Below are 112,621 nucleotides of genomic sequence, written 5' to 3' on the forward strand. Positions count from 1 at the left end.
GCCCCACGTGTCGCTGAATTTCTTCTGCACATAGGCCGGGTCGCTGAGGAAGGGCCGCAAATCGATACCGCCGGTGGACACCTGGAACTGCTGCATCCCGTCCGTGACGCACTGGTCCGCGTTGTCCACCGGGCAGGTCCGCTCATAGTTGTGCTGTGAACCTGACAGGAGCAGCTTGACCCGGTTCGCCCAGAACATGTCGATCCAGGGCTTGGCCTGAGTGAAGCGGGTATGGATCGAGGTGTCCGATGTGAAGTACGGGTCGTGGTATACAACAGCCAGATGCTTCCCGGCCGCTTTCGCCGCCTTCATATCGGCGTCCATCTCCGCGGTCATGGCCTGTGCCCTCGTGGGGTTGTACAGCCACGTGGCCGTAGGAGCTGCCACAATGTGCCAGTTGCCCTTGTCAAACGAGTACCATTCAAGGGCGTCCTGGAACCGGCCAAGAGTGGTGTTCGTTGCGCTTTTCGTCGTGGACACACATTCACCATTCATGAACCTGTCCACGTCATCATTCACACCGGGATCCACGTCATGCCCCGGCCCGGCCGTCCAGAACGTCTTCGCTTTCACCCCACCCCATAGGGTGTCCCAAGCAACGAGGGCCGAACAGGTGCCCTGGTTGTACTGGAAGTCACCGATACCGATGAAGTTGTCCAGTGACCCGTCGTTCAGGCTCGCGGTGATGCTGGCAGCGTTCTGGCCCGATGCGGACGAGGTGGACGTGTTCCCTTCCGGGTTCATGTCACCTACAGCGGCGAACTCCCACGAGTCACCGGAGGGTGGAGGCGGGGAAACGACCGTGCCGGCCGCGGCGTATACCCGGACCCAGTCCACCCGCATTTCCCCAGCGCCGTCAGGGGTGGAGTCGGGGAACCAGTCCAGCTGGAGGGTCTGATGCATGGAACCCGGAGGCTGGTGCGACGCGGTGTTGTCCTGGAACCACTGGACTCCATCCACGTACCCAGTGATACCGGCGGGTGACCAGTCAACGGCGTAGTTGTGGAACTGGCTCACGTCGAGTGCCTTCGATGCGAACGTCTGCAAGTTGGAGCAGGAGTAGTGATGGAAGAACTGGATGACGTTCCAGTCACCCGTGGTTTCGGCGTAGTCAATTTCGCCGTCGCAGGGCCAGTTCTCCGAATCGGGCCACAGGATGGAGACCATGTGGTACTCGTTGTCGCCCGAGCCCGCGGCACGGACCTCCCAGCGGCCGTACTTCTGGTTGGCGAACTTGGCGCCCATGCCCGCGGTTGTGCCGTTGGGCGTCCCGTTCATGACCATCTTGGTGCCGTCCACGGTGACCTGGGCGGGTGAACGAAGGCCGTTGCCTGCATGCCCGGCGCTGTTGTAGACGTTCCATTTCAGCGGGTCGGGTGCACCCACATAGTTGAACTCGTCCCCGGTAACGACGGACCCCCAGTTATGGGCTTCTGCCGCGGTAGTCCCGTCAGTTGAGAGTGCGGCAACCGCCCTAGGGTCACCACTGGCCCCGGAACCCAACAAAACAAAGGCGCCAACCGTTACCGCCGCGAGAAGTGACGCCACAAACGTTCGGGATTCAGTGATCACCGGGCACTCCCTGAGCGGCCCCTGACTCGACTCGAGTGGTCCCTGGTTCCCGAGGCGATGGCGGCTTCATTCTTCTCCCTAGTGTTTCGTCAGGCGTCGCGGCAAGCGTCTGACTTTAGGTGGATCGTGCGCCGTGCCCTTCGAACACGGCGCGAAGCCTTCTATCGGGCCGTAAACGGAAACGTTGGTTCGCCGGAATTCCAGAGCTCGGAGGAACCGACGAGGAAGTTTGCGGGGTCAGCAGGCTGCGCCTCGGTCGCCTTCGGGCCGTTCATTCCGCCCGGGGCATGTGCGTTAATCCGGGGCGCGTGGAAGTGAGACTGCCGGCCCATGCGCAGCATGATGATGGCGGGGTTCATTGGGGCGTCTTCCGGATTCCACGCCCGCACCCGGACCCTCGGGGTATGACAATTCGGGAGACTGCGCACAGACATGGCGTCCTACGTTCTGCCAGTCGCGGGCGTCCCCAGCACCGAACCGTGAGATGTACCGATTGTTATCAAGCCAATGAGACTTGGCCAGTGTATGTCCGGGACAAGAAACCATCCAGCGTGCCGAGAGGCTTCCAGGTACTTGTTTTTTCCGCTGGCACTACCCGTCTCTTAGCCCGGACTACTCGCTACCCGGCTGTCTCCCATCCTTGACCCTCCCTTCCGCAGCCAAGGCGAGCGCGCGAGCGGTCAAGGTTCGGGCAGGCCGCAACTGACAGTTTCACCCGCCCAAGCGGCTTCAAAAGCGGGTATCAAGCGGCGTGCATTCTCAGGGACCGCAACAGGTAGCTGGTTTCGACCAGCGCCTCGTACTCATCGTCAGACATCAGCGCTGCCGGATGAATTGGCCGGGCTCCTGTTCACGACTCTCGTCGTCGTCGCATCGGCGGCTTCGGCCGCTCCCATCGCCTGTCCAGGTGGGCAGACCGTCACCAAGGTCGATGGGGGCTGGCAGTGCATCAATAACGGCGGGAACGGCAGCAATAAGGAGAACCCGAAGAACCCCAACGCGGGTAAGGACAAGTTCTAGGGTTGCGCTCAATCGGGCCGCCTCCAGCGTGGAGGCGGCCCCCTTCATGCACCCGGGCGGCAGCCGGCCGGAAGGGCCGTCCCGTCACCGCGTCACCTCTTCCAGCAGCTCCAGCACGTGCCGGTAATCGGCACCTGTGGCCCGGGTCATGCCCAGTTCGCAGGTCCGGTTGCACGACGCATGGGCCGCGGCGCCCAGCTGCGCAACTTCCTCCCCCTGCTTCCGGGTGGCGGACGCCGTAAGTTCGGGGTGGAGCATGCCCCGGTCCCCCGCGAACGCACAGCAGCCCCAGTTCACCGGAACATCCACCTTGTCCGCCACTGCAGCCGCCACCGCATCCAGGGAGCCGTTGATCCCCATGCGCGTGGAGGAGCAGGTGGGGTGCAGGGCCAGCGACTCGAGCTTTGCGTGCTCCGGCAGCTTGGGCAGGATGTGCTCGGCGGCGAAGTCCACGGCGTCCACGATCCGCAGCGGCCGCTGGCCCGCCAGCGGGACGTCCGATTCCACGGCCTGGCGCAAGCCCTCGGTGCAGGAGGACGCATCGCAGATGATGGCAAGTTCGCCGTCCCGGGTGGCCTCCCGCAGCGCTGCCACCGTCTTCTCCTGCATGGTCGCCTGGCCGGCCACCATGCCCTTGGAGGACCAGGGGGTGCCGCAGCAGAGCCCGTCGATGCCCGCCGGCACCATCAGCGTAATGCCCGCACGTCCGCACAGCTGCTCGAAGCTGTACTGGACGCCGCGGCCTGGAGACGCACCGGCAGGACCGGCCTGGCCGGCACCAGCCTGTCCCGCCGGCCCGAACATCGTCCCCACGCACGCGGGGAAGTAGACGGCGTCCGGCGGCCCATCCGGCGTCGGACGTTTCCGCACGGAACCTCCGCCCGGCAGCTCCGGCGAGTACAGCGGCACCGTGTCCGTCCCCAGGACCGCCCGGGCAGCCTTGTTGGGTGCGCCCACGGCCGCGGCCGGGAGCTTGTCCACCACGGTGAGGGCAAGCGACGCTCCGCGGGTGACGCCTTCCCAGTGCTTCGCGGCGGCGTTCCAGGCGCCGTTGGCCACGGGCCCGGCATCGGAACGCCGGATCCGCTTGACCAGCTGGCCGGTGTTGATGTCCACGGGACAGGCCGTCTGGCACATGCCGTCCACGGCGCAGGTCTGCACGGACTCGTAGTCGTAGTCCTTTTCCAGCTGCTTCACCAGCGCCGTGTCTCCGGCCAGGCGCGCGGATTCGATGGCGCGCAGGGTGACGATCCGCTGCCGCGGCGTCAGCGTCAGGTCCTTGCTGGGGCACACCGGCTCGCAGTAGCCGCAGGAGACGCAGCGGTCCACCTCCTCGGCCACCGGCGGCGCCGTCTTGATGTGGCGCAGGTGCGCCTGCGGATCGTCGTCCATGAGGACGCCGGGGTTCAGCATCCCGGCGGGATCGAACAGCTGCTTGATCCTGCGCATCACGCCGTACAGCTCGTCCCCGTACTGCCGCCGCACGTAGGGCGCCATCACCCGGCCGGTGCCGTGCTCGGCCTTGAGCGAGCCGCCCTCGGCCAGGACCAGGTCCACCATGTCCTCCGTGAACGAGCTGTACCTGTCCAGTTCCTCGGCCGTGGTGAACCCGTCCGTGAGCATGAAGTGGACGTTGCCGTCCTTGGCGTGGCCGAAGATCACGCTGTTGCTGTAGCTGTACTTGTCGAACAGCCCGATCAGTTCCCGGCACGTCCGGCCCAGCGCCGGCACGGGCACCACAATGTCCTCCAGCAGGGCCGTGGTTCCCTGCGGGCGGGCGCCGGCCACCGAGGCGTACAAGCCCTTGCGGAGGTGCCATAGCCCGGCCCGCGCCGAGGCATCCCCGGTGAACCGGGCCTCGGCCGAGAGGTTCAGCCCCGGCAGGATGCCCTCGCCGCCCTGCCGCAGGGCGTCCAGCTGGTCCGGCCCTTCGGCCGAATATTCAACCAGCAGCGCGGCGTGGTCCCGCACCACAAGATCGCGCACGACGGCGGGAGTCCCCTTCAGCGCCTGGCCCACCTTCAGGGACAGGGCGTCCATGAGTTCCACCGTGGCCGCGCCGGTCCCCACCAGCTCCGGCAGCGCAGCGTTCGCTGCCTGCAGGTCCGGGAAGACCAGCAGCCCCGTGGCGGCATGCTGCAGCCGCGGGATGGTGCGGAACACCGCCTCCGCCACGAAGCCCAGCGTGCCTTCGCTGCCCACGATCAGGTGGGCCATGATGTCCACCGGGGTGCTGTGGTCCAGCAGCGAGTTCAGGCCGTAGCCCATGGTGTTCTTCATGGAAAACTGCTGCCGGATCCGGCGGACGGACTCGCTGTTGCCGCGCACCCGGGCGGCAAGCTGCGCCAGGCCTTCGTACAGTTCCGGTTCCAGCGTCCGCAGCTTGCGGTCCGCATCCGGCGCCCCTGTGTCGATGACCGTGCCCGAGGGCAGCACCACCGTGAGGGATTCCAGCGTCCGGTAGGCGTTGTCCACCGTGCCGCAGTTCATTCCGGACGAGTTGTTGGCCACCACGCCGCCGATGGTGCAGGCCGCCTCGCTGGCCGGATCCGGGCCGAACTTGCGGCCGTACGGTGCCAGCCTCGCATTCAGTGCCCGCACGGTGACACCGGGCTGCACCCGGACCCGGGCGCCGCCGTCGAGCACTTCAACGTCCCTGAAGTTGCGCCGCACGTCCACCAGCACGCCGTCGGTGACCGCCTGGCCACTGAGGCTGGTGCCGCCCGAGCGGAAGGTCAGCGGGACGCCCTGTTCGGCGCTCGCCCGCAGGAGCCCGCCCACGTCCGCCGCGTTTCCCGCCGTCACCACGGCCTGCGGGATGAGCAGGAAGTGCGAGGCGTCGTGGGCATTGGCGTGGAGGTCGATGGCCCGGGTTTTGACCTGGGCGGGATCGCTGACGGCCGCGCGGAGGCCGGCGAGGTCCAGGGACGGCATCAGGGAACCATCCAGCCCAGGACGGGGGTGGACTGCAGGTAGATCAGCACTGTGATGAGGGCCAGGAGGCCCAGGCTCCAGCCGATGAGCTTGCGGAAGAGGGTGCCCTCGGCGCCGTCCAGGCCCACCGCTGCCGAGGCGACCGCCAGGTTCTGCAGCGACAGCATCTTGCCCATCACGCCGGCTGAGGAGTTGGAGGCGGCCATCAGCACCGGCGACAGTCCGGTCTGCTGGGCGGCGGTGGCCTGCATCTGCCCGAACAGCGAGTTGGAGGAGGTGTCCGAGCCGGTCAGGGCAACACCGATCCAGCCGATCAGCGGCGAAAGGAGGGCGAAGAAGCCGCCGGCCGAGGCCAGGGCGAACCCCAGCGTGGTGGTCTGGCCGGACAGGTTCATCACGAAGGACAGTCCCAGGACGGCGGTCACTGTGACGATGGTCCAGCGGAGCTGCACCAGTGTGTCCCGGTAGATGCGCAGGCCCTGCGATGCGGTGATCTTGTAGAGCGCCATGGTGAAGATGCCGGAGAGCAGGAGCAGGGTGCCGGTGGCCTTGAAGTGGTCCAGCTTGAACTTTGTTGCCGCCACGGGCTTGCCGGCGGAATCGGTGATGTCCAGGCCCGGCCAGGCGAATGTCACGCTGCCAACCTGGCCCAGCCACGCCTTCACGAACGGGATCTGGGCCACCGAGAACACCGCGATGATGATCAGGTAGGGGGCGATCGCCATCCAGATCTGCCGCGGCCCGGGCCGGGAGTTGTCAGTGGGAATGCTGGCGCCGGCTGCGGCGGCGGTTCCAGCGGCTGGCGCAGCGGAATCTGTTCCGTTTGCCGGCCCGGCGGAGCGGGCACCCGCGCGGGCGCCGGCTCCTGCATGCGCGGTTTCCGGCGCAACCTCCACGGCGCCTTCGATGCCAACGTTTTCCGCCGGCTGCCAGACCTTGAGCATCAGCAGGACCGCGGCCACGGTGACGACGGCGGCCACCACGTCCGTCAGTTCGACGGCGAGGTAGTTGGAGGTGACGAACTGGGCGGCCCCGAAGGCGGTGCCGGCCACCAGGGCCACGGGCCAGGTCTGCTTGAGGCCGCGCTTGCCGTCCACGATGAAGACGAGCAGCAGGGGCACGATCAGGGCGATGAAGGGCGTCTGGCGGCCGGCCATCGAGGACAGGTCATGGAGCGGCAGGCCGGTGACCCCGTTGAGGGCGATGATCGGCGCGGCCATGGCGCCGAACGCCACCGGCGCGGTGTTGGCCAGCAGCGAGACCACGGCCGACTTCAGCGGCTTCATGCCGGCCGCCATCAGCATTGCCGCCGAGATGGCCACCGGCGCGCCGAAACCGGCCAGCGACTCCAGCAGCGCGCCGAAGCAGAAGGCGATCAGGATCGAGAGGATCCGCAGGTCGTTTGAAATGGACCGGATGGTGCGGCCGAGCACTTCAAACCACGGCGTGGCCAAGGTAAGCCGGTAGATCCACAGCGCGTTGACCAGGATCCACAGGATGGGGAACAGTCCGTAGAACATCCCGGCGGCAGTGGCGGCCAGGGCCTGGCCGGCGGGCATCCGCCAGCCGATGACGGCCAAGACGAGGGAAAGCGCAAGGCTGGCCAGGGCCGCTATGGGGGCCTTGACCTTGAAGACGCCCAGAAGGACGAAAAGCAGGATGAGCGGAAGGGCCGCACAGAGGGCTGAGATCAGTAGGGACCCGGCGATGGGGTCGAGGATCTGCTGAAACATGTGTCTCCAGATTGTGTTAGGCGTCACAACTCCGTGGCGCCCTCAAATTGTCTAACAAGTACACATGATGGTCAAGTGCAGATGCCGACTTGTCTGGCAAAATAGGGATACGGGGACAGTTTTGGGAGGAACGCCAGTGGCCGGACGTGTTGCAGCAGTCTCGATCGTGGATGCGATCGCCGCGGACCTGCGGAGCCGCGTCTTCTCCGGTGAGCTCGGCTCGGGTGTGGCGCTCACCGAGACGGATGTGGCGTCTTCCTACGAGGTGGCCCGCCCCACCGCCAAGGCCTCGATCGAGAAGCTCGTCGCCGAGGGGCTGCTGGACCGGGGGGCCCACAAGACCGCGCGGGTGGTGGACCTAGGGCCGGAATCCGTCCGGGACATCTACCTGGCCAGGGCATACCTGGAAAGCGAAGTGCTCCGGCGGCTGGCGTCCGGCCGGACGGTGCCGGCGGGTGCGGTGCAGGCCAACAACGATATTGCCGCGTTGAAGACCGGCGCCCCGCTTGATGTTGTGGAACCGGACATGCGGTTCCACACCAGCCTGATTGACGCAGTAGGCAATGAACGCATCAGCAGGATGTACCTGTCCCTGGTGGGGGAAGTCCGCCTGTGCATGTCCCGCGTGCAGTCCCTGCACCTCCTGGACACTGCCCTGATCCAGGACGAGCACCAGAAGCTCCTGGAACTCATCGAGGCAGGCCGCGGTGAAGAAGCCGCCCAGCTGCTGGACATCCACCTCGGCCGTGCCCGTGAACGGCTGGTGGCCGCGATGGGAGGCGAGCCGGGGCCGGAAGCCGACCTGCCGCCGTCGGACGCTGCTGCCGGCTAGGCGCCGGACATGATCAGGGTCGGGCCCTGGCCGTCTGCTCGTGGAGCCAGCCAATGTGGCGGCGGAGCAGGTCCGCGGCAAGGTCCGCGTTCCGCGCTTCCACGGCGTTGAAAATTGCGTGGTGGTGCGCCCTCAGCTCAGCGAGCACCACCGGCCACTGGCCCAGGGCCGCAAGGGCGTCCTTGATGTAGCCGCGGATGGAACCGCTGAGGGAATCCATGATGGTTTCGATTACCGCGTTTCCGGCCAGGGCACTGAGGGCCAGGTGGAACTGCGCGTCCAGGGCGTGGAATGTTTCCGGATCGATGTCCGGGGCATCCATCGCCAGGAGCAGCTCCCTGGCCCGCTGGATGCCCTCCGGATTGTCCCTTTCGGCCGCGGTCCGGGCCGCCCAGGTTTCCAAGAGGATGCGGGCCTCGACGATGTCTTCCACGGGAAGGCGGCTGCTGGCGACGTGCAGGCGGAGCGTGGAAGACAGTCCGGCCGACGGCTCTGAGACGATGACGGCGCCGGACTTGGGGCCGGACTTGTTCGAGCTGCGGAGGATCCCCATGGCGTCGAGGAGGCGCATGGCTTCGCGGACAGAGGCACGCGAGATGCCGTAGGTTTCCGCCAGGATGCGTTCTCCCGGAAGCTGGTCCCCTGCCTTGAAGCGTCCGGACCGCAGGCCCGCTTCGACGTCGTCCAGCAGGACATCGTACGTCCGCTTCGGTGAGGATTCCGCTGCTGATTCGGCCATGCTTCCATCCTGCCCTACCGGACCATCCATCACTGCGTTCCCGCCGGAGTGCCGACGGCGGAAAGGGGCAACGGAACCGGCGCCGCCACCCCTTTCCACCGCCGCCGCTGCGGCGGCTCGGACTGCTAGATCGCCTTGCCGGGGTTGAGGATTCCCTGGGGGTCGAAGACATTGCGGATGGCGCGCTGGAGTTCGAGCGAGATCCCGCCGAGCTCATCCTCGAGCCAGTCGCGCTTGAGCAGGCCCACGCCGTGCTCGCCCGTAAGCGTGCCGCCCAGGCGCTGTGCCAGGTAGAACATGTCGCCAAGGGCCTTTTTGGCAGGTCCTTCGGTGATGGATTCGCCAGGTTCGACGACGATCATCGGGTGGAGGTTGCCGTCTGCTGCGTGCGCCACGTTGAAAATCCGGACGCCGGTCTTCCGGGAAATGTCCTCCAGGCCGGCGAAAACTGCCGCCAGCCGGTTCCGCGGCACGCCGATGTCGCAGATGGATACCCGGCCAAGCTTCTCAAGCGACGGGATGGCTTCCCGCCGGGTGGCCACGAGCGCATCCGCTGCCGCCGTGTCCTCCGCCTTCTCGATGTGGCTGGCGAACGGCTGGATGGCCTGGAGGAGGACGTCCTGCTCCAGGAATGCGCCGTAGCCGTCGGTCTGCGCCAGCAGGAAGGCGCCGCCCTTGGACCGGTGGCTGGTGCCGTGCACCGCGTCAACGGCTTCCAGGGTGGGACCGTCCATAAGTTCCAGCACCGATGGCTGCAGGCGCGCGGCGATGATGGCGGAGGCAGCCAGGGCGGCGGCATCCACATCCGGGAAATACGCGGCAACGGTGGCGGTCTGGACCGGCCGTGGCCGCAGGCGCAGGGTGGCCTCCACCACCACGCCCAGTGTTCCTTCGGAACCGATCATCAGGGCATTCAGGTCGTACCCGGTGACGCCCTTGATGGTGTTCCTTCCCGTGCGCAGTACCCTGCCATCGGGCAGGACAACACGCAGCGCCAGGACGGATTCCCGGGTGACGCCGTATTTTGCGCACCACATGCCGCCGGCGTTGGTGGCGATGTTGCCGCCGATGGAACAGATGGCCGTGCTGGCCGGATCCGGGGCATAGAAGAGTCCGTGCTCCCGGGCGGCGGCGTTCACGTCCGCGTTAAGGACGCCGGGTTCAACCACCGCCAACTGCTCCACCGGGTCGATGTGGAGGATCCGGTTCATGCGGGCCATGTCCAGGACCACTTCGCCCGCCCGGGCCGACGCTCCGGCGGCCAGGCCCGTCCCGGCGCCGCGGGGAACAACCGGCACGTTGTGGGCTGCCGCCAGTTTCATGGTGGCCACCACCTCCTCCGTGCTGGTGGCGTATACGACGCCGTCCGGGAGGCTGGGAGGCACGTAGCCGGAGCGGTCCGTGCTCACCCGGACACGTTCGTCCAGGTCCGTGGAAGCATGTGCGCTTGCAGTAAGAAGCGCCGATGATGCTGTTGCAACTGCCGATGTACTCATGGAAGGGAAACCTCTTTGTTTCTGTGGGCACGGGGGCCGGGGGCGGACGCACTCCCCCGGCCCTGTCTCATTTGTAAGGGCGGCGGGACGTTTAGGGAACCATCCAGCCAAGAACAGGTGTTGACTGCAGCAGGACCAGGACGATCATGATGGCCAGGAGCCCAAGGCTCCAGCCCAGGAGCTTCCTGAAGAGTGTGCCTTCGGATCCCTCCAGGCCCACCGCGGCTGCTGCCACCGCCAGGTTCTGCAGGGAGAGCATCTTGCCCATGACGCCGGCGGAGGAGTTGGCCGCCGCCATAAGGACCGGAGGCAGGCCGGTCTGTTCGGCTGCCGAAACCTGGAGCTGGCCGAAGAGGGAGTTGGAAGAGGTGTCGGAGCCGGTCAGGGCGACGCCCAGCCAGCCGATCACCGGTGAAAGGACAGCGAAGAATCCGCCGGCCGAGGCGAGCGCCAGGCCCAGGGAGGTGGTCTGCCCGGACAGGTTCATGACAAAGGACAGGCCCAGGACGGACATCACGGTCACGATGGTCCACCGCAGCTGCTTGAGGGTTTCCCCGTAGATGCGGAGGCCGGCGGCTGCCGGAATGCGGTACAGGGCCATGGTGATCATGCCCGAGATCAGCAGGAGCGTGCCGGTGGCCTTGAGGTGGTCGAACTTGAACTTCTGCGCCGCCACGTGCTTTCCGTCCGCGTCCACAACGTCCAGGCCCGGCCACGCAAAGCTTACGCTTCCGGCCACGCTGAGCCAGTTCTTTACCGCCGGAATCTGGGCGATGGAGAAGATGGCCATGATGATCAGGTACGGGGCTACGGCCATCCAGATTTCCCGCGGCCCGGGCCGCTGTGCGGTGCTGCCGGCAGGCGCCATGACCCGGGTGGTTGCCGCTGCGGAGACGGCCTCGGTCACGGAGGCAGAGGCCGGAACCCTTCCCGGGGAGGGGCGGCCGCCCGTGACGGGACCTGGGGTGAACCCTTCCTCGTCCTGCTCAGAGCCGCTAGCCTGCCCGGACATCTCGATGATCTCCCGGGGCTGCCACACCCGCAGCATCAGCAGCACGGCGGCTACCGTGGCTACAGCTGCCACCACGTCCGTGAGTTCAACGGCGAAGAAGTTCGACGTAATGAACTGGAAGATTCCAAACACGGCGCCGGCCACCAGGGCCACCGGCCAGGTCTGCTTCAGGCCGCGCTTGCCGTCCACGATGAAGACGAGCAGCAGGGGTACCACCAGGGCGATGAAGGGGGTCTGGCGGCCGGCCATCGAGGAGAGGTCGTGCAAGGGCAGGCCGGTGACGCCGTTGAGCGCGATGATCGGCGCGGCCATGGCGCCGAAGGCCACCGGCGCGGTGTTGGCCAGCAACGACACAACAGCGGACTTGAAGGGCTTCATGCCCGCCGCCATCAGCATTGCCGCGGTGATGGCCACCGGTGCGCCGAACCCTGCCAGGGACTCCAGCAGCGCACCGAAGCAGAAGGCGATCAGGATCGAGAGGATGCGCAGGTCATTGGAGATGGACCTGATTGTCCGGCCCAGGGCATCGAACCATGGCGTGGCGACCGTGAGTTTGTAGACCCACAGGGCGTTGATCAGGATCCAGAGGATGGGAAAGAAGCCATAGAAGGCGCCGGCGGCCGTGGCGCTGAACACCTGGTCCAGCGGCATCTGCCACACGACGGCCGCCAGGATGATGGACAGCAGCAGGCTGGCCAGGGCAGCTTTCGCGGCTTTCACGCGGAAAACGCCTAACAGGACAAACAGGAGGATCAACGGCAACGCCGCACAGAGGGCCGACAGGCCCAGCGAACCCCAGAGAGGGTCCACGACTTGCTGGTAAGTGCTCACAAAAAACTCCTTTGTGTTTGGAGCAGGGAGGTGGAGGAAACGCGGACGGGGATGAAGTTCCAGTAGTAATTCCACGATGTGAGAGAAGAATTTCTTCAAGTGGATCCGAGACTACGTATCGGTCAGACCATTAGTCAATGGTCTGACCGATTTACTTTGAGGCATTGTTTTTTCATCTGACAGAATATATTGTCCATAATGCGAAAACCTTCGAAAGGACCCCCGCAATGCCCCTGACCCGGATCACCAACCCGCCCTTTGAACGCGCCTCCGAGATCCTGACACCGGAAGCCCTGGAGTTCCTCGCTGAACTCCACAGCCGTTTTGCCGCCGAACGCGACGCCCGCCTGGAATCGCGGCATGCCCGCCGCGCAGAAGCCAGCCGGACCGGAACCCTGGACTTCCTCCCCGAGACAGCAGCGGTCCGGCAAGGTGACTGGACAGTGGCTGCCGCCCCGGCGGCCCTGCAGGACCGCCGGGTGGAGATCACCGGCCCTGCCTCTCCCGCCAAGATGGCGATCAATGCCCTGAATTCCGGCGCAAAAGTATGGCTGGCAGACCTTGAAGATGCCAGCTGCCCCACGTGGTTCAACGTCATCGACGGCCAGCTCTCGCTCTATGACGCCGCCCGCGGAACCCTGGCCTACGCGTCGCCCGAGGGCAAGACCTACGCCCTCCGCACTGACGCGCCCACCGCCGTCGTCATTATGCGTCCCCGCGGGTGGCACATGGAGGAGCGGAACCTGGAGTTCGGCGGACGGCCCGCCGTCGGAGCCCTGGTGGACTTTGGCCTGCACTTCTTCCACAACGCCAAGCAGCTCATCGACAACGGCCACGGCCCCTACTACTACCTGCCCAAGATGGAAAGCCACCTCGAAGCCCGGCTGTGGAATGACATCTTCGTTTACGCGCAGGATGCCCTCGGGCTGCCGCAGGGGACCATCCGGGCCACCGTCCTGGTGGAAACCATCCCCGCGGCCTTTGAAATGGATGAAATCCTGTACGAACTGCGCCACCACGCGTCCGGCCTCAACGCCGGCCGCTGGGACTACCTTTTCAGCATCATCAAGTACTTCCGCGATTCCGGCCCGAAGTTCACGCTTCCGGACCGCGCGGCTGTATCGATGACAGTTCCGTTCATGCGGGCGTACACCGAGCTCCTGGTCAAAACCTGCCACCAGCGCGGCGCCTTCGCCATGGGCGGCATGGCGGCCGTCATCCCGAACCGCCGCCAGCCGGAAGTCACCGAGCAGGCCTTCGCGAAGGTGCGCGCGGACAAGACCCGCGAGGCCAACGACGGATTCGACGGCTCCTGGGTGGCGCACCCGGACCTGGTGCCCGTCTGCACGGAAGTGTTCGACGGTGTCCTGGGCGACGCCCCGAACCAGGTGCAGCGGACCAGGCCTGAAGTTAATGTCACCGCCGAGCAGCTGCTCGATATTGAATCGGCGCCCGGGGAAGCCACCGAGGCCGGCCTCCGGGGCAACCTCTACGTGTCCGTTGCCTACACGGCCGTGTGGTTGTCCGGCAACGGGGCGGTGGCCATCCACAACCTGATGGAGGACGCCGCCACCGCGGAAATCTCCCGCTCCCAGGTGTGGCAGCAGATCCGCAACGCAGTCGTCCTGGCGGACACGGGCAACACGGTGACGCGGGAACTGGTGGAGCGCCTGCTGGCCGAGGAAACCCGGAAACTCCGCGGTGAAGTGGGTGAAGACCTGTTCAGCCGGTACTACGAGCCCGCATCCCGGATTATTTCCGGGATCTGCCTCTCGGAGGAGTACACGGACTTCCTCACCACTCCGGCATACGACCTGCTCGAATCCGTTGTAGCTGTGCGGTAAAGGCTGCCGGACACCAACGGGACCGGACACCAAAACGCGCGGGCTGCCCTCCATGATGGAGGGCGGCCCGCGCGTTTTGAAACTAGCGCAGATCCCGAAGGCGCTGCTTCCTAGCGGCGGTTGCGGCCGTCGTCGTCGAGCTCTACGTTCTCTTTGCGGACCTCTTCGGTGACGGTGTGCTCATCGGTGACGGTGTCCTTGTCCAGGCGCACGCGCTCCACGGGGACCGTTTCCTTTTCAACCACGGGGCGCTCCTCGTGGAGGATGACCTCGTGCTCTTCCTCGCTGATGGCGGGCCCGGCCATGGCGTTGCCGCGGTTGGCGTCCGTGATGGGCTCGCGCTCCAGGCGGACTTCTTCACGCTGGACCGGGACGGTGGTGGTGACGTTCTCGGTGACCACGTGCTTGCGCAGGCGGGCACGGCCGGTCTCTTCGCGCTCAGTGCCCACGTGCAGCTGCTCTTCCGAGCGGGTCATGGCGTCGTCCGTGGTGGGGCCTGAGGTGTCGTGGCCTACGGTGCCATGGGAGTTCGTGGTCGCGTCGCGGTCCGTGCCGGCGAAGCCTGCGCCGCCAGTGACGCCGTAGTAGGCGTAGAGCCGCTCTTCCTCGGCGGGCTCCAGGTGGCCGTCGGGAGCAACGCGCGGCGCGTCCTTGACCTTGTCCTCGGTGTGGGCAATAACGATGTCGTTGCCCTCCTGGGTTGCGGAATCCAGCGGTGCGAAGGACTCGTGGTTGCCGAAGAGCCCGGTCTTGACCGTGACCCAGGTGGCCTCGGAGGTCTGGTCGTCAACGTAGATCTGGCCGACGGACCCGATCTTGCTGCCGTCGGAGCCGAGGACGTGTCCGCCGGCGGTGGTCAGTGCAGAAAGGTTCTCAGTGCTGATCATGTGTTTCTCCTTCTAATGCTGCCTGGTTGTGAGCTGATGGAGCAGTCAGTGGGTCAGCCTTTGAAGCGGTTCCGCGGCGGCCTGGCCTGCGCCGCGCGGAGCTGCCTGGCCTTGCGGGCCTTTTGCACCCTGCTGACGATGGTGGGCAGGAAGAATAGGAACAGTCTTTTCACAGTTGGCGTCCTCCCCCCGGCATGTCGAGATAGTAAGTATGGTTACTACTTAGATACTAAGCACACTTGCTATCCATCGTGCAAGGCGAAACCGCCAGACTCCCCTCCCAACCAGGCAGGAACGCACGCACAAGCCGGGCAGTCCGTCCCGCCGCCGGCTGCGAACCACAAAGTGGCACCAAGGAAATCCACCGACGGCAAGGAAGACTGATGGCTGACCTCACTGCATTCGCCCTTATCTGCTCCCTGACCCCCTCGCCCGAGCCCTCGAGCAGCGACCTCATTGCCCGCCACGTGCTGGACGAGCTTGCAGCGCACGGGGTCAGCGGGAGTTCGGTGCGGGTGGTGGACCACAATGTGATGCCCGGCGTCCAGGTGGACATGGGCGCCGGCGATGCCTGGCCGGGGATCCGCGAGAACATCCTGGCGGCGGACATCCTGGTCCTGGCGACCCCCATCTGGATGGGCCACCCGAGCAGCATCACCCAGAGGGTGCTCGAACGGCTGGATGCGGACCTCGCCGAGACGGACGACGCCGGAAGGCCTGTCATGTACGGGAAGGTGGCGGTCGTGGCGGTGGTGGGCAACGAGGACGGGGCCCACAAGACCGTAGCGGACACGCAGCAAGGGCTGAACGACGTCGGCTTCACCATTCCTGCCCAGGGCGCCACCTACTGGGTGGGCGAGGCCATGCAGACAGTGGACTACAAGGACCTGGACAGCGTCCCCGGGAAGGTCGCCGCCGCCACGGCGGGGGCCGCACGCAACGCCGCGCACCTGGCGCGGTCCCTCACCGCGGCCCCTTATCCTGCCGGATAAGGCTCCGGGCTCAGGCGGGCTTTGCGAAGATCGCGGCGCTCATGACTTCGTAGCCCACGAATGCCTCGTCACCTTCCACCCAGGCATCATGGCCGGCCGGAATGGTGTATGCGTGGCCGGGGCTGACCGTGGCCCGCGTTCCGTCCTCCAATTCCACCGTGAGCGTTCCTGCGGTGCAGATTCCCACGTGGTTCACCTGGCAGGTATCCGTGTGGACCACGGTTTTTACCGTCTCGGACCACCGCCAGCCCGGCTCGAAGGTGAACCTTCCCAACGTGGTGTCGCCCAGGGTGACCACGTCCACCTGGGTCTTCGGCGGGCGGCGCTTTTCATCGGGTTCGTCAAAGGACTTTGCCTCAAGGGCGTTTACGGTTACTCCGGCCATTTCGATTCTCCAGACAGGGAGTGCTTGGACTGTTCGTCCGGGGCGCCCAGACCGCACCCGGGGGCGTTGGCTGGCCGACGCACGCTGAGTCAACACCGCCAACATTGGCACCCAGCGGTATCAGCGTGCGCCCGCGAAGGCACAGTGTCAATACGCGCAGCAGGAGTCCCCCGCGAAGGAATCTGCCTGGCCGCGACGGAACCCCCGCGCGGACAATCCGGCTACGATTCCGGGATGGGACTCATAATCACACTGCTTGTTGCCTGGCTTGTTCTGTCCATCCTGGGCTTCGTCATCAAAGGCCTGCTGTGGCTGGCCGTCGTCGGCCTGGTGCTGTTCGTCGCCACTGCCGTCTGGGGCTGGCTGAAACGCAACGCCTGACGCCTGATGAGGTGCTTCGCCCGCGAAGGCGGGGGCAGTCGTCGTCAGCTCGCGGGGTCGAACTGGAACTCCCTGACTTCCTGCGCGCAGCGGCAGGCGACGGCGATCTTCGCGGCCCACTCCAGTGCCGCCTCCCGCGAGGGCAGCTCGAGTATGGCGTAGCCGCCGTTGGGTACGGTGTGGCCCGGATAGGTGCCCTCGGTGACGGTGCCGTCCCCGGCGACGAGCACGGGGGCAACGGCCTCGTTGATCCCGCCGCCGAAGACGTACACTCCCGCAGCTTTGGCCTCCTCAATGACGGCGTGGGAGTCTTCCACCACCGCTTCGAACTCCTTCTCGGGGACCACCATTGCCTCACCGGGGAACGAGATCAGGTACTTCGTCATTCGAGGACTCCTTTGATTCGGCGGCATGATGCGGCCCTGCCCAGCGGCCCCACTCCGGCGCCCAGCCGATTATGGCCCCGGAACCCGGCACGCAGTCAAGGAGTCACAGCACGCCGCACCGCACCAGCGACCCTGCCAAAGCAGCCGAAGCGAAGTGGCGGGATCCCAGCCTCAGCACGGACATGGCCTGACCCTGCCTCCCGGCACCGAGGCGTCAGCCGTGGGCGGGTTCGCCCGTGATGCGGTGGTCAGCGTGGTTGATGGTTTCGCGGATGAGCCGCACCAGGTGGCCGTCGTGGAGTGAATAGATCACGTGGCGGCCGTCCTTGCGGGTGTCCACCAGCCCGCTCAGCCGCAGTTTGGCCAGGTGCTGGCTCACCACTGTGCGCGGCACCCCCGCCGCTGCCGTGAGCTCGGTAACGGTTTTGGGTCCTTCGGCCAGCTGCCACAGCAGGTGCAGGCGCGTTGGTTCGGCGAGCATCCGCAGCGTGGCGGACGCCGTCTCCAGCAGTTCCGGGCCGGGGGTGACCGGGTGGACCAGCGAGGGCCGGTCAGGGCCGGGGCGTGGTTCGCCGGAGGGCTGGCTGCTCACCGTGCTGTTCCTCCCCTGCGGCTTCCGTGGCTGGCTTGTCCGCGTGCCGCGGCCAGGACAGGAACGCTCCTGCACTGGCTATTATCGCAACAATTGCCAGGGCCATCGCCGCCCGGTCCAGGCCCGCCGCAGCGCCCGCCCACCCGGCCAGCGGATAGGTGAGGATGTAGCAGGCGTGCGAGAGGGAGAACTGGGCCGTAAAAACGTATGGCCGGGTGTCCTCGGTGGATGCGTCGCGCAGGAGCCTTGGCGACGGCGTGAGGATGGCGGCGCAGGCAGCGCCCAGCAGGAGCCACAGGCCCAGCAGCAGCCACCACCCGCTTCCGGCCGGGCCCAGGGAGAGCGCGGCCGCGCCGGCCAGGGCAACGGGGATGACGGCGGCGCCGGCGAGCATCACGGCCCTGTCACCGAACCGGTCAAGGACCCGCGGGGCGGACAGCGCCACGGTCATGGACCCCACGCCGAAGCAGGCCAGCGCCAGGGCCAGGTCAGTATCCGGACGCAGCAGGACCTCCCGTACGTACACCACAGTGTTGACCAGCACCAGCGCCGTCGGGGCCGCGACCACCAGGTTGAGGGCCAGCAGCGACCGCAGCCGCCGGTTCCGCCGGAAGATCCTGGCGCCCAGGGTGGTGCGGTGCCACAGCGAGGCCTGCGGCACCGCAGCCGGTGCGCGTTTGGGCAGCGCGCTGATGGCCACCATGGCGGCGGAGGACAGGAAGCCGAAAACAGTCCCGAGGAAGAGGTTGCCATAGTCCAACACGGTCAGCAGCAGCGCGGCTATGGCCGGGCTGGCCAGGGTTTCCATGTCATAGGCCAGCCGGGACAGGGACAGCCCCCGGGTGTAGTCCCGCTCATCCGGCAGGACAGTTGGGATCAGGGACTGGAAGGCAGGTGTGAAGGTGGCGGAGGCGGACTGGAGCAGGAAGACCGCCACATAGATCTGCCAGGCGTCCGTGACGAACGGCAGGGACAGCGCCATCGCCGCCCGCACCACGTCGGCACCGATCAGGACCCGCTTCGTCGGCCACCGGGCCGCCAGCGCATTGATCACCGGCGCCAGGCCCACGTAGGCAAACATCTTGACCGTCAGTGCAGTCCCCAGGACGGCCCCGGCGTTGCCGCCCGCAAGGTCGTAGGCCAGCAGCCCGAGGGCAACCGTCAGAAGGCCGGTCCCGATCAGGGCAACCACCTGCGCGGCGAACAGCCGGCGATATGTGGTGTTCCCCAGCACCGACAGCAATGGGCCCAACTCCTTGAGTGCATATGTGCATGACTATGCACTCAACGCTAGCGGCAGGGGGCGGAAAAGGAAAGGTGCGGCTCCGTTGGAGCCGCACCTTTACTTGCCGTAAGGCATTTAATCCCTCTTGAAGGCGTCCTTGACCTTTTCTCCGGCCTGCTTCAGGTCGCCCTTGGCCTGGTCGGCCTGCCCTTCGGCTTTCAGGTTCTCGTCACCGGTTGCTTCGCCGGCGGCCTCTTTACCCTTGCCGCCCAGCTTTTCGGCGGTGTTTTCGATCTTGTCATCCAAACCCATGGTGTTTCTCCCTACGGTTGGTGTCCGCCGGACCCCGCCGGCGGCTAACACTTCCATCGTAACCACACCGTCGATAGATGATGGCCTTGGCCACCGCAGCGCCCAGGGGCGCCCGCCCGCCGTCGTTCGCTGCTCCTGCCCTCGCCGGACCAAGGCGGGATCCTAGGGGATCCACACGGTACAGTCGGCGGCGTCCGCCACCACCTCCTCCAAATCCCCGGTGCGGTGCAGCACTTCCAGCTGGCGCGACGCGCCGGTGCCGGCATAGAGCAGGTCGTCCACCAGTTCCTCCACCCGCGGCAGGTCCCCGATGTCCTCCAGCGCTTCCCGGACATGGTTCAGGAGGGAATTTACGACGGCGAGCGCCGGGGTTGGGCGGGATGTGTGCGGGTCCAGCAGCTCTCCCCGCAGTCCCCAGCGGCTGGCCTTCCAGCAGGCAAGCCGCAGCAACTCGGTGGGAACAGCTGCGGGTGCGACGCCCTCCCGCCACTCGCGTGCGGCAGTCTCCACCAGTCCACGGGCGATGCCCGCCAGCAGCACGGTGTTCTGAGGCCGCAGGCAGACGTCCGCGATCCGGATCTCCACGGTGGGATAGTGCCGGGACAGCCGGGCGTCGAAGTAAATCATTCCCTCATCCAGCGCGACGCCGGTGCTCACCATGTCGTGCACCAGCTGGTGGTAGGCCTCGGGTGAGCCAAGGACCTGAAGGGGACCCGCGGACGGCCACCGGCTCCAGACCTGCGAGCGGTAGCTGGCATAGCCGGTGTCCTCGCCGTGCCAGAAGGGGGAATTGGCACTCAATGCGATCAGTACGGGCAGCCAGATCCTGATCCGGTCCAGCACCGCCACCCCCTCTTCTGCGGAATCCACCGAGACGTGGATGTGGCAGCCGCAGGTCAGCTGCTCCCTGGCGGTGAGCCCGTACTCGTGGGCCATGGCCGCGAAGCGCCGGAGCTGCACCGGATGGGGATCGCACGGCAGGGGCGAGGTGCCCAGGGCCGCAACCCGCACCCCCACGCGGCTGGCTGCGGCATGCGCCAGGGACCGGCCCGCGATGATGTCCGCCTCCAGCGAGGCCATGGTGGGATGCGGCGGCGTGACCACCTCGATCATTTCCTGCTGGAATTCGGCCGTGAGGACAGGGCCGGGGGCGGCAGCGGGATCTCCGGACCGGGCCGGTCGGCGCCCCTCCAGGAGCCCGACGGCCATGGGAACAGGCTCCCCGGTGCCGGGATCCACCAGGAGGAGTTCCTCCTCGATCCCGAATGTCCTGGTGCCCCCGCCGCCACTGCCGCTGCGATCGATGCCCGGGGTGCCCATCGCCGTCGTCCCTTGAACTTCGGTGCCCCCGCCCCTACAGGGGGGAGGAATCCTGAACGGCCGGTCCGGCCGTCCGGCCCGAGGTGCCCCACCCTTGTGCCAGGCGCTCATAAACCAGGTCCAGCAGTTCCGCGGCCCTCTGGTTCGCCCTGCGTGAGTCATCCAGGCTCCGGTCCAGCCGGGCTATCTCCGCCCGCAGCTGGGCGATGTCCGACGCGGCTATGGCCAGGCGCAGGTGGACCTCTTCGAGCGGGTCACTCAGTGGCTCGTGGTCATGCAAAGCCTCAATCAGGGGATCGTTCATGGCAGTGTCCTCGGTTGTGTCGGCGGGGCTTTGGCACGGCGGGTGACGGGCTTTGCTTACCGCCAAAAGAAGAACATGATAAGCACGCTTACCAGTGCCCGGGAAGGCTTGTCCGGGATCAAGCCCTGCCCAAGTCCCCTGCCGCCGCATCAGGTGTTGCCTCCAGGGGCCGCCACCGGGCGGGGCTCGCCTGTACTTCCCCTTCCGTGACGCGTAATCTCAGGAGTGCGACGGGAATCACTTCCCGTCCCTCCCGGCCCCCTGCACAGGCCCCCGGAGCAGCCGCTGTAGTAAACCGGCGGCACATGATGCAGCAGCCGAATGGGCCAACCATGGCAACATCGCACTTCCAGCAGTTCCTTGATGAAGCCACAGTTTTCGATCCGTCCAGCGACGCCGTCCCGGGCCCCGACGACGACGGCGGCCGCACATTTGCCCTGTTCGCCGGGGCAGCGGCGACTCTTGCGGCGGCGTGCTGATGGAACGCCATGGCATCACCCATGACCAAGCACTGCAACAGATGATCCACGATGCTCGGGCGGCCGGCGCCTCGTTGGTCAAGGTCAGTGAAAGGCTGGTCGCCAAGGTACCGCCTTCCGAAAGTTAGGAGGGGATGTGGGCTTTGATCCACGCGAACCGGAGCAGCGCAGACGCCTTAATAAGGCCCTGGCTGCTGCGGACCTCACCGCGGGCGAGCTTTGGCTCCGATACTTCGGCATGAGCGGGTCTGCCGGCGAGTATGAGGTCCAGGCATACCTTGAGGGCCTTCTTTCCCTCCCGTCCAACGAGCGCGACCTGCTGGCCTTGGCGGCGAATGAGCTGATCCGCGAGACACCGGAGCTGATCATCCGTGACGCCCCTCCGCTGCTGGCACCCCTTGGGGACCAGTTGAACGGCTCCGCGGAGGGCGGGCGGTCCAGGGGCGAGTGACAGTCCCGCCCAACCAGGAATCACGATGATGCCGAGAACGAAAATCCCGGCGATCTTGATGCCGTCGGGGCGTTCGAAGACGTGTGCAACCGGCACCTGCCCCGCCTCCCCGAAGGTCACACGAAAATCACTGGATTGAAACAATTCAGCAACCTTGCCACGGCATGCTGGGCATACGGGGACACAACAGCAGGAGGCGCATCATGGAGGCACGGAAAGTTCTCACCGGCCAGCTTCGGATCGGCGACCAGATCGAGGCGTGGCACAACGGCAAGCTATTCCACCGGGGGCGGGTGACCGACGTCGTACCCGCCCTGGAACTGTTCTGGATCCTGGACGCGAGGACGGGCGCGCGGAAGCTGCTGGACCCGGAGGCGCTGGAGATCCGGCATGTCAAGGAGCAGGCCAAGCCGCTGGCTCCGGCCTGATTTAGGCCATGTTGACGGTGCCATCGGGGTAAAGGGGCGGCATCGGGGCGTGCATAGAATGGACCCATTGCGGCACCGCTGCGGCAGTACGGGCGTCACCCGCCCGCAACCACCACGAAGGAGCACACCGTGATCGGATTCATCGTTGCAGGCCTCATCATCGGCGCACTTGCCCGCCTCATCAAGCCGGGCAAGCAGAACCTGGGCCTGCTGGCCACCCTCCTGCTGGGCCTTGCAGGCTCGGTCATCGGCGGCGTGGTGGCTTCGCTCCTGGGCACCGGTGACATTTTCGAGCTGAACTTCCTGGGCTTCATCGTGGCCGTCATCGCTTCGGTGCTCCTGGTGGGCACGGCCGAAGCGGTGGCCGGCCGCCGGAATTCAGTGCGCCGCTAGGTCTGCCTCACGGCATATCCAACGCGGGGTCACTCCGTGTCCTCACCAAGCGGTTAATTGGGCGTGAAGTGACCCCGCGTTGTTGTTAGGCCCTGCCCTGGTACACGTCCGGGATGCCGTCCTTGTCGGCGTCAACCTTCTCCAGCTCTTCGGCCACCCGGTACTGCCGGTTCCGGGCCTTCAGCACGGCCGTGGCCAGCAGGGCGGCCAGCAGGGACGCGGCCAGGATGCCCACCTTGGCGTGGTCGTCCTGCAGGGTGCCCTGCCCAAAACTCAGCTCGGCCACCAGCAGGGACACGGTGAAGCCGATGCCGGCCAGGAGTGCCACGCCGAAGATGTCGATCCACTTGAACGAATTGTCCAACTCCGCCCGGGTGGCCTTGGTCAGGACCCAGGTGGTGCCCAGGATGCCGATCGGTTTGCCCAGCACAAGCGCCGCGATGATGCCCAGGGCCACCGGGTCCGCGAGCGCCGAGGCCAGTCCTTCCAGGCCGCCCACGGCCACGCCGGCGGAAAAGAACGCGAAGACGGGTACCGCGATGCCGGCAGAAATAGGCCTGAACCGGTGCTCGAAGATTTCCGCCAGGCCCGGCCCTGCCTCCGGGCCGCCGCCGGCCTGTGACCGGATCACCGGGATGGCGAAGCCCAGCAGCACCCCGGCCACCGTGGCGTGGATGCCTGAGGCATGCACCAGCGCCCAGGTGGCCGTGCCCAGGGGCAGCAGGATAAACCAGGATGCAAGGACCTTGCGGCCGAAGAAATGGCGGAACTTCTGGGCCAGGAACGCATAGATGGCCAGCGGAATGAGGGCCAGGAGCAGCGGCGCGGGCTGCAGGTCGCTTGTGTAGAAGAAGGCAATGATGGTGATGGCGATGAGGTCGTCCACCACGGCCAGCGTCAGCAGGAAGATCCGCAGCGCGCTGGGCAGGTGCGATCCGATGATGGCCAGCACCGCAACGGCGAAGGCGATGTCCGTGGCAGTGGGGATAGCCCAGCCGCGCAGGGTTTCAGGACTGGTGAGGTTGATTGCCACATAGATCAGCGCCGGAACCACTACGCCGCCCGCCGCTGCTGCCACCGGAACTATCGACTTGCTGATCTGGCGCAGGTCCCCGGCCACAAATTCGCGTTTGAGCTCCAGGCCCACCAGGAAGAAGAAGATGGCCAGCAGTCCGTCTGCGGCCCAGGCGCCGAGGCTGAGGTTAAGGTGCCAGGGCTCGTAGCCCACCTTGAAGTCGCGGAGGGCAAAGTAGCTGTCCGACGCCGGCGAGTTGGCCCAGAGGAGGGCGATCAGCGCAGCGGACACCAGCAGGGCCCCGCCCACTGTTTCCTTGCGGAGAATCTCCCCGATCCGGAGCGCCTCCGCGTAGCTGCCGCGGGAAAAGACCGCGGGCTTCCGTCGCGGAGAAGGGGGCGTGGTGGGCGAGGGATGGTTCACAGGGGCTCCCGGCATCTGAGGTCGACAAAGTCATGCCGACCAGACTTCCCGGCGCACCTTTGTCCATCCTAGCGGCAGGCAGGCTCGGGAAGCCCGGCCGCTGCCGCAGTGAGGGTACAGGAGCTGTGCCCTAGCCTGCCGCCCGCTGGCGCACCGGCCTCCGTTGCCCGTCCATCGCAATGGCCTTCACAGCCGTTTCCAGGTAGTTGCGCGATTCCGCGGAGTTGGCCAGCTGCACAAGCTCCGCTGCGACCACCACCAGCTTCACGTTCCGGTGGCTGCTGGTGCTGACCAGCATCTGGAAGGCATCCTCCGATCCCATCTTCAGCTGGCCCATAAGGATGCCGCGTGCCTGGTCGATCACGCTGCGGGTGGAGGTTGCCCCTTCCACCGCATCCCGCGCCGTCTGCTCGGTTTCGCGCTGAAGCGTCGCGGTGAGGTCGATCATCACCCCTTCCAGGGCGGTGACCTTGCCGCCGTCCGTGATTCCGTCGCCGGATGTCAGAACCCGCCTGGTCCGCCCCTGGGCATCGATAATCCGGTGGTACATGCAGAAGTAGCCTCCCGTGCGCGCGACCTGGGCAACAATCTCCTCGCACCGCGGCCTGTCCTCGGGATGCTTGTGGGAGAAAAGCAACTCGAGGGTGGGCACAACCTCTCCCCGCCGGTATCCGTGCAGTTGGAACATGCCTTCGGACCAGTGGATCTTCCCCGATCCAAGATCCACATGGAACGTTCCGGCACCGCAGAGGCTGTCCCCCAGCGCGCTCGAGTAGGTGTAAGGGCCACTCAGATCCGTCACGGGCCACCTCCTTGTAGCAGTCGACACGTCCGCGGGCCGTAGGCACACGCACTGCTCTAAGTATCGCCGCCCGGAGACGCGCCGGATAGTGCCCATAGCCCCTTTGCCGGGGCGGGCAGCAGCCAAAAAGCTTGACCAAGATACCCCCTAGGGGTATATTCAAGGTGTTGTCAGTGAAGTGGTATGTCCCGGCCGGTGCCCGCACCGCCATCACAGCCGTTCAACCCCAGCACCCTGCTACTCCAGCAAGGACTCATCCTTCACAAGGAATGGAACTGACATGTTTGACATTGAACACAGGACCGCACTCCCCCTGGCCTCCAGCGCCGGCTGCAGCTGCTGCTCCCCCGCCGGACACGCACGCCAGGCGCCGTCCGCCGTCGTAATTTCCGACGCCGGCACAGGCTCCCGGCGGACGTTCGCCGTTGAGGGCCTCACCTGCGGGCACTGCGTCCAGACCGTCGAGAAGGCCGTCTCCGCCCTTGACGGCGTTGAGTCGGCACCCGTTGACCTGGTAGCGGGCGGCCGTTCCGGCCTCACCGTGGCGGGCACCGCTTCGGACGCGGCGGTCCGGCAGGCCGTCACCTCGGCCGGGTACTCCCTGGCTTCCAACTGACTTTGCCGCCGGGGCTGACGGCCCCTGCTGCGGCGTCCTCCAAGGAGGAACATATGGAACACCCGCAGAACCACCAGCACATGCACCATCACGACGACGGCCGGCCCTCACGCGGGACCCTCACCAAACCCGCGGCTGCCCCGGCCGCCGGCAGGCCGGGAGGGCGCGCCCGCCACGACGAGGACCACGCCGTCCACACCCACGGGCAGCATGCCGGACACAGCACGGCCATGTTCAAGAACAGGTTCTGGCTCACGTTGGTACTGTCCGTCCCCGTGGTCTACTTCAGCCCCATGGTGGGCCACATCCTGGGTTACATGGCCCCCATGATTCCGGGCTCAGCCTGGATCCCGCCCGTCCTGGGCACCGTGATCTTCCTCTACGGCGGCCAGCCGTTCCTGAAGGGCGGCCTGCAGGAGCTGAAGGACCGCCGCCCGGGCATGATGCTCCTGATCGCCATGGCCATCACCGTGGCGTTCGCCGCCTCCTGGGTCACCAGCCTGGGCCTGGGCGGATTCGACCTGGATTTCTGGTGGGAGCTCGCACTGCTGGTTGCCATCATGCTGCTGGGCCACTGGATCGAGATGCGCGCCCTCGGGTCGGCGCAGGGAGCCCTGGATGCCCTCGCCGCCCTGCTGCCCGACGAAGCCGAACGCATCACGGAAACCGGCACTGAAACCGTTCCGGTCTCCGAACTCCGGCCCGACGACCTGGTCCTGGTCCGTTCCGGCGCCCGCATGCCGGCCGACGGAACGGTGGTGAACGGGCAGGCAGAGTTCGACGAGTCGATGATCACCGGCGAATCGAAGACCGTGCCGCGCGGACCGGGCGACTCCGTGGTGGCCGGAACCGTCGCCACGGACACCAGTGTCCGCGTCCGGGTCACGGCAGTTGGCGACGACACGGCCCTGGCCGGCATCCAGCGGCTGGTGGCGGAGGCGCAGTCGTCGTCCTCGCGGGCCCAGGCGCTGGCGGACCGCGCCGCAGCCTTCCTGTTCTACTTCGCCGCTGGAGCCGGCCTGGTCACCTTCATCGCATGGACCCTGATGGGCAGCATTCCTGACGCCGTGACCCGCACCGTCACCGTCCTGGTCATCGCCTGCCCGCATGCCCTGGGCCTGGCCATCCCGCTGGTGATCGCCATCTCCACTGAGCAGGCTGCCCGCGCCGGAGTCCTGATCAAGAACCGGATGGCGCTGGAGCGGATGCGGACCATCGACGTGGTCCTCTTCGACAAGACCGGCACGCTCACCACCGGCCAGCCGCAGCTGGTGGACGTTGCGGCCGCTGACGGGGTGGCTGCAGACGAGCTGCTGGCCCTGGCCGCCGCGGTCGAGTCGGACAGCGAGCACCCCGTTGCGCGGGCCATCGTCCGCGCAGCCCGGGAACGCAACCTGGCCCTGCCTGCCGCCGCCGGATTCACCTCGCTGACCGGCCGCGGGGTCCGGGCCACTGTGGACGGGCGCACCGTGCACGTGGGCGGGCCTGCGCTCCTGCGCGAGCTTGGCGCCGTCGAGCCCTCCGCCCTGGCGCAGTCCACCCGCGGGTGGATGGACCGCGGCGCCGCCGTCCTGCACGTCATTGACGACGACGGCAGCGTGCTGGGGGCGGTCAGCCTTGAGGATGCGGTGCGGACGGAGTCGCGGCAGGCTGTGGCTGCCCTGCAGAACCGCGGCGTCAAGGTCGGCATGATCACCGGCGATGCCCGGCAGGTGGCCCGGGCCGTGGCCGCGGACCTGAAGATCGACGAGGTGTTCGCGGAAGTCCTGCCCGCGGACAAGGACAAGAAGGTGGCCGAACTCCAGGCCCGCGGGCTGAAGGTGGCAATGGTGGGCGACGGCGTCAACGACTCGCCGGCGCTGGCACGCGCCGAGGTGGGCATCGCGATCGGCGCCGGCACGGACGTAGCCATGGAGTCGGCCGGAGTGGTGCTGGCCGGAAACGATCCGCGGGCCGTCCTGTCCATGGTGGACCTGTCCCGGGCCAGCTACCGCAAGATGTGGGAGAACCTGGTGTGGGCCACGGGCTATAACATCCTGTCCGTGCCGCTGGCCGCAGGCGTCCTGGCGTTCGCCGGCGTGGTGCTCTCCCCCGCCGCGGGCGCGGTCCTGATGTCCGCATCCACTATTGTGGTGGCGTTGAACGCCCAGTTGCTCCGGCGGGTGAAACTCAACCCGTCCGAGGTACGTTGAACGTGCAGGGCCGGTTTCCCCGTCCCTTTGATAACGGCCCAGTCCTGCAGAAACCAGTCATGCAGAACCTGTCCCGCAGAAAGGAGGAAGCAGCATGACCGCACGTACCCGCGTCCTGTCGGCCGCACTCCTCCGCGCAGGGCTGCTGGCTGCGGTCCTGGCCATCGTGGCCGGGATCTTCGGAATGCACGTCATGGCCGCCCACTCGTCGCATGCGGCGCACCCCGCCGTCGCGCATTCCCACACTGGGGTTACGGCAGGGCACCCGGCCGGGCACGCCGCCGTCGCAAATTTTTCAGCAGCAGAGTCCTGCAGCTCCGGCTGCCCTGGCGCGCAGGAAGCCGGCGCACCCTGCATCCCGCTGGCCAAGACGGCTTCGCTCGCCGTTGTCCCGCCCCAGGCCGGCACGGCCGGGCCCGCGCCCACAGCCACGGCCCGGGGCGTCGTCGGTTACTCCTACATCCCGTCAAGCCCCACACCCTGCGACCTGTCCATCAGCCGGACGTAAGCGGACTGCGCCGCGCGGCTCCACGCGCACGAATTGGCCCAGTTCAAATTACTTCCCTGAAGGACACCTCAAAAAATGAACACGAACATCAAAACCCTGACCATCGCCGCTGCCCTGGCAGCCTCGCTCGGCCTTGCCGGGTGCGCCGCCGGCTCCGGAAGCTCCGGCGGAAACACCATGCCCATGAACCACGGCAGCTCCCGCCCCATGGCCAGCATGATGCCGGACGCCAGCGCGGACCATAACCAGGCGGACATCATGTTCTCCCAGATGATGATCCCGCACCACGCGCAGGCGGTGGAGATGAGCGACATGATGCTCGCCAAGCCGGACCTGCCGACGGAAGTCACGGCGCTGGCAACCACGATCAAGAACGCCCAGGCGCCCGAGATCGAAACCATGACCGGCTGGCTCAAAGAGTGGAACGTACCCGTCATGATGTCGGACCATTCGGGCCACGGCATGGGCGGCATGGTGGATTCCCAGGGCCTGGAGAAGCTCAAGGCCGCGCAGGGAACGGAAGCCGTCCGGCTTTTCCTGGACCAGATGATCGGACACCACGAGGGCGCGATCGACATGGCGAAGCAGGAGATCGCCGCCGGCAAGCACCCCGGGTCCATCCAGCTCTCGCGGGACATCGTCACGTCCCAGGAGGCTGAGATCGCCCAGATGAAGGAGATGCTGGCCCGGCTCTGACCTCCTCCCCTCCCCGACGCTCTCTCACTTAACGCGCCAAATCGGCCAACGCTCTCTCACTTAATGCGCCAAATCGGCCAACGCTCTCTCACTTAATGCGCCAAATCGGCGGACGCTCTCTCACTTAATGCGCCAAATCGGCGGACGCTCTCTCACTTTTTTGGGAAAGTGAGAGAGCGTCCGTTGAAAAACCGCATTAAGTGAGAGAGCGTCGGTTGGGGAGGGGCGTGGGGGCCGCCCCCTTAGCGATCAGGCGCGGGGCGTGACGTGCTCGGGGCGGATTCCGACGCCGACGAACCGGGCAGTCAGCCGGCGCAGCAGGGGTGAGGCAAACCGAAGGATCCCGATGAACCAACGCGGCGCGACACTGTTGCCCGCGGCGGCCCGGGCGATGGCCTTGTGCCCGTTGCGCTGAAGCAACTGCATCACCTTCACCGGTTTTTCCCTGCGCCGCTGCACCGCCGCGAGCTTTCCGACCGGCACGGTCCCGGCGGCAAGGTCCCCGGCGATGGCGTTGAACAGCGCAACGGCGTCCTGGACGGCGAAGTTCACGCCGACGCCGAACATCGGGGACATCGCATGGGCGGCGTCGCCGATCGCGATGAATCCGGGACGGTACCAGCGGCGGAGCCGGTTGATCTGGACCGAAAGGAGCTTGATCTGGTCCCAGTCCGTGAGGGTTGTGGCAACAGGGCGCAGCACAGGCGCAGCATGGATGATCCGGGCCTGGAGGGCCTCCAGCCCTGCAGCCCGAAGCTGGCCGTACCCGCCCTTGCGGATGACCATGCCCGACTGGTAGTTGTCGCCGCGGTCGATGGTCAGGACCATGCCCTGGCGGGATATGTAGCCGAGGGTTGCCGGCGGCGGCTCCGGCGGTTTGGGCAGGCTGAACCAGAGAACGTCAATGGGCACGCCAAACTCGTCGGGAATCATCCCGGCCGCGGCGCGAAGTGCCGACGCTCGCCCGTCCGCAGCGACGGTAAGCGTCGCACGGACCTCAAGGTCGCCGTCGTCCTCTGTAGCCGCCCGTACGCCGCGGACCTCATCCTGCTCAATGATGAGGCCAGTGGCTTCGGTGAGCATGCGCAGCTCGAAGTTGGGAAACACCGACGCCTCGCCGGCCAGGAAGTTCAGGAAATCCCACTGCGGCGCCATAACCAGGAAGTTATCCGGCTCCGGGAGGGTCCTGAAGTCCACGATGGTGAAGCGCCGGCCGTCCATGACAGCATCCATGGCGGGCAGGCGGGTGAGCGGCAGCTGCAGGAATTTATCGCGCAGCCCGAGCTCGCCGAGCAGCGTGACGGTGGACGGATGCACCGTGTCGCCGCGGAAGTCCCGAAAGAAGTCCGCATGCTTCTCGAGCACTGTGATGCGCAGCCCTGCGCGTGCCAGCAGGTAGCCGAGCACCATCCCGGCCGGTCCGCCGCCGGCAATGACGCAGTCACGCTCGATAACTTTCCCCACGGTCATATCATCGTGCCTCCTGCCCGGAAAGGTGAGAGAGCGTTCCCCAAAAACCCGCATCAAGTGAGAGAGCGTTCCCCAAAAACCCGCATCAAGTGAGAGAGCGTGCGGGTGTTGCGTGTTAAGTTGAAATCCGCGGGCTGGACGGTCCGCGCATCGGCTGGAAAGAGAAATCCCCTTGGACACGTCCGCACCAGTAAAAATCCTGACCGTCTGCACCGGCAACATCTGCCGTTCGCCGGTGGCCGAGCGACTGCTGCAGGCGGGGCTGGACCAGGTGGTGCCGGGCGGTTTCGTTGTGGCCAGCGCGGGCACCCGGGCCATGGTGGGCGACCCCATGCAGCCGCTCTCCGCGGACATCGTGCGCACCTTCGGCGGAAGCCCGGACAACTTCGCCGCCCGCCAGCTGACCCCGAAGATCCTCCGCGGCGTAGACCTGGTGCTCACCATGACCTCCGCTCACCGCGGCGAGGTGCTGCAACTGGACGCCTCCCTCCTCAAACGGACGTTCACCATCCGCGAGTTCGCCCGCATGCTCGACGTCCTGGACCAGCGCGCAGCAGAGTCCGGGGGCAGCATGCCCGCCGCTGTACCCGCCAGGGATAACCACGACGACGGCGGCTGGCTGGGCGCCAACACCGCCTTCTGGAAGAGCTTGCCGGCACGGGCTGCGGGGGTGCGGCACCTGTCCCTGCCCGCCGACGCTGCCGAGAACGACATCGTCGACCCCTACCGGCGCGCGCCCGAGGTGTACCGGCGAATGGAGGACGAGCTCGCGCCGGCGATCGTGTCCATCCTCCGGCACGCGCGCCTTAACGCACCGGCTCGCGGGACACGTGCGGAGTCGCTGTAGCGTTCCGGCGTTCCCCACCTCTCCCGCGACCCCGGCGCCACTCCCGGCGGCGACGTTCCCGCCTGCTGCAAGGTGACAGTTTGGACAACTTAGTAGCCAGCGGGGCACCGGCTGGCGGACACTGATCCCACCCATTCACAAAGAGGTGAGGCACAATGAGCACGCCTGACGGTTCCGATCCCTCCGGCCCCAACGCATCCGGGCCCGCCCCCGGCCCCCACAACGGCAGCTGGGTGGCGCACGGCCGCCGGCGCTGGATAGCCGCACTGCTGGCGCTGGTCCTGGCGGCCGCCGCCGTCGTCGCAGTCATCAGCCTCAACCGTTCCGGCAGCGAGGCGCAGCCCGCGGCGACGCAGAGCGAATCGCCGTCCACGCCGGTAACCCCCTCGGAGACTCCTTCCGATACGCCGCCGGCCCCTGCTCCCCCTCCGCCACCGGAGCCCATCCCGGAGCTGCCGCCCGTGCCGATGAATGTGCTCGTCATCGGCAGTGACATGCGCGGCGTTGCCAGAGACGCCGCCGCCCACACCGCAGCCACCGGCGAAGCCATGGACCACCGTTCGGACACCCTCATGGTGGTCCACGTTCCGGCCGATCGCAGAACCCTGTACATCATCTCCATCAACAGGGATACGTGGGTGGACATCCCCGGCTTCGGCGGCGGGAAGATCAATGCCGGGCTGCAGTACGGCGGTATCGACATGACCACCCAGACGGTGCAGCAGTTGCTCGGCATCACCATCGACCACACGCTGATGCTTGATTTCGGGGGCCTCAAAGTCCTGGTGGACGGGCTGGGCGGGATCGACGTCAACGTCCCGGTTCCGTTCCAGTCCACGCACGACACCGGCCACGTCTTCGGACCCGGCGTGAATCACCTGGACGGACAGGCGGCCCTGGAGTTCTCGCGTGAGCGGTACGCATTTTCCGACGGCGACTTCCAGCGGGTGCGCAACCAGCAGGTCCTGCTCAAAGCCATTCTGGCCCGCCTCACCGGTGGAGGCGCCTTGAATGACGTCAATGCCGTCCGCGGACTGGTGAACTTCGCCTCGTGCTGCCTCACGGTGAACAAGGGCTTCGACCCCGTGCAGGCTGCCATCCTTGCCTACAGCCTGCGGAACCTGGACGTGAACGCGATCGGCACCATGACCCTGCCCACGGCGGGCTCAGGATTCGTCGCGGGCCAGTCGGTTCTCTTCCCGGACTACGGGGCGATCAACGCCGTTGGGGCAGCGCTGCGGGAGGGGCGGATCGGGGAGTTCGCAGTTCCGTAGCGGCTGCCCCTGGCATTGGCGGACGAGCGCCCCGCCCCGCATGAACGTGCCGGGCAACACCGTTCATGCGGTCGAGGGCCGCTCGTCCGATTAAGGCGCTCCACGCAGCTGTTCAACCGGGGCTCACCCGGGGTTCACCGGGGGGAAAACGTCCGTGCGCCCGGCACGTAAAGGCTGGACGGCATGACTGACATTTCACGCCGCACCATTGTCAAGGGATCCGTCCTCGCTGCCGCACTGGCAGCCGCGCCCGCCGCCGCCCACGCCGCCCCAGCCCAGTCGCCCGCCGGCGTCGCGCTGGTCCGGAACCGGCTCACCCTGCCCAGCGGCATCGCCACCGGAGACGTCACCTCCGATTCCGCCGTCCTGTGGTCACGGTCTTCAGGTGCCGGGCGGATGACGGCGGCGCTGCGGGCAGTGGACGACGGCGGCGAGGTCCTCCGCGGCCGCGGCGCCTTTGAGCGCGTCCTCCGCGGGCCCCGCGCAACCCAGGCCTCCGACTTCACCGCCAAGATCCACGCCGGGAACCTGCCGTCCAACACGCGCTTTGCGCTGGAGATCAGCTTCGAGGACGACGGCGGCGCGGCCGGCGAGACGGCCAGCGGCAGCTTCCGCACGGCTCCGGACGCGGGGACGTACAACGGCAACGGCCGCACTGGTGACACAAGCGCCGGCGGCGAGGTGCCGGCGTCGTCCGCCCAAAGCTTTGTGTGGACGGGCGACACCGCCGGCCAGGGCTGGGGCATCAACGAGGAAATCGGCGGGATGCCAGGCTACCGCGCCATGCACCAGACCCGTCCGGACTTCTTCATCCACTCCGGCGACACCGTCTACGCCGACGGCCCCATCACGGAGACCGTGGTGGAGAAGGACGGGCAGGTGTGGCGGAACCTGGTCACTGAGGAGGTGTCCAAGGTGGCCGAGACGCTGACCGAGTTCCGCGGCCGGCACCGTTACAACCAGATGGACGCCAACATGCGCGCGATGTTCGCCGATGTGCCCCTGATCTCGCAATGGGACGACCACGAAACCACCAACAACTGGTACCCGGGCGAGATCCTGGACGATCCCCGCTACACCGTGCGGGACGTCAACACCCTCGCGGCCCGGGGCCGGCAGGCGTGGCAGGAGAACATGCCCATCGCGGACTCCTCGGCCCTCTGGCGGCCGGGAACGTTTGACGACGCCGGGCAGTACCAGCCGGCGCGCATCTACCGGAAAATTTCCCGCGGACCGCAACTGGACATCTTCTGCCTGGACATGCGGACCTTCAAGTCGCCCAACACCGACGGGAAGGAACCGTATGCCACGGCCATCCTGGGCCAGGAGCAGGTGGATTGGCTGATCCGCGAGGTTTCACGCTCCAAGGCCACGTGGAAGGTCATCGCAGCGGACATGCCCGTGGGCGTCATCGTGGGTGACGGCCCGGTGAACCAGGAAAGCGTTTCAAACCGCGACGACGGCGCTCCCCTGGGCCGTGAGCTCGAGATCGCCGGGGTGCTGAGCGCGTTCAAGCACAACCGGGTTAAGAACGTGGTATGGCTGACCGCCGACGTGCATTACTGCGCGGCCCACCACTACTCCCCCGAGCGTGCGGCCTTCACTGATTTCGACCCCTTCTGGGAATTCGTGGCCGGGCCGATTGCGGCGGGTTCGTTCGGCCCGAACAAGATGGACGGCACGTTCGGGCCCGAGGTGGTGTTCTCCAAGGCGGGCCGCTTCCCGGGCGAATCGCCCCGTAACGGTGAGAACCAGTTCTTCGGGCACGTCCAGCTGGATTCCGAAGTCTTCACCGTGAGCCTGCGCAACGCCAACGGCGCAACGGTGTTCTCGAAGGTGCTCACCCCGGAGCGGTAGCTTTCGGACTTTCGCTACGGATTCGGACATGCGCTGCGTGGGCCCGGGCAGCGCATGTCCGAACCCGCAGCGGATTTGGTGTTACCGGAGGTCCGGGAAAGACGCAGGGTGCTCACGCGGTTGCCCCGAAGGCCGTTTGGCCGCTTTCACCGCTCTCGGCCAGGTGGCTGCTGACCTCCTGCAGCGTGCTGCTGACCATGTCTTCGTTCTGTTTCCGCTGGCGCAGTTCGTAGGCCAGGGCCTTCAGGTATTCCTCTGACGACATTTAGTGAGCCTTCTTTTCCTCTAGCAGGTTCTTGATGAGCGCTGTGAATTGGGTCCAGTCCCTGGCCGACTCGTGCAGCCGCTGCCGCCCTTCCGGGTTGAGGGAGTAGAACTTCTTTCCGGGGCCGTTGTCCCCTTCCCGCCACACCGAACTGACGAATCCGTCCGTCTCGAGCCGGTTCAGGGCGGGGTAGAGCGTCCCGCCGCTGAGCCCGTCAAAACCGGAGGACCGGAGAACTTGGATGACGCGGTCACCATAGGCACTTAGCGCCGGTTATTTTGGGCACCCGCTGGGTACGCCGCTGGTAGTGTTCCTGCATTCGGAACGGCACGCAGACGGGGTGATTCTCTTGAACGACGACGGGCTGACAGAGGCTGTACAGGAAGCCGGGGCGGTGGAACTGCTGCTGATCCGGCACGGCGAGAGCGAAGGCAACGTTGCCGCCACCGAAGCCCGGGAGGCGGGGGCGGCGGTCATCGCCGTGCCGGCCCGTGATGCCGACGTGAACCTGTCCGACATTGGGCAGGAGCAGGCCAAGGCCCTGGGTGCGGCTTTGGCCCGGATCGCCGAGGAGTTCCGGCCGGACGCCGTGGTTTCCTCGCCCTATGCCCGCGCCCGGCAAACGGCGGAAATCGCCGTGGAGGTGGCCGGCTGGCCCGTGAAGGTGCGCACCGATGAACGGCTCCGGGACCGCGAACTGGGCATCCTGGACCGGCTCACCCGGCTGGGCGTGGAGCAGCGTTTCCCGGATGAGGTGGAACGCCGCGAATGGCTGGGCAAGCTGTACTACCGGCCGCCGGGCGGGGAATCCTGGGCGGACGTGGCCCTCCGGCTGCGCTCCGTCCTGGCGGAACTGAACAATCTCGGCACCGGGCACCGGGTAATGCTGGTGTGCCACGACGCCGTGATCATGCTCTTCCGGTACGTGCTTGAAGGGCTGAGTGAAGCAGAACTCCTGGACCTGGCGGCCACCACCTCGGTGCTGAACGCCTCCCTGACCCGCTATGTGCGGCCCTCCGGCGCCGGCCCGTGGACGCTCGAAAGCTTCAACGTGGCGGACCACCTGACCGAGCAGGGCGTTGCCGTGACCGAACATGCCGGGGACGCCAGTGTCCACCCGCGGTGAAGCGTCCGGGGCCGGAGCCAGGCAGCCAGCCCTGGTGACGCCGTCGCTCCTGCGCGATTGGCCGCTGCCCGCCGCCGGCGAGGACAAGTACTCCCGCGGATCGGTTTTGGTGATCGGCGGAGCCCGGGCGACCCCCGGTGCCGCACTGCTCTCCGGCGCCGCCGCCCTTCGGGCCGGCGCCGGGAAACTCACCCTGGCCGTCGCGGAATCGGTGGCTGTCCACCTGGGCGTCGCGCTGCCGGAGTGCGGGGCGGTGGGGCTGCCGGAAACCCCTGGCGGGTCCGTAACGGCCGAGGGCCTGGACCGCATCGCCCCGTACCTGGACGGGGCAGATGCCGTACTGGTGGGCCCGGGCCTCGATGACCTGGACCTGGCCGAGGAACTGCTCCGGGCCCTGCTCGGGCGGGAGGCCGCCCCAGGGAAAGGGAACGACGGCGGAGGTCCCGCCGTCGTCCTCGATGCCTACGCTTTGGGTGCTTTGGCCAACGTGGAGGACCAGTCCGGTCCGTGGAAGGGGCGCCTGATCCTGACGCCCAATCCCAAGGAGGCTGGGATCCTGCTTGGCCGTGAGCCGGGGGACCTGCCGGCTGATGTTGCCGAGATTGCCGAACGGTACCAGGCGGTGGTGAGCTGCCAGGGCCTGATCGCGAGGCCGCCAGGTGATGCGCCGGAAGAGGCGGAGCTCTGGAAAATCACCACGGGATACGGCGGGCTGGGGACCTCAGGCAGCGGAGATGTGCTGGCCGGTGCCATCGCCGGCCTTCGCGCCCGGGGAACCAGCGAAGCGCAGGCTGCGTGCTGGGGCACGCATCTCCATGCGGCTGCCGCGGACAGGCTTGCCAGCCGGCTGGGACCTCTGGGCTTCCTGGCGCGCGAACTCGCGGACGAGCTGCCCGCGCTGATGCTGGAACTCAACACCTGACCCCTCCGGATTGAAGGCAACGCGGGGTCACTTACGGTCCATCCGACGTGGTTTTTTGGGCGGTAAGTGACCCCGCGTTGCCTTCTCCGGGCATGAGACGGCCCCCGGCCGAAGCCGGGGGCCGCCATACCGGGAAGTGCGGGTGTAGGCTGCCGGTGCGCTTTAAGCGCTGTGGCGTGCATACTGTGCAATCCGCCCTAAAGGCAGTCAGTAGATCCCCGACTTTCCGATCCTGTGTTGAAACTAGGCGGCAATCTCTTGCTTGGCCCCCTTCGTCTCGATTTCAATCTTGCGCGGCTTGGCCTTTTCGGCGACAGGAATCCGCAGCGTCAGGACACCGGCGTCGTATGAAGCCTTCACGTTGTCGGTGTCCAGGGTGTCCCCGAGGATCAGCTGGCGGCTGAACACGCCGCGCGGCCGCTCGGAGGCGATCAACTCGGTGTCCTTGCCTGCAGGGTCGGGGCGCTCGGCCCGTACCGTCAGGACATTCCGTTCCACATCCAGATCCACAGAATCCAGTGCGACGCCGGGCAGATCAAAGGCGACGACAAATTCCTGGTCCTCCCGCCACGCGTCCATCGGCATCGCTGCCGGGCGCGCCGCCGTGCCGAGGACCTGCTGGGCCAGCCTGTCCAACTCGCGGAACGGATCAGTTCGCATCAACATGGCTTCCCTCCTCGTAAGAGACGGTCCAACACTTTTCGTATCAGCCGATCTGTATTGACTGATATAGATTTTTTAGCACTGGGAGTTCAGGTCTGCAAGGGGTTCCGAGGGGGATTTTCGAAGTTTTTTGCGCCCTGGCGGGACATGGTTGAGGGGCCCTTCGCTGCACGCGAAAGGGCCCCTCACATGCTCGGTTGTCAGCTCCGGGTCGGGTCCGGCCGAAGCGGTGCGGGACCTGGGTCCGGCACCGGCAGCGGGCCCGGGGGTTCCGGTGCAGGGAACGGATTGGGAGCCGGCGGACCGGGATGGGTTGGATCTGGCTGGTCCGGGCCTGGTTCCGGCGGAAACGGCTCGGGCTCGTGCACTGGCGGGATGGTCATGTGACGTTCCCCTCTCACGTTTAATGGACGTGCCTTGGCGTGAACAGGATACGCCCGCCGCCTCAAGCCCACTAGGCCGGCGGCCCGCCGTCCCCTCAGCCCGGGACGGCCCCCACCGCCGGAGCCAGGCGCGCAACTGGCGCAGCGCACCAGCGACAGCGCGCCCCGCCGTCGGACGCCCTTACTCCCCCGCGGAGGCGGCGATCCCCCGGTAGCGAACGGCCGGATAATTGTCGGCGGGGATCTATATATTGAAGGAATGACCCAGACTCCGCTGCGGGACTCCGCCACCACTGCCGCTCCCACACCGCCGGTTGCCAAGAAGATCCCGTCCGAACGTGTCCACCACGGGGACGTTTTCGTGGACAACTACGAGTGGCTGCGGGACAAGGAATCCGCCGAAGTGGTGGAGCACCTGAAGGCCGAGAACGCGTACCAGGAGGCGGTCACCGCACACCAGGAACCATTGCGCGAGGCCATCTTCCAGGAGATCAAGGGCCGCACCCAGGAAACCGACCTCTCCGTGCCGCACCGCAAGGACGGGTGGTGGTACTTCAGCCGCTCCGTGGAGGGCAAGGAGTACGGCATCCAGTGCCGGGTCCGGGCCGCGGACACCGGGGACAAGGTTGCCGACTGGACGCCGCCCGCGGTGCAGCCCGGCGTCGAAATCCCCGGCGAGGAAGTCCTGCTGGACGGCAACGTGGAGGCGGAGGGCAAACCGTACTTCTCGGTGGGCGGCTCGGCCGTGACCGTGGACGGGACCCTCTATGCCTATGCCGTGGACAACTCGGGGGATGAGCGCTTCACCCTCCGCATCAAGGACCTCCGCACCGGCGGGCTGCTGCCGGACGTCATCGAGAACGTCTTCTACGGCGTCGCCTTCTCCCCCGACGGCACCCGGATTTTCTACACCGTGGTGGATGACTCGTGGCGCCCGTACCAGGTGAAGGCGCACGTCCTGGGCACGCCTGTTGCCGATGATGTGGTCATCTACCAGGAGGACGACGCCGCCATGTGGCTGGGCTTCGAGCTCTCAGCTGACCGGCGCCACCTCGTGCTGGGCATCGGCTGCTCGGAGTACAGCGAAACCCGCCTGCTCCGCTTTGACGATCCCGCCCAGGAGCTCACCACCGTGATCTCGCGGAACGACCGCGTGCTCTATGAGGCCGAGCCGTTCCTGCTTGCCGGGCCGGACGGCGAAAAACAGGAGCGTATCCTCCTGACGCACAACCGCGGTGCGGTCAACTCCATGGTCTCCCTGGCGGACCCGGCCGCGCTCGCCAAGCCGCTGGCAGAGCAGGCCTGGGTCACCGTCGTCGAACATTCCGACGACGTCCGCATCAACGGCGCGGGCGTCACCTCCACGCACCTGGTCGTTTCCATCCGCAAGGACACCATCGAGCGCGTGCAGTTCATCGGGCTGGCAGGGCTGGGCACGCCCGCCCAGGAAGAACCCGTGGAGCCGGCCTTCGATGAGGAGCTCTACACCGCGGGCGTGGGCGGGTCCGACTACGAGGCCCCGGTCATCCGGCTGGGCTACACGTCCTACTTCACGCCGTCACGCGTATACGACTTCGTGCTGCCCACGCCGGAGCAGCCCGCGGGTGAGCTGCTGCTGCGCAAGGAAAGCCCGGTCCTGGGCGGCTACGACGGCAGCGACTACGTCGCCACCCGGGAATGGGCAGACGCCGCGGACGGCACCAGGATTCCGCTCTCCGTACTGCGGCACAAGGCCGTGAAGCAGGATTCGACGGCGGCCGGCCTGGTGTACGGGTACGGCTCCTATGAGCTGAGCATGGATCCTGGCTTCGGGATCGCGCGGCTGTCGCTGCTGGACCGCGGCGTGGTGTTCGTGATCGCCCACATCCGCGGCGGCGGGGAGCTGGGCCGGCACTGGTACGAGGACGGCAAGAAACTCACCAAGAAGAACACGTTCACCGACTTCATCGACGCCACAGACTGGCTGGCCGGTTCCGGCTGGGTGGACCCTGCCCGGATCGCCGCCCTGGGCGGATCGGCCGGCGGCCTGCTGATGGGGGCCGTGGCGAACATGGCGCCGGAAAAGTATGCAGTGATCGTGGCGCAGGTGCCGTTCGTGGACCCGCTGACCAGCATCCTCGATCCCGAGCTGCCGCTGTCCGCCCTGGAGTGGGAGGAGTGGGGCAACCCCATCACCGATCCCGCGGCGTACGCCTACATGAAGTCATACTCCCCCTACGAGAACGTCAGGGAGGCGGCGTATCCCAAGATCGCCGCCGTCACGTCCTTCAACGACACCCGGGTCCTTTACGTGGAACCGGCCAAATGGGTGCAGGAACTGCGGAACAAGACCACCGGCGCCGAGCCGATTGTCATGAAGATCGAGATGGACGGCGGGCACGGCGGTGCGTCCGGCCGCTATGTGCAGTGGCGCGAACGGGCCTGGGACTATGCCTTCATCGCCGATTCCCTCGGTGCCACCGAGCTGCTGCCCGGCGCCGGGCTGAAGTAGGACGAAAGCGACGCAGCTCAGGACTGTGGATGCTCCGCCAGCCACTCGGCCAGCGTTTCGAGATTGGCGCGGACCGTCCGCCCCTGGGCCCGTTCCACCAGCGGGTCGGCCAGCTTGCCAAAGATGCCGCCCAGGCCGGACGCGGCTTCGATCCGCTCGGTAACGCGGGTGCCGCCGTCGGCTGGTTCGAGCGTGATGATAATGGTGAAGTCCAGTTTGCCCTCGACGGAACGGGACACCATGCGCCGGGGCGGATCAAACTCGGTGATTTCGGCGGTCCAGTCGAACTGCCGCCCCATGACCTTGCTGGTTCCGCGGCCACGGGAACCCACGCCCAGCGGGCCGTCACCGATCTGCTCGGAGGCGAGGACCGAGGAATCATAGACGGCGATGTTTTCGAATTTCGACAGGAAGTCAAAGACCTCCTGCGGTGGCCGGGGGATGACGACGGTTTCTTCCACAACAGGCATTGGATTCTCCTTGGACAGGGGCCTGATGCCGGCCCGGCTCGGCCGGCAGGTAGGCACAGCGCCAGCTTGGCCCGACGGCGTGGGGCTGTCAAGGCGTTGCGGAAAGCTCCCTTTATGGCCCGTCCGGCGCTCCGATAATGCCCTTTTTGAGCCCCCGGAACGGCGTTTTTGGAGCATTCAATGGGGGTTCCCGGGGAAGCATGCACGCACCCCTTTTATTTCTCCATCCGCTTTTCTTAACGCTCGATTTTAGTAAGGTAAGGCTGTACTAATAAGATCGTCGGATGACCACGCAGCTTGATTTCGCGCGGGTTTCTTTCGCTGCCGATCTTGCGCGCTACGGAAACCGGCCTGCCATCCTCGCCGACGGGCTGACGCTGACCTACCGGGAGCTCGCCGACCGCGTCGACAGTTTTTCCCGGAAGCTGGGCGCCGAACGGCGCCTTATCGCCCTTGCGGCGTCCAACGACGTCGAATCGCTGGTGGCGTACCTCGCCGCCCTCGCGTCCGGTCACCCGCTGATCCTCCTCCCGGAGGACAAGCCGGCGGCCCTCGAATCCCTCGTGACGGCCTACGACCCCGACGTTGTGGTCCGCTCCGCGAATGGCGAGTGCGTCCTCGACGAACGCCGGCCCGGTACCCGGCACACCCTGCATCCGGACCTTGCCCTCCTCCTCAGCACGTCCGGCTCCACGGGCTCCCCCAAACTGGTGCGCCTGTCCCACGCCAACCTGCAGGCCAACGCCGAGTCCATCGCAACCTATCTTCGGATCACGCCCGGGGACCGGGCCGCCACCACCTTGCCGATGTCCTACTGCTACGGCCTCTCGGTCATCAACAGCCACCTGCTGCGCGGCGCGGGCCTGGTCCTGACCGGACTGTCAGTGGTGGATCCGTGTTTCTGGGAGCTGTTCCGGCGGGAAGCTGCCACGGCGTTCGCCGGCGTTCCCTACACCTTTGAGCTGCTGGAGCGCGTGGGCTTCGCGGACATGGACCTGCCCAGCCTGCGCTACGTCACCCAGGCCGGCGGCCGGCTCGCCCCGGAATCCGTCCGGCACTACGCGGAGCTGGGCCAACGGCAGGGCTGGGAACTCTTCGTCATGTACGGCCAGACCGAGGCCACAGCCCGGATGGCGTACCTGCCGCCGGACCTTGCCGCCGCCCATCCCGGCGCCATCGGCGTGCCAGTTCCCGGCGGCGACTTCCGGATTGAACCCGTGGCCGGCCTCGAGGACGGCGAACTGGTGTACACCGGGCCCAATGTCATGCTGGGGTATGCCGAGACCCCGGAGGACCTGGCACAGGGCCGCACCGTCACCGAGCTCCGCACCGGCGACCTCGCGGTGAAGAACGCCGCGGGCCTCTACGAGGTGCGCGGGCGGCGCAGCCGGTTCGTCAAGATCGTGGGACTGCGTGTGGACCTGGGCCAGGTGGAACGCCTTCTGGCGGACCTCGGCGTGCACGCTGCCAGCGCGGGAACGGACCAGGGGCTCGTCGTCGCCGTCGAGGGAACCCATGACACCCGGCTGCTGACCAAAGTCCTCGCCCAGGGCCTCGGCCTGCCACGCGCCGCCGTCGAAATCCATGCCGTGGCGGAACTTCCCCGCCTGGCCACCGGCAAAGTGGACTACCCGGCCGTGGCGGCGCTCTCGGAAACTGCCCCGGCCCCGGCCGAACGTGCTCCGCAAGGAGAGCGCGGCAACTCGGCCGGGCCGGACACCGTCCGGCGCATCTACGAGGACACGCTGGAGCAGACGGACATCGCGGACACGGACACGTTCGTCTCGCTCGGCGGCGACTCCCTGTCCTTCGTGGCGGCCTCGGTCCGGCTCGAGCAGGCACTGGGCCACCTGCCCCCGGACTGGCATGTCACACCGGTCCGCGACCTTGAGCCGCGCCGGCCAGGCCGGCCCGCCCGGACCCGGCTCGCACGGCTCTTTGCCCCCACGGACACCAGCCTGGTCCTCCGGGCCGTGGGAATCTTCCTGATCGCCGGCACGCACATCGGCCTGTTCAACTGGCAGGGCATGGCCCACGTGCTGATTGCCGCGGCCGGGTTCAACTTCGCACGCTTCCAGCTCTCCGGCGAAAGGCTTCCCCGCCTGCGCCGGCAGCTCACCAGCGTGGCCCGGATCGCCGTGCCCAGCATGGTGTTCATCGCCTTCGCCTACCTGGTCACAGACCACTACGGCCTCGTCAACATCGTGCTCCTGAACTCCATGCTGGGAGACGAGCAGATCACCACGCAGTGGCATTTCTGGTTCATCGAGGTGATCGTCTACATCCTGCTGGCCATGACGGCCCTGCTCTCCATCCCGTGGCTGCACCGGGCGGAACGCCGGTTCCCGTTCATTTTCCCGCTCATCATGTTCGGCGGCGGGCTGCTGACACGCTATGAAATCGTGGAGCCGGGTGTGCCTTACACCGTTCCGGCCCTCTGGCTCTTCGCGCTCGGATGGGCGGTGGCCAGGTCCCGCAACCTCGCCCAGCGCTGCACTGTCTCCGCCCTGGCCGTCCTCACGGTTCCGGGGTTCTTCGAGGATGCCAACCGCGACGCCACGGTGATTGCCGGCATCCTGCTGCTTGCCTGGCTGCCCGCCCTCCCCATGCCGCGGGCCCTGGGCCGCGTGACGGTCCTGCTGGCCAGCGCCTCCATGCACATCTACCTCGTCCATTGGCTCGTCTACCCGCCGCTGGCCGGCCTGGGCCTTCCGCTCGCACTGGCCGCCTCCCTGGCGGCAGGCGTGGCCTACTGGGCTTTGTGCAACAGGGTTGCCGGGGCCGCCCACCGTTTGCGCGCCCGGAAGTAAGCGGACGACGGCGGCCCTCCTCCGCCGCCGTCCGTCACCTTGTGCCATCCGCACCATGAGCGGCTCTGGACACGGATGTATCCATTGACACTAATCATGCTTACTATTGTCTGGCGCTGGCTGCCCGCTGGGGGCAGGCCAACCAGCGCCGTACGTGGAGGTTTTTGTGAGCATGGAAGAAATGCGTCCCCTGACCGACGACGAATTGACGGCGGAACAGGCAACGGCCTTGCCGGACAAAGAAGTTGCCTCTGTCCTTGACCTGAATGCGGACCTTGATCTTGGCATCGATGCGGCGGCACCCATCGACCTCGCCGTGGCCGCCAACGCCAACGTGGCCGCGCCGATTGACGCCGCGGCCTCCGCCAACATCCTCTCCTTCGGCTCCGAGGCGCAGGCCCTGGCGGACCAGGGCGTCATCATCGAGCAGGGCATCGTAGCCGACGCGAACGCCGCATCCACCCAGGACAGCACCATCGACCAGTCTGACGACACCGTTGGCGATGGCACGGTGGAGGACGGCGCGGCGGGCACCGGGACCGAGCCCGGAACCACCGCGGGAACGGTCGACGGCGGCGGCCTCCTTCCCGACGGCACGCTCCCCGACGGAAGCCTGCCGGACGGAAGCCTGCCGGACGTCGGCGCGCTGCCCGTGGATCCGGCTGCCGCACTCGACGGCGACCTGCTCAACGTCAACGTGGACCTTGCGGCCGACGCGGATATCGCAGCTCCGATCAACGGTGCCGTGGCCGCCAACGCCAACGTGGCTGCCCCTATCGACGCCGCGGTGGCCGCAAACATCGGCTCCATCGACAGCCAGGCATACGCCGTGGCCGAACAGGATGCCATCATCTCCCAACACATCGAGGGCGAAGCCAACGCCACTGCCGACCAGCAGTCCGACCTCCGGCAGTAAGCACCCATGACCCACGCAAGCGGCGGGCCGGCCTCGAAGGCGGGCCCGCCGTCGTCCGCTGCCATCACCGAACACCCGCCGCAGGTGCCCGCCCGGGCTGAGGGCGTGCAGCTCATCGGGCCTTCCGAGGGATCCGGTTACCGGGCGCCGCCGTCGCTGGTCCGCCGCGCCGACGGCCAGACTCTCCAACTGACGCCGCTGCTGTTCGCAGTGCTGGAGGCAGTGGACGGGACACGGACCATGGAGGAGGTGGCCCGGCACGCCAGCGAGACGTCCGGAAGGCTGATCAGCGCGGACAACGTCCGGACATTGATGGACTCACAGCTGCTGCCGCTGGGCCTGCTGCGGCTTGCGGACGGATCCCAGCCCGAGGTAAAGAAAGCAGACCCGCTCCTGGGCATGCGTTTCCGCTACACAGTGACCGATCCGGAACGCACCCGCAAAATCACGTCCCCGTTCACGGTTCTGTTCAACCCGCTGATCGTGGTGGCCGTGACGGCAGCGTTCCTGGCGGCCTGCTGGTGGGTGCTGATGGTTAAGGGACTTGGCGCGGCCACCCATGAGGCATTCGAAAAGCCTGTCCTGCTCCTGCTGATCTTTGCCGTCACCATCCTGTCCGCGGGGTTCCACGAATTCGGGCACGCCGCCGCTGCCCGGAGGGGCGGGGCCACGCCCGGCGCCATGGGTGCAGGCCTGTACCTCATCTGGCCGGCGTTCTTCACGGACGTCACGGATTCCTACCGCCTGGGCCGGGGCGGCCGCATCATCACGGACCTTGGCGGCCTCTACTTCAACGCCATCGTTGCGGTGGCGATCATGGGCCTGTGGTGGGCTACAGGCCTGGACGCACTGCTCCTGGTGGTGGTCACGCAGATCCTGCAGATGGTCCGGCAGCTGCTGCCCCTGGTGCGGTTCGACGGCTACCACATCCTGGCCGACACCACCGGCGTCCCGGACCTGTTCCAGCGCATCAAGCCCACTCTGTTGGGGCTTCTTCCGTGGCACTGGGGCCGGCCGGAGAACAAGGTCCTGAAGCCGTGGGCCCGGGCCGTGGCGACGTTGTGGGTCCTGGTGACTGTGCCGTTGCTGCTGTTCAGCCTGGCCATGATGGTGCTCGCCCTGCCCAGGCTGTTGGCCACCGCATGGGACAGCGCCGCGAAGCAACAGGAACTGCTCACAGACAGTCTCGCTGCCGGCGACCCGGCCGGCGCCGCCGTGCGCGTCCTGGCGATCGTCGCCGTTGCCCTGCCAATGCTCGGCATGCTCTACATCCTGCTCCGGCTCCTGCGGCAACTGACCGTCGGCGCCTGGCAGAAAACCCGCGGCAGGCTGGTTCAGCGGTCATTGGCGATGGGTGCCGTGGCGGCCCTGCTGGCCGGGCTCGCCTGGGCATGGTGGCCCGACGGCGGGACGTACCGTCCCGTGCAGCCGTACGAACGCGGCACGCTGGCTGATGCAACGACGTCGATCCTGCCGGTTTCGGGCACCGCCCTGCGGGAAGGCGGCAGCGGACGCACCGTCGCCTTATGGCCCGAAGGCGCGGCCAGGCCCACCCGGGAGAACCCGCAGCTGAGCATGGTGCTGGTGCCCGTGGCAGGTGCGCCCGGTACCGTGCCCGCCCCGGCGGGCGGATCGTCCTCCGCCCCGGCCCCGTCCTGGGTGTTCCCGTTCGACCGGCCCGACGCCCCCGAGGAGGACGGCAACCAGGCCCTGGCCGTCAACACCACCGACGGGTCCGTGACCTACAGCGTCGCCTTCGCGCTGGTCTGGGCCGAGGACGGCGAACCCGTTGATACCCGGAACGAGGCCTATGCCTTTGCCAGCTGCAGCGGGTGCGCGGCCGTGGCCGTGGGCTTCCAGGTGGTCCTCATCGTGGGGCAGACGGACGTGATTGTTCCCGAAAACCTGTCCGCGGCAGCCAATTACAACTGCTTCGAGTGCCTTACCTACGCACTGGCCAGCCAGCTCGTCCTTACCCTGGACGGTCCGCTGAGCGAAGCGGGCATGGCCTCCCTGCAGGCTCTGTGGGCCGAGATTGCCGAGTACGGCCGGAATATCCAGAACGTGCCGCTTTCCGAAATCCAGGCCACTCTGTCCGACTACAAGGCACAGATCATGGCCATCGTCCAGGCGGATCCCAGCGCCACACAAAGTTCGGCCCACACAGGCACTTCTGCTCCTCCCTCCTCACCCGGCACGGGCGCCGGTGCAACCGCTCCGGCAGGGACAGCGCCCGCCACCGCCCCGGCGACCCAGCCGGTGCCAGGCGAGGCGCCGCCGTCGTACGCCCCCGTTGAGACACCGCTCCCAACGGCGGATACTGGGGGCACGGTTCCCGCAGCAGAGCCGCTTCCCACCGCAAACCCCACCTAGGAGAACAGATGTCATTGGGCAAGGGAACGTCCGTGGAATGGAACACCCCGCAGGGCAAGACCCACGGCATGATCGTGGAAAAGAAGACCAGTGACTTTGAACTGGACGGGAACACGCACCGTGCCAGCGAGGACGAGCCGCAGTATGTGGTGGAGTCGGCCAAGACCGGAGCCCGGGCCGCGCACAAGGCTACTGCCCTGACCGAAAAGAAGTAGCACGGTGGCCGCACAGCACGAGGTTGTCATCATCGGCGGCGGCAACGCCGGCGTGTCACTGGCCGCCCGACTGGAGCGCTACGGGGTGAAGGACGTGGCCGTCGTCGAGCCCAAGGACCACCACTTCTACCAGCCGCTGTTCTCCCACATCGCCGGCGGCCGGGCCCAGGCCACGGAGGCAGTCCGCTCGCAGGAATCCGTGACACCCCAGGGCGTGACCTGGATCCGCGACGCCGCCGCCGGTGTGGACACGGATGCGAACACCGTCACCCTGGCGTCCGGTTCCACCGTGTCCTACGGACAGCTGGTGGTGTGCCCCGGCCTGCAGTATGACTGGGATGCCGTGCCCGGCCTGGCCGAGGCCGTGCACTCGCCCTCCGGCACCTCGCACTACGAGTTCGAACTGGCGTCCAAGGCCTGGACCCTGTTGAGCGGCCTGGCGTCCGGCACGGCAGTCTTCACCATGCCCGCCGGGCCCGTCAAATGCGGCGGCGCCAGCCAGAAACCCATGTACCTGGCCTGCGACTACTGGCGGGAGCAGGGTGTCCTAGACCGGGTCCGCGTGGTGATGGTCCAGCCCTACCCCACGGTGTTCGGCGTGCCGGAGGTGGACCGGGAACTTGACCGCAAGATCGCCGAGTACGGCATCGAGCTGCGGACCAACAGCGAACTCGTCGCCGTGGACGCGGCCGGCCAGACAGCAACCATCCGGGACCTGGCCGCCGGTACCGAAGAGAACCTGCACTACGACGTCCTCAACGCCGTTCCGCCGCAGTCCGCCCCCGACTGGCTCAAGGCGACCGACCTGCCTGCAGCCGGCGACACCGGCGGCTTCGTGGAGGTGGACCGGCAGACGCTCCGGCACATCCGGTTCCAGAACGTCTGGTCGCTGGGGGACGCCGCCGGAACCACCAATTCCAAGTCGGGGGGCGCCCTGCGGAAGCAGACCCAGGTCCTGGCCAAAAACCTGGTGGCCGCGCGGAAAGGCAAGGCCCTGCGGGCAAAGTACAACGGCTACTCGGTGTGCCCCTTCACCGTGTCCCGCAACACCGTGGTGTTCGCCGAGTTCGATGACCGGTACCGGCCCATGCCCACCATCCCGCGGGTGCCCACGTGGAACGAAAGCAGGCTGTCCTGGGTGGTGGACCGGGACATCTTCCCGCAGGTCTACTGGAACCTGATCCTCAAGGGCCGGGCTTAGGTGAGAGAGCGTTCGGGGAAATCCCACATCAAGTGAGAGAGCGTTCGGGGAAATCCCACATCAAGTGAGAGAGCGTCGGTTACCCGGCCGAGGAAGTCACGACGGCGGCAGTCGCCTCCGCGATGGCGCGCTCCTCGTCAGTGGGAACCACCAGGACGGGGATGGCGGACTGTGCCGTGGAAATGACGCGCGCTTCCCTTGACCGCTCGGCGTTCAGGCCGGCGTCGAGTTCTATGCCCAGCGCGCCAAGCCTGTCCGTCACCAAGGCACGGAACTGGTGCGAGTTCTCGCCGATCCCCGCCGTGAACACCAGGGCCTTGGCACCGCCCACGGCCACGTGGTACCCGCCGATGTACTTGGCCAGCCGGTAGGAGGTGATGCCGAGCGCCGTCGCAGCCTTGGCATCGCCGGACTCGGAGGCCTCCACCACCGAGCGCATGTCGTTGTTGCCGGCCAGGCCCTTCAGCCCCGACTCCCGGTTGAGCATGGTGTCCAGGTCCTCGGGTGTCCAGCCTGCCCGGCCCAGGAACACCAGGATGGACGGGTCCAGGTCGCCCGAGCGGGTCCCCATCACCAGTCCTTCCAAGGGCGTGAAGCCCATGGAGGTGTCCACCGACCGGCCGCCGCGGATGGCGGTGACTGAGGCGCCGTTGCCCAGGTGGGCGATCACGCCGTCGAACTCTTCCATGGGCAGGTCCAGCAGCGCGGCGGCGCGGCGCGCCACGTACTCGTGGGAGGTGCCGTGGAAGCCGTAGCGGCGGATGCCGTGGTTGGTGTACAGCTCGTCCGGCACGGCGTAGCGCCAGGCGTGCTCGGGGAGGGTGCGGTGGAAGGCGGTGTCGAACACGGCAACCTGCGGCATGTCCGGCCACTTCCTGGTGATGGCCCGGATTCCCAGCACGTTGGCCGGGTTGTGCAGCGGCGCCAGCGGGTTCAGGCGCTCGATGGCACGGGTGATCTCGTTGTCAATCAGCACGGGCTCGGCGAACCGCTCGCCGCCGTGCACCACCCGGTGGCCCACTGCCGCCAGCTCCAGATCGCCGAGTTCCCGGTGGATGGCGGCGTCCACCTGTTCCAGCGCCTCGGCATGGTCCCGCGGGCCCTCGATCTCGCCGTCCCCGTCGCCGCCGTTGCCCATGCCGATCTTCTCGATCAGCCCCTCGGTCAGGACGCTCCCGGCCGCGACATCGCGGACCTGGTATTTGAGCGACGACGATCCGGAGTTGATGACGAGCACGAGCATGAGGGGCCTCCTGAGCCTTGCTTCTGCGGTTCAAACCCCACTATAGGTGGGCGCGGCGGCCGTTTCCTTGCGGATGGGCGCGGCTGCGCCTAGAGTCGGGGCGGACAGGCTGGACCACGCCCGAGAGGACACTTCCATGACGAACGAACCCGCGTCGATTGACGAGAATGATCCCACCAACACGGGATCCAGCAGTACCGCTCCCCTGAACGCCCAGGCGGACTCGGATGCCCGGCCGGGCTCCGGAAAGAAGGACCCCACGGTGGTGGAGGGCGCCAACCCGGCGCTGGATGATACCGGCAACCTCAAGGCCGCCGAAACCGGAGAAGCCCCCGAGGCCCCGGAGAACGCGGAGGACCTGGACCTCACCCCGCAGGGCCTGTCCGACGAGCCTGCCAAGCAGGAGGACCAGGAGAGCCTGGCCAAGCCGGACAACAGCTGACGGGCCGCTTACAGCAACGCGGGGTCACTCCATGCCCGATGACGCACCCAAATTGGGCGTGGAGTGACCCCGCGTTGCTGTAAGAAACACCTAGGAGGCCTGCGCCTGGATGGCCGTGATGGCCACGGTGTTCACGATGTCCTCCACGGTGCAGCCGCGGGAGAGATCGTTGACCGGCTTCCGCAGGCCCTGCAGGACGGGCCCGACGGCGACCGCCCCTGAGCTCTGCTGCACCGCCTTGTACGTGTTGTTGCCGGTGTTGAGGTCCGGGAAGATGAACACGGTGGCCTGCCCGGCAACCGAGGATCCCGGCATCTTGGACTCGGCGATGGAGGCGTCCACGGCGGCGTCGTACTGGATGGGGCCCTCGACTGCGAGGTCCGGCCGGCGCTCACGGACCAGCTCCGTGGCCTGCCGCACCTCGTCCACTGCCTCGCCGGAGCCCGAGCCGCCCGTTGAGTAGGACAGCATGGCCACCCGGGGCTCCACCCCGAACTGGGCAGCGGTCTCCGCCGAAGCCAGCGCAATGTCCGCTAACTGCTCCACGTTCGGGTCCGGGTTCACCGCGCAGTCGCCGTAGACCAGCACCCGGTCCGGCATGAGCATCAGGAACACCGAGGACACGATTTTCACGCCCTCGCGCGTCTTCACGAACTCCAGGGCCGGACGGATGGTGTGGGCCGTGGTGTGCGCGGCGCCGGACACCATGCCGTCCACGACGCCCAGCTGGACCATCATGGTGCCGAAGTAGCTGACGTCCTGCATGATCTCCAGCGCCTTGGCCAGGTCCACGCCCTTGTGCGCCCTCAGCTCGGCGTACTTCTCGGCAAACTTCTGCCGGAGGTCCGAGGTGGCCGGATCCACGATGCTGATGCCGGTGAGGTCGATGCCGTTCGCTGCGGCCAGTTCGCGGACGTCAGGCTCCGGCCCCAGCACCGTAAGGTCGCAGACGTCGCGCCGGTGCAGGATCTCCGCCGCCCGCAGGATCCTCACATCGGTCCCCTCCGGCAGCACCACGTGCCGCCGCTGCGAGCGGGCACGCTCGATGAGGTCGTGCAGGAAGCGCAGCGGAGTCATCCGCTCGGCACGCGGCAGGTGCAGGCGCTCCACGAGTTCGTTTTCATCCACCCGGCGGGACCACAGCCCCAGGGCAGAAGCAACCTTGCGGCGGTGCCCGGACCAGATCTCGCTGCGGACTTCGGAGACCCGGCGGGCCGTGGTGTAGGTGTCCTCCTTCGTGGCGAACACGGGAAACGGCGCCTGCGCCAGGAGCGGGTAGATATTGGCGTCCGGCGCGAGCCCGCCGGTGAGGATGAGCGCGGATGCCACCGGGAACTCGGGCGAGAAGGACGAGGCCAGGCACGCCACCATCACGTCGGCCCGGTCCCCGGGAACAATCACCAGGGCGCCCTCATCCAGCACGTTCAGGAAGTTGCCCACGTTCATGGCCGCCACCTTGATGTCCTTCACGTCGCGCTCCATGTCCCGCCGGCCGGCGATCTGCCGGACGCCCAGCGCCGTAGCCACTTCACCGGTGGTGGGCCGGGCAATCTCCTCCAGTTCCGGCAGGACGTAGACGGGCCGCTTGGACGCGCCGGGCTTTACCGCCGCCCCGATGGCCTCGACGTCCTCCGGGTCCGCACGGTTCACCAGGATGGCCAGCAGCGCGCACCGTTCGGCGGCAAGTTCCTTCCGGGCGACCTCGACGGCGGCCACGGCCTCCGCAACGGTTCTCCCCTTGGCGCCCACCACCGCCACCACGGGCGTGGCCAGGTTGTTCGCCAGGCGGGCGTTGAGGTCGAATTCGACGGCGGCATCCTGGCCCGCCAGGTCGGTTCCCTCGACGATCACCACATCGCAGTGCCGCGAAATGTCGGCGAAAATCTCCACGCAGCGGGCATCGATCTCGGCGCGGTTGCCTTCCGCCAGCAGATCACGGACTTCGGCGTGGGTCAGTCCGCCGCGGCACCGCTCATCCTCCAGCGCGAAGCGGGATTTCATCAGCGCCACCATGGGATCGGCCGTGGCATCCGGGCCGTGGACCACGGGTTTGAAGAAGCCGATCCTGTCCGCGTGCCGGTGCAGGGTATCCGCCAGGCCCAGGGCAACGAGTGACTTGCCCGAGCCGGGGGTGGTTGCGCTGACGTAAATGCCTTTGGCCATGGTCCGCCCTTTGCTGTGCTGGTGCCGGTCACTCAATCCTTGCACCTCCCCGGCGGGATGCGTGCCGCCGTCGTCCATTGCAGCCCAGTTTTCGAACGCCTCCCCGGACTGCCCCCGCAGGCTGCTGGCCTGGACCCTCCAAAACTGGGCTGATCCGGCCGGCCACCCTTGACACAGGACCCCTCCATGGGATTACCTAATGAACATTCGGTAAATAAAGCTGGAGGCAATGACGCATGGCTGAGACCGCCCTTTCCGGGCCCACACACCAGATCCTGGAGAACGACTACGCCTCCGAGTGGATGGGAATCCAGGTCCTCGCCATCAGCGACGGGCACGCCACCATCCGGATGACCCTCCGGCAGGAAATGCTCAACGGCTTCGGTATGGCCCACGGCGGAATGATCTTCGCCTTCGGCGACACCGCGTTCGCCCTCGCCTGCAACCCGGCCGTGCCGGCACCCGGCGATGAAAACAGCATCACCGTGGCCTCCGGCGTCGACATCAACTTCCTTAAACCGGCCTTCCGCGGCCAGGTGCTCACCGCGGTGGCGGACCGCCGCTCCAGCGCCGGGCGCAGCGGCCTGTACGACATCCAGATTTTCGCCGCCGACGCCCCGCCCGCCGACGCTGGCCAGCCAGGCGAGCTCATTGCCGAGTTCCGCGGACGCAGCCGCACCATCCCCAAGAAGTAGGAAACCATGACCCTGCATGCCCCTGAATCCCCCGCAGCCACCGCAGCGACCGCCGCAGGCACTGACGCCACCCTGGACCGCGAGGAAACCATCTCCCGCGACGAGCTCGAGGCCCTCCAGCTCAGCCGGCTGCAGCACACCGTTGCCTACGCCTACGAGCGCGTGCCCCTGTACAAGCGCAAATTCGACGACGCCGGCATCCACCCCAGCGACCTCCGTGAACTGGAGGACCTGGGCAACTTCCCCTTCACCACCAAGGACGACCTGCGCGAGGAATACCCGTTCGGCATGTTCGCGGTGCCGCAGCACGAAGTAGCCCGCGTCCACGCCAGCTCGGGCACCACGGGCCGGCCCACCGTCGTCGGCTACACCAAGCAGGACCTGGCGGACTGGGCAAAGCTGGTGGCCCGCAGCTTCCGCGCCTCCGGCATCCGCCCGGGCATGAAGGTCCACAACGCCTACGGGTATGGCCTGTTCACCGGCGGCCTGGGCGCCCACGCCGGAGCCGAAGCCCTGGGCTGCACCGTCATCCCCATCTCCGGCGGCCAGACCGAACGCCAGATCCAGCTGATCCAGGACTTCAAGCCCGACGCCATCCTGGCCACGCCCACGTACCTGCTCACCATCGCCGACGCCATGGCCCACATGGGCATCGACCCCGCTTCCACGTCGCTGAAGTATGCGGTGCTGGGCGCAGAGCCGTGGACCGAGGAGATGCGGCACGAGCTCGAGGTCACCATGAACCTCAAGGCCTGCGACATCTACGGGCTGTCCGAGGTGATGGGCCCGGGCGTGGCCGGCGAGGCGGTGGAGACACAGGACGGCAGCCACATCTGGGAGGACCACTTCCGCCCCGAAATCATCGACGCCTTCAACCCGGCGGTGGGCAAGGAAAACGTGCTGGGCGACGGCGAGCACGGCGAACTGGTGTTCACCTCGCTCACCAAGGAAGCCCTGCCCATCATCCGGTACCGCACCAAGGACCTCACCCGCCTGCTCCCCGGCACGGCCCGCCCCGCGCACCGCCGCATGGGGCGCATCACCGGCCGCAGCGACGACATGATCATCCTCCGCGGCGTGAACGTGTTCCCGTCACAGATCGAGGAAATCGCCCTCCGGATCCCCGAGCTCAGCCCGCACTTCCAGCTGGAGCTCACCCGCCCCGAGGGCCAGCGGATGGACCAGATGACGGTCCGCATCGAGCGCCGGGACAACGTCACCACTGAGCAGAGCACGACGGCGGCACGCACCTTGAGGGAACAGATCAAGATCCACGTGGGTTCTTCCTGCGCGGTTGACGTTGTGGAGCCGGGCTCGCTTGAGCGGTCCAACGGCAAGCTGCGCAGGATCTACGACCTGCGCCCCAAGGGGTAACGGTCCGGCCCCACCGCAGGAGGGGCCGGACCGGGCCAGAAGGCGCAGGGTGGAGGCCGGGCTTCCGAAAACGCCACAGGGTCCAAGGACCCGCCGGTCACGGCCTGGTTTACCGAACGTTCATGAGAAAATGGCCGGTATGTCTGCAACTGATGCACCCACCAAGCGCGGCCGCCCGGGATACGACCAGCAGTCGGTGCTGCGCATCGCCGTCGACGTCTTTAACCGGCATGGCTACGATGCGACGTCCATGGGCATCCTTGCCGACAACCTGGGCATATCGAAATCTGCCATTTACCATCACGTCCCCTCCAAGGGCGACCTCCTCAAGCTTGCATTGGACCACGCACTCGGCGGGCTCGAAGCCATCCTGGATGAACCCCAGGCTGCGTCCGGCGCGGCAGACGCCCGCCTCGAGTTTGTGCTCCGGCGAACCGTGGCGGTGCTGGTGGACCGGCTGCCGTTCGTCACGCTGCTCCTGCGCCTGCGCGGCAACACCGAGATAGAGCGGGACGCCCTGGAACGCCGGCGCGCGTTCGACCACAAGGTTGCCGGGCTGATCTCCGCCGCCAGGGACGAAGGCTCCCTGCGCCAGGACATTGATCCGCGAACCGTGACCCGCCTGCTGTTCGGCATGATCAACTCCATCGTGGAATGGTACAAGCCCGGCGGCTCCCTCTCACCCGAGCGCCTGGCCGACGACGTAATCACCATGGCGTTCGACGGCCTGCACTCCACCAAGCCCCAGGAAAAATACTAAGGGTGCTTGGTATCCCTGCCGCTTCCCGGCTACGGTTGAAGGACCAGCCAGGATCTGCAGGGAGGCCGCCCATGAGCATCACCACCAGCCGGGCATTACGGCGTCCGGGCTGCCTGCGGACAGCATTTGGGACCGGCGTCCTCGCGGCCGCACTGGCACTCAGCGGCTGCACCGGTACGCCAAGTCCCCCGGCGCCCACCGACACCTCAACCGCCGGCCCCACCTCCCGCTCCACCTCCGCCGCCACGCCGGGGAGCACCTCCGCGGCTCCCGCCCCGGCCGCGGCGGGCGACATCCCGCAGCTCGTGGAGAACCTCGCACCGTCCGTGGTGACCATCTTCACCGAGGGCGGCCTGGGCAGCGGCGTTGTCTATTCCGAGGACGGCCTCATCCTCACGAACGAACACGTGGTCCGGGGCAACACCACGGTGGAAGTCGCCTTCGCCGATGGCCAGCGCGTGGAGGGAACGGTCAAGGCCACGGACCCCGTCACCGACCTCGCCCTGGTGCAGGCAAACCGCACCGGCCTGCCCAAACCCGTCTACCAGGCCAACCTGCCGCGCGTTGGTGAGGGGGCCGTGGTGCTGGGCTCCCCCTTGGGCTTCGAGAACACCGCCACGGCCGGAATCATCTCCGGGCTGCACCGCTCCATCCCCGGCTCCGCCTCCAACAGCCTGTCCCTCGTGGACCTGATCCAGACCGATGCCCCCATCAGCCCCGGCAACTCCGGCGGCGCCGTCATCAACATGCGCGGCGAAATCATCGGCATCAGCGAGGCCTACATCCCGCCGTCTGCGGGCGCCGTGGCCCTGGGATTCGCTATTCCTGCCGCCACGGCCGTGGAGGTGGCCGAGGAGCTGTTGGCGGACGGCACTGCCGAGCACGCCTACCTGGGCCTCACGCCCGGCGAACTTACGGCCCAGATTGCCGAGCAGCTGGGCATTGACGCCAGTACCGGCGTCGTGGTCCTCGCAGTGGACGACGGCGGTCCGGCGGGACGTGCGGGGATCCGGCCGGGCGACGTGCTGGAGTCGATGGAAGGAGTGGAACTGAATTCACCGGAGAAGCTCCTGGCGGAACTCCGCGGACGCAACCCCGGCGATACCGTAGGCTTCAAGGTCAAGCGGGGAGGTCAGAGCCTTGACGTCAAGGCGGACCTCATCGCCAGGCCCACAAGTAACACCCGATAGGAAGGTAAGAACATGAGCCACCCCAAGGACGAAGCAGACGCCGGATACATCATTCCGGACCCCTCAAAGGTCCGCGAAGACCTCACCGGCGACGCCGGAGACGAAGCCAACGCCATCCGCTTCAGCGAAGAGCAGGCCCTGATCGAGGAACAGTCCCACGGCATCCGCCCGGACACCTACAGCGTCCCCTCCGGCGGCCCCACCATGTCGGAGGCCCGCGGCAACATGGACCTTTCGGATCAAAGCGAGAGCGGGCACGGCACCGGCCGCGAGGATGACAGCAGCGACGACGGCCTGCACGGCGGCGCCGAGTCCTGACGCCAGACCTGCCGGAAACAAAGCAGGGACGCCCCGGAAACCCGGGGCGCCCCTGCTTTTGTATTCGAGGGCATCCGCTGCGCCGTTACAGCTCGTACTCGGCCTGGACGCCCAGTTTCTCGTGGACGCAGAGGATGTTGTGCTCGGTGTCCATGAACCAGGCACACTTTTCCGAGTCGGTGGTGCAGATGTGGTTTTCCGTCTTCAGGTTCGGCAGGTCATAATCCTGGAACCTGACGCCCCTGGCCTCCATGTCCCGGACCGTCCCCTCGATGTCCGTCACCTCAAAGCTCAGGGCGGTGTGCTCGGAGTGCTTGCCGTCCGAAACCGGCAACAACTGCAGCATCGGGCCGCCGCTACTGCCGAGCAATTCGCTTCCATCGTCTGCCTTGCCGCGGAGCGGGAGCCCGAGCTTTTCGGTGTAGAACCTACGGGCGCGGGCGGGATCATCGACTGGCAGGACGGTTGTGGCTGTGTTCATTCTTAGGCTCATAAGGGCCACCTCCTACGGGCAGAATTTTACGCTTCCGCCCGCCAAAAAGACCCGACGCTCTCTCACTTCCCGCAGGGAAAACCCACGCCCTCTCTCACTTAATGCGGTCTAAGCGCCAACGCTCTATCACCTGTCGCCGGCAGGTGAGAGAGCGTCCGGGGAAAACCCGCGTTAGGTGATAGAGCGTCCGGGGAAAACCCGCGTTAAGTGAGAGAGCGTCCGCGGGGGCGGGCTACTTCTCCACGAGGGTGAGGACGTCGTAGGTGGCCACGATCTCGTCGTTCTGGTTCGTGAGCACGGCGTCCCACGCCACCTCGCCGTATTCGTCGGTTTCGCGGGGGGTGATCTTCTTGGCCGTGAGGGTCACCCGGATCGAATCGCCTGCGGCCACCGGAGTGATGAACCGCAGGCTTTCCAGCCCATAGTTGGCCAGGACCGGCCCCGGGGCAGGCTCCACAAAGAGCCCGGCCGCCCAGCTGAGCAGCAGGTACCCGTGGGCCACGATGCCCGGGAAGAACGGGTTGGCTTCCGCGGCCTCCTGGTTGGTGTGGGCGTAGAACGTGTCGCCGGTGGAGTTGGCAAAAGCGGTGATGTCCTCCAGGGTGACCTTCCGCAGCTCCGAGCGGACGGCATCCCCGATCCGCAGCGTCTCCAGCGACTTCCGGAACGGGTGGGTCCCCTCGGTTTCCAAGGTGAAGTTGCGGTCCGCGCCGGTGTGCCACACGCCGGTGACGGCGGTGAGCATGTTCGGCGAGCCCTGGATGGCGGTGCGCTGCATGTGGTGCATCACCGAACGGATGCCGCCCAGTTCCTCGCCGCCGCCGGCGCGTCCCGGTCCGCCGTGGACCAGGTGCGGCACGGGCGAGCCGTGTCCGGTGGACGAACGTGCGTCCTCGCGGTTGAGCATCAGGACACGGCCGTGGTGCGCCGCGATTCCCGTGACAAGTTCGCGGGCCACGGAAGGATCGTTGGTGCAGACCGAGGCCACCAGGGAGCCGCCGCCGCGGGCGGCGAGGCGGACGGCGTCGGGAATGTCCTTGTACCCGATCACGGACGAAACGGGACCGAACGCCTCGAGTGAGTGCACTTCCTCGGCCTCGGGGTCCTGCCAGTTCAAGAGGACGGGCGCCATGAACGCCCCGCCGTCCACCACGCCGGTGGTTCCGTCGGCGGAGGTGACCGACGGCGAATCGAGCGTTCCGTACGCAAGCTCACCGCCGGCGTCGAGCATCGACTGGACGGCGGCGCGGACGTCCTGGAGCTGCTCCACCGAAGCGAGGGCACCCATGGTGACGCCGTCGGCCCGCGGATCGCCCAGGACAACGCGCTCGGAGATCCGCTTGCCGATGGCCGCTGAGACGGCAGCAACCAGCTCCTGCGGCACGATGGCGCGGCGGATGGCGGTGCACTTCTGCCCTGCCTTCGCCGTCATTTCCGTGACCACCGATTTTACGAAGGCATCGAATTCAGGCGTCCCCTCCATCGCGTCCGGGCCAAGGATGGCGGCGTTCAGGGAGTCCGTCTCGGAAGTGAAGCGGACCCCGCCCTGGACCACGTTGGGATGGGCCTTCAGGGAAAGCGCGGTGGATGCGGAGCCGGTGAAGGCCACCAGGTCGCGGTAGTCCAGGACGTCCAGCAGCCCGCGGACGGAGCCGGAGATCAGCTGCAGGGAGCCCTTGGGCAGGATGTTCGATTCGACGATGGCCTTAACCACTGCGGCCGCCACGTAGCCGGTGGGCGTTGCGGGCTTGACGATGGTGGGGACGCCGGCGAGGAAGGCCGGGGCGAACTTTTCCAGCATGCCCCAGACCGGGAAGTTGAAGGCGTTGATCTGCACGGCGACGCCGGGGATGCGGGTGTAGATGTGTTCGCCGGCGAAGGAGCCGTCCTTGGACAGGACCTCCATGGGGCCGTCCACCACCACCTGCGAGTTGGGCAGTTCGCGTCGGCCCTTGGAACCGAACGTGAAGAGCACGCCGATGCCGCCGTCGATATCGATCATGGAGTCCACCTTGGTGGCGCCCGTCTGGGCCGAGAAGGCGTAGAAGTGCTCGCGCCGGGCATTGAGGTACTGGGCGAGCTCCTTCAGCTTGAGGGCACGCTGGTGGAAGGTGAACCGGCCGAGCTCCTGCTGGCCGGTGGTGCGGCCGTAGTCCACGACCGCAGCCAGGTCCAGCCCTTCGGTGCTCACCTTGGCCAGGATCTCCCCCGTGCTCGCATCCCTGACGGGCGTCGCGGACCCGGCCGATCCGGCGTCGGGAGTCCACCAGGAATCCATGATGAAGCTGGGCACTGTCTCCACGGTGTCGACCGTGGCCTGGGGAGCTGTGGCAGTGGTGGTCATCGTTCACGGGTCCTTCCAACATGGGGGCAGACAGAAGCGGCCAATGATTACTGACCGTCCGTTCGGTAATATATTCACCATACATGAAGTGCCGTGCTGCACACTAGAAGGCCAGGACTGAATTCGGCCACCCAAAGGAGATTGTATGAGCGCCCCGTCACCCATGGATGCTGCCGAGAACCAGCCCCCTGCGCACGAGCAGTGGAAGATCACCCTCGGGGAGCTGGACGAGAAGATGGGCGTGAAGATCGTCGAGGAGTCGGTCCAGCGCGTGGTGGCCACCATGCCGGTGGAGGGCAACCGGCAGTCTTTCGGGCTGCTCCACGGCGGCGCGTCCCTGGCCGTGGGGGAAGCGGTGGGTTCCTGGGCGGCGGTGATACACGCGAGCACCCTGGGCAAGACGGCGGTGGGCGTGGACGTCTCGGCCACCCACCACCGCTCCGCGCGGGAAGGGCAGGTCACCATCACGGCCACGCCCATCCACCTGGGCGGTACGCTCACCACCCACGAGGTGCTCATCACCAACGAGGCCGGCCAGCGGCTCTGCACCCTCCGCATCACCAATCTCCTGATGCGGCGCCACAAGAAGCCCGCTGCCGAAGGCTAGTCCCGGGTGGGCTGCCTCCGGCGCCGGACCAGCAGCATGAGCACCGCGCCGGCCGCGATGGCCGCCGCGGCCGCGCCCGCCGCCGGGAGGGCATTGGCGCCAGTGCGGGCGAGGTCGCCCCTGCCCGCTCCGTCCCGTGCGTTGCCGCCGGCATCCGCCAGGCCGGCAGGAGGGGTGGGCGCCGGACCGGGTACGACGGCGGCACCATCGCCCGCCGGGGCTGGATCCGTTGCGGAAGAGACGGGTTCCGCCGGGGCAGCAGTGGCAAACTCGAAGCCTGCGGCGCCCGAGGCGCTGAAACCGTTGACCGTCTCCGCGGTGAACCTGAGCGTCTGCCTGCTGTCCGGTGCCGTGAAACTCCAGCTTCCGTCGGCATTCACGGGGACCTCGAACGGTTCCTGCCCCTGGATGGTAATCCGGACCGTGGATCCGGCAGCAATGGCCGAGGCCGGGGCAGCGGGAATGTTTCCGCTGATGACCTGCCCGGACCCGTACGTGCCGCCGGGCGCAGGCGAGGAAACCAGTGGCCTGTTGAGGAAGAGCTCCAGCTGGTAGCCGGGCAGGACCTCCAGCGATTCGTCCAGCGTGGCCGCCACGGCGAAGTTGGCGGGTGCGGGTTCGTTGGGCCGGGGATCGTCGCCGGCGCTGTGCGTTCCTACCGCGTAGTTTCCGCTGATCCACGGACCGCCGGAGTCACCGCCGCTGGATTGCACGTCGTAGGACAGGAAACCGTTGAAGGCGCGGACATCGGTTGGGTCGGCGGGGTAGGCGGGTCCTCCCACCAGGAAGATCCCCACGGCGCTCACGGTTCCGCAGGACCATCCCGTTCTCCATCCCGAACGGCACACCTCCATGCCCACCACAGGGCTGGCAGTGCCGATGATTTTGACGTCCGGGCCCGGCTGCCGCGCGTCACCATGCGTGCTGGCAGCCGGCAACGGATCCTGGCCAGGGCTGAGCGCTCCGACTACCGCAACGTCGGTTCCCACGTTGCCGGGGTCCGTAAGTGCCGCGCCGTCCTGGTCCGTGGGAATGTTGGGGTCCAGCACCCTCGAGTTGCCGGGCCCGCCCAGCTGGCTGAACTGGAAGGTACCCAAGGGCCCGGCGGGCACGCCCTGAAGCAACAGTTCCGCCGTGCTGGCCACGCCGTCATCCGTACAGTGCCCCGCGGTGAGGACTGCGGGCAGGCCCGAGGGATCAAACGCGGAAAACCCTGTGGAGCAGATGGCGCGGTTGTCGGTTTGATAACCCACCCCGCCCGGGACGTCCGCCTCAGGCTTAAGGGGCGCGCCGCCGTCGAGCACTACGTTGGCGTACCTCGCGACGAATTCCGACGGCGAGATCTTGCCGGGGGCGGCAGTAGTCTCCAGCTCTCCGGGCGGGGTGGACGGCGTTCCGCCCGTGTCCCGCGTTGATTCGGCTGCGGCGATGCTGCCCGTTCGGATGACGAATTTGCCCCCGGAATAGACCACTGCCTGAAGGCCGGTGGTTCCGACCTCGCGCAGGTAGGCCTGGAAAAGCTGTTCGGTGCTCAGCGCAAGTTGGGACCCGGGAGCGGCCGTCAGCGAAGGAGCCGGAGCAGGTGCGGGCTGCGGCCCTCCAGTGCCAGGCGCTTCAAGGGAGAGCCCGGCCACGACGCCGGACAATCGGTCGACGGCCAGCTGCAGCTCGGCCCCCGCGCCACTCACGATGATTTTGTTGTCCTGCAGCCTGATGCCTGAATAGCCGGGGACGCCGCGCAGCTGGCCGGCAGCAGCTGCTGCCCGGCTTCCCAGCTCCCCCGCCGCATTGAACTGCTCCAGGGTGAGGCCCAAGTCACGCAGGACGGCGTCGGCGAGGCCCGCTTCCGTAAGCCCGGTGCTCCCCGGCTCGGGAGCCGGCGTGGCGGCAGCAGCGCCGGACGTTGCAGCCGGGGCCGGCGGTGTTGCGTCCTCCGCCTCCGCCATGGCCCAGCCGGGAGCGTAACCCAGGGTGGACGCGGCGAGGACGCCGGCGGCGGCGCCCACGGCAACACCGCGCTTTCCTCGGCGGAATGCTGTGCCGGTTCTCATTGTGGTTCCTTTACGCAGGCTGCTTCGCAGAGGGCCAGCACGGAATCCAGCTCGGCAACACGCGTTGACAGCACCCTCCCAGTCCATGGGTCCGCCGGGTTTCCTCATTGGCAAAGTTAATCACACTAGCCACAGGAGTCGCACGCCACACAGGTGGTTATACCTCTTGACGCGCTGGTCCGGACGTTGTCCAGCCCCGGCCCCGCCGGGCCAGCCTGTACTCCAGGCCGGCCCGGACCATGGGCCATTCATGCTCCAGGATGGAGAATACCGCCGTGTCGCGCAGCAGCCCGTCGCGGGTCCGGGAGTGGCTGCGGAGCACGCCGTCCTGCTTGGCACCAAGCCGGGCGATGGCCTCCCGCGACTGGTGGTTCAGCCAGTGCGTCCGGAACTCCACGGCAGGGCAGCCAAGTACCTCAAACGCGTGCCGCAGGAGCAGCAGCTTGGACTCGGGGTTCGTGCCGGTGCCATGGACGGACGCCGCGTTCCACGTGGAGCCGATCTCCAGCCGGGGAGTACCGGCGTCGATATTCATATAGGTGGTCATGCCGATGATCCGCCCGGGGCCTCCGGTGGATGGATCGGTCAGCCTGGTGGTGAACGGCAGCATGGAGCCCAATTCCTGCAGGGCGAGCCGCCGCTCGATCTCCTCGGCCATCCCTTCGGGCGAAGGCACCGAGGTGTACCAGAGCCGCCACAGCTCACCGTCCAGGGCCGCGTCCACCAGGCCGTCGTGGTGGTCCCCGGACAAGGGTTCCAAGGTTACATATGTGCCAGTCAGGCTAAGGGGTTCCAGGAAAGTCACTGCACCAGCCTAGGTGCAACCACCAGTGCCGGTTACGCTGGGGACAGCATCAGGACGGCGAGCGAGGGAGTTTACGTGTCAGGTACCAATCCGGACCCGGAGGACGACAAGATCACAGGCCTGGAGCCCGGCGGCGGAGTGCCGCCGGGCGAAACGCCTCCCGGTGAAGGGTCGGTGGCAGGCACCCAGGAACCCCGGCAGAAGGGGTCCGGGAAGGGGCAGCAGGTCTTTTGGCTAGGAGCCATCGGGGCTGGCGTGCTGCTGTTCCTCCTGTACTTCATCGGCTACATCGTCGGGCTTTTCGACTAGCCCGCAGTTGCCTGGCCGGGCCAGTCGAAGAAGCCCTTGCCGGACTTCCGTCCCAGTTCCCCCCGGGCCACCTTGTCCTTGAGGATCCGGGGCGGAGCGAAGCGCTCCCCCAGCGTTGAGTGCAGGTACTCGGCGATGCCCAGCCGGACATCCAGGCCCACAATGTCCGTGGTCCGCAGCGGCCCGGTGGGGTGCTTGTAGCCCAGGACCATGGCGGCGTCGATATCCTCAGCGGACGCTACGCCCTCCTCCACCATGCGCATCGCCTCGAGGGCGATGGCCACGCCGAGCCGCGAGGAAGCGAATCCCGGGGCATCGTTGACGACGACGGCGGTCTTGCCGAGTGCCTCAACCCACCCTTTCGCGGCGGCGGCAAGTTCGGGGGACGTGCGCTCGCCCAGCACCACTTCGATGAGCGTGGACGCCGGGACCGGATTGAAGAAGTGAAGGCCCAGGAAGTTGGCTGGCCGCTTCAGTTCGCCGGCCAGCCCGTTCACGGAGAGCGATGACGTGTTGGAGGCGAGATAGGCGTCGTCGGCCAGCCGCTCCTCGATTCCGCGCAGCGAGGCGACTTTCAGGTCCCAGTCCTCCGGGACGGCTTCCACCACCAGCTGCCGGTCCGCGAAAGCGTCGTAGTCCACGCCGACAGTGAGCCGGGACGCCATCTCATCCAGGTTCGCGTCCGCCATGCCCCGCTCGATGCTCTTGGCAGCGGCCGATTCCACCCGCTCCCGGGCAGCCTCCGCGGACCGGTCGTCGCGCTCCACCACCAGCACGTCGGCACCTTTGACCAGGAAGGCATGGGCAATGCCGGCGCCCATGCGGCCGCCGCCCAGGACACCGACGAAGACGGGAAGGCCAGACGGCAGGCCGGGGGCAGGTTGCGGTGTGTTCATCAGTTCTTTTCTCCGGTCTCGGCGTCGGCGTTCTTGGCTGCGCTCTCGGCGTTCTTGGCTGCGCTCTTGTTCAGGAACGCCTGCATCCTGTCGAACTTGGCCTCGGATTCGAAGAGGATGCCCTGGGCCAGCTGGTCGATCAGGGGGTGTGCTTCCGCAGGGGCGTGGAACACGGACTTGGTGATGCGAACGGCCAGGGGATCCTGCCGGCCGATCCTGTCCGCCAGGTTGTGCGCGGCGTCCAGGAGGCCCGCCGGCTCGTGGACCTCGGTAATGAGGTTCACGGCCAGGGCTTCGTCGGCCCCAAGGATCTTGCCGGCCAACAGGATCTGCTTGGCCACCGGTTCCCCCACCAGTTCCTTCAGCCGCCAGCTGGCACCCGCAGCGGCGAGGATTCCCAGCCCGGTCTCGGGGTTGCCGATGCGGACACCGGGGGTTCCGATCCTAAAGTCGGCGGCGTACGCGAGTTCCGCCCCACCGCCCAGGCAGTAGCCGTCGAGTGCCGCGATGACCGGCATGGGCAGCCTGGCGATCCGGACGAAGATGGTTGAATTGATGCCCTGCAGGGCGTCGTCCCGGCGCCGCCCACGCAGCTGGCCGATGTCCGCGCCGGAGGCAAACACCCCGTCCACGCCGGCAATAATCAGCACCTTGGGGTTCTGTTCCAGCGCCGTGCAGACCACGTGCAGCTCGTCCACCATCTGCTGGTCGATCGCGTTGCGCACCTCGGGCCGGTTGAGCAGCACCACCACCCGGTCGCCGCGTTCCTCCACCAGGAGGGCGTGGAACTTCTCCGCGGCCAGGTCCACGGCCCCGGGCATCAGACCTTCTCCAGCAGCATCGCAGTGCCCTGGCCCACGCCGATGCACATGGTGGCCAGGCCGATCCGGGCGTCCTCGCGCTCCATGCGTCCCAGCAGGGTGATGGCGATCCGTGCCCCGCTGGAACCCAGCGGGTGCCCCAGGGCGATCGCGCCGCCGTCGTTGTTCACTATGTCCTGTTCCAGGCCAAGGCGCCGGATGCAGGCAAGGGACTGCGTGGCAAAGGCTTCGTTAAGTTCGACGGCGGCAAGGTCGCCTACGCTGAGGCCGCTGCGCTTGAGGACCTTCTGCGTGGCAGGCACCGGGCCGATGCCCATGATCTCCGGTTCACAGCCTGCCGAGGCGCCGTCGATGATCCGCGCGCGGGGCGTTAGTCCCAGCCGTTCGATGGCCGCTTCCGAGGCAACGATGATCGCGGAGGCGCCGTCGTTGAGGGAGGAGGAGTTGCCTGCAGTGACCACTGACCCGCCGTGGGTTACCGGCTTCAGTCCGGCGAGGACGTCCAGGGTGGTGCCTTCACGGGGGCCTTCATCAGTGTCCACGACATTCTCGGCCTTGCGGGTCCTGACGGTGACGGGAACGATTTCGTCCTTGAACCGCCCCGCCGCGATGGCGTCCAGGGCCCGCTGGTGGGATCGGACGGCGAAGGCGTCGGCGTCCTCACGGGAAATGTTGTCCACACGGGCCACTTCTTCGGCGGTCTCCGGCATGGAGTAGGTCATCTTGCCGTCCCGGGACAGCCCGCCCTTGTGGAACAGCGGGTTGGTGAAGCGCCAGCCGATGGAGGTGTCGAAAATCTGCCCGGGCTTCGCAAAGGCGGCGGTCGGCTTTTCCTGGACCCACGGCGCCCGGCTCATCGATTCCACGCCGCCGGCGATGACGATGTCCGCAGCTCCGGCCTTGATCATGTGGCTGGCCTGGATGATGGCGCTGAGGCCGGAGGCGCAGAGCCGGTTCACCGTGATCCCGGGGATATGGAGGGGAAGCCCGGCCAGCAGGGTTGCCATCCGGGCCACGTTGCGGTTCTCTTCGCCGGCTCCGTTGGCATTGCCCAGGATGACCTCGTCAATGCTGTCCGGGTCCAGTCCGGCCCGGTTGACCGCTTCCCGGAGCACCAGGGCGGCCAGGTCATCGGGGCGGACCGACGAGAGCGCCCCGCCGTATCTGCCCACCGGCGTTCGGACTCCGCCAACAAGGAAAGCCTGCGGACCTGCGGTTGCAGCCATGGAAACACCCTTCACGCGATAAACGGCACTGTCATCTGCGGTCCGTAGCGCCATCCCAACCAGGTAGCGCTAAGTGTCGTTTTGAGCGTCCAAAACGACACTTAGCGCTACCCAGTTGGGTCCACTTACCGACCGTTCGTTCTGTAAATAGTACACGGAGGGGTGATCCGTGGATACCGGGCGACGCCCACCAGGGCTGCCCGCCCGCGGGATGCGCCCGGCCGCTACAGCGTTTCCGCCTTCGCCGCTATCTCCGTGAGGTCCTTGGCCAGGGCTTTGCGGGTGGCTGCCATGCCCATCCTGCCGAACAGCAGCATCATGATCCTGCTGGCCAGGGTGGGCTTAATGACCTCGGCGCCGAAGGTGAGGGTGAGGTCCGTTCCGCCGTCGCGCGGAGCCAGGCTGAAGCGCGTGGTGTAGTCCGCGCCGCCCTGGACGGCCTTGACGGTGGTGCTGCGGTTCCGCTCAGCTTCCGCCACCCACATCTCCACCGTTTCCGCTTTGCCCAGCATCTTCCGCGTCTCCTTCCAGCGGATTCCCTCACCATAGGGGCCGTCCGTGAGGAGCTGGACCGAGTCCACGCCGGAGAGGGTGGCCGCGGAGCCCGGGATGTCCGTGATGACGGACCAGACTTTCTCGGGTGACGCCTGGATGTGCTGGGTGAGGCTGAGGCTGTGGTCCATGGTTTCGAGCCTAGCGGCGGCTACGGAGAATCAACAGGAGCCGCCCGCGGCGGTGTCAGGGGACTTGAATTAGTAAGCATGCTTCGTGTTACTGTGAAAATGCATTGTTTGATCAACGGAAACGAAAGGAGGCCACCACCATGGGCCTCGGAGACAAGATCAGTAACGCAGCGGAAGACATGGGCGGCAAGGCCAAGGAAGCGGCCGGCAACGCCACCGATATTGACCGCCTGAAGGCCGAAGGCCAGGCGGACCAGGTCAAGGCTGACGCCAAGAAGGTCGGCGAAAGCGTCAAGGACGAGTTCAAGCGCGACTAGCTCCCGTTTGCCGCAGCCCCGGAGGACCGGGCGGCTGCAGCAGAGCGAAACGGCGGTGGATCCCACGGGATCCGCCGCCGTTCTGTTTGCCCGGCGCTTGAGGGACCAGGGGCCCGTCACCAGCCGCTGCGGGTTGGGGTGTGCCCCTGCCGGGAGTCGTCCGGCATCGTCATTTCGGCCCGCAGCCCGAGGAGCCTGACGGGGCGGCCCGGCTCGATCTTCGCCACCAGGTCCAGGACCCGGGCGAGCACTTCCGCCGGGTCCGAGGTCTCGGGGATTTTCCGGGCGTACGTCTTGGTGATGAACGGCGCGTAGCGGACCTTGAGCGTCAGCCCGACCACCGGCCGGCCCTCTGCCGCGACATCCTCCAGCACGTGCGCTGCCAGCTCCCTGACGGCGTCGTCAATCTGCCCCGGCCCGGTCAGGTCGCGCTGGAAGGTGGTTTCCCGGCTGTGCCCGCGCGCCACCCAGGGCGTGTCATCAACGGTCTGTCCGCCGTCTCCTCGTCCCAGCTGCGCATACCAGGGACCCATCTTAGGGCCGAACTCGGGGACAAGATCGTCAGGGTTGGACGCTGCCAGCTCGGCAACCGTCCTGATGCCAAGCTTGGCGAGGCGCTGGGACACTTTCGTTCCCACGCCCCACAGCTCGATGGTGGGGCGGCCTCCCATAACGTCCAGCCAATTGCCTTCCGTGAGCCGGAAGACGCCGGCCGGCTTGCCGAACGTCGTCGCCACCTTGGCGCGGACCAGGGTGTCGCCGATGCCCACGCTGCAGTGCAGGCGTGTCTCCTCGAGGACGGCCCGCTGCAGTTGCCGGGCGTAGGCCTCGGGATCCGCCGTCCGCACCCCGACAAACGCTTCGTCCCAGCCGAGCACCTGGACGGTAGCGCCCGGCTGCGAGCGCAGCACCGCCATGACCTGCTCGGACGCCTCAAGGTAGGCCTCCTGGTCGACGGGCAGGATGACGGCGTCGGGCACTTTCCGCGCCGCGACGCGCAGCGGCATCCCCGAGCCGACACCGTAGGCCCGGGCTTCGTAGGACGCCGTGGACACCACCGCCCGTTCGGCGGGATCGCCGCGGCCGCCAACGATCACCGCCTTGCCCGCAAGCTCGGGCCGGCGGAGCACTTCCACCGCCGCGATGAACTGGTCAAGGTCCACGTGCAGCACCCAGGGTTCGCCCACAGGCCCCAGTCTGCCCCGGCGGCGCGCTCCGCACCACCGCTCCCCACCATCCATTGCTCCGCACCTGCCGTTCTGGGACGTTATAACGGCAGGTGCGGAGCAATGGATGGGGAAACGCCGACGGCGGGACTCCCCTCCCAAGGGGCGTCCCGCCGTCGTACGTACTGCTTGGGTGAACCGTTAGCTGTACAGCTCGCTCTTCGGTTCGTTGTTCTTGACCTTCTGCCAGCCCAGCCACAGGAGCAGAGCGAAGAGCGGGATGCTGCCCAGGGTCCAGAGGCCCAGGTAGAACACTTCGCCGGTGGCCTTGTTGGTCATGGTGTCGAAACCGATCAGGACAGTGATGGCCAGCAGGCCCACCAAGCCGGCCCAGCTGGTCCACGGCGAACCGGGCATCGGCAGGCCGGACGTGACACCCTTGCGGCGGCGCAGCACGATCTGGCTGGCGAAGATGGAGCCCCAGCAGAAGATCACGCCGATGGAGGCTGTGTTCAGGGCGAGGTCGAACGCGTGGGAGCCGCCCAGCCAGATGTTGAGCAGGATGCCCACCAGGTAGAACGCAGCGACGGCGAGGATGGCTGCGAACGGCACGTGGCGCTTGGACATCAGGGTGAGCCACTGCGGGGCGTGCCCGTTGTTGGCCATGGTGCGGAACACGCGGCCAATCGAGTAGAGGCCGGAGTTGCAGGAGGACAGCGCGGCGGTGATGACGATCATGTTCATGACGTCACCCACCCAGCCAAGGCCCATCTGGCCGAAAACGGTGACGAACGGGGAGGTACCGGCCTTGTACTGGTCCGACGGCAGCAGCATGGCAAGGAGCAGGACGGAACCGACGTAGAACACCACAATGCGGAGGACGACGGCGCGGATCGCCTTGGGCACTTCGCGTTCCGGATCCTTCATTTCACCGGCAGTGATGCCCACCAGTTCAATGCCGTTGTAAGCGAAGATGACGGCGTTGAGGACGAGGACCATCACCAGGGCGCCCTTGGGGAACATGCCGCCTTCCGCGGCGAACAGGTTCGCTACGGAGGCGTTGCCGTCGCCCACCTGGGCGTTGGTGAGGACCATGAACGTGCCCACGGCCAGGAAGATCAGGATGGCGCCCACCTTGAGGCAGGAAGCCCAGAATTCGAATTCACCGAATGCCTTGACGCTCAGCAGGTTCACTGCCACGAGCAGCAACAGTGCGGCGATGGCGGAGGCTTCCACGGGGACATTCGGGAAGAAGAACTGGAAGTACAGGCCGATGGCGATCAGTTCGGCGATGCCGGTCATGCCCCAGTTGATGAAGTACATCCAGCCGGACAGGAACGCGCCCTTCTTGCCGAACATTTCACCGGCGTAGCTCACGAAGGAGCCGGAGGTCTGGCGGTACATGATGAGTTCGCCCAGGGCCCGCATGAGCAGGTAGGCGATGACGCCGGCGATGGCGTAGGAGAAGATCAGGGCCGGGCCGGTGGAGGCAAGGCGGCCGCCGGCACCCATGAAGAGGCCGACGCCGATTGCGCCGCCCATGGCGATCATGGTGACGTGGCGCCGGCCCAGGGTCTTGCTATAGCCCTCGGCGCTGAGAGTGGGGTCGACGGCGACGGATGGGGCCGTGCGGTTCTGAAGATCTGTCGGGGTAATTTGAGGCACAACGATTCCTTGTGGGTTGGGGGTTGGCCGCATCCGGACTACAGCATGATCCAGCTCACAAAATTCGGGCTTAAGCCGTTGGGGCGACCGTTTGTGAGCGCAATCCTCCGTAAAGCCGAAGCTTCGCGCGGCTCGTCCATCCTACAAGACGATGAGGGGTGCTACGTGACGCGCGCTACACCGCGGCCGTCCGGAGCACCAGGTTCTGCTCCCCGTCCAGGGATATCCGGTAGGTCCGCAGGGGTTCCGCGCCGGTAGTGGAGCACCCGGAGGTGAGGTCAAAAGCGTGCTGGTGCAGCGGACAGATGACCACCTGCCGGTCCACGGTGCCGTCCGCAACCGGCCCGCCCCGGTGGGGACAGACGCCGGAGACCGCCCGCAGTGAACCGTCACGCAGCCGGAAGACGGCCACCTGCTCGCCGCCCACCCCGAAGGCCCGCCCCTCGCCCAGCGGAATCTGGTCCACCGGGCCCAGGACATGGGCGGTGGTTCCGGCGCTGCTCATCGGACCGGCACCTGCGGGAGGGCGGTCAGGGGCAGCGAAGTCCTGAACTGCCCCGGCGTTTGCGGGTCATCACGTTCCAGCCAAGGATCAACGTAGCTGTCCACCGAGGCCTGCATCGCTTCATCAAGCCGGCCGGCGATCCCTTCTGCGTCCTGCACGATGACGGCACGCAGGTGTTCGATACCCACCCGCGGGACGAAGGCGTAGGTCCGTTCCAGCCAGTTGGCCTGTTCCCGGTAGTACTGCATGAACCGGCCGGTGAGGACCTTCACCTCGTCCGGGCTGTCCACGGTGGCCAGCAGGTCTCCCTTGCGGATATGGGCACCGGCGGCTCCGCCCACGTAGATCTCCCAGCGGCCGCCCTCCACCGCCACCACGCCCACGTCCTTCACCAGCGACTCGGCGCAGTTCCGCGGACAGCCTGAGACGGCGAGCTTCAGCTTGGCCGGTGACTCGAGGCCCTGGAAGCGGGATTCGATCTCGATCCCCAGCTTGGTGGAGTCACCGGTGCCGTAGCGGCAAAAGTCCTTCCCCACGCACGTTTTCACCGTCCGGAAACTCTTGCCGTAGGCATAGCCGGAGGGCATGTCCAGGTCCGCCCAGACCTGCGGCAGGTCCTCCTTTCGGATCCCCAGCAGGTCGATGCGCTGCCCGCCGGTGAGCTTGATCAGCGGGACGTTGTGCTTCTCCGCCACGTCCGCGATCCGGCGCAGCTGCTGGACCGACGTCACGCCGCCCTTCATCTGGGGCACCACGGAGAAGGTGCCGTCCCGCTGGATGTTGGCGTGGACCCGGTCGTTGATGAAGCGGGCGTCGCGTTCGTCGATGTACCGGTCCGCCAGCATCATCTTGAGCAGCGAGGCGAGCCCCATCTTGGACTTTGCGTCCTCCGCGCCGCCGGGCGCCAGCGCCTGGAACACCGCCGAAACTGACCGCAGGCCGCGGGCCCGGACCTCTGCCATCAGCGCCTGCTTGTCCAGGGGGATGCCGGGGACGTAGTAAGCGGCAGCCGGGTCCTCCTCCACGGCCCCGTCCGCCGCCCATTCCACCACCTGCCTGACCAGGAGCTTGCAGGAGCCGCAACCCTTGCCGGCGCGGGTGGCGTCCATGGCCCCGGATACCGAGGTGCAGCCGCCCTTAACCGCCCCCACCAGGGCCTTCTTGCTGACGCCGTTGCAGTTGCAGACCTGCGCGTCATCGTCGAGCTCCGCAATCCCGGTCTCCTCCCCGGGCGTGCCAAGATCGAACATCAGCCCGGTCCGCTCCTCGGGCAGCGGCAGCCCGCGGTCGAACGCCTGGGTCAGGTAGGCCACCTTGCGGCTGTCCCCCAGGAGGGTGGCGCCCACCATCTTGTTGTCCCGGACCACAATGGACTTGAAGACCCCGCGGCTGGGCTCCGAGAAGACGATGTGTTCGTCCGTCTCAAGTTCCGGCCCGTGCAGGCCCATGGAAGCCACTTCGACGCCGGCCACCTTCAGTTTGGTGGCGGTGCGCGAGCCCAGGTACGCGGCGCCCGTGTCCGTCCCCGTCACGTGGTTGGCCAGCACCACCGCCTGCTCCCACAGCGGGGCCACCAGCCCGTACACCTCGCCGCGGTGCTGGACGCACTCCCCCACCGCGTAGATGTCGTCCTCGTCCTGGACCCGCAGGCTGTCGTCCACCACAATGGCCCGCTCCACCGGGAGCCCGCTGAGGATAGCGAGGTCAACGTTGGGACGGATCCCGGCCGCCACCACCACCATGTCGCACTCAATGTCCGGCCTGTCGCGGAGGCTAACGCCGGTCACCCTGTCCGTGCCAAGCACGGCCGTGGTCCGGCAGCCGGTCAGTACCCCGATGCCCAGCGCCTCAACGCTGCGCCGGAGGACGGCCCCGCCGTCGGGCCCCATCTGTGCGCTCATCAGGTGGCCGCCCGAGTGGACCACGTCCACGCCCAGCCCGAAGCTGCGCAGCCCGGCGGCGGCCTCCAGCCCCAGCAGGCCGCCGCCAATCACCACGGCGTGCCGGTGCTGCTCCTGCTGCGCGTGCGCAGCCATCTTGCGGGTGTCGTCGATGGTGCGGAAGCCGAAGACTCCCTGTTTCACGGACCCGCCGGGCGTGTAGAGGCCGTCCATCGGGGGCATGTGCGAGCGGCTGCCGGTGGCGATGACCAGGACGTCGTAGGGCGTCACCCGGCCGTCGCTGGAAAACACCTGCTTGGCGAACCGGTCGATCCTGTCCGCCCGGACCCCGGCGTGCAGCGTGATGCCGTTGTCCTGGTACCAGGACAACGGGTTGAGGAAAATGTCCTGGTCGCTTTCCGCCCCGGAAAGGACGTGGCTGAGCATGATCCGGTTGTAGTTTCCGTAAGGCTCGTCCCCGAACACGGTGATGCTGAACTGCTCCGCACCGCCCCGGGCCAGGATCTCCTCCACGGCCCGGGCCCCCGCCATCCCGTTGCCGATGACCACGAGGCGCCGACGGCTGTCCCGGCCACCGGACCGGGACCGTGGCCTGGCGAGCGGCGGGGTGTGCACCCGTGCTTGCGCCGGTGCCTGCACCCTCTCCGCCACGCTGCCCATCAGTGCTCCACCATGCCCAGGTCGATCACCACGGATCCGTGGACGCCCTCCGGAGCCGCCAGGTACAGCTCGATCACCGAGCCGCCGTCGATGTCCTCCACCACGCGCAGCGGAACGTGGACCTCGCTTTTTGCGCCGATGGGGAAGTAGCGCATGGGAACGCCGTTGCGCATGAGCACCACGGCGATCAGCTCACTGCTCGAGTTGCCGCCGCGAAAGTACAGCGCCTGGTTGATCACGCCGTCCGGGACATAGTGCGAGAGCTCGCTGTGCAGGGGGACGGGCTTCTCCATGCCCACGCCCTGGAAGTGGTAAATGCCTTGCAGGAAAAGGTTCTTGGTGATCACGGACAGATCCTTTCGGCCGGCGGAAAGACGGGCATGGGCCCCATTTTCCGCCGCCGATGTTTCCGGCCGCCGGTCCCCCGGTAAAGACTGCTTTACGCGGTTCTCACCGTTCACCAGGCCTGGCCGCTGCCCCAAATGCGTGACTTATGTCCTGCCAGGCGGGAGGAGACCCCGCCATCCCGGGGCAACTGCCCCACCGGGCGGCCAAAAGTGACGCATTCCGGTCGGGATTTCCCGTTGGTTGCCCGGGCCTGCCCCTAAGCCGGCGCGAGCACGCCCTTGTCCATGGAGTACCGGAGCCAACGCCCGGCACCGGCGCTGCCGCCCGGGGTCCCTGCTGCGCCGGCGGCCGCCCCACGGCTGCGCCGCGCGCCTGCAGCGAACCATTCCCGCAGCGCCCTGTCATGGCTAACCATCACCAGGGTCCCGGCGAAGTCCGCCAGTGCCGCCTCCAGCTGTTCCACGAGCACGGGCGCCAAGTGGTTGGTCGGCTCGTCCACCAGCAGGGTGCCGTAGCCGCCCAACAGCAGCCGCGCCAGTGCGAGCCTGCGCTGCTGGCCGGCGGAGAGGCTGCCCACGGGGACGTGGAACTCGCTGGTGCGGAAAAGGCCAAGTCGGAGCAGGGCCTCGGCGTGCTCGTCGATGGTGCCGCCGAGGCCCGCCGCGAAGGCCGGCAGCAGCCGCAGGGTGGGCCGTGGCGGCAGCTCCAGCTCCTGCTGCAGGTAGCCGATCCGGTCTGGCCGCGTGACGGAGCCGGCTGCCGGTTCCAGGGTTCCCGCGAGCACGGAGAGCAGCGTGGACTTGCCCGCGCCGTTGGGCCCGGTAATGAGGATCTTCTCGCCGGCGCCTGCCTGGAAGTCTGTGGTGCCCAGCCGGCCGGGCACGCTCACGTCGCGCGCAGCCAGCACGGGGCCGCCATTCTGCGTTGCCCCGGACGGCACCGGGCCGGCAGCGGGGAGATCCAGGTCGACATTCAGCCGCAAGGGTACGGGCGGGCGGTCCACCGGGCTCGCTTCAAGCCTGCGGAGCCGCTCCTGGGCATTCCGGACCTGGCTGCTGGCTGCCTTCTGCCAGGTGCCCGCCTTGAAGTCGAAGCCCATCTTGTCGCCATCGCGTTTGCGGCCGTAGCCCATGGTCCCTGCCACAGTGTCTGCCTGCCGTTTTTCGGACTCCATCGCGTCAAGCCAGGTGTGGTACCGCTGGACCCAGCGTGCGCGTTCGGCTGCCTTCTCCCGAAGGTAGCCGTCGTACCCGTTGCCGTAGCGGGTGACCGCACGGCGCTCGGCATCCACTTCGATGATGGTGGACGCCACCTTGCGGAGGAGCACGCGGTCGTGGGACACCACCACCACCGTGCCACGGTGGGCCGCCAGCCGGTCCTCCAGCCAGGCGGTTCCGCGGGCGTCCAGATGGTTGGTGGGTTCGTCCAGGAGCAGGATGTCCGCCGGATCGGCCAGGACACAGGCCAGGGCCACGCGTTCCTGTTCCCCGCCGGACAGGGATCCCAGCAGGCGGTTCCGGTCCAGGCCGCCCAGGCCCAGCCGGTCCAGGGCGGCCTCCACCCGGGGTTTCGCGGCGTAGCCTTCGCGCAGCTGATACTCCGTCTGCAGCCGGCCGTAAGTGGCCAGTTCGTCTTCCCCGGCGTCGGCGAGGTTGGTCTCCAGCCGGTCAAGCTCCGCTTCGAGGGCACGCAGCGAGGCAAGGGAAGCGTCGACGGCGGCGCCCACCGTGAAGGACTCGGGCAGGCCATGGGTTTGGGCCAGGTAGCCCACCCTGCCTTGGATCACCACGGCGCCTTCGTCGGGCGCTTCGAGGCCGGCCAGGATCCGGAGCAGGGTGGATTTGCCTGCACCGTTTTCGCCCACCACGGCAACGTGCTCGCCAGCCGAAATCACCAGGCTGATGCGGTCCAGCAGCCGGCGGTCGCCATAGCCATGGGAGACGTCCGAAAGGTTAAGGTGTTCAGTCAAGGGAAGTCCTCGCAAAGTTCCGCAGTGTGGCCGCCGGAGCTGAACGGGAGTTTTCATCCAGCGCTCGACGGCGGCCTTGGTTTGGGAGAACAGCCGGCGTGGGGCCGGGGCTGCTGGTCAGGACTTCATCGCTCCAGACTGCCCCGATTGAAGCCACCGAGTCAAGCTGCAGCGAGGGCGGCGGCCTTCCTGCGCCGGGCTTTCGCCAGGCGGGTGCCGATCAGCCCCTGCCGCGGGCTGAAGAGGTAGACGACGGCGAACACCACTCCCTGCGTCAGCACCACCATAGCGCCGGAGGCCGTGTCCAGGTAGTAACTGATGTAGATGCCGGTGATCGAACAGAGCGCCGAGACCACCGGGGCGATCACCAGCATCCGGGAGAACCGGTCCGTGAGCAGGTAGGCCGTGGCGCCGGGGATGATGAGCATGGCCACCACCAGGACAACGCCCACGGTCTGCAGCGCAACCACCGAGGTCAGGGCCAGGAGGCCCAGCAGCAGCGCCCCGAGCCTCCGGGGGGATAGCCCGATGGCGTGCGCATGCGTCGGATCGAAGGCGTAGAGCGTAAGGTCGCGGCGCTTGAGGATCAGGATGGCGAAGGCCACCACGCCCAGCACCAGCACCTGGATGAGGTCCGGAATGCTGACGCCGAGCAGGTTGCCGAAGATGATGTGGTTCAGGTCCGTCTGGCTGGGCGTCACGGAAATCAGCACCAGGCCCAGGGCGAACAGCGAGGAGAACACGATGCCGATCGCGGCGTCCTCCTTCACCCGGCTGGTATTTCGGACCACCCCGATCAGGGTCACGGCGATCAGGGCGAACACCAGCGCGCCGAGCGCGAAGGGGGCGCCCACAATGTAGGCCAGGACGACGCCGGGCAGCACCGCGTGGGAGACGGCGTCGCCCATGAGCGACCAGCCGATCAGCACCAGCCAGCAGCTGAGGACAGCGCAGACGACGGCCGCGAGCGCGGTGGTGACGATGGCCCGGACCATGAAGTCGTAGCTGAGGGGTTCGAGGAGCAGTTCCATGGGCTAGCTCCGCCCTTCCCGGTTGAGCACGTCCAGGCCGAACGCCATGGCAAGGTTTTCGGGCTGCAGCACCACGTGCGGCGGGCCGTGCATGAGGACCCGGTGCATCAGCAGCACGGCTTCGTCGCAGAGCTGCGGGAGTGCGTGCAGGTCGTGGGTGGAAACCAGGATGGTGCAGCCGTCCGCGGCGAGCTCGCGCAGGAGCCGGGTGATGGTGGCTTCGGACCTCTTGTCCACGCCGGCGAAGGGTTCGTCCAGCAGCATGGTGGTGGCACCCTGGGCAATCCCGCGGGCCACGAAGGCACGCTTCTTCTGCCCGCCGGAGAGTTGGCCGATCTGCCGCCCGGCATAGTCCCCCAGTTCCACCCGGTCCAACGCCTCGTCCACGGCAGCCCGGTCCGCCTTCGATGCCCGGCGGGTGAAACCCTGGTGGCCGTAGCGGCCCATCATCACCACGTCGCGCACGGACAGCGGGAACTGCCAGTCCACTTCCTCGCTCTGCGGCACATAGCCGATGCCCCCTTCCCTGCGCGCCCTGGAAGGCGGCTGGCCTCCGATCCGCACCGTGCCGGCGTCGGGCTTGATCATGCCCATGATCACCTTGAAGAGCGTGGATTTCCCGGAGCCGTTCATGCCCACCAGGCCGCAGATACGCGCCGGGTCAAGCGAGAGGGAGGCGGAGTCCAGTGCCAGGACTTCGCCGTAGTGGACGGTGACGTTGTCCACCTGGATGGCCGGGAAGGTCATGGCCCCACCCCCGCGGTGAGCGCTTTGGTGATGGTGTCGGCGTCGTGCCTGATCAGGTCCAGGTATGTAGGCACGGGCCCGTCCGCTTCGGACAGGGAGTCCACGTACAGGGTGCCGCCGAACCGGGCGCCGGTGGCTTCCACCACCTGCTGCATGGGGGCGTTGGAAACCGTGGACTCACAGAAGACCGCAGGGACTTTGTTGGCCTTCACGTACTCGATGGCGCGGGTGATCTGCTGGGGCGTGGCCTGCTGCTCGGCGTTCACGGCCCAGATGTAGACCTCCTTCAGCCCGGTGTCACGTGCCAGGTATGAGAAGGCGCCTTCGCAGGTCACCAGCGCGCGCTGGGCTTCCGGCACCGCCGCAAGGCTGGTGGTCATCTGGTCCTGCACAGCCTGGAGTTTGGCTTTGTAGGCGTCCCCATTGGCCTTGAAGGCAGCGGCGTTGCCGGGGTCCAGGTCGCTGAAGGCCCGCACCATGTTGTCCACATAGGCCTGGACGTTCAGCGGCGACATCCAGGCGTGCGGGTTGGGTTTGCCTTGGTAGGAGTCCTCGCTGATCGGCATCGGCTCCACACCCTCGCTCACCACGGCGTGGGGCACGTCCAGCCCGTCCACGAACTGCGCGAACCAGGCTTCCAGGTTCAGGCCGTTATCCAGGATGAGGTCGGCCTTGGAGGCTTTCCGGATGTCGCCGGGAGTGGGTTCGTAGCCGTGGATCTCCGCCCCGGCTTTGGTGATGGACTCCACGGTGAGCTTGTCCCCCGCGACGTTCCGGGCGATATCCGCCAGCACTGTGAACGTTGTCAGCACTACCGGCTTGCTGTCGCCGTTCCCTGAGGCCCCGCCGCCGCAGGCGGTCAGCAGAAGGGAAAGCACGACGCCGGCAGCGGCCGCCGTCCTGAAGCGCACCGTCCTGCGGGCGCGGATTGGGGCGGCTACTTTGGCGCACCGAAACATAAATTTAGGCATACCGAATATTCTAGGCGAAGCACGTTTCCTCCAGCAACGCGCCCGGCCCGCCTCCCCCCTTCCCGCCCAACTAGGTAGCGCTAAGTGTCGTTTTGGAGCCGCAGAACGACACTTAGCGCTACCTAGTTGGGGGATAGGCTGAAACCATGGCGACCGCCCACCGAATACCCCCTGCTCCGCAGCCACAGCTGTACCGCTTCTCGCCGCTGGATGGGGCCACCCTGATCGTGTACGTGGCCATTGCCGGGTTCTTCGCTGTGGCCGGGGAACTCCTGGCGCCGATCCTGCGGCAGGTTGCTCCTTCCCCGGCGGCGGCTTCCTACGCGGCGAACCTGTTTTTTTACGCCACAGTGGGCATCCTGGCGCTGCTGGCGGCCCGGAAGGTGGTGGGCCGCGACCTGAAGGTCCTCGCCACGCGCCCGTGGTTCACGCTCATGATGGTGCCCGCCGCGGTGATTGCCATGCTGATCCTTACGGCCATCGTGGTGGCGGCCAGCGGCGGGGCACAGACGTCAGAGAACCAGGCGGGGCTGCAGGCGCTGATGCAGCAGGTGCCGGCCTGGCTCATGGTTCCGCTGCTTGTGGTGGTGGGGCCGTTCGTGGAGGAGTACATCTTCCGCCACCTCCTTATAGGCAAGCTGAGCCGGCGGGTGAACATCTGGATCTGCTGCGCCGTGTCGGTGGTCCTGTTCGCCGCCATGCACATCGCGGGCCGGGAAGCCATCACCCTTGCCGCCCTGCTCCCCTACCTGGCCATGGGGGCCACTCTGGTCTTCGTGTACGTCTGGACCGGGAAGAACCTGATGTTTTCCTACTTCGTCCATGCGGCGAAGAACCTGCTGGCCGTGGTGTTCATCTACGCCATCCCGCCGGAGGTTTTCGAACAGCTCCAACGGGTGCAGCCGTAGTCCACCAGCGCGGGGTCAGATAACGCCCGAAAGTGGGGCTTTTTCGGGTCAGGAGTGACCTCGCGTTGCCGTGGGCACCTACCGCAGCACCACCGGCCACCGTACCTTGGTGGGATGGGACTGAACATCCAGATCGTCGTCGACTGCAGCCAACCGCACGAACTCGCGGACTGGTGGGCTGAGACCCTGCAGTGGTCCGTGGAGCCCCAGGACGCCACCTTCATCCGTTCCATGATCGAGCAGGGCTTCGCCACGGAGGACCAGGCCATGACCCACCGGGGCAACCTGGTCTGGCGTGAGGGCTGCGCCATCCGGCCGCCGGAGGAACTGGAGTCAAGGGAGCCCGCAAGGCGTGTCCTCTTCCAGACGGCGCCCGAGGGGAAAACCGTGAAGAACCGCGTGCACTGGGACGTGAACCTGGCCGGCCGGGACAAGGACGAGGTCCGCCGCGAGCTTGAGGCCAGGGGTGCCACTTTCCTCTGGACCGCCAGCCAGGGTCCGCACTCCTGGCACACCATGGCAGATCCGGAAGGCAACGAGTTCTGCATCAGCTGAGGCCGATTACTAGACTTGGACAGTGAGCAAACAGATTCCCGCCCAAGTGTCCGACGTCTTTGACCCCATCCGCTGGCGGACCGTGGCCGGTTTCGAGGACTTCCAGGACATGACCTACCACCGGCAGGTGGAAAGGGATTCCGACGGCGGGTGGGTGCGCGACCTGCCCGCGGTGCGGATCGCGTTCAACCGGCCGGAAGTGCGGAACGCGTTCCGCCCCGGCACCGTGGATGAGCTGTACCGGGCCCTGGACCACGCACGCATGTCCCCGGACGTCGCCACCGTGCTGCTCACCGGCAACGGTCCCTCCCCAAAGGACGGCGGTCACTCGTTCTGCTCCGGTGGAGACCAGCGGATCCGGGGCAGGGACGGCTACAAATATGCCGACGGCGAGTCGCAGGAAACAATCGACCCCGCCCGTGCCGGCAGGCTGCACATCCTCGAAGTCCAGCGACTGATGCGGACCATGCCGAAGGTGGTCATCGCCGTCGTCAACGGCTGGGCGGCCGGCGGCGGGCACTCGCTGCACGTGGTGGCGGACCTGACCATCGCCTCCCGCCAGTACGGCAAGTTCAAGCAGACGGACGCCACCGTGGGCAGCTTCGACGCCGGCTACGGCTCCGCCCTTCTCGCACGGCAGATCGGGCAGAAGGCGGCGCGCGAGATCTTCTTCCTGGCCCGCGAATATTCCGCCGAGGACATGGTGCGGATGGGCGCCGTGAACGAGGCCGTGGACCACGAACGCCTCGAAGAAGTTGCCCTGGAGTACGCCGCCGATATCGCCCGGCAGTCGCCGCAGGCCATCCGCATGCTCAAGTTCGCCTTCAACCTTGCCGACGACGGCCTGGCTGGCCAGCAGGTATTCGCCGGCGAGGCCACGCGGCTGGCATACATGACGGACGAGGCGGTGGAGGGCAAGGAAGCCTTCCTGCAAAAACGCGAACCCGACTGGTCCTCCTTCCCGCACTACTTCTAGCCAGGAGCGGCATATGAACAGCGGCCCACTCAATGTAGAGCCCGCCCTCAAGGCATTAGCGGCAGCCCTCCACGGCGAGGGCCCCGCCGTCGAACTCTCCGTCGGGAGCGACGGCGCACTGGTGGTGGGGCATGTGGAAACGCCTGGCTGCGATGACGCGGTGGCGGTGGTGCGCACTTCCGGCTCCACCGGCGCCCCCAAAGCGACGGTGTTGACGGTCGAGTCCCTGGCTGCCTCCTCCATGGCTACGGCGCTGGCGCTCAAGGGCGAAGGCCAGTGGCTCCTGGCCCTTCCGGTGGAGTACGTGGCGGGCATCCAGGTGCTGGTGCGTTCCCTGTTCGCCGGCACCCGCCCGTGGGTCATGGATATGTCCCGGGGCTTCACGCCCGAAGCATTCACCGAGGCTGCCCTGGAACTGACGGACAGGATCAGGTTCACTTCCCTGGTTCCCACCCAGCTCCAGCGCCTCCTCGACGAACCGTCTCCGGAAACCCTGGCCGTGCTCCGCCGCTTCAACGCCGTCCTGCTGGGCGGCGCCCCCGCGCCGGCATCCCTGCTGGCGGCCGCCCGCGACGCCGGAGTGCGGGTCATCACCACCTACGGTTCCGCCGAATCCTGCGGCGGGTGTGTCTACGACGGCTTCCCACTGGAGGGAGTGTCCGTCCGGGTTGAGGGGGACGGCCGGATCCTGCTCGGCGGTGACACCATCGCCGCGGGATACCTCGAGACCCCGGAAAGCACCGAAACGTTCTTCGAGGAGGACGGCGTGCGCTGGTACCGCACCAGCGACCTCGGCAGCATTGACGACGACGGCCGGCTGACCGTGCTGGGCAGGGCCGACGACGTGATCATCACCGGAGGCGTTAAGGTTTCCGCGGCGCACGTCCAGGAAGAGCTGGAAAAGTCCGACGGCGTCGCGGCGGCTTTTGTGGCGGGCGTGCCCTCCGCGGAATGGGGCCAGGCCGTGGCCGCCTATGTGGCGCTGGCGGAGTCCGCACGCGGCGCCGAAGCCGACGATGCCCTGCGCAGCCGGGACCACGCCGTCGTGCTTCAGCAGGATTGGCGCCGGACGCTGGGGATCCTGGCTCCCAAAACCGTCCTGGCCGCGTCCTCGCTGCTGATGCTGCCCAACGGCAAGCCGGACCGGCTGGCCATGACCGCCGAACTGAATACCCTCCACGAGGGAAAGTAAAGTAGACCTGCACCACCCGGCAGGGCTCCCCTCCTGCCGCCCTCCCCAACCACACGCGAGGTACTGACCGTGGCTACAGCCGCACAATGGATCCAAGGCGCCCGACTCCGGACGTTGCCCGCCGCGATTGCGCCGGTGCTGATCGGCTCCGCCGCCGCCTACGAGATGGATTCGTTCCTCCTGTTCAACGCCATCCTCGCGGCGCTCGTGGCACTCCTGCTGCAGGTGGGCGTGAACTTCGCCAACGACTACTCGGACGGCATCCGCGGCACCGACGATGACCGGGTGGGCCCGCTGCGGCTTGTGGGATCGGGGGCGGCAAGTCCGGAGCACGTCAAGCGGGCCGCCTTTGGCGCGTTCGCCGCAGCCATGGTCTTTGGGCTGATCCTGGTGGTGATCACCCAGAGCTGGTGGCTCATCCTGGTGGGCCTGGGCTGCGTCATGGCCGCCTGGGGCTACACCGGCGGCAAGAACCCATACGGCTACATGGGCCTGGGCGACGTTTTCGTGTTTGTGTTCTTCGGACTGGTGGCAACCCTGGGCACCACCTACACCCAGGCCGGGCAGATCAACCTGCCCTCCATCATCGGCGCGATCGGCACCGGCCTTATCGCCACCGCCCTGCTCATGGCCAACAACGTCCGGGACATCCCCACGGACATGCAGGCCGGCAAGAAGACCCTGGCGGTCCGGCTGGGCGACAAGCACGCCCGGGAAAGCTACGTGCTGATGCTCGCAGTGGCCATCCTGCTGGTGGTGATCCTGGCTCCCGGCCGGCCCTGGATGCTGATTGTGCTGCTGCTGATTCCGGCCTGCCTGATGCCGGCGTGGCTGATGATCAACGGCCGCAAGCGCAAGAGCCTGATCCCGGTCCTGAAGCAGACCGGCCTGATCAACCTCGGCTACAGCCTGCTGTTCTCACTGGGCCTGGTCCTCAGCCACGGGTTCTAGGCTTAACCCTGTTTGCGGTCCTTGGCGTCGTTGCTGATGGCCACGTCCGGGTTGGCGTCCAGGAGGGCGTCCTCGGCGTGGGCGTCCTGGACCTCGCCGGCTGAACGCAGCGGCTTGGCCTTGCCTGAGAACCGGTGCTGCAGGGCTGCCGCTGCCGCATCGCGCTGCTTCTGGAAGAAGAGGTAGCTCACGGCGAAGGCAATCAGGGCTGCGCAGATGACGGACATCAGGGCGCCCAGGCCCAGGAGGGTGAAAAGCACGAACAGGGGCGCAAAGAGCGCCAGGCGGATCAGGGAATATTTCAAAAAGGCCACTATTCAAGTTTAGCCGCCTCCCGCCCACGGCCCCTGCGCCTCCTGACGATAGACTTAATGACATGCTCCTCCGTGTGGTTTTGGCCGTCGCAGTCCTCGCCATCTTCGTCTATGGCCTCGTCGACGTGATCCGCACCGATGCTCGCCTCACCCGCGGGATTTCCAAACCTGCCTGGATCGTGGTCATGATCGTCCTGCCGGTCATCGGCGCAATCCTCTGGCTCCTGATCGGCCGGCCCCGCGGCACTGCGGCGCAGGGCCAGAACTACCGCCACTCCACCGCTCCGGACGACGATCCGGACTTCCTCCGCAACTTGGAGGTGCGCCGCCGGCAGGAAGCCGAGGCTGCTCGCCTGAAGCGGCTGAAGGAGGAGTCGGATGCCAAGGCAAAGAACGACGACGGCGGGAAAGACAAGCACGAGTCCGACGAACACGACACCGACGGACTGAAGTAGGGGACCTGTTCCATGGCTCACGAAACTGACGGAGAAGATCGGCTGCGGACCCCTGCCGGGGCAGCTTCACCGCCAGATGGGCCACCCACTGCACTGCCCGCGCCGCCTCCGCGGCCCGGGCTGTCCTATTCTTCCCCTGCACCGATCGTGGTGGTCCCGCCGGTTCCGGGCAGCGCCAGGCTCGCCAGGAACCTCTGGCTGTTCAGCTTCGCGGCGGGGTTGGCGGTCCTGGCGGGCTCCTTCCTTACCCGGGACTCCCATCTGGAACGGCTTCGAACCGTGGTGCAGGAAATGGCTCCCGGGGGCGATGACGCTGCGGTTACCACGGCCACGGACATTGTCTTTTGGGGAAGCATTGGGGCGATGCTGCTGGTGATGCTCCTTGAGGCGGCAATGCTCGGCGTGGTGGTGGGCCGGCAGGGCTGGGCCCGGCTGGCCCTGGTCCCGCTGCTGGCGGCGCATGTGCTGGTGATGATGGTGGCGGCCACGTTCCTGGTGCCCCCGGGCGACGCCGGCAGCTACGTGGTTATCCTCTGGGGAATCGAGATCCTGCTGGCGTTCATCGGGCTGGTGCTGTTCTTCTTCCCGTCGGTTGCCGCGTGGCTCAGGTCAGGCCGATAACGGTTTGGCCTGACGCGCCGAGTGCTGGGCGAGCTGACGCTGGAACTCCCGGGCTGAGCATTCCGCCACGATGCCTTCGCAGCTCCGGATCACAACCCTGCAGGCGTCCAGGGCAGTCCGGTCCGTCAGCGGGTTCTCCGCCAGCGCACGCCAGCGGGACAGCAGACAGCGGGCGTCGTCAGCCAATTGTTCGGGGGTGGCGTCCGGGCCCAGCCCGAGCCGTACATGCGATGCCGCACCCAGGCCCCCGGTCAATGCCTCGGCTTCGGCTGCGAGCTCGGGGGTCAGGCCAACGCCGGTGGTCCGCAGTGCCGCCAGCAGCCGCAGTTCACGGAACTCGTGGGCGTTGACCTGCAGCTTCTCCAGTGCCGCGGCCAGGTGCCCGGTCCCCTCGCGTGGAGAAACCCGGAGCAGGGCTTCCACCCCCACCAGTGCCGTCCGGGCCTTCAACGCCTCTGCCCGGGCCTGGAATTGCCGGCCCACCGTCTCCAGCAGGGGGTCCAGTCCGCTGCGCCGGGCAAGCTCATGGGCCAGGGGTGTGGGCTGGTCGAATCCGTTACGGAGCAGGACCACCGCCAGGCGGATGCCAAAAAGGCCATACCTCTCCAGCAGCGAGGCCCGGGCCTCCGCGGTCATGCCTTTCGGATCGGTTGCGCGGAGGAACCGGTCCGCCGAGAGCATCATCTTTTCCCTGGCCTCGCGGTTCATGCCGGCCAGCAGCTCAAGCGCGTGGAAATCCGGCTGGCGCATGGTCCGGGCACTTTGGGCCAGGAGGCCCGCGACGGGTACCACGCCCAGCGCGAGCTTCCTCAGGTTGTGGTCGCGGCGGTACCTTTCGGCGATGTCGCCGGCGGACAGGAGGGAATCGATCCGTCCTGCGCCCACCTCGTCGGCCCGGGACAGGACGGCAATGGCGTTTACGGTGCCTGAGCGGCCCGCGGCGGTGTCGGCAAATGATTCCAGGAACCTTAGGTCCGAGGCGTGCATGTGCCGCATCAGGTAGATGATGGCATCAGCCTCCGACGGAGTATCCAAGGGAGTCAGGAAGCTGGTGGACCGTGCAGATACGTCCCCCGAGAGCGAGGCTATGCCGGGGGTATCGATCAGCGTCATTTCCTTCAGGCCCGGTGCGGGCCACTGGACGTCCAGGCGTTCCACGTCCTCCGCCCGCATGTCTCCCAGGACGAACACCAGCCGCCCGTCCACGCGTTTGAGCGGCAGGTTCCTGGGTTCGCCCTTCACGGGGTATAGCGTGATGCGGGGCGTGTGCCCGTGCCGGTACCATGTGATGATCCGGGTGCATTCGCCCGTGTCCGTGGGGGCTATCTCTTCCCCGATAATCGCGTTCAGCAGCGTGGATTTTCCGGCTTTCACCATTCCGGCGATGGCGATCCGCAGGGGCTCGGACAACCTGCGCCCATAGCCCCTGAGCGCGGCAGAGGCGGCAGGATCATCCCGGTACACTTCCAGGGCCGCGGCAACCAACTCCTTGGCACCGGCCATCGTAGGGTTCTTCATCCCACGGCCGCCACTGGTGGAGCCCCCGCCGGCCGGCCGGTTGAAAGCCGGGCCGTGCCCTGGCCCCCGCCCGCTTGGCGGGGCGTTGCCGCGGATACCTCTGCGGCAACGGCTGCGGCGGCGCGGGACACCGCGTCAACCTTCTTAAGCTCCGCCTTGATCTCCCGGATGCGGACGTCCTTTTCGAGGGCGTACGTGGTGGCTGCCTTTTGCGCTGCCGATACCGAGTCCGTCAGCGAACGGTGGTGCTCGTCCGCGATCTCCGTGAAGTGGTCCCGGGTGGCGCGCTGAACCAGCCGCAGCCGGTCCTTCAGCTGTTTGCCTACCTGGAACGTGACATCGTCCAGCTGGCGGCGTACCAACGCCTTGGCTTCGCCCTGACGGCGCTTGAGCCGCGCTTCCTGGTCTTCCCGGAACGCTTTGCGCCCCAGCAACAGTCCGGCCCCTACGGAGAGGGGATTAATCAGAGCCATCCCGAAGATCCCCGTCAGGAGACCGAACATCAGGACACCGCCGTAGGACCCGCGCATGCCGATCAGGACCTTCTGCACCGGGTTGATGCGTCCGTCGTCGAGCGTTGGCATCTCGTCCACGGGGTCCAGGGCGTCCCCGGTGTCGGAGACGCGGAACACCGGCAGGGTGACTTCATCCGCAGCGAAGTGTTCTGCCACCTGCGCCGCCAGCCACTGGGCCCGCTCACTGGTCCACACGAAGGTGTCCGAGATGGCGGCCGCCGCGCATTCCTCGAGCCATTTGGAGAACTGCGGCCAGGTGGGTCCCGGATCGCCTTGGTCAATGGCTGCTTCGGCTTCCCGCTGGATCCGCCGCAGCCTGTCCCGGAGGTCATACTCCATGTCCGCAATCAGGTCGCTGATGCCGTCGTTGAGGGTGATCTGCCACCGCGCGGAGCGTTTCCGCAGATCGTCCGCCTCAGCTTTGGCCAACTCCAGCCCGGCGATCATCCGGGGCGTACCCTGCGGGTTCTCGAGGGCTTCAAGCTCGGACTGCAGCGAGAGCCGCAAGTTTTCCGTAACTGAAAGCAGGTCCTGGCTCGCCGAACGCCGCTGGAGGCGCTGTGCCTTTCCCACAATCTCGTTCCGCAGGTGCGTAATCAGCACCGGGAAGCCCGATTCGGCGTTGAGCTCGGCATCCTGCAGCCGGGAAGCCTCAAGCCGCAGGTCGGAGGACACGGGGTAAAGCGGGATGTCCGGTGCAACCTGGGCCAGGTGGCCCCTGTCCAGCTCCTCCACGCGACGCCATTCCGGGTAAAGGTCCGTCTTGGACAGGACTCCCACCACACTGGGAGTGATCCGCATGGCCTGCCGGAGGAAGCGCAGTTCCGGTTCGGTGTATTCCTGCGAGGCGTCGCTGACCAGCAGCATGGCATCCGCCATGGGCAGTGCGGTGAGGGTGGTCAGGGTGTGCGAGGATCCCATGCCGCCAACGCCCGGGGAGTCGATAACGGTGAGCCCGCCGGTCAGTAGCCTGCGGGGAAGGCATACCTCGGCGGCCACCAGTTTCTTGCTGTTGCCTGGGTTGCCGCGTTCTGAAACGAAGGCGGCGAGTTCGGCGATGTTGACGGGCTGCCGCTCCACGTTTCTTTCGTCGGGGGCGTCCGTACCGTCTTTTGGCACCAGGATGCTCGCCGAGGCGGGATCGCCGTAGCGGACCATTGTGGGGACGGAGGTGGCGATGTCGTCATCCACCGGGCACACAGGGGCATTGACCAGGGCATTGATGAGTTTGCTCTTGCCCTGCTTGAATTCGCCGACGACGATCACCCGGATGCTCGGGTCCTTCAACCTTGCCATGGTTTGGTCGAGGCGTTTGCGGAGATCCGCCCTGTCCCCCGCGCCCACCAGCTGAAGGCCTTGCTCCACCAGCTTGATGAGCTGCCCCGCGTTTGCCGGCGTTGGCTGCCCTGCCGATCCTTCTTCTGCCACAGTGTGTCCTTTGCCTCAAGTCTGGGAATTGGGACGTGGGGTGAGCCCTGAAATGCCCGGCAGGAGGGAGAAACCTCCTGCCGGGCACTCCGCCGCGCCCGGGGATGCCTAGCCGGCGACTGAATCGTCGATGGCCGTGTTGACCTCGCTGTCTTCCACGTACACGTCTGCGTTGGTGGAGTTGTCCTCGGTGTGGGTCAACTCGGTCTCGGAGTTGTCCTGGAACGAGTCTTCGATCGCAACCTCGGTGGTGTTGGTCTCCGCGGTGGAGTTGTCCTGGAACGAGTCCTCGATCGCAACCTCGGTGGTGTTGGTCTCCGCGGTGGAGTTGTCCTGGAACGAGTCCTCGATCGCAACCTCGGTGGTGTTGGTCTCCGTGATTGAGTTGTCCGTGTTGTCCACACTGTTGTCGGAGTTGTCGTTGAAGGAATCCTCGACGGCGACATCCAGCTCGGTGGAGGTCTCCGAGTTGTCGTTGTAGGAGTCGTTGACGGAGTTATCCGAGTTGTCGTTGAACGAATCAGCCACATCGACATCGAGGTCGGTGTTGAAGGAGTCGTCGATGTCCGTCTTCTCGTTGCCGATGTTGACGTCCCCGCCGGCGTGGACCGAGTTGTCCGTGGAGTTGTCGGTGGAATTGTCCGTGTTGTAGGAATCGCTGATGTTATTGGAGTCCCGGACGTATGCGTCGTCGCCCGCAGCGACGGAACGGTCCCCGGAGGCGATGACGGAGTCGTTGTCGAACCACTGCTCAACGTCGCCCTCGGCCCAGATGTTCTGGTTGACGGACTGGTCAACGATGTTGTCCCGGTCATCCACCGTTGAGGTGTAGGAGTAGTTGTTCACCACATGGTGGAGCTGCTGGACCGCGTGGGCGTGATCATCGTGGTCGTGGTGTCCGCCCCCGCCGCCACCCGCAGGAGGAGTGTATCCGGCGCCGCCACCGCCGATGTGGCCGGTCCAGGACGTGTTGCCGCCGGTGTTGTACTCGCGGTCGAACCGGGAGGTGTTGGTGGTGACTGGCGCGTAGTCCAGGACTACAGGCATTGCGGCATCCACATCTGCGGAGCAGACTTCACCGAGGCCGTGGTCTTCCAGAACCTTCTCGGGATCGTCCAGGAAGTCCTGTGCGGCTTGGCGGTCGCCGAAGAGGTGCATCAGGAACTGGACGAGATCGTTTGCGAGTGTCATTTGATTGTCCTCAATCTTCTCTGAGTTGCGGAGCGCTCGGCGTCCATTAACCGGGCTTGCATCAAACGTATGGTTCGGGCCAAGGACCGGGCATCGGGCCGCTTCCCCCTACCGGATGGCTTTCCGCCGGGGAATCGGGTCCCGTGCCGTTAGGGCATTAGGGGTTATTCCGGCGCAGCATCTTCGGGACCCAAGGCAAGGCGGAGCCTGGTCAGCAGGTCGGAGCGGTTTTCCGCGCCCAGGCGGCGGCGCATCCTGGCGATGTGGTGTTCAGCGGTCCGCGGGGAAATGTAGATGGCCTCGCCGATCTCGCGGTACGTCTTGCCCTCGAGCACCAGGCGGGCCACTTCCTTTTCCCTTTCGCTCAGCCCGGAACCGTCCGGCTGCAGGCTGCCGGCCGCTTCAGCGGCGGGGGCAGGAGTGCTGCGGGCCGCGGGGCCGGATGAGCCGTTGACTGCCGGACTGACCTGGGGATGAAGGTCCCTGGCACAGGACAGCAGCCGCACCATGTCCTTGCGCTCCTCTGCCTTCGCCGCTGCATGCCCGGCCAGCCTGGCGCCTTCCCAGGGCATCCCCACCCTGCCGAGCCCCCGGGCAGCGACCTCCACATCAGCGGGGGTCAGCCTCCCGGCCAAGACCGACACCCAGGCCTTGCCTGCGGCGGCAAGCACCGCGGCAAGGTGGCTGTCACGGGCCGCCCGTGCCAGGGCTGCCGCATGGGGAGCGAGTCCCGCAGGGTCTTCGCTCAGCAACGCTGCCTGGACCGCCGCCCAATGGAAGGGCACGGCCCACAGCGGCGGATCGCCCAGCCGGTCAAGAAGCTGCCACGCTTCGGTGAGGTAGTGCGCCACCCGCCGGGTCTCCCTGAGCCGGGCCGCCGTGATCATCAGTTCGCCCCACGGCAGGAGGCTGTAAAGGTCCACCGACGTGTGGAGCATTGCTTCACGGGCCCGCTCCCACGCCATGATGAGTTCCGGCACGTCTCCGCTCCGCCGGGCCAGCCCGACTTCCAGGGCTGCGCGCAGGAACTCGTCCCTGGGCACGAGCGGCCAGTGGTTCGCTTTGGAGGCCTCATTGATTGCGAGCCGGGCATCCTCGAGCTTGTCCTGCTGCATGGCAGACCAGGCCTGAAGCAGGAAAAGCCTGGGCTTCGCGGCATTGCCGCCCTGGCCGGCAGCAGTGGCAGACCGGCACACGGTTTCCGCCAGCCGCGGTTCCCCGCCGTGCAGTGCCAGGAGGGCAGCGATTGCGGCCGGCGTCTCCGGAAGCGGAAGCGCCGCGTTTGCCGCGTTGAACATGTCCGAGGCATGGATCAGGACAGGCAGTGCCTGGTGCGGGTCCGCGCTGACTGACTCGTAGATCCCCTTCCCTGTTTCTGCCAACGTGGCAGCCAGGAGGGTGGGAGAAGCGGGTGGAGCGCCTGGCTGGAAAAGTGCTTCCGCGCCGGCCCGGTTGCCGCACCCGATCAGGGCCACCGCCGCGAGCGGGGCTGATGGTCCAATCCGGGTGGCCCCCAGCCAGCTGTACACGTCCGCCGCCCGCGCCAGCATACCGCGCTGGGCCCAGACTGCTGCGGCCACGTCCACGCCCCGGCGCACGTCGGGCGGATCGTCAGCCACCAGCAGCGAGTCGATGATTCGGGTAGCTGCGTCCAGGTCGCCGTTCGCTGCTGCGGCCTGGGCACGGCGGGCGGCGGTCGCTGCTTCGTCGGCCCCTGCCAGCAGGGCTTCACCATAGAGCTGGGACGCCAGCGCAGGATCATGCTCGAGCGCCTTGTCGGCCGCATGCTCGAGTTCAGCTGCCACGCGGGAATCTGCCAGGCCACCGCGCGCCAGTTCGCGGGCGAAATCGCCAAGGGGCACGCCGTCCCTGGCGTACGCCGTGACGAGCTCACGCTGGAGCGCATGGACCTTGGCGGTGGGGGCGACGGCAAGCAGGGCTTGCTGCGCCGGCCCCACCACGGTCCCGTCCGCCGTCAGGAGTCCTGCAGCTTCTGCCCGTTCCACGAGGACGGCAAGGCTTTGCACGTCACCGCTGTCGAGCCTGCGCTGGAGGTCCGCTGGCAGTGGTCCAGGCAAAACGAAACCGACGGAAAGGGCCAGCAGCAATTCGCGTACGGCAACGTTCTCGCCTTTGAGCTGCCGGGCCATCTGCTCGGCGGCGCCGGGCTCCTGCCCGTGGTGGTTCAGCTCCGGCAACAGGGACACCGGCCGGATCTCATTCCCGGTCATGGTCAAACCGCCGGTTCAGCGGCCGTGGCCGGATCGGTGGCTGGCGCGGACTCCGTGGCCATGGACGCCGTGGGCTCCGGTGCCGGAGGCGACGGCTCCTCCGTTACGGGCGGAGGGGGTTCCTCCGTCACAGGCGGCGGTGGCTCCTCCGTCACCAGGGGAGATGGCTCCTCCGTCGCAGGCGGGGGCTCCTCGGTCACCGGGGGAGGCGGTTCCTCCGTCACAGGCGGCGATGGCTCCTCGGTCGCAGGCGGGTCCACCGGGACAGGGCTCGCCGTCCCCGTTTCACCTGGCACTGGCTCGCTTGTTCCCGGAACAGGATCAGCACTACCGGCAGGGGCGGCGGGAGCGGCCAGGGGCTCCGTCACTCCACCTGCACCAGCTCCCGGGGCGGCAGTCGTACCGGGAGCGGTGTCAAGGGCGCCCGTGACGCCGGAGCCCGCAGCCGCCAGCTCCCCGTCGGCGCTGGACGCCGGCCTGCTGGTGGGCGAGGCTGCCACTTCCAGGCCCACGGTGCCCGGGGCGGAGTCCTTCGTGCTGGCACTGGCTTCGATGCCCCTGGCAGGTTCCTGCGCCTCCGCGCCGGCACCGGCCGCTGCCGCGCCTCCGGTTCCGCCGCCACCGGAACCGGCTGAGGAAGAATCCTTCTCGGGGGCGGCGTCCGCTTTGGGGGTAAAGATGGATGTCAGGCTGCTCAGGCCCTCGGGGCTCTGGGCCGCGGTGGCCGACAGGACAGTGAACGCCGCAGCAGCGGCCGCGATGGCGGTCAGCCGCACCGTAGGCTTCGGCGCGTGAGCACCGCCCCGGTGTCCGCGCTGGCCGTGCGGGGCACCCTGCCCTGCGGCTCCAGCCATGGCGCCTGCCGCCGTCGTGCTCTTCCGGGACCAGCTCGCCGGCCGCCCGGGTACGTGGCCCGGTGCGGCGCCTTCAGGTGCCGCGGCGGGGCCCGCTTCCGCCGCCGCCTGCGCCGCAATCTCGGCGGCGGCCGCCTCCCGCGCCAGGACAGCCGCGGCGGCAGCACCGAGGCAGATGGAGGACTTGGGATCAGCGTCGACGGCGATGGGGCGGTCCAGCTGTTCGGAGACTATCTGCGCAACGAGGGGGATCCTCGAGGACCCGCCAATGAGGAGCACGGCGGAAAGATCCGCCGGTGCCAGCTTCAAGTCGGCCAGGGACTGTTCCAGCGCGTCCACCGTGTCCCGGATGGGCTCGTCGATCAGTGCCTCGAACTCGGACCGGACCAGGCGCACCTGCTGCTGGAATCCCGGCAGCAGGACGGAGATGCTGGCTTCACTGTCCGCGGAGAGCGCTTCCTTGGCTTCCACGCATTCGCGCTGCAGCCTGGCCAGCGCCGCACGGGCCCCGGGCTCGGACGTGTCGAGGCTGGAGAGGGCGCCGCCGGTATTCCCTGCAACGTAGCGCAGGACCGCCGCGTCAAAGTCGGCTCCCCCGAGGTTTTCGATGCCCTCAGGGCGGCCCAGCAGGTCAAAACGGTTGCTGCCGGCCTTCCGCAGGACCGCTGTGTCAAAGGTTCCGCCGCCAAGGTCGTAGACCGCGATGGTACTTCCCTCTTCCACCCGCACCTGGGAGGCGTAATGCAGGGCTGCAGCTTCCGGCTCCGTCACCAGGGCAACGTCCTGCAGGTTCCTGGCGGCCAGGGCTTCCTTCAGGAGCGAGGTGCGGTGGCTGCCCCAGGCGGCCGGGTGGGTCAGGATGATTTCCGACGGCGGCGCCCCCTCGCGTTCCTCCGCGCGGTCCGCCACCCAGCGGGCCATGGTGGCGAAGACGTCCTCGGCCGGCAGGGAGAGCGTGCCCACGGAGATCGGCACGGCGTCGCCCACCCGGCGCTTGAATTCCCGCACCACCCGGGCCGGGAAATCAAGGCCGCGGCGTTCCGCAGCTTCCCCCACCAGGATGGGGCCTTCCTCCGGGTAAAACAGCACGGAGGGTACCGAGGTTCCACGGATTCCCAGTGGCAGGCACTCAGGAGACGAAGAAGTTCCTTGATCAAAGCGTGCAACGGCAGCAGCAGTGAAGCTGGTCCCGACGTCAATGGCCAGAACGTAGCTCATGGGGTACCTCAGGAATACTGTCGTTTCGCCTGCAAGCTTCATCACTAGCGAACGTCACCAAGGTAGCACCACGGCCGGACCGCGAACACCCCTATTGCTACAACGAATTGTTATTTCCGCGGCTTACGCCGTGCGATCGGAAGAAACCCCTGTTCAGAGCCCCGAATAGGAGTGAAGGCCGTTGAAGAACTGGTTCACGATGGTGAAATTAAAAATCACGCAGAGGTAGCCCACGATCGACAGCCACGCCGCGCGCGTGCCCGTCCACCCGCGCGTGGCACGCGCGTGCAGGTAGCCCGCGTACACCACCCAGATGACGAAGGTCCACACTTCCTTGGTGTCCCAGCCCCAAAACCGCCCCCACGCCTTCTCGGCCCAGATGGCGCCGAACATGAGGGTGAAGGTCCAGCCGATGAAGGCGATGGCGTTGATGCGGTAGGACAGGTTCTCCAGGCTCAGCGCGGACGGCACCAGGCGCATGAAGCCGAGTTTGTCAGCCCCGCCGGCAGCCACCGTCTTCTGCCGGTGCGACTGGACCAGCTGGAGCGCGGACATGGCAAATGTCAGGGTGAACAGCGCAGAGGACAGCACGGCGATGGACACGTGGATGATCAGCCAGTAGCTCTGCAGGGCGGGAACCAGGTGGCCCACCGGCGTCCAGTAAGCCACGGACGCGGCCACCAGCATGATGATGGCCAGGCCCACAACGAAGGTACCCAGGAAGCGGAGGTCACGGCGGACCAGGACCAGCAGGAATACCGCAACCGCCACGAAGGCGCCGGTAGTGAGGAATTCGTACATGTTGCCCCAGGGCACGCGCCCCGCACCCAAGGCGCGGGTCACGACGCCGGCACCATGGATCAGTGCGCCGAGAATTGTCAGGGCCACGGCCACCCGCGCGGGGGCACGGCGTTCAGCGGCGTACCGCATGTCGGCGTCGGCGGTGGCCACGCCTCCGGCCCCTGCCCCTGCAGTCCTGGCAGTGGACGACGACGGCCGCTCGGCCCTGCCGGCAGGCCCGGCAAGGTGAGTGTCAGCCCGCTCCCCCACCCCGGCTGCAACCGGGACGCTGGCCGCCTCCTGGGCCTTGCCGTCGAGGCCGGCCTGCGCGGCCTTCAGGTCGATGGCGCGCAGGGCCTTGCTGCTCTTGGCCAGGTCCCAGGCGAAAGCGATGAAGGCCACCGTGTATGTGCCGGCCGCCAGGAGCATGAACAGCTCGCTGTACTGGCCCATGGTTTCGTTGATTCCAAACGGCATTACTGGTCCTTTTTGGGCCCCGAGGGGCCGGCTGGGGTGGTGGCTGGGCCTGTGGTTGCGGCAGCGCCGGCGCTATTCTCGTGCACGCTGCTGGGTGTTTGCCGGGAATCCCCGGGCCGGGCAGTGTCCGGTTCGTGGTCCAGCCGCCATTCCCCGCTGAGCAGCTGCCGGAGGGCAGCGGCTTCGGCGGCAAGGCGATGGTCCTCGCCGCGGGCCAGGAGCCCGTACTCAACCATGGTGCGGCCGTCATCGTGGGTGCCCGTGCGGACCCACACCCGGCGGCGGTTGACGTAGAGCGAAAGGATCAGTCCGGCCACGGCCAGGAGCGCAAACACCAGCGCGTAGGCCTGCCCGGGGTTGTGGTGGATGTCCACTCCGATGTAGCGCTTGACCCCGTCGAAGCTGATGGTGCCCTTGCCGTCCGGCAGCGTGTAGCCGGTCCCGGGGGACAGGGTGATGCCGCCGGCGTCCAGGTTCCGTGCGTTCAGCGGAGTGAGCTCCTTGACGTCCAGTTCGAAGACGTTCTGCGGAGCGCCGTCATCCAGGCCAAGGTCCCCGTAATAGGAGTTGAGCGTCAGCTGCGGGTTGAACAGCTCCGGGTCCCCGCTGAAGGAGACCCCTTCGTTGGTGACGAAGGCGGTGGGCAGGAAGAAACCCGCGAACCCCAGCTGGTCGGGCTTGGCGTCGGGAACCTTGATCACCACGGAAGAGTAGTAGTTGTCCCCCTGCAGCTTCGCCACCACGGGCCCCTGCATGGCCACGTTGCCGGCGCCGTCCCGGATGGTCACCACGGGAGCGTAGCCGTTGCCGGTGAGGTAGATGCTGGTGCCGCCCAGGGTGATGGGATCGTTGACCTTCAGGGTTTCCTGGCGCGCGGGCGCGTCCGGGTTTTCCTTGGTAGTGACTGACGCCGAGAAATCGATGGGCTGGCCGAACTTGCCCTGGGACTCGCGGTCGAAGGTGATGTCGAACTTGTCCAGCTGGATGGAGTAGGGCTGCAGCTGGCCGGACTGGAAATTGGTGCCGGGGTTGAACTGGTCATAGCCCACCAGGGTGTTCACGAAAGTGTCGCCCTCCACCAGGATGCGCTGGCCGCTGTAGCCGAACAGGCCGCCGACGGCCACGGACACCAGCACGCCAATGAGGGAAGTGTGGAACACGAGGTTTCCCACTTCCTTCATGAACCCGCGCTCGGCTCCCAAAGACGGCCGCGCGCCGTCGTCGTCCCTTACCTCGACGCGGTAGCCGCGCTTCTTGAGCAGCCCGGCGGCACTGTGGATGGCCGCGGGCGCCGGGATCCCGGCGTCGGCCGGTATGACCAGTGTGCCGTACTCGGGCAGGCGGGAGAGGCGTTTGGGGGTTCGCGGCGGCTGGGACCGCATGGCCTTGTAGTGGGCAATGGCGCGGGGCACCACGCAGCCGATCAGCGAGATGAACAGCAGCAGGTAGATGGCCGAGAACCAGGCCGAGGAGTAGACGTCGTACAGCTGCAGGGTGTCCAGCAGCTTTCCGTAGTCCGGGTTGTCCTTGATGTACTGGGTGACGATGGACGGATTGGCCGGGCGCTGCGGGAAGAGCGAGCCCGGCACGGCCGCGACGGCCAGGAGCAGGAGCAGGAAAAGCGCCGTGCGCATGCTGGTCAGCTGGGTCCACGCCCAGCGCAGCATCTCCTTGGGGCCCAGGGCCGGCAGCGCGGCGTCCGCCTTGGGCCCTGGCACACCGGCGCCAGTTTCCGGGGCGGAAGATTTCTTGTCTACGTTCACGTGCTCGCTCATCAGATCGGCAACTTCACATCGGTTTGGAACCAGTACTGGAGCTCGGTCACCCAGGTCCCCCAGACGCCGCTGGCCATCAGCAGGCCCAGCACCACCAGGATGCCCCCGCCGATGCGCTGGATGGCCAGGCGGTGCTTGCGGAAGAACACCATCACACCCATTCCCCGGCGGAGCGCCAGGGCGATCAGCAGGAAGGGAATGCCCAGGCCCAGGCTGTAGACAAAGGCCAGGAAGGCGCCCTTGGCGGCGGAGGAGCCGCCGGAGAGACTCAGCAGCTGGACGGCGGAGTAGGTGGGGCCGATGCACGGCGCCCAGCCCAGCCCGAAGGTCAGGCCCAGCAACGGCGCGCCCCATAGCCCGGCCGGCGGCTTGGCGTGGATCTTGGCGTCGCGCTGCAGCCAGCTGAAGCCGCCCATGAACACCACGCCCATGACGATGACCAGGACGCCCAGGAGCTGGGTGATCCAGGCGTTCTGCGTGCCCGTGATGAGGGTTCCCAACTGGCCGAAGGCTCCGCCCAACAGGACGAAGATCACGGAGAAGCCGAGCACGAACAGTCCAATACCGAGCAGCATCCGGCCGCGCTTCTGCTTTTCCAGGTCCACGCCGCTCAGCCCGGTGACATAGCCCAGGTACCCGGGAACCAGGGGCAGGACGCAGGGTGAGAGGAAGGAGACCAGTCCGGCCAGCAGTGCCACCGGGATGGCAAGGAGGAGCGAGCCGTTCAGGATGGCTTCGGCGAAGGGGCTGTTCACGGTCCGGCCGCCGCTACTCTGCCACGGCGGCGGCGACGAGGGCTTTGAGGGTGCCCTTCTGGACTTCTCCGAGGACGCGGGAGGCCACGCGGCCCTGCTTGTCCAGGACCAGGGTGGTGGGAACCGCGCCGGGCGGAACCAGGCCGGAGACGGCCAGGAGGACGCCGCCGTCCTTGTCGTCAAAGCTCGGGTAGGTCAGGTTGAAGTTCTTCTCAAAAGCCTCTGCCGTGGCCTTCTCGTCCCGGAGGTTGACGCCGAAGAATTGCACGCCCTGGTCCTTGAACTCCTGGTGGAGCTCTTCCAGGATGGGGGCTTCCACCCGGCAGGGGGCGCAGGCGGCAAACCAGAAGTTCAGGACTGTCACCTTGCCCTGGAAGTCGGCGGGCGCAACCGCGGTGCCGTTGAACAGGGTGCCGTTGACCTGGATGGCGGACTTGCGGTCTCCGGCGGCGAACTCCGTGACGGACCCGTCCCCGGCCACATAGTTCTTGTTGTCCCCCGCTTTGGCCTGCTGCGCCAAGGCATCCTCCTGCGCACAGCCGGACATTCCCAGGGTCAGGGCGGTCAGGGCGAGCCCGCCGGCAGCGAGCAGGCTGCGGCGGGAGGTGACGGGCGCAGGGAGCTGCCCGTTCCTTTTATTACTGTCGGTCACTACTAGGCTCCAGGGGTGCTTGCCGCACCCGGAAGAAGGGAAGCCGCCGGTTCGCTGTACTGCACGCGCAGGAGCGCGCCGTCGTCGTCGAACACCAGCGACGTGATGGATGTCAGCGTGCACTCACGCTTCCGGGGATCGTGCCACAGGGGCCTGCCCTCGGCGCTCAGCCGGGTGGCCCAGATGGGGAGCTGATGGCTGACCATGATCGCTTCAGGCCCGCCCGTTCCGAAGTCCCCGGCTGCCAGTTCGATGGCGCGCAGGCGTGCATCCTGCACCGCTTCCATCACCCGGGCGGCCTGGTTCTTATAGGGTTCGCCCCACGAGGGCCGCAGCGGGTTGACCAGCCGCGGCCAGTGCTTGGGCCGGCGCAGCTCCGCCTTGGTGACCCTCATGCCCTCGAAATAGTTCTCCGCCTCGATGATCCGCTCGTCCGTGTGGATTTCCAGGTGGAGGGCGTCCGACGTCGGCCGTGCAGTTTCCTGCGCACGGTCCAGCGGCGATGCCGCCAGGTAGGTGATGCGGGCACCGGCTGCGGCGCGGCGGCGGAAGTGCTCGGCGAGCATGCTCGCCATCTCCTGCCCCAGCTCGGAGAGGTGGAATTCGGGCAGCCTTCCGTACAGGACGCCGTCAGGGTTGTGGACCTCGCCGTGGCGGAGCAGATGGACAGTGGCTTGGGGCATGTTTACCAGTTTCTCAAAGATGGCGTGCGATCCGAAATCTCCTGCACGGCTTTCTACAAACAGTAGAACTGAAGTTTTTGAAGAAATGTTCCGAAGGCGGGAATGAAACATGCAAATGCATGTTTATATTGGATGCAGCAGTTAGTTGAGACTTCAACAGATGAAGCTTCAATGGCAGACCCCGACAGCACGCACACACAAGGAGCAACATCATGGCACTTCCCGCAGACGTCACCACCGGCACCTGGATCCTGGACAACTCCCACAGCGAGATCGGCTTCACCGTCCGCCACGCGGGCATCAGCAAGGTCCGCGGCCAGTTCAAGGAAGCCGCAGCCACCCTGGACCTTCCCGAGGACGTGTCCGGCGCAAAGATCAACGCCACCATCAACACGGCCAGCTTCGATTCCGGTGATGCCAACCGCGACGGCCACGTCAAGGGCGAGGACTTCTTCGACGTGGAGAAGTTCCCCGAGATCTCCTTCGTCTCCAACGGCCTGGTGGCCAAGGGCAACAGCTACGAGCTGACCGGCGACCTGACCATCAAGGGCGTCACCCGCCCCGTCACCCTGGACACCGAGTTCAACGGCGTGGCCGTGGACCCGTTCGGCAACACCCGCGCCGGAGTTTCGGCTGAGACCACCATCAGCCGCAAGGACTTCGGCCTGACCTGGAACGCTGTCCTGGAGACCGGCGGCGTCCTGGTGAGCGACAAGGTCGCCATCAACCTGGAACTGGCGTTCATCGCTCCCGCAGCGTAAATCGCCTTTCCTGCCGGTACCCCGGCACTGGACTTCCGCAGTCCGGTGCCGGGGTGCCTCCTTTTAAGTTCCCCGTTAGGTTCCCCGCTCCCCTCCCCCTCGCCGGAGGGGTTTACAGTGAGGGCCATGAGCAACTTTCCCAGCGCGCCCCGGACCGGTTTCACCCGGATGTTCGCGGTGGCGGGCCTTCCCACCGGACTCAAGGTCTCGTTCTGGATTTGGTTCATGGGCGGCATGCTGGGCTTGCTGGGAGGAATCCTCGGCATGCTCGCGTCCCTGGTGCTCTTTGTTGCTGCGCCGGGAGCCGCGACCCTGGTGCTGCTGCTCATGGTGCTGGCGGCCGGCGTGGGGGCAGCCCAGATCGTGTTCGCCCTCGCCATGAAAGAGGGGAAGCGCCGGGCACGGCTGGGCCTGACGGCCCTCACCGGCATCACCCTGGTCCTGGCCGTTGCCAACGGGGCCATGGGCGTGGGCCAGGCGGGCAACTGGGCTGCCTCCCTCATCAGCCTGGCCGCTACGGTCCTTCTCTGGCTGCCCCGTTCCCAGGCCTTCTTTGCCGCAGCAGGACGGCGCGGGAATACCTCTTCCGAATGACCCACAAGCCGTCCGCCCGGGGGTACGGTGGACTTAAGCCATGCTGGGGGTAGGGCACAGGTCTATTCCCTGCAGCCTCCCTGGAACCCGACATGCAAAAGGAACGCTCATGAGTACTCCCCCTGTCCCGCCTCCCGTTCCGAACGATCCCGAGTCCGGGCCTGGCACGCAGGGTCCGCGCTACGGCCAGAACGCCCCGCAGTCCGGCGCACCCCAGTACGGACAGAACGCACCCCAGTACGGGCAGCAGTCCGGCCAGCAGTCCGGCCAGCAGTCCGGCGCACCCCAGTACGGACAGAACGCACCCCAGTACGGGCAGCAGTCCGGCGTACCCCAGTACGGGCAGAACCCGCCGCAGTACGGACAGAACCCGCCGGGGGCTCCGGGCTACGGGCAGCAGCCGTTTGGGCAGTCGCCCTACGCGCAATACCCGTCGGAGCAGCCGCAGCCGTCCGGAAGCACGGGCGTTCCCCAGCTGGTCAACATTTCGTTCTGGCTGCTGATCGCCTCGGCCGCCATTTTCGTTGTCTCGGCGCTTGCCGGCCTCGCCACGCTGGATGATCCCCGGTTCCGCGATGTCTTCGACAGCCAGGTCCAGGGCACCGGCGCGGAGGTCACGTACGAGGATATGAAGGGCGTCATCGCCGGCACCCTGGTGGTTTTCACCATCATCGGCCTGGCACTGTACCTGCTGGTGGCATTCTTTGTCCGCAAGGGCAAGAACTGGGCACGCGTCCTGGGCACCGTCTTTGCGGCACTTTCCGTCCTCGGCCTCTTCGGCCCTCCCAGTTTCGCAACCATCGGCACGCTGTTGGGAATCGCGGCCATTGTGCTGCTCTACCTTCCGGCGGCAGCTCCGTATTTCCGGAAGCAGCAGCCGTTTGCCAATCCGTACGGCGGCAACATGGGCAACCCCTACGGCCGGTAGTCCGGGCACAAACCACCCTGCGGGCGTGGGTCCCCGAAGCAGCCAGAACCGCGAAGGAAGCTAGGCGGTCTGCCCCGGGGCCTGCGCCCGCTGTGCGTGGTAGGCCAGGATCTGCAGCTCCGTTGCCATGTCCACTTTGCGGAGGTTGACCCCCTCCGGCACCTGGAGCATCACGGGCGCGAAGCTCAGGATACTGCGGACGCCGGCCGCCACCACCCGGTCGCAAACGTCCTGGGCCACGGCGGCCGGCAGTGCCAGCACCACCATGTTGGCCCCGGTCCGGTGCAACACGGTTTCCAGGTCCGCCACATCGCTGACCCGCAGCCAGCCCACTTCGTTGCCCACCACCATCTGGTCCGCGTCAAAAATGGCAACTACGTCGAAGCCGCGGGATTCAAAGCCGCCGTACCGGGCCAGGGCCTTGCCCAGGTTGCCGGCACCCACAATCGCCACTTTCCAGTCGTGCGTAAGTCCCAGGGCGGCGGCGATGTGCCGGCTAAGGTACTGCACCTCGTAGCCCACACCGCGGGTTCCATACGAACCAACGTGGGAGAGGTCCTTGCGCAGGGTTGCGGAGCTGACGCCAGAAGCCTCGGCGAGGGATTCTGAGGAGACCCGCTCCACCCCCTCGGCGAGCAGGGTGTTGAGGGCGCGCAGGTAGAGGGTCAGCCGCGCCACCGCAGCCGGCGGAATCTGCTTGGCTGCCGTGCCCGTGGCTCCCGGCAGGTCCGGAACAGCCTGGGGAGTTGAATCCAGCGAAGCCACCAGCTCCTCCCTCGCATTGCGTTGTGACTCCACTCTAGAGCCCCATCAGCATTGCCAACAAAGCAGGTGACGCCGGTGCCCGCGCCATCACAGGAGCTGCTCCCCTACTGCGCCATTGCCTGCCGGAGCACGCGTTCAAGGCGGGCTTCGTCAATCTTCCAGAAATCGCGCTGCACGCCATCCACCAGCACCACGGGGATTTCCTCCGCGTAGCGCTCACGTAGTTCCGGCTGGTGGTCCACCAACTCCTCGTTCCACTCAAGTCCCAGGGAGGCCGTAACCCGCCCGACGGCGTCGCGCGCGTCTTCGCAAAGGTGGCAGTCTTCTTTGGTGATGAGGAGGACGCGGGGTGTGGCCATGCCTTAACGGTATCCCCGTTGCCCGGGCGCGGCGACGTCCAGCGCTGGAGCGCAGTGGAATCAACAGTGGATTGACTAGACTCGAGTCCATGCCCGAGGAGAAGTACGTCGCCGTAGTCACCAAGCCGGTTGCTGCGCCGCAGCCCGGCGAGGCGGCGTTCTTCGATGTGGACAACACCCTGATGCGCGGCGCCAGCCTTTTCCACGTTGCACGGAAGATGCACCAGCGCGGCGCCTTCACCATGACCCAGGCAGCCGGCTTTGCCTGGAAGCAGTTCAAGTTCGTGGCCCGCGGCGAGAACATCGACGATGTCCATGCGGTGCGCGACTCCGCGTTGACCCTGGCCGCGGGGATCACGGTCGACGACGTGAAAGCCTTGGGCGAAGAGGTCTACGACGAGATGATCGCCTCGAGGATCTGGCCCGGCGCCAAAGCCTTGGCGGAGCAGCACCTGCGGGTTGGCCGCCGGGTGTGGCTGGTGACCGCCACGCCCATCGAAGTGGCCACCGTGATTTCCACCCGGCTGGGCCTGACCGGGGCCCTGGGAACGGTGGGCGAAATACATGACGGCATGTATACGGGCCGGCTGGTGGGGGACATCCTGCACGGCTCCGCCAAGGCCGTTGCCGTCCGGGCCATGGCCGACGCCGAAGAGCTGGACCTGATGCGCTGCTGGGCCTACAGCGACTCCTACAACGACATCCCCCTGCTGACCCTGGTGGGGCACCCCGTGGCCATCAACCCGGATGCCCGCCTGCGCCGGCACGCCCGGGACAACAACTGGCCCGTCTACGACTTCCGTGCAGGCCGCCGGGCAGCCACGCTCGGGCTCAAGGCAGCAACGGCCTGCGGTGCCGTCTACGGACTCTGGAAGGGGTTCGCCCGCATCCGGGGCCCCCGCATCTAGGTAGCAGCAAGTGTCGTTTTGAGCGCCCATAACGACACCTAGCGCTACCTAGTTTGGGCAGGCAGCAACAGAAAAGCCCGCCACCTCGGAAGGCGGCGGGCTTTTCCACGCAGTTCGAAGTATTGCTACTTCTTGTTGCGGCGCTGGTGACGGGTCTTGCGAAGCAGCTTGCGGTGCTTCTTCTTGGCCATACGCTTGCGACGCTTCTTAATAACTGAACCCACGAAAGTTCCTCACAAACTAGATGCAGTACCTGTCTGATGGAAAAGGTTCGTGGACAGAGCTACGAACTGAACAACTGACAGATTCTTACAATGACGTAAAACGTTCCTTAACAGGGTACCGCTTCCGGGAGGCGGCTAAGGACAAACTGGTCAGGCGGTCTCGGTGTGGCCGTCCACCACAGCACCTTTGAGGTACTGCTCCACCGCCTGTTCCGGGACGCGGTAGGAGCGTCCAAAGCGCACTGCGGGCATTTCGCCGGAGTGGACCAGCCGGTACACGGTCATCTTGGACACCCGCATAACCTGGGCGACTTCAGCCACGGTGAGGAACTTCGCGTTTGAGAAGTTCTGTTCTGGCGACATTTCCCATATTCCTTTGCTGACGGATGGACAACAGTGACCCCATGTTCATGCCAATGCGGTGTTCCGATGCTGAGCCATCCACCAACCACCTACCAGATACTCTAGATGTTCCTGTGGCAGAAGTGAAAGTAGTACGGTCCCCTATTTCGTCCCCTATTTAGTGGGAGCCGACTTCCTCCGCTTGCGGGCGGAGGCGGCCAGCTGGTCCAGGACAGAGACCGAAACATCCCACTCCATGCAGGCGTCCGTGACGCTCTGCCCGTACACCAGCTCCGGGCGTCCCGCGGCGTGGTCTGCAACATCAAGGTTCTGCGCGCCGCCCACCAGGAAGCTTTCCAGCATGACGCCGGCAATAGCCTGGGCCGCAGTGCCGCCGTCTTCCAGCTGGGCACCGATCTCCAGGGCCACTTCGGCCTGGCGGTGGTGGCTCTTGCCGCTGTTGGCGTGGCTGGCGTCGACGATGAGGCGGGGGTTCAGCTGCTTGCCTGCCAGCTTTGCCGAGGCTGCCTCGACGTCGGCGGCAGCGTAGTTCGGTCCCTTGCGTCCGCCGCGGAGGATGACATGGGCGTCAGGGTTTCCGGCCGTGGACACCAGCGCGGCTCGGCCTTCGCCGTCAATGCCGAGGAAAGCCTGGGCCGCCGCCGCAGCACCGCAGGCGTCAATGGCTACCTGGAGGTCGCCGTCGGTCCCGTTCTTGAAGCCGATGGGCATGGACAGGCCCGAGGCAAGCTGCCGATGGATCTGGCTTTCGGTGGTGCGGGCTCCGATGGCGCCCCAGGAAATCAAATCCGCCATGTACTGCGGGCTGATCGGCTCCAGGAATTCCGTGGCCGTGGGCAGCCCCAGCGCGGTGACCTGCTGCAGGAAGCGCCGCGCGGTCCGCAGGCCGGTGACCATGTCGTGGCTGCCGTCCAGCCGGGGATCGTTGATCAGGCCCTTCCAGCCCACCGTGGTGCGGGGCTTCTCGAAGTAGGTCCGCATGACGATGAGCAGGTCTTCCCGGTGCTTCTCGGCCTGGCTGACCAGCCGCCGCGCGTACTCCAGTCCCGCCTTCGGATCATGGATGGAGCAGGGTCCCACGATCACCAGCAGGCGGTCGTCCACGCCGTCCATGATGGCGCGGACTTCGTCACGTCCGCGTTCGACGACGTCCGCCGCCCGGGCGTCCAGCGGCAGTTCCGCGATGACTTCCTGGGGCGTGGGCAGCGCGGTGAATTCGCTGACACGCAGGTTGGACGTCGATTTTGCGGCTTCGGCGCCGGCGGCGGCCTGGGCTGTGGCGGATGCTTCTGCTGTTGCGGTGCTCATGTTCGGGTCCTGTTCCAGATGGGAAGCGGGCCCGGATCAGAACCCGCCGGAGAAACGGCGAAGGGCAGAGAATAATCTCTGCCCTGTTGGCTCTGAAGGAAAGTTGGATGCGTGTCAGTTAGACGCGGGCCCCTCCAGAGCCAACGAAAAATACGCATACCAACGGTTAGTCATGCCATGAACCATAGCCGCGCTTCGGGACGCACACCAAATCCCGGCCATCTGGGTAGCGCTATGTGTCGTTTTGAGCATTCAGAACGACACTTGGCGCGACCTGGTTGGGCCGGGGTCAGCCCAGGAGCTTGCGGAGGAACTGCAACTGCCTGATCCAGTGGTGTTCCTGGCCGCCCTCGTGGTTGTTGAACCTGTACACCTCAATCTCTTTCGGAGCACCGGTGTTCGGCCCGCCGGGCGTCCCGGACCCGTACGCGTTGAAACTGGCAAAGACGGTGGACGGCGGGCAAATGTCATCCATCTGCGCCGCCGAGTACAGCGCCGGCGCGGTTGCCCAGCGTGCCAGGTTGACGCCGTCGAAATAGCGGAGCACAGCGAGGGCGGCGTCGTACCGGTCCCGGTGCCGGGCCAGGAACTGCGCTATTTCGGGATAGGGCCCGCGCGGGGTGATGTCGATGGCCCGGGGGAAGTCCTGCAGGAAGGGGACGTCCGGCAGGACGGCGATGACGCCGTCGAGCCTTCCGGCCACCAGGCCGGCGACGGCCACAACGATGCCGCCGCCCTGGCTGACGCCCGCCAGCACCACGCGGGACGGGTCGACGGCGGGGTGGGACCGGGCAGCTTCCACGGCCCGGAAGGCGTCCGCGTAGACCCGGCGGTAGTAATAGCCCTCCCGGTTGGCGATGCCGCGGGTCATAAGGCCGGCATGGGCCACGTCCCCGGCGGAGGGGTGCGGGTCCGGCGTCTCCCCGAGGGTGCCGCCGTAGCCCTGCCCCCGGGTGTCCATGATGAAGTGCGCATACCCGGCCTGCGCCCACCGGGTGTCCTGGTTGACCAGCCCGCGCCCGCCGGAATATCCCACGTACTGGACCACCACCGGCAGCACCGCATCAGGCTCCCGGTGCGCTGGGAGGTGCAGCCACCCCTTGACCGGAGCGCCGCCGTAGCCGGCGAAGGTCACGTCGAAGGTGTCGATGACGGAAAGGTAGTTCTCCACGGGTTCAAAGCTGGCGTCCAGTGGGAACGCCCGGGCTTCCGCGATGGTTGCGTCCCAGAATTCGCGCAGGTCCTCCGGCGGCGTCACGTCCGAGGTGTAGGTACGGAGCTGGGCGAGCGGGAGATCGAAGAGCGGCATGGTTATCGAATCCTGTCTTGTATTGACGTGTCGCAGAGCGGTCAGGCTACAGCCGCGAGAGTTCCGGCGCGAACACCTGCAGGTCATGGCCCTGCACCACCAGGGCACGGAGCTCAGCCAGCCCGCCGCAGACGGCACCGGCCGCCCGTGCCTGCACCAGGACGTTGCCCAGTGCGGTGGCTTCCACGGGTCCTGCCACTACTTTCCTGCCCGTGGCGTCTGCCGTGAGCTGGCACAGCAGCCTGTTCTGGGAGCCGCCGCCCACTACGTGCACCACGTCGACGGCCCTGTCCGCGAGGCGTTCGGCGTCGTGGATGGTGCGGGCATAGCCGGCGGCGAGGCTGTCCATGATGCACCGCGTGATGGCCGCGGGATCGTTGGGCAGCGCGTCTCCGGTGCGGCGAACGGCGGCCCGGATGCGTTCGGGCATGTTGTCCGGGGCGATGAAGTAGGGGTCGTCCGGGTTGATCTGCGGCCCGCCGGCCGGCAGAGCGGCAGCCGAGGCCAGGAGTACGGGAAGTTCGGGCTGGTAGCCCTCCTGTTCCCAGGTCCGCTGGCATTCGCTGAGCAGCCAGAGCCCGCCCATGTTCCGGAGGTACCGGATGGTGCCGTCCACGCCGCGTTCGTTGGTGAAGTTTGCCGCGCGGCCGGCTTCGGTGAGGACGGGGTGTTTCAGTTCCAGCCCCACCAGGGACCAGGTTCCCGAGGAGATGTACGCGAAGTTCTCCTCGCCGTCATCCGCTTGCGCGGGGACGGCGGCGACGGCGGACGCGGTGTCGTGCGAGCCGACCGCCACCACGCGGGTGTCCTGCGGCAGTCCCACCCGGGCGGCGATCTCCGGCAGCAGGGTGCCTATCGTTTCACCGGGCTGGATCAGCGGCGGGAACAGGTCCTTCCGCAGTCCCAGGGCGGTGAAGAACTCGGTGGCCCACTCCCCCGCCACGGCGTCGAACAGGCCGGTGGTGGAGGCGTTGGTCGCCTCGGTCCGCCGCTGCCCGGTGAGCAGGAACGCGATGAGGTCCGGGATCAGGAGTGCCTGCAGACCGTCCAGGTTCTTTTCGCTGGCCAGCTGGTAGATCGTGTTGAATTGCAGGAACTGCAGCCCCGTGGTGGAGTAGAGGCGGGCGGGGTCCAGTTTCCGGTGCACGGGTTCGACGGCGGCGCGGCTGCGGTCATCGCGGTAGCTGAACGGCGGGGCCGTCAGCTCGCCCGCGGCGTTGACCAGTCCGTAGTCCACGGCCCAGGTGTCGATGCCGATGCCGGCGATCCGCTCACCCTGCACGGCAGCGACGGTGCCCGCCGCCGTCAGGCCCTTCAGCACCTCCGCGAAGAGGGCGTCGAAGTCCCAGCGGAGGCCGCCGTCGATCTCCACCACCCCGTTGGGGAAGCGGTGGACCACCTCCAGCTCCACGCCGCGTCCTGCGACCCTGCCCAGGATGACCCGGCCGGAGGAAGCGCCAATATCGACGGCGGCGAAGGCACTGGAGGTTGTACCGGCGGAATCCGCCCCGGCCGGAGCCGGAGCGGATCCGCAGTGGGGTGCAGTGTTCATCGGAGGAAGGCTGCGGCTACACCGGCGTCCACGGGGATGTGGAGTCCGGTGGTGTGGGACAGTTCGCTGCTGGTCAGGACGGCTGCAGCGTTGGCCACGTGTTCGGGCAGGACTTCGCGTTTGAGCAGGGTGCGCTGGGCGTAGTACTTGCCCAGTTCCTGCTCGTCCACGCCGTAGACCGCGGCGCGTTTGGCGCCCCAGCCGCCGGCGAAGATCCCGGAGCCGCGGACCACGCCGTCGGGGTTGATGCCGTTGACCCGGATGCCGTGCTCGCCCAGTTCGGCCGCGAGGAGCCGGACCTGGTGGGCCTGGTCCGCCTTGGTGGCGGAGTAGGCGATGTTGTTCGGGCCGGCGAACACGGAGTTCTTGGAGGAGATGTAGATGATGTCCCCGCCCAGGCCCTGGGCGATCATGACCTTTGCGGCGGCCTTGGCCACCAGGAAGGAGCCCTTGGCCATCACGTTGTGCTGCAGGTCCCAGTCCTTCTCGGTGGTTTCCAGCAGCGGCTTGGAGATCGACAGGCCGGCGTTGTTGACCACCAGGTCCACCCCGCCGAACGCCAGCACCGCGGCGTCAATGGCTGCGGCGACCTGCGCCTCGTCCGTGACGTCGGCCTGGACACCGATGGCGACGTCGGGCCCGCCGAGCTCCTCGGCGACGGCCTGGGCGTTCTCGAGGTTCAGGTCCGCGATGACCACGCAGGCGCCTTCCGCGGCGAGGCGGGTGGCGATCGCCTTGCCGATCCCCGAGGCCGCGCCGGTGACCAGGGCGATGCGCGTGGCGTGGGACTTGGGCTTGGGCATCCGGGCGAGCTTGGCTTCCTCCAGCGCCCAGTACTCGATCCGGAACTTCTCGGATTCCTCGATCGGGGCGTAGGTGGAGACCGCCTCGGCGCCGCGCATCACGTTGATCGCGTTGAGATAGAACTCGCCGGCGACGCGGGCGGTCTGCTTGTCCGCCCCGTAGGAGAACATGCCCACGCCCGGGACCAGGACGATGGCCGGGTCCGCGCCGCGCAGCGCGGGGGACTCCGGGGTGGCGTGCCGGTCGTAGTAGGCCTGGTAATCCGTCCGGTATTCCGCGTGGAGTTCCTTGAGCCGGGCAATGGAGTCCTCGATGGACGCCTCGGCGGGCAGGTCCAGGACCAGCGGCTTGACCTTCGTGCGCAGGAAGTGGTCCGGGCAGGACGTGCCCAACGCACCCAGGCGCGGGTGCTCTGCAGCTGCCAGGAAGTCCAGGACGACGGCGTCATCACTGAAGTGCCCCAGGACCGGCTTGTCCGTGGAGGCCAGGCCACGGATCACCGGCGCCAGGGCCGCGGCCTTGGCGCGGCGCTCTGCCTCGGGCAGGGCTGCGTAGCCCGGGAGCCTGGAACCGAAGGGCTCGGCCGTGCCGTTCTCGCGGATGTATTTCTCGGCCTGCTCAATGATCCACAGCGAGTTGGCTTCCGCTTCTTCACTGGTGGCGCCCCAGGCGGTGATGCCGTGCCCGCCCAGGATGGTGCCGATGGCCTGCGGGTTGGCTTCCTTGATCGCGGCGATGTCCAGGCCCAGCTGGAACCCGGGGCGGCGCCAGGGAACCCAGAGGACCTTGTTGCCGAAGATCTTGGTGGTCAGCGCCTCACCCTCGGCGGCCGTGGCGATCGCGATCCCGGAGTCCGGGTGCAGGTGGTCAACATGCGCCGCGTCCACCAGCCCGTGCATCGCAGTGTCGATCGAGGGAGCGGCGCCGCCCTTGCCGTGCAGGCAGTAATCAAACGCCGCCACCATCTCGTCTTCGCGCTCAACACCCGGGTAGACGTTCTTCAACGCGTTCAGCCGGTCCAGGCGCAGCACCGCAAGGTTCTCCGCCTTCAACGTCCCCAGGTCCCCGCCGGAGCCCTTCACCCACAACAACCGGACGTCCTCGCCCGTCACCGGGTCCTTCTCCGTGCCCTTCGCGGATGTGTTACCCCCGGCAAAATTCGTGTTCCGCTTATCCGCGCCCAGGCGGTTCGAACGGGAAATCAGGTCTTCAACAGTCTTGTTCGTCATAACTACTCAGGCGCCCCATCCGGCTTGCTGGCCGCCCACGCGGTCCTCGTTGATCTTCTTCTGGTAACCGCTGGCCTTGAACGCGGCCAGCGGGTCCGCGGGCAGGCCGCGGGATTCACGCCACTCGGCCAGGACCGGCCGGACGTCGGTGTAGAACGCATCATTGAAGATGCCGTTGGCGGCCAGCACATCTCCGGCACGCTGGGCCTCGGCCAGGGCCTCGGTGTCCACGAGCAGGGCGCGGGCGGTCATTTCCTGGACGTTCAGGACCGAGCGGATCTGGCCCGGGATCTTCTCCTCCAGGTTGTGGCACTGGTCCAGCATCAGCGCAACTCCAGAGTCCTTGCCGAACCCGCCGCCGCGGATCACCTCATGCATGATCCGAAACAGCTGGAATGGATCCGCCGCGCCCACAATCAGGTCATCATCCGCGTAGAAGCGGGAGTTGAAATCGAAGGAGCCAAGCTTGCCCAGGCGCAGCAGCTGCATCACGATGAACTCGATATTGGTGCCCGGGGCGTGGTGGCCGGTGTCCAGGCACACAAATGCCTTCTCCCCGAGCGCGAGAGTCTGGGCGTAAGAGGTGCCCCAGTCCGGAACATCGGTGTGATAGAAAGCCGGCTCGAAGAACTTGTACTCCAGCACCAGGCGCTGCCCGTCCCCGAGGGCCGCGTAGATCTCCTGCAGGGACTCGGCCAGGCGGTCCTGGCGGCCACGCATGTCATCCTGGCCCGGGTAGTTGGTGCCGTCCGCCAGCCAGACCTTCAGGTCCTTGGAACCCGTGGCGTGCATGATCTCAATGCAGTCCAGGTGATGGTCAATGGCCCGGCGGCGCACGGACTCATTGGACGAGGTCAGCGAACCGAACTTGTACTCGTCATCCTGGAACGTGTTGGAGTTGATGGTGCCCAGGCCAACGCCCAGGCCGGCCGCGTACTCCTTCAACGCCGAGTAGTCATCCACCTTGTCCCACGGGATGTGCAGCGCCACCGTGGGCGCCAGACCGGTCAGTTCATGGACCTTCGCGGCGTCCGCCAGCTTCTCCTGCACAGTGCGCGGGGTGCCAGGCGTGCCGAACACCCTGAACCGCGTACCCGAATTTCCATAAGCCCACGAAGGGACCTCAATGGCAAGCTCCCCGAGCCTGCCCAGCGCCGTTGCTACGTCATTCATGATGGTTCTTTCCGGTGTCTTGTGATGCTGTTGGTCTGCTGGATGCTGCCCCGCTGCTGGAGCCTGTTGTTTGCCGGCCCGCCGGCTTTAGGAGGTGGAGGCCTGTGCCGCCGCAAGCTGGCTGTCAAGGTTGAAGACTTCCTCCAGGACCTGGAACCCTTCATCGGGAGCCTGGCCTGGGTTTTCAAAAAGCGTGCCCATTTCCGCCTGCCACCGGGCGTTGACCTCGGTCAGGGCCATGCGGGCGCGGACGGCATCGAAATCGTCGCATTCCACGTAGCCAACCAGGAGCCCGTCCTCGGCCAGGAACAGGGAGTAGTTGTTCCAGCCGGCGTCCTTGAGTGCCCGCAGCATCTCCGGCCACACGGCGGCATGCCGCCGGCGGTATTCGCCAATCAGCGCTGGCTGGACCGATGAGCGGAAACACACCCTCATGCCGGACTCTCCTAAACTCGCGGAAACTTTGAATCGTTTCATTGTTACGATTCAAAGTACTCTTGAACAGGAGTAGGTGTCAAGCATTCCGGCAAGCGGTCCGTACAGCGGCCCGAACGCATGGCACATCACACAGCAGCACGGAGAATCATGAACCGCTCAGCCAGTATCAAGGACGTCGCCAACCATGCCAGCGTGGCGGTGGGCACGGTCTCAAATGTGCTGAATTATCCTGACAGGGTCTCGCAGCGGACCAGGGACCGGGTGCTCAAGGCGATCGATGAGCTGGGTTTCGTCCGTAACGACGCCGCCCGCCAATTGCGCGCCGGCCACAGCCGCACCATCGGCTTGATCGTCCTGGACGTGGGCAACCCGTTCTTCACCTCCGTGGTGCGCGCTGCCGAGGACGCCGCTGCCCTCCACGGCAGTGCGGTGCTCCTTGGGGACAGCGGCCACGACGCCGGCCGGGAAGCCAACTACATCGATCTGTTCCAGGAACAGCGCGTCCAGGGGCTGCTGATCTCCCCGGTGGGTGATGTGACGGAGCGCCTTGACGTCCTCCGCGAGCGCGGCGTGCCCACTGTGCTGGTGGACCGGCTGGCTGACGAGGGTAAGTTCAGCTCCGTAGCAGTGGACGACGACGCCGGCGGGTACCTGGCTGCCCGGCACCTGCTGGACACCGGCCGCCGTCGGCTGGCCTTTGTGGGTGGTCCCACCTCCATCCGGCAGGTGGCGGACCGCCTGCAGGGCGCGCAGCGTGCCATCAACGAAGAACCCGGCGCCACGCTGGAGGTCCTGGCATCGGACGCGATGACGGTCCTGGCCGGGCGAAGCGTGGGAAACGCGCTGGTGGAGCGGGGCCGGGAAGAACTCCCGGACGGCATCTTCTGCGCCAACGACCTCTTGGCGCTGGGGGTCATGCAGTCCCTGACCATGACCCACACGTTCCGCATCCCCGAGGACGTTGCGCTGATTGGCTATGACGACATTGACTTCGCCGTCTCGGCCGTGGTTCCGCTGTCCTCCATCCGGCAGCCCACGGAGGCGCTGGGGCGCACCGCGATCGAACTCCTCGCCGAAGAGGTGGAGTCCCAGAACCCCACGCACCGTTCAGTGGTCTTCACGCCTGAGCTGGTGGTCCGGCAGAGCACGGGGACTTCCGCAGGCGGCTGATGCGGCACTGTCCGGTTAAGTGGGCAGTGTCCGGTTAAGTAGGCAGCCTCCGGTTAGCTGCCTTCCTGCAGCCAGCTCATGGACTCTGTCCGGGAGGTGAAAAACCGGGTGGGGCAGGGCGGGATGTGGACGCCCAGGAAGAAGTTTGCGATGATCCGGTCTACTGGGCTTGCTCCCAGGAGCGCAATCCGGTTGGCAGCACAGGGGATGGAGAAGACCGCTCGGGCCGCCCTGGTGACGTCCTCGGTGGTGGCCATGTCCACCAGCATCGGGTAAGTGCTGTCGCCCGCTATCCGGTTAACGGCGGCCATGGCCGCCCGGGCGTCCTGCAGTTCTATCCGGACCTTTGGTTCCCAGATCAGGTGGATGATGCCGTCGGAGCGGAGCTCCACCGTCCCCTTGCCGCCCTCGACAATTACAGGCTCCATAACCTGCCTCCCTCCCTAGGCGCGCTCCTGTTTCCTCCCTATCTTGCCGTATGCCTCCGAAGCCATCCCCGCTTCTTGCAACAATGGCCTGATGGACTTCAACCGGCTGCTGCAGATCCGCCGCATCTACGCGCAGCCTGCCGCGCTGGAACTGCCTAGGGGCAGGGACATCGTGGAACGGTGGCCGGACGCCGCCATCATTCCTGTCGAGAACCACTGGAACATCCCGGATGTGCACGGTGATGAGACGAACGTGCCGCGCTGGTCCCGGATCAAAACGGAGGCGTTGGTCCTCGGCGTCAAAAAGGCGTTGACCGTCAAACCGAACGGCCGGTCCGCGGACTTCATTGCGCCTTCAACCGCGAACGGCTGCGCCATGGCGTGTGCCTACTGCTACGTACCCCGGCACAAGGGGTACAGCAATCCCGTCACCGTGTTCGCGAACATTGACCAGATTGCGGGGTCGCTGGAGCGCC

At 67.0% G+C, this 112,621-nt stretch carries 108 protein-coding genes and 1 pseudogene (2 of these 109 running past the window's edge); 46 read left to right on the plus strand and 63 right to left on the minus strand.

Annotation, left to right across the window (positions count from 1 at the left end; translation table 11 throughout):
- The 4 genes from Q9R30_RS00520 to Q9R30_RS00535 all read right to left on the minus strand — a co-directional run.
- Positions 1 to 1,572 carry the 5' portion of a DNRLRE domain-containing protein gene (locus tag Q9R30_RS00520; protein WP_311216450.1) on the minus strand. 2,430 nt of this gene lie to the left of the window's left edge, so only the first 1,572 of its 4,002 coding nucleotides appear in the window; it begins with the start codon at positions 1,570 to 1,572; its stop codon lies beyond the left edge, outside the window.
- A gap of 161 nt (positions 1,573 to 1,733) precedes the next feature.
- Positions 1,734 to 1,931, minus strand: coding sequence for a hypothetical protein (locus tag Q9R30_RS00525; RefSeq protein WP_104998880.1), 198 nt, complete (start codon positions 1,929 to 1,931; stop codon positions 1,734 to 1,736).
- A gap of 745 nt (positions 1,932 to 2,676) precedes the next feature.
- Positions 2,677 to 5,526, minus strand: a complete 2,850-nt coding sequence (locus tag Q9R30_RS00530) for an FAD-binding and (Fe-S)-binding domain-containing protein (protein WP_311216451.1) — start codon at positions 5,524 to 5,526, stop codon at positions 2,677 to 2,679.
- Positions 5,526 to 7,259 carry an L-lactate permease gene (locus Q9R30_RS00535; protein WP_311216452.1) on the minus strand — a complete coding sequence of 578 codons (1,734 nt, stop codon included), beginning with the start codon at positions 7,257 to 7,259 and terminating at the stop codon, positions 5,526 to 5,528. Before Q9R30_RS00535 ends, Q9R30_RS00530 begins: the two co-directional genes overlap by 1 nt.
- Positions 7,260 to 7,395: 136 nt before the next feature.
- On the opposite strand from Q9R30_RS00535, the gene Q9R30_RS00540 reads away from it, so the two are divergent.
- Positions 7,396 to 8,091 (plus strand): GntR family transcriptional regulator, encoded by a 696-nt coding sequence (locus Q9R30_RS00540; RefSeq protein WP_311216453.1) that lies wholly within the window; start codon positions 7,396 to 7,398, stop codon positions 8,089 to 8,091.
- 13 nt (positions 8,092 to 8,104) lie between these two features.
- On the opposite strand, the gene Q9R30_RS00545 is transcribed toward Q9R30_RS00540, so the two are convergent.
- From Q9R30_RS00545 to Q9R30_RS00555, 3 genes are all read right to left on the minus strand, one after another.
- On the minus strand, positions 8,105 to 8,830 hold the full coding sequence (locus Q9R30_RS00545; RefSeq protein WP_104998885.1) for a FadR/GntR family transcriptional regulator: 726 nt from the start codon (positions 8,828 to 8,830) through the stop codon (positions 8,105 to 8,107).
- Between the two features lie 125 nt (positions 8,831 to 8,955).
- Positions 8,956 to 10,326 (minus strand): FAD-linked oxidase C-terminal domain-containing protein, encoded by a 1,371-nt coding sequence (locus Q9R30_RS00550; RefSeq protein WP_311216454.1) that lies wholly within the window; start codon positions 10,324 to 10,326, stop codon positions 8,956 to 8,958.
- Positions 10,327 to 10,417: 91 nt separating this feature from the next.
- Entirely contained in the window at positions 10,418 to 12,169 is a 1,752-nt protein-coding gene (locus tag Q9R30_RS00555; RefSeq protein WP_311216455.1) for an L-lactate permease, read from the minus strand.
- Positions 12,170 to 12,396: 227 nt separating this feature from the next.
- Between Q9R30_RS00555 and aceB the strand changes: the two genes are divergently transcribed.
- Entirely contained in the window at positions 12,397 to 14,013 is a 1,617-nt protein-coding gene (aceB, locus tag Q9R30_RS00560) for a malate synthase A (protein WP_311216456.1), read from the plus strand.
- 110 nt (positions 14,014 to 14,123) lie between these two features.
- On the opposite strand, the gene Q9R30_RS00565 is transcribed toward aceB, so the two are convergent.
- On the minus strand, positions 14,124 to 14,900 hold the full coding sequence (locus tag Q9R30_RS00565; protein WP_311216457.1) for a YsnF/AvaK domain-containing protein: 777 nt from the start codon (positions 14,898 to 14,900) through the stop codon (positions 14,124 to 14,126).
- Between the two features lie 383 nt (positions 14,901 to 15,283).
- On the opposite strand from Q9R30_RS00565, the gene Q9R30_RS00570 reads away from it, so the two are divergent.
- Positions 15,284 to 15,892, plus strand: a complete 609-nt coding sequence (locus Q9R30_RS00570; protein WP_104998890.1) for a flavodoxin family protein — start codon at positions 15,284 to 15,286, stop codon at positions 15,890 to 15,892.
- A 10-nt stretch (positions 15,893 to 15,902) separates the two neighbouring features.
- Here Q9R30_RS00570 and Q9R30_RS00575 read toward each other — a convergent pair whose 3' ends face one another.
- Positions 15,903 to 16,277: a cupin domain-containing protein gene (locus Q9R30_RS00575; protein WP_104998891.1), complete on the minus strand. Its 375-nt coding sequence runs from the start codon at positions 16,275 to 16,277 to the stop codon at positions 15,903 to 15,905.
- 234 nt (positions 16,278 to 16,511) lie between these two features.
- Here Q9R30_RS00575 and Q9R30_RS00580 point away from each other — a divergent pair, with 234 nt between their 5' ends.
- The gene (locus Q9R30_RS00580; protein ID WP_199775269.1) at positions 16,512 to 16,658 is read left to right on the plus strand and encodes a hypothetical protein; all 147 of its coding nucleotides are present in this window, start codon (positions 16,512 to 16,514) and stop codon (positions 16,656 to 16,658) included.
- Between the two features lie 44 nt (positions 16,659 to 16,702).
- Here the strand turns inward: Q9R30_RS00580 and Q9R30_RS00585 are convergent, their stop codons facing one another.
- The 6 genes from Q9R30_RS00585 to Q9R30_RS00610 all read right to left on the minus strand — a co-directional run bounded on the left by Q9R30_RS00585 (position 16,703) and on the right by Q9R30_RS00610 (position 20,797).
- Positions 16,703 to 17,044, minus strand: coding sequence for a YciI family protein (locus Q9R30_RS00585; protein ID WP_311216458.1), 342 nt, complete (start codon positions 17,042 to 17,044; stop codon positions 16,703 to 16,705).
- A 214-nt stretch (positions 17,045 to 17,258) separates the two neighbouring features.
- Positions 17,259 to 17,636, minus strand: coding sequence for a metalloregulator ArsR/SmtB family transcription factor (locus Q9R30_RS00590; protein WP_311216459.1), 378 nt, complete (start codon positions 17,634 to 17,636; stop codon positions 17,259 to 17,261).
- A complete protein-coding gene (locus tag Q9R30_RS00595; protein WP_311216542.1) occupies positions 17,596 to 18,879 on the minus strand; it encodes an MFS transporter in 1,284 nt (427 codons plus the stop codon). The genes Q9R30_RS00590 and Q9R30_RS00595 overlap by 41 nt, the downstream gene beginning before the upstream one ends.
- 117 nt (positions 18,880 to 18,996) lie before the next feature.
- Positions 18,997 to 19,173, minus strand: coding sequence for a CsbD family protein (locus Q9R30_RS00600; protein ID WP_104998895.1), 177 nt, complete (start codon positions 19,171 to 19,173; stop codon positions 18,997 to 18,999).
- A 162-nt stretch (positions 19,174 to 19,335) separates the two neighbouring features.
- The gene (locus Q9R30_RS00605) at positions 19,336 to 20,493 is read right to left on the minus strand and encodes a glutamate--cysteine ligase (RefSeq protein WP_311216460.1); all 1,158 of its coding nucleotides are present in this window, start codon (positions 20,491 to 20,493) and stop codon (positions 19,336 to 19,338) included.
- Between the two features lie 34 nt (positions 20,494 to 20,527).
- Positions 20,528 to 20,797, minus strand: coding sequence for a hypothetical protein (locus Q9R30_RS00610; protein WP_311216461.1), 270 nt, complete (start codon positions 20,795 to 20,797; stop codon positions 20,528 to 20,530).
- Positions 20,798 to 21,129: 332 nt separating this feature from the next.
- Between Q9R30_RS00610 and Q9R30_RS00615 the strand changes: the two genes are divergently transcribed.
- The 5 genes from Q9R30_RS00615 (at position 21,130) to Q9R30_RS00630 (ending at position 22,548) form a co-directional block, all read left to right on the plus strand.
- Positions 21,130 to 21,276 (plus strand): hypothetical protein, encoded by a 147-nt coding sequence (locus Q9R30_RS00615; protein ID WP_158677277.1) that lies wholly within the window; start codon positions 21,130 to 21,132, stop codon positions 21,274 to 21,276.
- A gap of 41 nt (positions 21,277 to 21,317) precedes the next feature.
- Positions 21,318 to 21,404: a hypothetical protein gene (locus Q9R30_RS19325; RefSeq protein ID WP_396136680.1), complete on the plus strand. Its 87-nt coding sequence runs from the start codon at positions 21,318 to 21,320 to the stop codon at positions 21,402 to 21,404.
- An 8-nt stretch (positions 21,405 to 21,412) separates the two neighbouring features.
- A complete protein-coding gene (locus Q9R30_RS00620) occupies positions 21,413 to 21,727 on the plus strand; it encodes a hypothetical protein (RefSeq protein WP_104998898.1) in 315 nt (104 codons plus the stop codon).
- Between the two features lie 203 nt (positions 21,728 to 21,930).
- The gene (locus tag Q9R30_RS00625; RefSeq protein WP_104998899.1) at positions 21,931 to 22,155 is read left to right on the plus strand and encodes a hypothetical protein; all 225 of its coding nucleotides are present in this window, start codon (positions 21,931 to 21,933) and stop codon (positions 22,153 to 22,155) included.
- Positions 22,156 to 22,284: 129 nt separating this feature from the next.
- Positions 22,285 to 22,548 (plus strand): hypothetical protein, encoded by a 264-nt coding sequence (locus Q9R30_RS00630; RefSeq protein ID WP_311216462.1) that lies wholly within the window; start codon positions 22,285 to 22,287, stop codon positions 22,546 to 22,548.
- Positions 22,549 to 22,633: 85 nt separating this feature from the next.
- Here the strand turns inward: Q9R30_RS00630 and nhaA are convergent, their stop codons facing one another.
- Complete coding sequence (nhaA, locus tag Q9R30_RS00635) at positions 22,634 to 23,986, minus strand: Na+/H+ antiporter NhaA (protein ID WP_311216463.1); 1,353 nt, start codon at positions 23,984 to 23,986, stop codon at positions 22,634 to 22,636.
- Positions 23,987 to 24,116: 130 nt separating this feature from the next.
- Positions 24,117 to 24,788, minus strand: coding sequence for a PAS and ANTAR domain-containing protein (locus Q9R30_RS00640; RefSeq protein WP_104998901.1), 672 nt, complete (start codon positions 24,786 to 24,788; stop codon positions 24,117 to 24,119).
- A gap of 280 nt (positions 24,789 to 25,068) precedes the next feature.
- Between Q9R30_RS00640 and Q9R30_RS00645 the strand changes: the two genes are divergently transcribed.
- From Q9R30_RS00645 to Q9R30_RS00660, 4 genes are all read left to right on the plus strand, one after another.
- A complete protein-coding gene (locus tag Q9R30_RS00645; RefSeq protein ID WP_311216464.1) occupies positions 25,069 to 25,404 on the plus strand; it encodes a heavy-metal-associated domain-containing protein in 336 nt (111 codons plus the stop codon).
- A 53-nt stretch (positions 25,405 to 25,457) separates the two neighbouring features.
- A complete protein-coding gene (locus Q9R30_RS00650) occupies positions 25,458 to 27,596 on the plus strand; it encodes a copper-translocating P-type ATPase (RefSeq protein WP_311216465.1) in 2,139 nt (712 codons plus the stop codon).
- Positions 27,597 to 27,690: 94 nt separating this feature from the next.
- Positions 27,691 to 28,104 (plus strand): DUF6153 family protein, encoded by a 414-nt coding sequence (locus Q9R30_RS00655; RefSeq protein WP_311216466.1) that lies wholly within the window; start codon positions 27,691 to 27,693, stop codon positions 28,102 to 28,104.
- 75 nt (positions 28,105 to 28,179) lie between these two features.
- Positions 28,180 to 28,800, plus strand: a complete 621-nt coding sequence (locus Q9R30_RS00660; protein ID WP_311216467.1) for a DUF305 domain-containing protein — start codon at positions 28,180 to 28,182, stop codon at positions 28,798 to 28,800.
- A 249-nt stretch (positions 28,801 to 29,049) separates the two neighbouring features.
- Here Q9R30_RS00660 and Q9R30_RS00665 read toward each other — a convergent pair whose 3' ends face one another.
- The gene (locus tag Q9R30_RS00665) at positions 29,050 to 30,270 is read right to left on the minus strand and encodes an FAD-dependent oxidoreductase (protein WP_311216468.1); all 1,221 of its coding nucleotides are present in this window, start codon (positions 30,268 to 30,270) and stop codon (positions 29,050 to 29,052) included.
- Positions 30,271 to 30,442: 172 nt separating this feature from the next.
- On the opposite strand from Q9R30_RS00665, the gene Q9R30_RS00670 reads away from it, so the two are divergent.
- From Q9R30_RS00670 to Q9R30_RS00680, 3 genes are all read left to right on the plus strand, one after another.
- Positions 30,443 to 31,117 (plus strand): low molecular weight phosphatase family protein, encoded by a 675-nt coding sequence (locus Q9R30_RS00670; RefSeq protein ID WP_311216469.1) that lies wholly within the window; start codon positions 30,443 to 30,445, stop codon positions 31,115 to 31,117.
- 155 nt (positions 31,118 to 31,272) lie between these two features.
- Positions 31,273 to 32,391 carry an LCP family protein gene (locus tag Q9R30_RS00675; RefSeq protein WP_311216470.1) on the plus strand — a complete coding sequence of 373 codons (1,119 nt, stop codon included), beginning with the start codon at positions 31,273 to 31,275 and terminating at the stop codon, positions 32,389 to 32,391.
- Positions 32,392 to 32,574: 183 nt separating this feature from the next.
- On the plus strand, positions 32,575 to 34,248 hold the full coding sequence (locus Q9R30_RS00680) for an alkaline phosphatase D family protein (protein ID WP_311216471.1): 1,674 nt from the start codon (positions 32,575 to 32,577) through the stop codon (positions 34,246 to 34,248).
- A 112-nt stretch (positions 34,249 to 34,360) separates the two neighbouring features.
- On the opposite strand, the gene Q9R30_RS00685 is transcribed toward Q9R30_RS00680, so the two are convergent.
- Positions 34,361 to 34,513 (minus strand): hypothetical protein, encoded by a 153-nt coding sequence (locus Q9R30_RS00685; RefSeq protein WP_158677278.1) that lies wholly within the window; start codon positions 34,511 to 34,513, stop codon positions 34,361 to 34,363.
- Positions 34,514 to 34,762, minus strand: a pseudogene (locus tag Q9R30_RS00690) (PadR family transcriptional regulator); the annotation flags it as partial.
- A gap of 91 nt (positions 34,763 to 34,853) precedes the next feature.
- Between Q9R30_RS00690 and Q9R30_RS00695 the strand changes: the two are divergent.
- Positions 34,854 to 35,639, plus strand: a complete 786-nt coding sequence (locus Q9R30_RS00695; RefSeq protein WP_104999840.1) for a histidine phosphatase family protein — start codon at positions 34,854 to 34,856, stop codon at positions 35,637 to 35,639.
- Positions 35,623 to 36,561, plus strand: coding sequence for an NAD(P)H-hydrate dehydratase (locus Q9R30_RS00700; RefSeq protein WP_311216472.1), 939 nt, complete (start codon positions 35,623 to 35,625; stop codon positions 36,559 to 36,561). Before Q9R30_RS00695 ends, Q9R30_RS00700 begins: the two co-directional genes overlap by 17 nt.
- Before the next feature lie 243 nt (positions 36,562 to 36,804).
- On the opposite strand, the gene Q9R30_RS00705 is transcribed toward Q9R30_RS00700, so the two are convergent.
- Complete coding sequence (locus Q9R30_RS00705) at positions 36,805 to 37,227, minus strand: Hsp20/alpha crystallin family protein (protein ID WP_104998909.1); 423 nt, start codon at positions 37,225 to 37,227, stop codon at positions 36,805 to 36,807.
- A gap of 639 nt (positions 37,228 to 37,866) precedes the next feature.
- On the opposite strand from Q9R30_RS00705, the gene Q9R30_RS00710 reads away from it, so the two are divergent.
- A complete protein-coding gene (locus Q9R30_RS00710) occupies positions 37,867 to 40,098 on the plus strand; it encodes a S9 family peptidase (RefSeq protein WP_311216473.1) in 2,232 nt (743 codons plus the stop codon).
- Between the two features lie 17 nt (positions 40,099 to 40,115).
- On the opposite strand, the gene Q9R30_RS00715 is transcribed toward Q9R30_RS00710, so the two are convergent.
- Positions 40,116 to 40,568, minus strand: a complete 453-nt coding sequence (locus Q9R30_RS00715; protein ID WP_104998912.1) for an SRPBCC family protein — start codon at positions 40,566 to 40,568, stop codon at positions 40,116 to 40,118.
- A gap of 284 nt (positions 40,569 to 40,852) precedes the next feature.
- On the opposite strand from Q9R30_RS00715, the gene Q9R30_RS00720 reads away from it, so the two are divergent.
- From Q9R30_RS00720 to Q9R30_RS00740, 5 genes are all read left to right on the plus strand, one after another.
- Positions 40,853 to 43,378: an AMP-binding protein gene (locus Q9R30_RS00720; protein ID WP_311216474.1), complete on the plus strand. Its 2,526-nt coding sequence runs from the start codon at positions 40,853 to 40,855 to the stop codon at positions 43,376 to 43,378.
- A 172-nt stretch (positions 43,379 to 43,550) separates the two neighbouring features.
- Positions 43,551 to 44,294 (plus strand): peptidoglycan-binding protein, encoded by a 744-nt coding sequence (locus Q9R30_RS00725; RefSeq protein ID WP_234005614.1) that lies wholly within the window; start codon positions 43,551 to 43,553, stop codon positions 44,292 to 44,294.
- 6 nt (positions 44,295 to 44,300) lie between these two features.
- Positions 44,301 to 46,667, plus strand: a complete 2,367-nt coding sequence (locus tag Q9R30_RS00730; RefSeq protein ID WP_311216475.1) for a hypothetical protein — start codon at positions 44,301 to 44,303, stop codon at positions 46,665 to 46,667.
- 8 nt (positions 46,668 to 46,675) lie between these two features.
- Positions 46,676 to 46,882 (plus strand): DUF2945 domain-containing protein, encoded by a 207-nt coding sequence (locus tag Q9R30_RS00735; RefSeq protein WP_104998915.1) that lies wholly within the window; start codon positions 46,676 to 46,678, stop codon positions 46,880 to 46,882.
- 4 nt (positions 46,883 to 46,886) lie between these two features.
- Positions 46,887 to 48,083: an FAD/NAD(P)-binding oxidoreductase gene (locus tag Q9R30_RS00740; RefSeq protein ID WP_311216476.1), complete on the plus strand. Its 1,197-nt coding sequence runs from the start codon at positions 46,887 to 46,889 to the stop codon at positions 48,081 to 48,083.
- A gap of 79 nt (positions 48,084 to 48,162) precedes the next feature.
- Here the strand turns inward: Q9R30_RS00740 and Q9R30_RS00745 are convergent, their stop codons facing one another.
- Positions 48,163 to 49,326: an acetate kinase gene (locus Q9R30_RS00745; RefSeq protein ID WP_311216477.1), complete on the minus strand. Its 1,164-nt coding sequence runs from the start codon at positions 49,324 to 49,326 to the stop codon at positions 48,163 to 48,165.
- 136 nt (positions 49,327 to 49,462) lie between these two features.
- On the opposite strand from Q9R30_RS00745, the gene Q9R30_RS00750 reads away from it, so the two are divergent.
- Positions 49,463 to 49,768 (plus strand): hypothetical protein, encoded by a 306-nt coding sequence (locus tag Q9R30_RS00750; RefSeq protein ID WP_104998918.1) that lies wholly within the window; start codon positions 49,463 to 49,465, stop codon positions 49,766 to 49,768.
- Positions 49,769 to 49,858: 90 nt separating this feature from the next.
- On the opposite strand, the gene pta is transcribed toward Q9R30_RS00750, so the two are convergent.
- Complete coding sequence (pta, locus tag Q9R30_RS00755; RefSeq protein WP_104999842.1) at positions 49,859 to 51,931, minus strand: phosphate acetyltransferase; 2,073 nt, start codon at positions 51,929 to 51,931, stop codon at positions 49,859 to 49,861.
- Between the two features lie 236 nt (positions 51,932 to 52,167).
- Here pta and Q9R30_RS00760 point away from each other — a divergent pair, with 236 nt between their 5' ends.
- The 5 genes from Q9R30_RS00760 to Q9R30_RS00780 all read left to right on the plus strand — a co-directional run bounded on the left by Q9R30_RS00760 (position 52,168) and on the right by Q9R30_RS00780 (position 56,268).
- Positions 52,168 to 52,626 (plus strand): hotdog fold thioesterase, encoded by a 459-nt coding sequence (locus Q9R30_RS00760; RefSeq protein WP_311216478.1) that lies wholly within the window; start codon positions 52,168 to 52,170, stop codon positions 52,624 to 52,626.
- Between the two features lie 6 nt (positions 52,627 to 52,632).
- Positions 52,633 to 54,000: a phenylacetate--CoA ligase PaaK gene (paaK, locus tag Q9R30_RS00765; RefSeq protein ID WP_104998920.1), complete on the plus strand. Its 1,368-nt coding sequence runs from the start codon at positions 52,633 to 52,635 to the stop codon at positions 53,998 to 54,000.
- Positions 54,001 to 54,139: 139 nt separating this feature from the next.
- Positions 54,140 to 54,760, plus strand: coding sequence for a TetR/AcrR family transcriptional regulator (locus tag Q9R30_RS00770; protein ID WP_311216479.1), 621 nt, complete (start codon positions 54,140 to 54,142; stop codon positions 54,758 to 54,760).
- Positions 54,761 to 54,831: 71 nt separating this feature from the next.
- Positions 54,832 to 55,950, plus strand: coding sequence for a S1C family serine protease (locus Q9R30_RS00775; RefSeq protein WP_104998922.1), 1,119 nt, complete (start codon positions 54,832 to 54,834; stop codon positions 55,948 to 55,950).
- A 12-nt stretch (positions 55,951 to 55,962) separates the two neighbouring features.
- Positions 55,963 to 56,268 carry a hypothetical protein gene (locus Q9R30_RS00780; protein WP_104998923.1) on the plus strand — a complete coding sequence of 102 codons (306 nt, stop codon included), beginning with the start codon at positions 55,963 to 55,965 and terminating at the stop codon, positions 56,266 to 56,268.
- Positions 56,269 to 56,353: 85 nt separating this feature from the next.
- On the opposite strand, the gene Q9R30_RS00785 is transcribed toward Q9R30_RS00780, so the two are convergent.
- Positions 56,354 to 56,749 carry a VOC family protein gene (locus Q9R30_RS00785; RefSeq protein WP_104998924.1) on the minus strand — a complete coding sequence of 132 codons (396 nt, stop codon included), beginning with the start codon at positions 56,747 to 56,749 and terminating at the stop codon, positions 56,354 to 56,356.
- 244 nt (positions 56,750 to 56,993) lie between these two features.
- On the minus strand, positions 56,994 to 59,105 hold the full coding sequence (gene paaZ, locus Q9R30_RS00790; protein ID WP_311216480.1) for a phenylacetic acid degradation bifunctional protein PaaZ: 2,112 nt from the start codon (positions 59,103 to 59,105) through the stop codon (positions 56,994 to 56,996).
- 145 nt (positions 59,106 to 59,250) lie between these two features.
- Between paaZ and Q9R30_RS00795 the strand changes: the two genes are divergently transcribed.
- Positions 59,251 to 59,712 carry a hotdog fold thioesterase gene (locus Q9R30_RS00795; RefSeq protein WP_311216481.1) on the plus strand — a complete coding sequence of 154 codons (462 nt, stop codon included), beginning with the start codon at positions 59,251 to 59,253 and terminating at the stop codon, positions 59,710 to 59,712.
- Here the strand turns inward: Q9R30_RS00795 and Q9R30_RS00800 are convergent.
- Positions 59,709 to 61,763, minus strand: coding sequence for a S1 family peptidase (locus Q9R30_RS00800; protein WP_311216482.1), 2,055 nt, complete (start codon positions 61,761 to 61,763; stop codon positions 59,709 to 59,711). The genes Q9R30_RS00795 and Q9R30_RS00800 overlap by 4 nt on opposite strands.
- A 157-nt stretch (positions 61,764 to 61,920) precedes the next feature.
- Entirely contained in the window at positions 61,921 to 62,568 is a 648-nt protein-coding gene (locus tag Q9R30_RS00805; RefSeq protein WP_311216483.1) for a GNAT family protein, read from the minus strand.
- A gap of 75 nt (positions 62,569 to 62,643) precedes the next feature.
- On the opposite strand from Q9R30_RS00805, the gene Q9R30_RS00810 reads away from it, so the two are divergent.
- Entirely contained in the window at positions 62,644 to 62,877 is a 234-nt protein-coding gene (locus Q9R30_RS00810) for a DUF6480 family protein (RefSeq protein ID WP_104998929.1), read from the plus strand.
- Here the strand turns inward: Q9R30_RS00810 and Q9R30_RS00815 are convergent.
- The 4 genes from Q9R30_RS00815 to Q9R30_RS00830 form a co-directional block, all read right to left on the minus strand.
- Complete coding sequence (locus tag Q9R30_RS00815; RefSeq protein WP_104998930.1) at positions 62,874 to 63,773, minus strand: 3-hydroxyacyl-CoA dehydrogenase family protein; 900 nt, start codon at positions 63,771 to 63,773, stop codon at positions 62,874 to 62,876. The two genes, Q9R30_RS00810 and Q9R30_RS00815, sit on opposite strands and share 4 nt — an antisense overlap.
- Complete coding sequence (locus tag Q9R30_RS00820; protein ID WP_311216484.1) at positions 63,773 to 64,594, minus strand: enoyl-CoA hydratase/isomerase family protein; 822 nt, start codon at positions 64,592 to 64,594, stop codon at positions 63,773 to 63,775. The genes Q9R30_RS00815 and Q9R30_RS00820 overlap by 1 nt, the downstream gene beginning before the upstream one ends.
- Positions 64,594 to 65,820 (minus strand): acetyl-CoA C-acyltransferase, encoded by a 1,227-nt coding sequence (locus tag Q9R30_RS00825; RefSeq protein ID WP_104998932.1) that lies wholly within the window; start codon positions 65,818 to 65,820, stop codon positions 64,594 to 64,596. The genes Q9R30_RS00820 and Q9R30_RS00825 overlap by 1 nt, the downstream gene beginning before the upstream one ends.
- Positions 65,821 to 66,044: 224 nt before the next feature.
- On the minus strand, positions 66,045 to 66,503 hold the full coding sequence (locus Q9R30_RS00830; protein WP_311216485.1) for an SRPBCC family protein: 459 nt from the start codon (positions 66,501 to 66,503) through the stop codon (positions 66,045 to 66,047).
- A 140-nt stretch (positions 66,504 to 66,643) separates the two neighbouring features.
- On the opposite strand from Q9R30_RS00830, the gene Q9R30_RS00835 reads away from it, so the two are divergent.
- Positions 66,644 to 66,820 (plus strand): CsbD family protein, encoded by a 177-nt coding sequence (locus Q9R30_RS00835; protein ID WP_311216486.1) that lies wholly within the window; start codon positions 66,644 to 66,646, stop codon positions 66,818 to 66,820.
- A 116-nt stretch (positions 66,821 to 66,936) separates the two neighbouring features.
- Here Q9R30_RS00835 and Q9R30_RS00840 read toward each other — a convergent pair whose 3' ends face one another.
- The 9 genes from Q9R30_RS00840 to Q9R30_RS00880 form a co-directional block, all read right to left on the minus strand.
- Positions 66,937 to 67,992 (minus strand): DNA polymerase IV, encoded by a 1,056-nt coding sequence (locus Q9R30_RS00840; RefSeq protein WP_311216543.1) that lies wholly within the window; start codon positions 67,990 to 67,992, stop codon positions 66,937 to 66,939.
- Positions 67,993 to 68,187: 195 nt separating this feature from the next.
- Positions 68,188 to 69,651 (minus strand): amino acid permease, encoded by a 1,464-nt coding sequence (locus tag Q9R30_RS00845; RefSeq protein ID WP_311216487.1) that lies wholly within the window; start codon positions 69,649 to 69,651, stop codon positions 68,188 to 68,190.
- 175 nt (positions 69,652 to 69,826) lie between these two features.
- A complete protein-coding gene (locus tag Q9R30_RS00850; RefSeq protein ID WP_311216488.1) occupies positions 69,827 to 70,156 on the minus strand; it encodes a Rieske (2Fe-2S) protein in 330 nt (109 codons plus the stop codon).
- Positions 70,153 to 72,717, minus strand: coding sequence for a nitrite reductase large subunit NirB (gene nirB / locus Q9R30_RS00855; RefSeq protein ID WP_311216489.1), 2,565 nt, complete (start codon positions 72,715 to 72,717; stop codon positions 70,153 to 70,155). Before nirB ends, Q9R30_RS00850 begins: the two co-directional genes overlap by 4 nt.
- Positions 72,717 to 73,064, minus strand: a complete 348-nt coding sequence (locus tag Q9R30_RS00860; protein WP_139030280.1) for a molybdopterin oxidoreductase — start codon at positions 73,062 to 73,064, stop codon at positions 72,717 to 72,719. Before Q9R30_RS00860 ends, nirB begins: the two co-directional genes overlap by 1 nt.
- A gap of 257 nt (positions 73,065 to 73,321) precedes the next feature.
- Positions 73,322 to 75,034, minus strand: coding sequence for an ABC-F family ATP-binding cassette domain-containing protein (locus tag Q9R30_RS00865; RefSeq protein WP_311216490.1), 1,713 nt, complete (start codon positions 75,032 to 75,034; stop codon positions 73,322 to 73,324).
- A gap of 161 nt (positions 75,035 to 75,195) precedes the next feature.
- Positions 75,196 to 76,065, minus strand: a complete 870-nt coding sequence (locus Q9R30_RS00870) for a metal ABC transporter permease (RefSeq protein WP_104998939.1) — start codon at positions 76,063 to 76,065, stop codon at positions 75,196 to 75,198.
- Positions 76,066 to 76,068: 3 nt separating this feature from the next.
- Positions 76,069 to 76,812: a metal ABC transporter ATP-binding protein gene (locus Q9R30_RS00875; protein ID WP_104998940.1), complete on the minus strand. Its 744-nt coding sequence runs from the start codon at positions 76,810 to 76,812 to the stop codon at positions 76,069 to 76,071.
- Entirely contained in the window at positions 76,809 to 77,783 is a 975-nt protein-coding gene (locus Q9R30_RS00880) for a metal ABC transporter substrate-binding protein (protein ID WP_199775274.1), read from the minus strand. The genes Q9R30_RS00875 and Q9R30_RS00880 overlap by 4 nt, the downstream gene beginning before the upstream one ends.
- 146 nt (positions 77,784 to 77,929) lie before the next feature.
- Between Q9R30_RS00880 and Q9R30_RS00885 the strand changes: the two genes are divergently transcribed.
- From Q9R30_RS00885 to Q9R30_RS00905, 5 genes are all read left to right on the plus strand, one after another.
- Positions 77,930 to 78,691, plus strand: coding sequence for a CPBP family intramembrane glutamic endopeptidase (locus Q9R30_RS00885; RefSeq protein WP_104998942.1), 762 nt, complete (start codon positions 77,930 to 77,932; stop codon positions 78,689 to 78,691).
- Positions 78,692 to 78,805: 114 nt separating this feature from the next.
- Positions 78,806 to 79,246: a VOC family protein gene (locus Q9R30_RS00890; protein WP_311216491.1), complete on the plus strand. Its 441-nt coding sequence runs from the start codon at positions 78,806 to 78,808 to the stop codon at positions 79,244 to 79,246.
- 22 nt (positions 79,247 to 79,268) lie between these two features.
- Positions 79,269 to 80,222, plus strand: coding sequence for a 1,4-dihydroxy-2-naphthoyl-CoA synthase (locus tag Q9R30_RS00895; RefSeq protein ID WP_104998944.1), 954 nt, complete (start codon positions 79,269 to 79,271; stop codon positions 80,220 to 80,222).
- A 13-nt stretch (positions 80,223 to 80,235) separates the two neighbouring features.
- Positions 80,236 to 81,414: an AMP-binding protein gene (locus Q9R30_RS00900; RefSeq protein ID WP_311216492.1), complete on the plus strand. Its 1,179-nt coding sequence runs from the start codon at positions 80,236 to 80,238 to the stop codon at positions 81,412 to 81,414.
- A 69-nt stretch (positions 81,415 to 81,483) separates the two neighbouring features.
- A complete protein-coding gene (locus Q9R30_RS00905; RefSeq protein ID WP_311216493.1) occupies positions 81,484 to 82,365 on the plus strand; it encodes a 1,4-dihydroxy-2-naphthoate polyprenyltransferase in 882 nt (293 codons plus the stop codon).
- 2 nt (positions 82,366 to 82,367) lie between these two features.
- Here the strand turns inward: Q9R30_RS00905 and Q9R30_RS00910 are convergent, their stop codons facing one another.
- The gene (locus tag Q9R30_RS00910) at positions 82,368 to 82,679 is read right to left on the minus strand and encodes a DUF4229 domain-containing protein (RefSeq protein WP_199775275.1); all 312 of its coding nucleotides are present in this window, start codon (positions 82,677 to 82,679) and stop codon (positions 82,368 to 82,370) included.
- Positions 82,680 to 82,741: 62 nt separating this feature from the next.
- Between Q9R30_RS00910 and Q9R30_RS00915 the strand changes: the two genes are divergently transcribed.
- Positions 82,742 to 83,134: a PLDc N-terminal domain-containing protein gene (locus tag Q9R30_RS00915; protein WP_104998948.1), complete on the plus strand. Its 393-nt coding sequence runs from the start codon at positions 82,742 to 82,744 to the stop codon at positions 83,132 to 83,134.
- 12 nt (positions 83,135 to 83,146) lie between these two features.
- The gene (locus Q9R30_RS00920) at positions 83,147 to 83,755 is read left to right on the plus strand and encodes a hypothetical protein (RefSeq protein WP_311216494.1); all 609 of its coding nucleotides are present in this window, start codon (positions 83,147 to 83,149) and stop codon (positions 83,753 to 83,755) included.
- Here the strand turns inward: Q9R30_RS00920 and Q9R30_RS00925 are convergent.
- The 10 genes from Q9R30_RS00925 to Q9R30_RS00970 form a co-directional block, all read right to left on the minus strand.
- Positions 83,744 to 85,273 (minus strand): dynamin family protein, encoded by a 1,530-nt coding sequence (locus Q9R30_RS00925; RefSeq protein WP_104998950.1) that lies wholly within the window; start codon positions 85,271 to 85,273, stop codon positions 83,744 to 83,746. The genes Q9R30_RS00920 and Q9R30_RS00925 overlap by 12 nt on opposite strands.
- On the minus strand, positions 85,270 to 87,216 hold the full coding sequence (locus Q9R30_RS00930; RefSeq protein WP_311216495.1) for a dynamin family protein: 1,947 nt from the start codon (positions 87,214 to 87,216) through the stop codon (positions 85,270 to 85,272). Before Q9R30_RS00930 ends, Q9R30_RS00925 begins: the two co-directional genes overlap by 4 nt.
- 108 nt (positions 87,217 to 87,324) lie before the next feature.
- Positions 87,325 to 88,407, minus strand: coding sequence for an IniB N-terminal domain-containing protein (locus Q9R30_RS00935; protein WP_104998952.1), 1,083 nt, complete (start codon positions 88,405 to 88,407; stop codon positions 87,325 to 87,327).
- A gap of 164 nt (positions 88,408 to 88,571) precedes the next feature.
- A complete protein-coding gene (locus Q9R30_RS00940; RefSeq protein ID WP_396136678.1) occupies positions 88,572 to 90,638 on the minus strand; it encodes a LuxR C-terminal-related transcriptional regulator in 2,067 nt (688 codons plus the stop codon).
- A gap of 2 nt (positions 90,639 to 90,640) precedes the next feature.
- On the minus strand, positions 90,641 to 92,710 hold the full coding sequence (locus Q9R30_RS00945) for an Hsp70 family protein (protein WP_311216496.1): 2,070 nt from the start codon (positions 92,708 to 92,710) through the stop codon (positions 90,641 to 90,643).
- Positions 92,711 to 92,863: 153 nt separating this feature from the next.
- Entirely contained in the window at positions 92,864 to 93,967 is a 1,104-nt protein-coding gene (gene ccsB / locus Q9R30_RS00950; protein WP_104998954.1) for a c-type cytochrome biogenesis protein CcsB, read from the minus strand.
- The gene (locus Q9R30_RS00955; RefSeq protein ID WP_311216497.1) at positions 93,967 to 95,742 is read right to left on the minus strand and encodes a cytochrome c biogenesis protein ResB; all 1,776 of its coding nucleotides are present in this window, start codon (positions 95,740 to 95,742) and stop codon (positions 93,967 to 93,969) included. Before Q9R30_RS00955 ends, ccsB begins: the two co-directional genes overlap by 1 nt.
- Positions 95,742 to 96,497, minus strand: coding sequence for a cytochrome c biogenesis CcdA family protein (locus Q9R30_RS00960; protein ID WP_104998956.1), 756 nt, complete (start codon positions 96,495 to 96,497; stop codon positions 95,742 to 95,744). The genes Q9R30_RS00955 and Q9R30_RS00960 overlap by 1 nt, the downstream gene beginning before the upstream one ends.
- Before the next feature lie 13 nt (positions 96,498 to 96,510).
- The gene (locus tag Q9R30_RS00965) at positions 96,511 to 97,044 is read right to left on the minus strand and encodes a TlpA disulfide reductase family protein (RefSeq protein ID WP_234005617.1); all 534 of its coding nucleotides are present in this window, start codon (positions 97,042 to 97,044) and stop codon (positions 96,511 to 96,513) included.
- 107 nt (positions 97,045 to 97,151) lie between these two features.
- Entirely contained in the window at positions 97,152 to 97,832 is a 681-nt protein-coding gene (locus tag Q9R30_RS00970; protein WP_311216498.1) for a histidine phosphatase family protein, read from the minus strand.
- Positions 97,833 to 98,044: 212 nt separating this feature from the next.
- Between Q9R30_RS00970 and Q9R30_RS00975 the strand changes: the two genes are divergently transcribed.
- The 3 genes from Q9R30_RS00975 (at position 98,045) to Q9R30_RS00985 (ending at position 100,115) form a co-directional block, all read left to right on the plus strand.
- On the plus strand, positions 98,045 to 98,593 hold the full coding sequence (locus Q9R30_RS00975; RefSeq protein ID WP_311216499.1) for a YceI family protein: 549 nt from the start codon (positions 98,045 to 98,047) through the stop codon (positions 98,591 to 98,593).
- A 126-nt stretch (positions 98,594 to 98,719) separates the two neighbouring features.
- Complete coding sequence (locus Q9R30_RS00980; protein WP_311216500.1) at positions 98,720 to 99,187, plus strand: hypothetical protein; 468 nt, start codon at positions 98,720 to 98,722, stop codon at positions 99,185 to 99,187.
- Between the two features lie 109 nt (positions 99,188 to 99,296).
- Positions 99,297 to 100,115: a hypothetical protein gene (locus Q9R30_RS00985; RefSeq protein WP_311216501.1), complete on the plus strand. Its 819-nt coding sequence runs from the start codon at positions 99,297 to 99,299 to the stop codon at positions 100,113 to 100,115.
- Positions 100,116 to 100,175: 60 nt separating this feature from the next.
- Here Q9R30_RS00985 and Q9R30_RS00990 read toward each other — a convergent pair whose 3' ends face one another.
- Both Q9R30_RS00990 and Q9R30_RS00995 read right to left on the minus strand, forming a co-directional pair.
- Positions 100,176 to 100,880, minus strand: a complete 705-nt coding sequence (locus tag Q9R30_RS00990; RefSeq protein WP_104998961.1) for a redox-sensing transcriptional repressor Rex — start codon at positions 100,878 to 100,880, stop codon at positions 100,176 to 100,178.
- A 104-nt stretch (positions 100,881 to 100,984) separates the two neighbouring features.
- On the minus strand, positions 100,985 to 101,239 hold the full coding sequence (locus tag Q9R30_RS00995; RefSeq protein ID WP_104998962.1) for a glutaredoxin family protein: 255 nt from the start codon (positions 101,237 to 101,239) through the stop codon (positions 100,985 to 100,987).
- A gap of 89 nt (positions 101,240 to 101,328) precedes the next feature.
- Here Q9R30_RS00995 and Q9R30_RS01000 point away from each other — a divergent pair, with 89 nt between their 5' ends.
- Positions 101,329 to 102,147, plus strand: coding sequence for an HAD family phosphatase (locus Q9R30_RS01000; protein WP_104998963.1), 819 nt, complete (start codon positions 101,329 to 101,331; stop codon positions 102,145 to 102,147).
- A gap of 125 nt (positions 102,148 to 102,272) precedes the next feature.
- Here Q9R30_RS01000 and Q9R30_RS01005 read toward each other — a convergent pair whose 3' ends face one another.
- From Q9R30_RS01005 to Q9R30_RS01040, 8 genes are all read right to left on the minus strand, one after another.
- Positions 102,273 to 102,371, minus strand: a complete 99-nt coding sequence (locus Q9R30_RS01005; RefSeq protein ID WP_003792170.1) for a 30S ribosomal protein bS22 — start codon at positions 102,369 to 102,371, stop codon at positions 102,273 to 102,275.
- Between the two features lie 150 nt (positions 102,372 to 102,521).
- The gene (locus Q9R30_RS01010; RefSeq protein WP_104998964.1) at positions 102,522 to 102,734 is read right to left on the minus strand and encodes a helix-turn-helix domain-containing protein; all 213 of its coding nucleotides are present in this window, start codon (positions 102,732 to 102,734) and stop codon (positions 102,522 to 102,524) included.
- A gap of 153 nt (positions 102,735 to 102,887) precedes the next feature.
- A complete protein-coding gene (locus tag Q9R30_RS01015; protein WP_311216502.1) occupies positions 102,888 to 104,042 on the minus strand; it encodes a 3-deoxy-7-phosphoheptulonate synthase in 1,155 nt (384 codons plus the stop codon).
- 289 nt (positions 104,043 to 104,331) lie between these two features.
- Positions 104,332 to 105,351 (minus strand): acetylxylan esterase, encoded by a 1,020-nt coding sequence (locus Q9R30_RS01020; protein WP_104998966.1) that lies wholly within the window; start codon positions 105,349 to 105,351, stop codon positions 104,332 to 104,334.
- A 46-nt stretch (positions 105,352 to 105,397) separates the two neighbouring features.
- Positions 105,398 to 106,903, minus strand: coding sequence for a rhamnulokinase family protein (locus Q9R30_RS01025; protein ID WP_311216503.1), 1,506 nt, complete (start codon positions 106,901 to 106,903; stop codon positions 105,398 to 105,400).
- Positions 106,900 to 108,936 (minus strand): bifunctional aldolase/short-chain dehydrogenase, encoded by a 2,037-nt coding sequence (locus tag Q9R30_RS01030; protein WP_311216504.1) that lies wholly within the window; start codon positions 108,934 to 108,936, stop codon positions 106,900 to 106,902. Before Q9R30_RS01030 ends, Q9R30_RS01025 begins: the two co-directional genes overlap by 4 nt.
- Before the next feature lie 6 nt (positions 108,937 to 108,942).
- On the minus strand, positions 108,943 to 110,109 hold the full coding sequence (gene rhaI, locus Q9R30_RS01035; RefSeq protein WP_311216505.1) for an L-rhamnose isomerase: 1,167 nt from the start codon (positions 110,107 to 110,109) through the stop codon (positions 108,943 to 108,945).
- An 87-nt stretch (positions 110,110 to 110,196) separates the two neighbouring features.
- Entirely contained in the window at positions 110,197 to 110,544 is a 348-nt protein-coding gene (locus tag Q9R30_RS01040) for an L-rhamnose mutarotase (protein ID WP_104998970.1), read from the minus strand.
- 150 nt (positions 110,545 to 110,694) lie between these two features.
- Here Q9R30_RS01040 and Q9R30_RS01045 point away from each other — a divergent pair, with 150 nt between their 5' ends.
- A complete protein-coding gene (locus Q9R30_RS01045) occupies positions 110,695 to 111,717 on the plus strand; it encodes a LacI family DNA-binding transcriptional regulator (RefSeq protein WP_311216506.1) in 1,023 nt (340 codons plus the stop codon).
- 53 nt (positions 111,718 to 111,770) lie between these two features.
- Here the strand turns inward: Q9R30_RS01045 and Q9R30_RS01050 are convergent, their stop codons facing one another.
- Positions 111,771 to 112,145 carry an STAS/SEC14 domain-containing protein gene (locus Q9R30_RS01050; RefSeq protein ID WP_104998972.1) on the minus strand — a complete coding sequence of 125 codons (375 nt, stop codon included), beginning with the start codon at positions 112,143 to 112,145 and terminating at the stop codon, positions 111,771 to 111,773.
- A 91-nt stretch (positions 112,146 to 112,236) separates the two neighbouring features.
- Between Q9R30_RS01050 and Q9R30_RS01055 the strand changes: the two genes are divergently transcribed.
- A protein-coding gene (locus tag Q9R30_RS01055; protein WP_311216507.1) for a spore photoproduct lyase family protein crosses the window boundary here: on the plus strand, positions 112,237 to 112,621 show its 5' end (the start). 680 nt of this gene lie beyond the right edge of the window; only the first 385 of its 1,065 coding nucleotides appear in the window; it begins with the start codon at positions 112,237 to 112,239; the stop codon falls past the right edge of the window.

Source organism: Arthrobacter sp. AB6, assembly GCF_031844545.1.
Taxonomy (GTDB): Bacteria; Actinomycetota; Actinomycetes; order Actinomycetales; family Micrococcaceae; genus Arthrobacter.

Coding starts and splice junctions, on each gene's coding strand:
- Q9R30_RS00525 (WP_104998880.1), bottom strand. CDS start 1,931: ATGAACCCCGCCATCATCATGCTGCGCATGGGCCGGCAGTCTCACTTC.
- Q9R30_RS00530 (WP_311216451.1), bottom strand. CDS start 5,526: ATGCCGTCCCTGGACCTCGCCGGCCTCCGCGCGGCCGTCAGCGATCCC.
- Q9R30_RS00535 (WP_311216452.1), bottom strand. CDS start 7,259: ATGTTTCAGCAGATCCTCGACCCCATCGCCGGGTCCCTACTGATCTCA.
- Q9R30_RS00545 (WP_104998885.1), bottom strand. CDS start 8,830: ATGGCCGAATCAGCAGCGGAATCCTCACCGAAGCGGACGTACGATGTC.
- Q9R30_RS00550 (WP_311216454.1), bottom strand. CDS start 10,326: ATGAGTACATCGGCAGTTGCAACAGCATCATCGGCGCTTCTTACTGCA.
- aceB (WP_311216456.1), top strand. CDS start 12,397: ATGCCCCTGACCCGGATCACCAACCCGCCCTTTGAACGCGCCTCCGAG.
- Q9R30_RS00565 (WP_311216457.1), bottom strand. CDS start 14,900: ATGATCAGCACTGAGAACCTTTCTGCACTGACCACCGCCGGCGGACAC.
- Q9R30_RS00570 (WP_104998890.1), top strand. CDS start 15,284: ATGGCTGACCTCACTGCATTCGCCCTTATCTGCTCCCTGACCCCCTCG.
- Q9R30_RS00575 (WP_104998891.1), bottom strand. CDS start 16,277: ATGGCCGGAGTAACCGTAAACGCCCTTGAGGCAAAGTCCTTTGACGAA.
- Q9R30_RS00580 (WP_199775269.1), top strand. CDS start 16,512: ATGGGACTCATAATCACACTGCTTGTTGCCTGGCTTGTTCTGTCCATC.
- Q9R30_RS00585 (WP_311216458.1), bottom strand. CDS start 17,044: ATGACGAAGTACCTGATCTCGTTCCCCGGTGAGGCAATGGTGGTCCCC.
- Q9R30_RS00600 (WP_104998895.1), bottom strand. CDS start 19,173: ATGGGTTTGGATGACAAGATCGAAAACACCGCCGAAAAGCTGGGCGGC.
- Q9R30_RS00605 (WP_311216460.1), bottom strand. CDS start 20,493: ATGGGCACCCCGGGCATCGATCGCAGCGGCAGTGGCGGCGGGGGCACC.
- Q9R30_RS00610 (WP_311216461.1), bottom strand. CDS start 20,797: ATGAACGATCCCCTGATTGAGGCTTTGCATGACCACGAGCCACTGAGT.
- Q9R30_RS00615 (WP_158677277.1), top strand. CDS start 21,130: ATGGCAACATCGCACTTCCAGCAGTTCCTTGATGAAGCCACAGTTTTC.
- Q9R30_RS19325 (WP_396136680.1), top strand. CDS start 21,318: ATGATCCACGATGCTCGGGCGGCCGGCGCCTCGTTGGTCAAGGTCAGT.
- Q9R30_RS00625 (WP_104998899.1), top strand. CDS start 21,931: ATGGAGGCACGGAAAGTTCTCACCGGCCAGCTTCGGATCGGCGACCAG.
- Q9R30_RS00645 (WP_311216464.1), top strand. CDS start 25,069: ATGTTTGACATTGAACACAGGACCGCACTCCCCCTGGCCTCCAGCGCC.
- Q9R30_RS00650 (WP_311216465.1), top strand. CDS start 25,458: ATGGAACACCCGCAGAACCACCAGCACATGCACCATCACGACGACGGC.
- Q9R30_RS00655 (WP_311216466.1), top strand. CDS start 27,691: ATGACCGCACGTACCCGCGTCCTGTCGGCCGCACTCCTCCGCGCAGGG.
- Q9R30_RS00660 (WP_311216467.1), top strand. CDS start 28,180: ATGAACACGAACATCAAAACCCTGACCATCGCCGCTGCCCTGGCAGCC.
- Q9R30_RS00665 (WP_311216468.1), bottom strand. CDS start 30,270: ATGACCGTGGGGAAAGTTATCGAGCGTGACTGCGTCATTGCCGGCGGC.
- Q9R30_RS00675 (WP_311216470.1), top strand. CDS start 31,273: ATGAGCACGCCTGACGGTTCCGATCCCTCCGGCCCCAACGCATCCGGG.
- Q9R30_RS00680 (WP_311216471.1), top strand. CDS start 32,575: ATGACTGACATTTCACGCCGCACCATTGTCAAGGGATCCGTCCTCGCT.
- Q9R30_RS00685 (WP_158677278.1), bottom strand. CDS start 34,513: ATGTCGTCAGAGGAATACCTGAAGGCCCTGGCCTACGAACTGCGCCAG.
- Q9R30_RS00705 (WP_104998909.1), bottom strand. CDS start 37,227: ATGTTGATGCGAACTGATCCGTTCCGCGAGTTGGACAGGCTGGCCCAG.
- Q9R30_RS00710 (WP_311216473.1), top strand. CDS start 37,867: ATGACCCAGACTCCGCTGCGGGACTCCGCCACCACTGCCGCTCCCACA.
- Q9R30_RS00715 (WP_104998912.1), bottom strand. CDS start 40,568: ATGCCTGTTGTGGAAGAAACCGTCGTCATCCCCCGGCCACCGCAGGAG.
- Q9R30_RS00720 (WP_311216474.1), top strand. CDS start 40,853: ATGACCACGCAGCTTGATTTCGCGCGGGTTTCTTTCGCTGCCGATCTT.
- Q9R30_RS00725 (WP_234005614.1), top strand. CDS start 43,551: ATGGAAGAAATGCGTCCCCTGACCGACGACGAATTGACGGCGGAACAG.
- Q9R30_RS00730 (WP_311216475.1), top strand. CDS start 44,301: ATGACCCACGCAAGCGGCGGGCCGGCCTCGAAGGCGGGCCCGCCGTCG.
- Q9R30_RS00735 (WP_104998915.1), top strand. CDS start 46,676: ATGTCATTGGGCAAGGGAACGTCCGTGGAATGGAACACCCCGCAGGGC.
- Q9R30_RS00745 (WP_311216477.1), bottom strand. CDS start 49,326: ATGCTCGTGCTCGTCATCAACTCCGGATCGTCGTCGCTCAAATACCAG.
- Q9R30_RS00750 (WP_104998918.1), top strand. CDS start 49,463: ATGACGAACGAACCCGCGTCGATTGACGAGAATGATCCCACCAACACG.
- pta (WP_104999842.1), bottom strand. CDS start 51,931: ATGGCCAAAGGCATTTACGTCAGCGCAACCACCCCCGGCTCGGGCAAG.
- Q9R30_RS00760 (WP_311216478.1), top strand. CDS start 52,168: ATGGCTGAGACCGCCCTTTCCGGGCCCACACACCAGATCCTGGAGAAC.
- paaK (WP_104998920.1), top strand. CDS start 52,633: ATGACCCTGCATGCCCCTGAATCCCCCGCAGCCACCGCAGCGACCGCC.
- Q9R30_RS00770 (WP_311216479.1), top strand. CDS start 54,140: ATGTCTGCAACTGATGCACCCACCAAGCGCGGCCGCCCGGGATACGAC.
- Q9R30_RS00775 (WP_104998922.1), top strand. CDS start 54,832: ATGAGCATCACCACCAGCCGGGCATTACGGCGTCCGGGCTGCCTGCGG.
- Q9R30_RS00780 (WP_104998923.1), top strand. CDS start 55,963: ATGAGCCACCCCAAGGACGAAGCAGACGCCGGATACATCATTCCGGAC.
- Q9R30_RS00785 (WP_104998924.1), bottom strand. CDS start 56,749: ATGAACACAGCCACAACCGTCCTGCCAGTCGATGATCCCGCCCGCGCC.
- paaZ (WP_311216480.1), bottom strand. CDS start 59,105: ATGACCACCACTGCCACAGCTCCCCAGGCCACGGTCGACACCGTGGAG.
- Q9R30_RS00795 (WP_311216481.1), top strand. CDS start 59,251: ATGAGCGCCCCGTCACCCATGGATGCTGCCGAGAACCAGCCCCCTGCG.
- Q9R30_RS00800 (WP_311216482.1), bottom strand. CDS start 61,763: ATGAGAACCGGCACAGCATTCCGCCGAGGAAAGCGCGGTGTTGCCGTG.
- Q9R30_RS00815 (WP_104998930.1), bottom strand. CDS start 63,773: ATGAACACACCGCAACCTGCCCCCGGCCTGCCGTCTGGCCTTCCCGTC.
- Q9R30_RS00820 (WP_311216484.1), bottom strand. CDS start 64,594: ATGCCCGGGGCCGTGGACCTGGCCGCGGAGAAGTTCCACGCCCTCCTG.
- Q9R30_RS00825 (WP_104998932.1), bottom strand. CDS start 65,820: ATGGCTGCAACCGCAGGTCCGCAGGCTTTCCTTGTTGGCGGAGTCCGA.
- Q9R30_RS00830 (WP_311216485.1), bottom strand. CDS start 66,503: ATGGACCACAGCCTCAGCCTCACCCAGCACATCCAGGCGTCACCCGAG.
- Q9R30_RS00835 (WP_311216486.1), top strand. CDS start 66,644: ATGGGCCTCGGAGACAAGATCAGTAACGCAGCGGAAGACATGGGCGGC.
- Q9R30_RS00850 (WP_311216488.1), bottom strand. CDS start 70,156: ATGAGCAGCGCCGGAACCACCGCCCATGTCCTGGGCCCGGTGGACCAG.
- nirB (WP_311216489.1), bottom strand. CDS start 72,717: ATGGGCAGCGTGGCGGAGAGGGTGCAGGCACCGGCGCAAGCACGGGTG.
- Q9R30_RS00870 (WP_104998939.1), bottom strand. CDS start 76,065: ATGGAACTGCTCCTCGAACCCCTCAGCTACGACTTCATGGTCCGGGCC.
- Q9R30_RS00875 (WP_104998940.1), bottom strand. CDS start 76,812: ATGACCTTCCCGGCCATCCAGGTGGACAACGTCACCGTCCACTACGGC.
- Q9R30_RS00880 (WP_199775274.1), bottom strand. CDS start 77,783: ATGCCTAAATTTATGTTTCGGTGCGCCAAAGTAGCCGCCCCAATCCGC.
- Q9R30_RS00885 (WP_104998942.1), top strand. CDS start 77,930: ATGGCGACCGCCCACCGAATACCCCCTGCTCCGCAGCCACAGCTGTAC.
- Q9R30_RS00890 (WP_311216491.1), top strand. CDS start 78,806: ATGGGACTGAACATCCAGATCGTCGTCGACTGCAGCCAACCGCACGAA.
- Q9R30_RS00900 (WP_311216492.1), top strand. CDS start 80,236: ATGAACAGCGGCCCACTCAATGTAGAGCCCGCCCTCAAGGCATTAGCG.
- Q9R30_RS00915 (WP_104998948.1), top strand. CDS start 82,742: ATGCTCCTCCGTGTGGTTTTGGCCGTCGCAGTCCTCGCCATCTTCGTC.
- Q9R30_RS00920 (WP_311216494.1), top strand. CDS start 83,147: ATGGCTCACGAAACTGACGGAGAAGATCGGCTGCGGACCCCTGCCGGG.
- Q9R30_RS00925 (WP_104998950.1), bottom strand. CDS start 85,273: ATGAAGAACCCTACGATGGCCGGTGCCAAGGAGTTGGTTGCCGCGGCC.
- Q9R30_RS00935 (WP_104998952.1), bottom strand. CDS start 88,407: ATGACACTCGCAAACGATCTCGTCCAGTTCCTGATGCACCTCTTCGGC.
- Q9R30_RS00940 (WP_396136678.1), bottom strand. CDS start 90,638: ATGACCGGGAATGAGATCCGGCCGGTGTCCCTGTTGCCGGAGCTGAAC.
- Q9R30_RS00945 (WP_311216496.1), bottom strand. CDS start 92,710: ATGAGCTACGTTCTGGCCATTGACGTCGGGACCAGCTTCACTGCTGCT.
- ccsB (WP_104998954.1), bottom strand. CDS start 93,967: ATGCCGTTTGGAATCAACGAAACCATGGGCCAGTACAGCGAGCTGTTC.
- Q9R30_RS00955 (WP_311216497.1), bottom strand. CDS start 95,742: ATGAGCGAGCACGTGAACGTAGACAAGAAATCTTCCGCCCCGGAAACT.
- Q9R30_RS00965 (WP_234005617.1), bottom strand. CDS start 97,044: ATGTCCGGCTGTGCGCAGGAGGATGCCTTGGCGCAGCAGGCCAAAGCG.
- Q9R30_RS00970 (WP_311216498.1), bottom strand. CDS start 97,832: ATGCCCCAAGCCACTGTCCATCTGCTCCGCCACGGCGAGGTCCACAAC.
- Q9R30_RS00975 (WP_311216499.1), top strand. CDS start 98,045: ATGGCACTTCCCGCAGACGTCACCACCGGCACCTGGATCCTGGACAAC.
- Q9R30_RS00980 (WP_311216500.1), top strand. CDS start 98,720: ATGAGCAACTTTCCCAGCGCGCCCCGGACCGGTTTCACCCGGATGTTC.
- Q9R30_RS00985 (WP_311216501.1), top strand. CDS start 99,297: ATGAGTACTCCCCCTGTCCCGCCTCCCGTTCCGAACGATCCCGAGTCC.
- Q9R30_RS00995 (WP_104998962.1), bottom strand. CDS start 101,239: ATGGCCACACCCCGCGTCCTCCTCATCACCAAAGAAGACTGCCACCTT.
- Q9R30_RS01000 (WP_104998963.1), top strand. CDS start 101,329: ATGCCCGAGGAGAAGTACGTCGCCGTAGTCACCAAGCCGGTTGCTGCG.
- Q9R30_RS01010 (WP_104998964.1), bottom strand. CDS start 102,734: ATGTCGCCAGAACAGAACTTCTCAAACGCGAAGTTCCTCACCGTGGCT.
- Q9R30_RS01015 (WP_311216502.1), bottom strand. CDS start 104,042: ATGAGCACCGCAACAGCAGAAGCATCCGCCACAGCCCAGGCCGCCGCC.
- Q9R30_RS01020 (WP_104998966.1), bottom strand. CDS start 105,351: ATGCCGCTCTTCGATCTCCCGCTCGCCCAGCTCCGTACCTACACCTCG.
- Q9R30_RS01025 (WP_311216503.1), bottom strand. CDS start 106,903: ATGAACACTGCACCCCACTGCGGATCCGCTCCGGCTCCGGCCGGGGCG.
- Q9R30_RS01030 (WP_311216504.1), bottom strand. CDS start 108,936: ATGACGAACAAGACTGTTGAAGACCTGATTTCCCGTTCGAACCGCCTG.
- rhaI (WP_311216505.1), bottom strand. CDS start 110,109: ATGAATGACGTAGCAACGGCGCTGGGCAGGCTCGGGGAGCTTGCCATT.
- Q9R30_RS01040 (WP_104998970.1), bottom strand. CDS start 110,544: ATGAGGGTGTGTTTCCGCTCATCGGTCCAGCCAGCGCTGATTGGCGAA.
- Q9R30_RS01045 (WP_311216506.1), top strand. CDS start 110,695: ATGAACCGCTCAGCCAGTATCAAGGACGTCGCCAACCATGCCAGCGTG.
- Q9R30_RS01050 (WP_104998972.1), bottom strand. CDS start 112,145: ATGGAGCCTGTAATTGTCGAGGGCGGCAAGGGGACGGTGGAGCTCCGC.